The sequence below is a fragment of the Streptomyces sp. NPDC048172 genome, assembly GCF_043202595.1.
Taxonomy (GTDB): domain Bacteria; phylum Actinomycetota; class Actinomycetes; order Streptomycetales; family Streptomycetaceae; genus Streptomyces.
The window spans coordinates 841683-953936 of the sequence record NZ_JBIDAT010000001.1 but is presented as its reverse complement, the minus strand read 5'-3'; the positions used below and the strand labels follow the sequence as shown (position 1 = coordinate 953936).

Below are 112254 nucleotides of genomic sequence, written 5' to 3'. Positions count from 1 at the left end.
TCAGCGAGGTCATCTCCGAGGACACCAAGCTCCCCGCCGAGCAGGCGATGCTCCTCGCGGTGGGCCTGTGCGGCATGGCCCAGATCACCGCGCGTTACTGGCTGGGTGCGGGCCAGAAGATCCCGAGGGACGCGGCGGCCAAGCTGATCGCGTCGCTCTCCTGGCGCGGCATCGCGGGCTTCCCCATGCAGTGACCGGGGCGCGGTCACCGAAGCGGTGATGACCGGGTGCGGGCGCGTACGGCGCGCCCGCGCCCGGTTGTTCGCTCCGGGCGTGGAGCGCGGCCGCCGCCCGGTGTGCGCGCCGGGCTAGTGTTGCTCCCGTACGGCGCGGCTCGCCGCGCACCAGGCCCCAGGCTTCGCCATGGGGAAGTCCTGGGAAACCCGGACCGTCGGAGGGACATAGCCGTGGAGGTCAAGATCGGCGTGCAGCACGCGCCGCGCGAGATCGTCATCGAGAGCAAGCAGGCTCCCGAAGAGGTCGAGAGCGCGGTGTCGGCGGCACTGGGCAGCAGCTCCGGTCTGCTGAGCCTGACGGACGAGCACGGTCGCAAGATCCTCGTTCCGTCGGAGCGCATCGCGTACGTCGAGATCGGCGAGTCGGCCGCCCGGAAGGTCGGCTTCGGCGCGATCTGACGAGTCGGTCCCGGGCGCGCCCGCCGCGTCCGGAACGTTCGAATACCCCACGGCGGCCCCGGGATTGACCCCGGGGCCGCCGTTTCAGTGACGCCCTCGCTGGGGAGTACCGGAACGACCGATTTGCACCGCGGCCGTCCCACCGGCCGACACCCCGAGGAGGCCCTCGTGATCTGGGAGGCACTCGGCTCCGCGGCCATAGGACTCGCACTCGCACATCTCGCGTCGAAGCGCGTCCCCGGGCGGCTTCCGCACCGCCCTCTCGTTCTCACCACCGGCCTGGTGGCCGGTCTGCTGGGCGGGGTCGTGAGCGGCGTCGTCCTCGGCCCCGGCCAGTTCCCCGTCACGCTGCTGTGCGCGGCGGGCGTGGCGGCGGCCATGCTGTCGCTGCTGCTCCGCGTGGACCCCCACGCGGCGGAGTCGCGCCGCCCGAGGCCCGCAGGGGTGGCCCGGGCCGACGCGCGCCAGCGCGAGCGGCGGCGCGCCCCGCGCCAGCGCCCCGCGAGGCCGCCCGGCGCGGCCCGGCCCTCCGGCGCCGCGAGGCCGTAGGGCACCCCCAGGCCGTAGAGCACCGCGAGGCCGTAGAGCACTCCGAAGCCGCAGGGCACCCGAAGTCGTAGCGCGCGAGGTCACAGGGCCTCGCGCGCCTGCCGGTCCCGGCGTCAGGCGGCCAGGCCGAGCGCCGCCATCCGCTTCGTGTGGGCCTCGGTGATCCGGGAGAACATCTTGCCGACCTCGGCCAGGTCGAAGCCGTCGGCGACCCCGCCCACCAGCATCGTCGAGAGCGCGTCGCGGTCCGCGACCACGCGCTGCGCCTGCGAGAGCGCCTCGCCCATCAGGCGCCGCGCCCAGAGCGCGAGCCGTCCGCCCACGCGCGGGTCGGCCTCGATCGCGGCCCGCACCTTCTCGACGGCGAAGCTGGAGTGGCCCGTGTCGTCGAGGACGCTCAGCACCAGGTCACGGGTGTCCGAGTCGAGCCGGGCCGCGACCTCGCGGTAGAAGTCGGAGGCGATGGAGTCCCCGACGTACGCCTTGATCAGGCCCTCCAGCCAGTCGGAGGGAGCGGTCTGGCGGTGGAACTCGTCCAGCGCGGCGGCGAACGGCTCCATGGCCTCCGTGGGCTCCGCGTCGATCGCCGCGAGCCGCTCGCTGAGCTTCTCGAAGTGGTGGAACTCGGCGGAGGCCATCGACGCCAGCTCCGCCTTGTCCGCGAGCGACGGCGCCAGCTTGGCGTCCTCGGCGAGCCGCTCGAAGGCCGCCAGTTCTCCGTAGGCGAGGGCGCCCAGCAGGTCGATCACCGCCGCCCGGTACGTCGGGTCGGCGGATGCCCGCTCCCAGTCCTGGGTGGCGATCCCGGTGCGCTCGGGCTCCGCGGGGGCCTCGGCGCTCTCGGCGGCGTCGGCGGCGGGGGTCTTGTCAGGCGTCTCCATACTCCGCACGATAGCCGTCCCGACCAGGCCCGGAAGCCCCCAGGTGGGGGCGTGAGGGGCCACACAGGGGCCCCGGGAAACTCGTACACAACAATCGCCCCGGTACACATGCGCGTATCCGGGGTACAGTGATATTGGGTCCACTGGAACAGGTGGGCTCGACGCATGCAATGCGGATGCCCGGTCGGTGGCCCGATCGGCTCCGACCAGACAGCCCTCTGCCTGGACCGTGCTCCCCGGCCCGGTCCGCGCTGAGAGGGACCGCTCGCGCGAGAAGGGCGCTTGAGCGAGAGCCAGTGGTCCCGCACCACAGAGCGGACCGACAACGGCCGCTTCGGGTGCGGTACGACCCTCTCCTCGCTCCGCTGGGCCGCCCCTACGCCCAGTGCGCCGCTCAGGCTCGCGCGTCACACAGAAGAGGCAAGCATCCTGTCCACGACGTTTCGAGATCTCGGAATTCTCTCCGAGACGGCCGAGGCCCTTGAGGCCGTCGGCATCACTTCCCCGTTCCCCATCCAGGAAATGACGCTCCCGGTCGCCCTCGCGGGCACCGACGTCATCGGTCAGGCGAAGACCGGCACCGGCAAGACGCTGGGCTTCGGTCTGCCGCTGCTGGAGTCGGTCACCGTCCCCGCCGACGTCGAGCTGGGCCGTGCCAAGCCCGAGGAACTGACCGACGCGCCGCAGGCGCTGGTCGTCGTCCCCACGCGCGAGCTGTGCCAGCAGGTCACGAACGATCTGCTGACAGCGGGCAAGGTCCGCAACGTCCGCGTGCTGTCGATCTACGGCGGCCGGGCCTACGAGCCCCAGGTCGAGGCCCTCAAGAAGGGCGTCGACGTGGTCGTCGGCACCCCCGGGCGGCTGCTCGACCTGGCGGGCCAGAAGAAGCTGCGGCTCTCCTCGGTCAAGGCCCTCGTGCTGGACGAGGCCGACGAGATGCTCGACCTGGGCTTCCTGCCCGACGTCGAGAAGATCATCGAGATGCTCCCGACCCGCCGCCAGACGATGCTGTTCTCGGCGACGATGCCGGGCCAGGTGATCTCGCTCGCCAGGCGTTACATGAGCCAGCCCACCCACATCCGCGCCACCGCGCCGGATGACGAGGGCCAGACGGTGGCGAACACCACACAGCACGTCTTCCGTGCCCACTCGATGGACAAGCCCGAGATGGTCTCGCGCATCCTCCAGGCGGAGGGCCGCGGCCTCGCGATGATCTTCTGCCGGACGAAGCGGACGGCGGCCGACGTCGCCGAGCAGCTCTCGCGGCGCGGCTTCGCGTCCGGCGCGGTCCACGGCGACCTCGGCCAGGGCGCGCGCGAGCAGGCGCTGCGCGCGTTCCGCAACGGCAAGGTGGACGTCCTGGTCTGCACGGACGTGGCGGCGCGCGGCATCGACGTCGACGACGTCACCCACGTGATCAATTACCAGACGCCGGAGGACGAGAAGACCTACCTGCACCGCATCGGCCGCACCGGCCGCGCGGGCAAGTCGGGCATCGCCGTCACCCTGGTCGACTGGGACGACATCCCGCGCTGGCAGCTGATCAACAAGGCGCTGGACCTGGACTTCAACGACCCGCCGGAGACGTACTCCACGTCCCCGCACCTCTACGAGGCGATGGGCATCCCCGAGGGCTGCAAGGGCGTGCTGCCGCGCGCCGAGCGCACCCGCGCGGGGCTGGCCGCCGAGGAGATCGAGGACCTGGGCGAGACCGGCGCGCGTCCGCGCGGCGGCAAGCAGCAGCAGTCCGAGGAGCGCCCCGCGCGCACCCGCGCGCCGCGCCAGCGCCGCCGCACCCGTGGCGGCCTGCGCGACGGTGCCGCGTCCGGATCCGCTCCGGAAGGGGTGGCCGAGGACGCGAAGGCCGACGCGGGCTCCGTCTCCGGCGACGAAGCGCCGGCGCGCAAGCCGCGGCGCCGCCGCCGTACGCGCGCGGGTGGGTCCTCCGCCGAGGGCGCCGCGGCCACCGCGGATGCCGGTGAGGCGAAGGAGGCCAAGGCGGCCAAGGCCCCCAAGGCGTCCGAGGAGAGCGGCGGCGACGCCGCGAAGGCGTCGGACGAGCCGCGCAAGCCGCGGCGCCGCCGCACCCGCTCGGGCAGCAGGCCGGGCGCGGCCAAGGCCCGCGAGGCCGGAGCCACGGAGGCGTCCGGGGACTGATCCCGGCGCCCCGCGCGCGCTCCGGCGCCCGAGCGCGCCTGAGCAGCACGCACTGACGCGGCCCGTCGCCCCTCGGGGGTGGCGGGCCGCGTGCTGTGTGCGGCGGGTAGCGTCCTGGCATGAGCAAGCCCCCCTTCCTCGAACTGCCGCCGGGCGCGCGGGCGTACCGGCTGGAGACCGCGCGCGGCGCGTTCGCCGTGCACGACTGCGGTGCGCCGGAGCGGGGCACCGCGCTGCTGCTGCCCGGGTTCACGGGCAGCAAGGAGGACTTCGTCGGGCTGCTGGAGCCGCTGGCCTCCGCCGGGTTCCGGGTCGTGGCCGCCGACGGGCGGGGGCAGTACGAGACGGGCGGGCCGTCCGACGAGGGCGCGTACGCGCAGGACGAGCTGGCGCGCGACACCCTCGCGCTGGCGGACGCGCTCGGCGCGGAGGGCGAAGGGCCGCTCCCCCATCTGCTGGGGCACTCGCTCGGTGGCCTGGTCGCGCGCGCCGCCGTGCTGCGCGCCCCCGCGCGCTTCGCCTCGCTCACCCTGATGAGCTGCGGCCCCGGCGCCGTCGCCCCGTCGCAGCAGCGCCGCGTGAATCTGCTGCTGGGCGCGCTGCCCGTGCTGGGCATGGAGGAGATCTGGCAGGCGATGCGCGAGCTGGACCAGTCGCTCGGCGAGACCGGGGAGGCGCCCTACTCGGCGGCCGAGGAGGCGGCGACGCCACCGGACGTGGAGGCGTTCCTGCACCGCCGCTGGCTCGCGAACGTACCCGCGCAGATCGCCGTCACCGCGCGGCAGCTCCTGGCCGAGCCGGACAGGACGGAGGAGCTGGCGGCGCTGGAGCTGCCACTGCACCTGGTCTCCGGGAGCGTGGACGACGCCTGGCCGGTGCCGCTGCTGGACGCGATGGCGGAACGGCTGGGCGCACGCCGTACGACGGTCGAGGACACGGGGCACTCCCCCAACGCCGAGCGCCCGGAGGCGACGGCGCGCGCCCTGGCCGGGTTCTGGGGCGCGGTCAGCCCTTCCCCTGGATGAACTGCGTGATGCCGTTGGCGATCTGCTGCACGGCGATGGCCGACAGCAGCATCCCGGAGAGCCGGGTGACGAGGACGACGCCGCCGTCCTTGATGACGCGGATGATCAGCAGCGAATAGCGCATCACCAGCCACAGCACGACGTGCATGGCGACGATCGCCGACCAGACGGAGAGCTGCCCGCCCCAGCCGTCCGCGTGCTGGACGGCGAGGATCACGGAGACGATCGCGCCGGGCCCCGCCAGCAGCGGCATGCCCAGCGGTACGAGCGCGACGTTGACCTCCTTCGTCTGGGTGGGCTCGTCGGTCTTGCCGGTGAGCAGGTCCAGCGCGACGAGCAGCAGGAGCAGCCCGCCCGCGACCATCAGCGCGGGGACGGAGACGTGCAGATAGTCGAGGATCTGCTTGCCGCAGATGCCGAACAGGGTGATCACGCCGAAGGCCACCGTGGACGCCTGGAGCGCCATGCGGCGCTGCACCTTGGCGGGCCGTCCGGAGGTCAGTCCGAGGAAGATGGGCGTGATGCCGGGCGGGTCCATGATCACAAAAAGCGTGACAAAGACGGACCCGAAGAGGGCGAAGTCGAACACAGCGGTGCCTAGGGGTGCGGAGTGAAGGGAGGAGGGTGAAAGGCGGCCCGTGGGCGGGGACGCGGCGGGTCAGTCCGCCGCGGGGCCCGTGACCGGCGCCGCGCCTGAGCCGCGCGCGGCGATCTCGGCGTAGACGTCGGGTGCCGTGGTGAAGGCGCCGAGGGCGATGGCCTTGCGGCTGCCGTGGTAGTCGGAGGAGCCGGTGGCCAGCAGGCCCAGCTCCCGGGCGAGGCCGTGCACTCGCTCGCGGGTGTCCGGGGTGTGGTCGGCGTGATCGGCCTCGACACCGTCGAGCCCGGCCGCCGCGAGATCGGCTATCGCGCTCTCGGGCAGGGTCTGGCCGCGCTTCGCGGCGAGCGGGTGCGCGAAGACGGCGACGCCGCCCGCACCCTTGATCAGCCGCAGCGCGTCGAAGGGGTCCAGCTCGTGCTTGCCGACGTACGCCCGCCCGTCGTTGGCGATCCACTCCTCGGTGAAGGCGTCGGAGACGGTCTCGACGACGCCCGCCTCGACCATGGCGGCGGCGATGTGCGGACGGCCCACGGAGCCGTCGCCCGCGATCCGCGCCACCTGCTCCCAGGTGACGGGGACGCCCATGCCGCGCAGCTTCTCCACGATGGCGCGGGCGCGCGGCACGCGGTCGTCGCGCAGGAGATCGCGCTCGCGGGCCAGCTCGGGCTCCGCCGGGTCGAAGAGGTAGGCCAGCATGTGCAGGCTGATGTCACCCAGGCGGCAGGAGAGCTCGGCCCCGGTGACGAGGGTGAGGCCCGCGGGCAGCGCCCGTACGGCCTCCGCGTGCCCGGCGACCGTGTCGTGATCGGTCAGCGCCACCACGTCCAGGCCCGCCGCCGCGGCGTTCCCGACCAGCTCCGCCGGGGAGTCCGTGCCGTCCGAGGCGGTGGAGTGGGTGTGCAGGTCGATGCGCACGGGAACGGTGCTCTCTCTTCGGACGGTGACGCACGGGCGTTCCCAGGATAGCCGCCGGACGCCGTGCCCCTGTCAGGAGATCAGTCGTGGGGAGAGCGCGCCGCAGGGCAGCAGGTCCACCTCGGCGCCCGCGTCGCGCAGGTCGGTGAGGACCAGCTCGTCGTAGAGCATGAGCCCGGACTGCTCGGGCCAGACGATCGCCCACAGCCACAGGCCGCGCGCCTCCCCCGCGAAGACCGCGCGGTCGTCGGGGGTGCCGCCCACGTGCCAGAGGGGGGTGGGACGTCCGGCGGCGAGGACCTTCACGTGCGGGGGCTTCTCGACCTGGATGCCGGGGCCCGGGTCGGGGCCCTCGATGCCCGCGTACCGCGCGCCGAGGCCCACGCCGAGCTCCTCGGAGATCAGCAGCAGCTCGCCGGGGCCGCCCAGCGGCCCGGGGCCCGAGCAGGCGACGACGGTGGCGCGGCCCCCGCTGCGATCGTCGCCCGCGCTGGCGACGCCGGTGAAGAGCCACCCCACGGGCAGCGGCCAGGGCATCCATACGGGGACCTGGGTGCGGCCGACGACGACGGCGAGCGCCTCCACGCTGGGCGGGATGACCGGCTGGAGCGGGTGCACCGTGCCGTGCACGCCGCACTGCCAGGTGTCGGCGAAGAGACCGGGCGCCCTGACCCGGCTACCGCACTTCGGGCAACTGGGTTCGCCCCTCATGAGCCTTAACGGTCCTACCAGCCTGGCGTCGCGTCAAGGACGATCACCCGGCTGGACGGCCGCGCGGCGTCGCGCACCTCATATAGATGTAGCTTGCATTAGTTAGCCAAGCTAATTTATTGTGTGTATACGTCAACGACTTTCAGGGATCGCATCGAAGGAGCGAGAAGGCATGAGTGGTGATCCGTTCGACGAGGGCGGCGGCAGCATCCTGCGCCAGCCGAAGGCCGTCTGGGCGACGGCCGGCGCGTCCGTCGTCGCGTTCATGGGCATCGGGCTGGTCGACCCGATCCTCCCCTCCATCGCCAAGGGGCTCGACGCGGGCCCGAGCCAGGTCTCGCTCCTGTTCACCTCGTACTTCCTGATCACCGCCGTCGCGATGCTGGTGACCGGGTTCGTCTCCAGCCGGATCGGCGGGAAGAAGACGCTGCTCGCCGGGCTCGCGCTCGTCGTGGTCTTCGCGGCCCTCTCCGGAACCTCGGGCTCCGTCGGCGAGCTGGTCGGCTTCCGCGCGGGCTGGGGCCTGGGCAACGCGCTCTTCGTCTCGACCTCGCTCGCCGTGATCGTCGGCGCGGCGGCCGGCGGCAGCGCGGCGGCGATCCTGCTCTACGAGTCGGCGCTCGGCCTCGGCATGGCGTGCGGCCCGCTCGTGGGCGCCGTGCTCGGCGACGCGAGCTGGCGCTTCCCCTTCTTCGGCACGGCCGTCCTGATGGCCATCGGCTTCCTCGCGATCACGGCGTTCCTCAAGGAGCAGCCCAGGCCCGCGCGGAAGACCTCGCTGCTCGACCCGGTCAAGGCGCTGGGCCACGGCGGGCTGGCCTCCGCCGCCGCCTCGGCCTTCTTCTACAACTACGCCTTCTTCACGGTGCTGGCCTTCACACCGTTCGTGCTGAACATGTCGCCGTACCGCTCGGGTGCCGTCTTCTTCGCCTGGGGCGTGCTGCTCGCCGTCTTCTCCGTACTGGTCGCGCCCCGGCTCCAGGAGCGCTTCGGCTCGCTGAGGGTGCTGGGCGGCTCGCTGATCCTGATGGCCGCCGACCTGCTGATCCTGGGGTACGGCAACCACACCACGGCCGTCGTCGGCACGATCGTCTCCGGCGCCTTCATCGGGCTCAACAACACCGTCTACACGGAGCTCGCGCTCGGCGTCTCCGACGCGCCCCGGCCCGTGGCGAGCGCGGGCTACAACTTCGTACGGTGGTTCGCCGCGGCGGCGGCACCGTTCCTGGCACCGAAGATCGAGGAATGGACCGACATCCACATCCCGTTCGTGGTCGCGGCGGTGGCCGCTGTGATCGGCGCCGCGATCGTGGGCGTACGGCGCGAGGCGCTCACGCTGGAGGCGGAGGAATTGCTGCCGGAGCACGATGCCGAGGCCTCCTCAGAGGTCCAGCCCGCTACGGCCTGAACCCCCGAGGGGCCCGCGCCTGAACAGGGGCTACCCCTGACCGTCTCGGTGCAGACTGCCGGTGAGCTACGGCTGGGCGCGCAGTTCCCCGCGCCCCTTCGGCCGAAGGGGCGCGGGGAACTGCGCGGGCAACCACGACGCGGCCGCGGCCTGCGGCGCACGGGCCGGGGCAGCCCCTGCTCAGCCCCTGAAAGAGGGGGCCTAGTCAGAGAGCGGTACGCCCTCCCGGCCCGGCGACCGCAGGTCCGTGCCGTGGCGGAGCCAGCGCTCCTGGAGGGCCTCGGCACCGTGGACCCGCTTCCAGGCCGCCTCGTTCGGCGTCATGGGCAGCAGGGGGAGGAAGCGGACCGGCTCCTTCGGGGGATCCAGCTCCAGGTCCTCGACCAGTCCGCCCGGCTCGGCGGCCAGCACCGAGGTGAAGGGGGCGCCGGGCCAGAGCGGTTCGCCGACGTCGAGGGAGTTGCCGGGCGCCACGACGACGCCCTCGACCTGCGGCGAGGCGGCGAGGACGGCGAGAGGGCGGAGGACCTGGTCGGTGTCGGCGCCGGCGCCCGCGCGTACGGAGAGCACCAGTTCGGCGCGGGGGCCGCGGTCCGGGTCGGCCAGGGCCGCCGTCGGCTCCGCCATCGGGGCGGCCGACATCCCGAGCGTCGCATACCGCACGATTCCGGACGGGGCGTCAAGGAAGCGGAGAACCTCGATCCGGTCGGTGCCGAGGAAGGTCACCGCGGCCCGCGCGTCGGGTTCGCCCAGCGCAGAGCGCAGCCGGGCCTCGACGAGAGTCAGAACGTCAGCCATCCCGCGAGCATAGATCGCGTAAGAACGCGGCAAAGACGCAGCCGCGTTGGAGGAAAGCGGCGAGTGAACGGTTCTGCGAGTGCTACCGTTGACCGCCGGTCAAGGCATGCAGACGTCGTCCCCCACGGGGGACCGGCCGGAGGAGGTGGGACTGACATGGATCCTAGTCGACCGTGCAGTACCAACCGCTCTTCCGACCAGGCTGCGTCCCCGCTCCCCTGAGGCCCTTCCTCCCCAGTGGCCGCACGGTGAAACCTCCTCAGTGAGCTTTTTCCGTCCGAGGGTTCGCACGACGGAAGGGCGTCCGAGTTCGCTTGATTCCGTCCGACAGCGAATGTCGTCGCCGCGGCCACATCGCGCGTGGTGCCCGCTTTGCGGACCTCCGGCTGGACGCGCCCAGCGCCGGTCGTAGGCCCCCGTTCCGGGCAGCGCTGCGCCCCCGGTCCGGACCGGCGACATGCACGGCACCGCGAAGGAGCCCCACATGTCGATGATCCGAGAACTGCGCGCGGCGGTACGTCCCGCGCTCCGCAAGGACACCCGTTCCCCGTACGCGTCGAGCGGTGTGGGCCACGTGTCCTGCAGCGCCGTGGTGGACTGCGCCGTCTACCGCGAAGGGCGGCGCGTCACCGACCACTTGAGCCCCGCCGACGCGCTGCGCCGGGTGCGTTCCGCCGACGGCCAGGCCCACTCCGACTTCGTCTGGATCGGCCTGCACGAGCCGACGGAGGAGGAGTTCTCCGGAATCGCGCAGGAGTACGGGCTGCACCCGCTCGCCGTCGAGGACGCGGTCCACGCGCACCAGCGGCCGAAGCTGGAGCGCTACGACGAGAGCCTGTTCACCGTCTTCAAGACCATCCACTACGTGGAGCACGCCGAACTCACCGCCAGCAGCGAGGTGGTGGAGACCGGCGAGGTCATGTGCTTCACCGGCAGGGACTACATCATCACCGTCCGGCACGGCGGCCAGGGCTCGCTGCGGGCGCTGCGCCACCGGCTGGAGGACGACCCCGAGCTGCTGGCCAAGGGCCCCTCGGCCGTGCTGCACGCCATCGCCGACCAGACCGTGGACGGGTACCTCGCGGTCGCCGACGCCGTCCAGGACGACATCGACGAGGTCGAGATCGACGTCTTCTCCGAGCGCACGGGCAGCGGCCGCCGGGGCGGGGACGCCGGGCGGATCTACCAGCTCAAGCGCGAGGTGCTGGAGTTCAAGCGCGCCGTCTCGCCGCTGCTGCGGCCGATGCAGATGCTCAGCGAGCGGCCCGTACGGCTGATCGACCCGGACATCCAGAAGTACTTCCGCGACGTCGCCGACCACCTCACGCGCGTCAACGAGCAGGTGCTCTCCTTCGACGACCTGCTCAACTCGATCCTCCAGGCCAACCTCGCGCAGGCGACCGTCGCGCAGAACGAGGACATGCGCAAGATCACCGCATGGGCGGCGATCTTCGCGGTGCCGACGATGATCGCGGGCATCTACGGCATGAACTTCGACTACATGCCCGAGACCGACTGGAAGTACGGCTACCCGACGGTTCTCATGGTCATCGCGGGGATTTGTTATGCGATCCACCGCGGTTTCAAGCGCAACGGCTGGCTGTAGCCTGCCGCCATGACGGAGACGCCGCAGACCCTGCCGCTGGACCGTGCCCTGATCGAGGAGGCCGCCAAGAAGTCGGGCCTCGTCTGGGTGCGCGGCCCTGAGGGACCGGCGCGCGCCCTCTGGCACGTCTGGCACGAGGGCGCGGTCTGCCTCGTCGGCACCGACGGGAGTACGGGCGCCGCCGCGGGCGAGCAGCCGCTCGGCGGCATGGGGCTGACCGACGGCGGCACCGCGACCGTCACCGTGCGCAGCAAGGACAAGGGCGGCCGGCTGGTCGCCTGGCCCGCGCGCGTCGTCGAGCTGACGCCGGGCGGCGAGGCGTGGGAGGCCACCGTGCCCGAGCTGAAGGGCAAGCGGCTGAACGCGCCGGACGCCGACACGATCACCGAGCGCTGGGCCCGCGAGTGCCGGGTGCTGCGCCTGGAGCCGACGGGCGAGCTACGGGAGTCCCCCGGGGCCATGCCGGACGTCTCGCACGCGGCGCCGCCGCTGGAGACGGCGGCCACCACGCGACAGCCCATTCCGGCGGGCCTCCCCCGGCTGCTGTTCCGCCGCAAGAAGCGCCGCTGAGCCCTGTCGGGCACCGGGAACGGGCTGCCCCTGTGTGTGCTTCGCGGACCGCGGGCGCGGGGTGGTCGGGCGCGCAGTTCCTCGCGCCCCTGCGGGGCGCTTCCCCTCAGTGCGCCGAGATGCTCCTGCCGTAGTCCACGACCTGGTCCTTGGACGGGGCCTCCAGGGCGAATTCGCTGTTCCAGCCGCTGAGGCGGACCGTGCCCGCGTCGCCGCCGCGCTGGAGCCTGAGCGGGTACGGGGAGCCCTTGAGGGAGACGTCCATCATGCCGCCGCGGCCCTTGCCCGCCTGCACCCGGACCGTCTTCACGCCCGAGACCGCGCCCCGTTCGCCCGTCGCGCGCTTGCCGTCCATCGCGAGCAGCCCGTCGAGCAGCACCCTCATGTCGGTGAAGCCGCTCAACTGGCGGTAGGCGGGGTCGCCGTGCGGGACCTTGACGTACTTGTCCTCCAGCTTGCCCGCCGCCGCGACGTCGCTCTTCGAGGGCGTGCCGCCGCCCTTCTTCTGCTTGGCCCAGAAGTCGGCGCCCGCCTTGAGGTAGAGGTCCTTGCGGACGCGCAGGAGCTGGAAGGTGGAGCCGCCCTTCGCCGAGACCTCGCCCATGCCGCCGTCCCGCTTGAGCTTCATGCTCAGCCGGTAGGTGTCACCCTTGCTGACCACGTTGCCGGTGACGCGCACCGCCTCGGCGCGCTGCGCCGCCTTGCGGGCCTTCATCTCGATCTTCGCCGGGGACAGCTTGCCCACGCCGTTGGTGCCCTTGTCGGGGTCCTCGCCGCCCCCGCCTCCGCCGCAGGCGGTGAGCACGGTCAGCCCCGCGCAGGCGACCCCGATCAGCGCTGCACTCCGCGGTGCGCGAGCGCGTCCTGTCACGGCGGCATCCTCCTGAGGTCGGCGGCTGGGCCGCACCCTACCCGGGCACCCGCCCGCTGTCGGAAGGCAGCCGTCCGGACCACCTCACGGCGGCCGGGCAGCGCCGGTCACGCTAGCCTGAATCCGGCATACCTCGGAAAAGAGGCAAACAGCCCCGATTCACCGGAACGGGGAACGGGGCACGAGGGACGAGAGACGAGGAGGCGGGCAGCACATGGCCGCAGGCGCTCCCCGGGTCTTCGTCTCGCACCTGTCCGGCGTCGCCGTCTTCGACCCGAACGGCGACCAGGTCGGCCGGGTCCGTGACCTCGTCGCGCTGCTGGGCGTACGGCGGCGGCTGCCCGCCGTCCTGGGGCTCGTCGTCGAGGTCGTCACCAGGCGCCGCGTCTTCCTCCCCATGACCCGGGTGACCGGAGTCGAGTCCGGCCAGGTCATCACGACCGGCGTGGTCAACATGCGGCGCTTCGAGCAGCGCCCCAACGAGCACCTCGTCCTCGGCGAGCTGCTGGACCGCCGGGTGACGCTCGTCGAGACGGACGAACAGGTGACCGTCCTCGACGTCGGCATGCAGCAGCTCCCGGCCCGCCGTGACTGGGAGATCGACCGCCTGTTCGTCCGCAAGGGCTGGGCCAGGGGCGGGGCGCTGCGCCGCCGGGGCGGCGAGACGCTCACCGTCGAGTGGGAGGCGGTCACCGGCTTCGCGCTGGAGGAGCCGCAGCAGGGCGCCGCGAACCTGCTGGCCGCCTTCGAGCAGTCCCGCCCCGCCGACCTCGCCAACGTGCTGCACCACCTCTCGGAGAAGCGCCGCTCCGAGGTCGCCGCCGCGCTGGACGACGACCGGCTCGCGGACGTGCTGGAGGAGCTGCCCGACGACGACCAGGTCGAGATCATCGGCAAGCTCCAGGACGAGCGCGCCGCCGACGTCCTGGAGGCGATGGACCCCGACGACGCCGCCGACCTGCTCTCCGAGCTGCCGGAGGGCGAGAAGGAGCGGCTGCTGGACCTGATGGAGCCCACCGAGGCCGCTCCGGTGCGGCGGCTGCTCTCGTACGAGGAGGGCACGGCGGGCGGCCTGATGACCACCGAGCCGATCGTGCTACGGCCCGACGCGAGCGTGGCCGAGGCGCTGGCCCGGGTCCGCAACGAGGACCTGCCCGCGCCGCTCGCCGCCCAGGTCTACGTCTGCCGCCCGCCCGACGAGACGCCGACCGGCAAGTACCTGGGGCTGATCCACTTCCAGCGGCTGCTGCGCGAGCCGCCCTTCACGCTCGTCAGCTCGATCATCGACACCGATCTGCTGCCGCTGCCGCCCGACACCCCGCTCCGCCCGCTCTCCAGCTACCTGGCGGCCTACAACATCGTCTCGGTGCCCGTCGTCGACGAGGGCGGACATCTGCTCGGCGCGGTCACCGTCGACGACGTCCTCGACCACCTGCTCCCCGACGACTGGCGCGAGGCCCGGAGCGCCGGCCATGGCTGAGCGGGAGAACCATGGCTGAGCGGGAGAAGCGGCACACGAGGCTGGACGTACCGCGCACGCCGCGGCGCAGCCTGCTGCCCGACTACGACCCGGACGCGTTCGGACGGATCTCGGAGCGGATCGCCCGCTTCCTGGGGACGGGGCGGTTCCTCGTCTGGATGACCGTCGTCATCATCGCGTGGATCGCCTGGAACGTGCTGGCCCCGGCCCCGCTGAAGTTCGACCCCTACCCGTTCATCTTCCTCACCCTGGCGCTCTCCCTCCAGGCGTCCTACGCGGCGCCGCTGATCCTCCTCGCGCAGAACCGCCAGGACGACCGGGACCGCGTCAACCTGGAGCAGGACCGTACGCGCAACGAGCGCAGCATCGCGGACACCGAGTTCCTCACCCGGGAGATCGCCTCGCTGCGGATGGGCCTCGGCGAGGTCGCCACCCGGGACTGGATCCGCTCCGAGCTCCAGGAGATGGTGAAGGAGCTGGAGCGGAACGCGGAGCGTGACGTAGACCGCTGACCCCGGCGCTACGGCCCTGCTGGGGGTCGGACTTACCATTCAGTCATGGCTACCGAGACCCACGACCCCACCCCCACCGAAGACGCGGTCCGCGCCGCGCTCGCGACGGTGAACGACCCGGAGATCCACCGGCCGATCACCGACCTGGGGATGGTCAAATCCATCGGCATCGCGCCCGACGGGGCCGTCGACGTCGGGGTCTATCTCACGGTCTCCGGCTGTCCGATGCGCGACACCATCACGTCGAACGTGAGCGAGGCCGTCCAGCGCGTCCCCGGCGTCACGCGCGTCAGCGTCGAGCTGGACGTGATGAGCGACGAGCAGCGCCGCGAGCTGGCGTCCTCGCTCCGCGGCGGCCAGGCCGAGCGCGAGGTCCCCTTCGCCCAGCCCGGCTCGCTGACCCGCGTCTACTGCGTGGCCTCCGGCAAGGGCGGCGTCGGCAAGTCCTCCGTGACCGTGAACCTGGCGGCGGCGCTGGCGGCGGACGGGCTGAAGGTCGGCGTCGTGGACGCGGACATCTACGGCCACTCCGTGCCGCGCATGCTGGGCGCCGAGGGCCGCCCGACGCAGGTCGAGGACATGATCATGCCGCCGTCGGCGTACGGCGTGAAGGTGATCTCGATCGGGATGTTCACGCCCGGCAACGCGCCGGTGGTCTGGCGCGGCCCCATGCTGCACCGCGCCCTCCAGCAGTTCCTGGCGGACGTCTACTGGGGCGACCTCGACGTCCTCCTGCTCGACCTGCCGCCCGGCACCGGCGACATCGCCATCTCGGTCGCCCAGCTCATCCCGAACGCCGAGATCCTCGTCGTCACCACGCCGCAGCAGGCCGCCGCCGAGGTGGCCGAGCGGGCGGGCTCGATCGCCGTGCAGACGCACCAGAAGATCGTCGGTGTCATCGAGAACATGTCCGGGATGCCCTGCCCGCACTGCGACGAGATGATCGACGTCTTCGGCACCGGCGGCGGCAAGAACGTCGCCGAGGGTCTGACCCGGACGACCGGCGCCGAGGTGCCCGTCCTGGGCGGCATCCCGATCGACATCCGGATGCGCGAGGGCGGCGACGAGGGCAAGCCCGTCGTGCTGAGCGACCCCGACTCCCCCGCGGGCTCCGCGCTGCGCACTATCGCGGGCAAGCTGAGCGGCCGCCAGCGCGGCCTGTCGGGCATGTCGCTGGGGCTGACCCCGAGCAACAAGTTCTGACCGTACGCGCGGACCGTACGCATGTGTAAGGGGCGCCCACCCATGGTGAGCGCCCCTTACCGGTACCGGTACCGGTACGTCAGTTGTCGTACTCGGTGATGTCCTTCACGACCGCGAAACCCAGTCCGTACGCGCTCATCCCGCGCCCGTACGCGCCGACGTGCACGCCCTCCTGTGCCGACCCCGCGAGCACCCAGCCGTACTCGGACTCGCGGTAGTGGAAGTCGGTCGGCACGCCGTCGACCGGCAGCGAGAGCGTGTTCCAGCCGGAACCGCCCAGGTCGTCGGCGAGCTCCCAGGCCACGCTCGTCTGCTGGTCCAGCCAGTCCTGGCGCAGGGCCAGCTCCATCTCCAGGGGCCAACTGCACGAGAGCAGCCCCGAACCCGCCAGCCACGCGGCCGTCGAGACCGAGGTCGCCTCCAGCACACCTGTGCCGTCCGCGCTCCGCCGCACCGGGCGGCTGGCCACGGTCACCACGACCGCGAAGCTCTGGCCGTCGGGGCCGGTCTCGCCCCGGAGCGAGGGCTCCACACCGTGACCGGTCGAGCCGTGCTCGACCGTGCCGTCGGCGGCGGTGCCCACCTGCATCAGCCAGCGCGGCCCCGTGAAGGCCGCATCGAGGCCGTACCACGGAAAGGCGGCCATCAGAAAGCCGTCCACCGCCCGCCGCGCGCCGGGTACGCCCGGCGTGGCGGGCCCGGATTCACCGGCTACCCGACTCGTCGTCTCCATCTGTGCGACGCCTCCTCATTGGCCTGTGCCATGGGCTGCCAGTTCCCCGTTCGGATGGCGACCCCGGACACAGGGAGGATAGCCACATGGGTCCGCCGTGTCGGGCATGCCCGGGGGACCGGACGGCGGGACGAGGGGCGAGATGGGCCTCTAAGGACTCAGATGTCCCACTCCTGGGCTCCGCCCGCACGGGTCGGACGGTCCTGTCAGGTGGCGTCGGCGTCGAAGGGCGGCGGGTCGGTCTTGCGCAGCGCGTCGCCGCCGCGCGCGTCGCGCTGGGCGGGGGGCGTGTCGGAGGACGAGGACGCCGACGAGGAGCTGTCGCCGTCCTTGCTGAGGCTCATCCGGCCGCCGTTCGCACTGCCCGCGCTGCCGTTGGCACTCCCGTTGGCGCTGCCATTGGCGCTGCCGTTGGCGCTCTCCTTGCCGTTCACCGAGTCGGTGACCTCGGCGAGATCCTTGCGCAGGTCGAACCCGTTCTGGATCTCCTTGATGCCCAGGTCGTCGTTCTCCATCAGGTGCTTGCGCGCGAAGTTCTTGGGGTTCAGGTCCTCGAACTCGAAGTCCTTGAACTCGGGGCCCAGTTCGGACCGGATGTCTTCCTTCGCGTTGTCCGAGAACTGGCGCACCTTGCGGATGAACGACGTGACGTCCTGGATCACCTTGGGCAGCTTGTCCGGCCCGAAGACGAGCACGGCGAGGACGATGAGCGCCAGCAGTTCCAGGGGTCCTATGTCGAAGAACACCGTGCAGCTCCCTCAGTACGTCCACAGCCGGTACGGCCAGATGTCACGGTACCCGCACTCGCCCCCGGCGCGGGAGCCCGCCCTGCCTCTCTCTCGGTCCCCTCCCGTTCCTCTTCCGGTCCCCTCACTCCCCGCCGCTCCCGGAGCCCAGGGTCACCTTCACCTCGCGCGTGTCGCCGTCGCGCCGCACCGTGAGCGCGAGCTTGTCGCCGGGGCGGTGGCTGCGGATGCGCACGATCAGCTCCTCGCCGCCGTGCACCGCCGTGCCGTCCGCCGCGGTGACGACGTCGCCCTCCTTGAGTCCGGCCTTGTCGGCGGGGCCGTCGGGCGTGACGGCCTTCTCGCCGCTGTCCTGGGCCCCGATGCGGGCGCCGTCGCCCTCGTACTCCATGTCGACCGTGATTCCGATCACGGGGTGGGTCGCCCGCCCGTCGTTGATCAGCTCCTCGGCGACCCGGCGGGCCTGGTTGACCGGGATGGCGAAGCCGAGGCCGATGCTGCCGCCGCTGGTGTTCCCGGGCAGCCGGGAGCCGCCGTCCGCCGGTTTCAGCGCGCTGGTGATCCCGACGACGCGGCCCTTGGTGTCCACGAGCGGGCCGCCGGAGTTGCCCGGGTTGATCGGGGCGTCGGTCTGGAGCGCGTCGACGTAGCTCGTCTCGCTGCCGCTCTCCTCGCCGCCCGCGGTGATGGGGCGGCGGGTGGCGCTGATGATGCCGGTGGTCACGGTGCCGTCCAGGTCGAACGGGGAGCCGATCGCGACCACGGGGTCGCCCACCCGGACGGAGCCCGAGTTGCCCAGCGGGAGCGGCTTGAGGCCGGAGATGCCCGAGACCTTCACGACTGCCAGGTCGTAACCGCTGTCCTTGCCGACGACCTCGCCGCGCGCGGTCTGGCCGCCGTGGAACTTGACCTGGACGGAGTCGCCGGAGCGCGCCGAGCCGACCACGTGTTCGTTCGTGAGGATGTGGCCGCGCCGGTCGAGCACGAAGCCGGTGCCGGTGCCCTGCTCCTGCTCCTGTCCCTGCTCTCCGTCCTGCTTCCCCTGGCCTCCCCCGCGCGCGTGCAGGGTGACCACGCCCGGCAGCGCCTGCCGCGCGATGCCCGCGATGGTGCCGGGCGCGCGGTCGTTCTTGCCGCCCCTGCGCTCCTCGGGGGCCTGCGGCAGCTCGACGTCGCTGACATTGCCGTTCCGCTCGACGTACGCCCCGATCAGGCCGCCCGTGCCGCCCGCGACCAGCGCCAGCGCGAGGGCGCCGACGACGACCCCGCCGCGCCCCCGCCGCCGCCCCGGAGGGACGGGCACGGGCGCGGGGACGGTGGCGGTGACGGGCACGGGGGCAGGCGCGGCGGCGGGCACCGGGGCGGGTACGGGCGCCACGGGGCCCGGCGCCGGGCCGTGCGCGGGGCCCGCCGGGACCGGGGGCGGGCCCGGTTCGGGGTGCGGGGTCTGGCGGGGCACCGTGGGAACCCCGTACGGCGGGGTGGTCGCGGGCGAGTACGCCTGGACGCCGTGCGGCGGCGTCGCCGACGGGAGCTGCACGGGCGGGGCGGGCGCCCAGGGACCGGGTCCCCCGTACGGGGGTGTCGCGTAGGGGTCCTCGCCGTGCAGGGGCTTGGGCGGGCCCGAGGGTACGGTCCCGGGCTCGGGGACCCGTCCCGTCCCCGTACGCCCGGACGCGGGCCCCTGAGCCGTCTCCGGGACCTCGTCCCGCGGTTCGTCCCGCGGCTCCGTGGAGGGCTCCGTCGAGGACTCCGCCGGAGCGGGCGCCGCCTCTGGGGCGGGCCCCCCGCGCGGGCGGCTCCACCACTGCGGCCTGGGCCTGGCGGCCTTCCCCTCGTCCATGCTCTCCCCACTGTTCACCGCGCGACCGGCTTGCCGGTAGGCGATTCAACCAGGTACGGGGAGCCCCGCACAGCGGCGCGAGGCGTCAGCGGCCCGGCGGGGCGGCCGTGACGGCGGGGGCCGCGGGCGCCGTCGCCATCGGGGTGCGGCCCGGGATGGCGCCGAGCGGCACGGCGTCGGCCGTCGTCCCCGACCCGGCGCCGGACGCGCCGGACGCAGTCTCCGGCCTCGGCGCGGGCACGGGGCGCTGCAGCCGGGGCGTCAGGGAGCTGAACGCGGAGTAGGCCGAGAGCGAGGGCGCCGAACTGATCTGCGACGGCCAGCCGCTCGCGCCCGTGGCGGGCGAGGTCGCGCCGGGGCCCGGGGCGCCGGAGCGCAGCAGGGAGCCGGAGGAGCCCGCGAGGGAGAAGAGCGGGGTCTGCGAGGAGGGCGCGGGCGGACCCGCCGCTGTCCTGTCCCCGGCCTTCGAACCGGAGCCGCCGCTCCCGGCCGCGAACGTCGAGGCGGAGAGGGAGGCGGCGGCGCTGGCGCTCAGCACGCCCGCGCGCAGCCGGTGCTCGCCGCCCGCGCGGCGCCTGTTGTCCCTGTTGTCCCGGCTGTCCCTGGCCGTGGCGCCGGAGCCCGAGGACGCCGAGCGCACGGGTCCGGCCGAGGTGCCGGAACCGTCGCCGGAGGCAACCGGCGAGCCTCCGGCGGCACCGGAGGTCAGCGCCCCGCCGATGGCGAGGGCGGCCAGGGAGAACGCCCCCGCGGCGGCGAAGGCGAAGCGCCGCCCGCGCGAGGCGGCGCGCTCGGCACGGTCCACTCGGTGGACCTCGTGTATCCGGAAGCCGCGGTGCGGGGTGAGGGGGCTGCGCGCGCCGGTCCGGCCGACGGGCAGGTGGTCGAACGCCCAGGGCGACCGGCCGCCCGTACGGACCGTCGGCAGCCCCGTTCGTTCATCCGCGTCCGGGCTCACCTCCGCGCCGGGGCCGCGGGGCGCGTCCCGGTCGATGTCGTCGTCATCGGCGAAGGCACCGGGACCGCCGGGGCCCCCTGGGCCGAGGGGTCCGCCGGGTCCCGGGCGCATGGCGTCGCCGCCCGCGGGCAGCCCCTGGAGGCGCGCGAGCAGGCCGTCCGAGGGCGGGGGCGGGGCGGTGTCCGCGAAGACGTTCTTCAGCCGGCGCTGGGCGTCGGCCTCCGCCTTGCAGCTCCAACAGGTCGCCAGGTGCGAGAGCACCCGCTCCCGTGCGTCATGACCCAGCTCTCCGTCCACGAGGGCGGCGAGCCGGTCGCCAAGATGGTGCTCTGCGGGCGTCACTCAACCCCCACCTCCCCGGAACGGGCGGCAGGCACCACCGCGCTCAGCGCGCGCTGCTGCTCGGCCCGCGCCGCGGGGGAACGGTGCTGGAGGGCCTTGCGCAGGTGCGAGCGGCCGCGGTGGATGCGGCTGCGGACGGTGCCGAGCTTGACCCCGAGGGTGGCGGCGATCTCCTCGTACGACAGCCCCTCGATGTCGCAGAGCACGACGGCGGCGCGGAACTCGGGCGCGAGGGTGTCCAGGGCCTGCTGCACGTCGGCGTCGAAATGCGTGTCGTTGAAGTGCTGCTGCGGGGTGGGCTCGCGGCTGGGCAGGCGCTCGGCCGCGTCGTCCGCGAGGGCGTCGAAGCGGATGCGCTGCTTGCGCCGCACCGTGTCCAGGAACAGGTTCGTGGTGATGCGGTGCAGCCAGCCCTCGAAGGTGCCCGGCGTGTACGTCGAGAGGGAGCGGAAGACACGGACGAAGACCTCCTGGGTGAGGTCCTCGGCATCGTGCTGGTTTCCGGTCAGACGGTAAGCGAGGCGGTAGACCCGTGTGCTGTGCGTGCTGACGATCTCCTCCCATGACGGAGGGGTCCACGCCTGCATGTCCGCATCGGTGTCGAAAGTCGCCGTGGTCGCGGAGTCGGCGGTGCGGGACTGGTCAGCATTGTTGGTCACGGATTTCGGCTGGCCCGCCGGCCTGACGAATCGCCTGAGCAATCCCCGGTCACGAGCGGCAGCCGCACCTCCCCTGTCGGCTCTGGTGGTGTCCAGTGGAGCCCCTACCATAGCCACATCTCCCGTTAGCTCCGGATAAGCATTTTTGCCCGCCTTTTGCGAAGGCTGCCGGGCTCTGCTCTGCTTGCCAGCTTCCGTTCTTCTCTGTGCTCCTCAACGTCCGGTCCCATCAGCAGGTTCCCCGACCAACGGATACAGTCACGATTGCGTGGAGGACGGGGACAGGAGAAGGCCATTACCGGCAACCGGCAGACGAGCTGGGCGTTCGCCGACGCGTACGGCGCCGAGCTGGTCGAGACCGCCGAGAGCGAAGCGCTGCGCTGGGCCAGCGAACGGGCCCGGGAGGCAGGGCTCCGTTCGGTGTCCCCGGGCACGGGCGCGGCGCTGCGGATGCTGGCGGCGACGGCGGAGGCCAAGTCCGTCGCGGAGATCGGCACCGGCACCGGGGTCTCCGGCATTCACCTGCTGCACGGCATGCGCGCGGACGGCGTGCTGACGACGGTCGATATCGAGCCGGAACGGCAGCAGTTCGCGCGAGAGGCATTCCGCGCCGCCGGATTCGCGGGAAACAGGGCGAGATTCATCCCCGGTCGCGCACTGGACGTACTTCCCCGTCTCGCCGACGGCGGATACGACCTGGTCTTCTGTGACGGGGATCGCACGGAGTGCCTGGACTATCTCGGCGAATCGTTGCGGCTGTTGCGCCCCGGCGGACTCATCTGCTTCGCGGGGGTGTTCGCGGACGGGCGCACGATCGACTCCGCGGCGCAGCCCGCCGAGGTCCTCCGCCTCCGTGAACTGCTGCGCACGGTGCGTGAGAGCACCGCGCTGGTCCCCTCGCTGCTGCCGGTCGGCGACGGCCTGCTGTGCGCGGTCAAACGCGGAGAGTGAGCCGGGAAAGCGACGGGGAAACCGGTGAATACAGAGCCGCCCCGGAGCGAACGAACGCTCCGGGGCGGATACGAGACGGGCTCAGCCGCAGACCTTCTTCAGCTCTTCGCCGAGAGCCGTCGCCTCGTCCGGGGTCAGCTCGACGACGAGTCGCCCTCCGCCTTCGAGCGGAACGCGCATGACGATGCCCCGCCCCTCTTTGGTCACCTCGAGCGGACCATCGCCCGTCCGCGGCTTCATAGCCGCCATGCTCGTTCCCCTTCCTGGCCGTCCATCCATCCGTCCGTCCGCAACGGTTCCACGCCCGAAAGAGGGCAAGGTGTCACCGGCATCGAACACATTGCTTCCCGGCCATTATCCCGCATGGCACGACCCAATGACCAACATCAGTCCGCATCTCTTCTGCCCTGGCCGCACACAAAACCCCCCAATGTGGCGATGAGACTGCGATACTGCCCCGCTTCACACGCCGTACGGACCGCTCCGGGTTTGACGCAGCTCACACCCGAAGGACCCGCCGGGCGGCCGACGGCCTCTGTCCGGCGCCGGTGATCTACGCCATGCTGGCCCCATGTCCGACACCGTGCTCTACGAAGTGACCGACGGCCTGGCGACGATCACGCTCAACCGGCCCGAGGCGATGAACGCGCTGAACAACGCGACCAAGGACGCGCTCCGCGACACCCTGCGGCAGGCCGCGGACGACGACGGGATCCGCGCCGTGCTGCTCACCGGCAGCGGCCGTGCCTTCTGCGTGGGCCAGGACCTCAAGGAGCACACGGAGTCGCTCCAGAAGCACGGCGGCAGCGCGCTGAACACGGTCGAGGAGCACTACAACCCCATCACCCTCGCCCTCGCCACCATGCCCAAGCCGGTGGTCGCGGCCGTGAACGGGGTCGCGGCGGGCGCGGGCGCCGGGTTCGCCTTCGCCGCCGACCACCGGATCATGGCGGACACCGCGGCGTTCAACACCTCCTTCGCGGGGGTGGCGCTGACCGCCGACTCGGGCGTCTCCTGGACGCTGCCCCGGCTCGTCGGCCCCGGCCGCGCGGCCGACCTGCTCCTCTTCCCGCGCAGCGTGAAGGCGCCGGAGGCGCTGGAGCTGGGCCTCGCCGGCCGCGTCGTCCCGGCGGACGAACTCGCGGAGGCGGCGGCCGAGACGGCCCGCCGCCTCGCGGACGGACCGACCCTCGCCTACGCCGCGCTCAAGGAGTCCCTCGCCTACGGTGCCTCGCACTCGCTCGCGGAGACCCTGGAGAAGGAGTCCGAACTCCAGCTGCGGGCCGGGGCCTCGGAGGACCACAAGGCCGCCGTCGAGGCGTTCGTGAAGAAGGAGCAGCCGCGCTTCACCGGGCGGTGACGGTTTCCCTGGCCCAGCACTCCGCCAAGTGATCGTTGACGAGACCGCACGCCTGCATCAGCGCGTACGCCGTCGTGGGGCCGACGAAGCGGAAGCCGCGCTTCTTCAACTCCTTGGACAGCGCCGTGGATTCCGGGGTGAGGGCCGGGACGTCGCCGAGGGTGCGGGGCGCGGGACGGGCGCTGTGGTCCGGCGCGAACGACCAGATCAGCCGGTCCAGCTCGCCCGGGCTCCACTCGGCGGCCACCCGCGCGTTGGCGAGCGCGGCAGTGATCTTGGCGCGGTTACGGACGATGGCGGGGTCGGCGAGCAGCCGGCGCTCGTCCTCCTCCGTGAAGGTGGCGACCTCGGCGATGCGGAACCCGGCGAAGGCGCTGCGGAAGCCCTCGCGCTTGCGGAGGATCGTCAGCCAGGACAGGCCCGACTGGAACGCCTCCAGGCACAGCCGCTCGTAGAGCGCGTCGTCCCCGTGGACCGGGTGGCCCCACTCGGTGTCGTGATACTCCGCGTAATCCTCCGCCGTGGTGCCCCAGGGGCAGCGCGGGCGCCCGTCGGGGCCCGCCACCGGGCCGCCCTGAGCAGCCTTCTCCGGCTCCTTCTCCGGCTCCGTCCCCGTCACCGTCTCCGTGCTCATCGCTCCGCTCCTCCCTGGCCGGGCGCCTCCGGGCCGTCCAGCGGCCCCGCGGGGCGCCCGGGTGCCTCGGCCGTCCCGGGGACGCTGTCGCGCGGCTCCGTCCCCTCGTCGGGCCCCTCACCACGCCCCATGGCGACGGCCTGCGCCCCCGCGAGGGCGGTCTCCAGCTCGGCGATACGGGCGTCCCGCTCGGCCAGCTCGGCGCCGAGTCTGTCCAGCACGTCGTCCACCTGATCCATCCGGTAACCCCGCGGGGCCACCGGGAGACGGAGCCCCACCACGTCCGCGTGGCCCACGGGGCGGTCGGGCGGCAACGGCTCGTCCAGCAGATCGGGCGGGGCGTCCGCCAGCCCGCCCGCAGCGGCACTGCCCTGTCCGTCACCGCTCCCCACGACGGCGAGCGTGACCGCGGCGACGACCACGACGAGCGTGATCAGCAGGAACCAGTACACCGAGAACTCCCGAAGCGCTTCCGGATGTCAATGAACCCCGATCGTGCCATGCCCCACCGACAGTTATGGTCGGCGGCGGGGACAGAGACCGAGAGGATGGCTGATGCTGCGCCTGGGCACGCGTGAGTTCGGCGACGACGAGCCGGTGATCATGGCGATCGTGAACCGGACGCCCGACTCCTTCTACGACCGCGGCGCCACCTTCCGGGACGAGCCCGCGCTCGACCGGGTGGAGCAGGCCGTGTCGGAGGGCGCCGCGATCATCGACATCGGCGGCGTCAAGGCCGGTCCCGGCGACGAGGTCACCGCCGAGGAGGAGGCCCGCCGCACGGTCGGATTCGTCGCCGAGGTGCGGCAGCGCTGGCCGGACGTCGTGATCAGCGTGGACACCTGGCGGCACGAGGTCGGAGAGGCCGTGTGCGAGGCGGGCGCCGATCTGCTGAACGACGCGTGGGGCGGCGTGGACCCCCGGCTGGCCGAGGTCGCCGCGCGCCATGGCGCCGGGCTCGTGTGCACGCACGCGGGCGGGGCCGAGCCGCGTACGCGCCCGCACCGGGTGGCGTACGAGGACGAGGGCGGGGTCGTCGCCGACATCCTCCGCGTCACCACCGGGCTGGCGGAACGGGCCGCGTCCCTGGGCGTACGCCGCGACGGCATCATGATCGACCCCGGGCACGACTTCGGGAAGTCCACGCGGCACTCCCTGGAGGCCACGCGCGAGCTGGGCCGCATGACGGAGACGGGGTGGCCCGTGCTGGTCTCCCTGTCGAACAAGGACTTCGTCGGCGAGACGCTCGACAAGCCGGTGAAGGAGCGGCTCATCGGCACCCTGGCCACGACGGCGGTCTCGGCCTGGCTCGGCGCCCAGGTCTACCGGGTGCACGAGGTGGCGGAGACCCGTCAGGTGCTGGAGATGGTCTCCTCGATCTCCGGGTACCGCCCTCCCGCTGTTGCCCGGCGTGGGCTGGCCTGATCCTGGTCCGGCGGATTTCCGCTGCCCCCTTCTCGGGGACGGGCAGGGGGTGCCCCTGCCCGTGTCCCCGGTCCGCGGCTGCCGCCGTGGCTCGGCGCGCAGTTCCCCGCGCCCCTGAAGCGGCCCCTTCGGGGCGCTTCAGCCGCTAGACGCCGACTTCCTTCGTCACCAGGTCGATCGCCTCGTCCATGTCGTCCGTGACGTGGAGGAGGTCCATGTCGCGGGGCGACGCCTTGCCCGTGGCGACCACCGAGTCGCGGACCCAGTCGATCAGGCCCTTCCAGTACTCCGTGCCGCACAGCACGATCGGGAAGCGCGTGACCTTCTTCGTCTGGGTGAGGGTCAGGGCCTCGAACAGCTCGTCCAGCGTGCCGAGCCCGCCCGGCAGCACCACGAAGCCGCTGGCGTACTTCACGAACATCGTCTTCCGCACGAAGAAGTAGCGGAAGTTCACGCCGATGTCGACGTACTTGTTCATGCCCTGCTCGAAGGGCAGCTCGATGCCGAGGCCGACCGAGGTGCCGCCCGCCTCCAGCGCGCCCTTGTTCGCCGCCTCCATGGCGCCGGGGCCGCCGCCGGTGATCACCGCGAACCCGGCCTCCGCGAGGGCACGCCCGATGCGGACGCCCTGCTCGTACTCCGGCGCGTCCACGGGCGTACGGGCCGAGCCGAAGACGCTGACCGCCGGGCCGAGCTCGGCGAGGGCGCCGAAGCCCTCCACGAACTCGGACTGGATGCGCATCACGCGCCACGGGTCCTGGTGGATGAAGTCGGAGGGACCCGCGGTGTCGAGCAGCCGCTGGTCGGTGGTGCCGGGCTGGACCTGCGTACGGCGGCGCACCACCGGCCCCAGGCGCTGCTCCTTGGGCCCTCCGGGCTCCTTGTCCGCCCGCTGCTCCCGCCCGTCCGCGTTCTCCTGGTTGCCCGCGCCGTCCGGGCTGTCCGCGCTGGTCATGTAGCGCTCCCTCCGCCTGCGATCTTTCCGCTTCAGGGTACGCAGGCGGAGATGGACTCCGACGAAAAACCGGACAAAGGAGCGGGGTTCTCAGCGGGTCCTCAGGCTGTCAGCCAGGACCTGAGGCGCTCCGCACACGCGGTGATGAGGGGCGTTTCCACCCTTTCATCCCGCTTGTGCGCGAGGTTCGGGTCACCCGGGCCGTAGTTCACGGCGGGCACGCCCAGGGCGCTGAAGCGCGAGACGTCCGTCCATCCGTACTTCGGCCGCGGCTCGCCGCCGACCGCCTCGATGAAGGCGCGCGCCGCCGGGTGCGAGAGCCCCGGGAGCGCGCCCGGCGAGGAGTCGTCCAGGACGAACTCCGCGACGCCGCAGCCCTCGAAGACCTCGCGGACGTGCGCGAGCGCCTCCTCCTCGCTCCGGTCGGGCGCGAAGCGGTGGTTGACCGTGACGGTGCAGACGTCCGGGATGACGTTGCCCGCGACGCCGCCCTCGACACGGACCGCGTTCAGCCCCTCGTGGTACTCCAGCCCGTCGATCACCGGCCTGCGCGGCTCGTACGCGGCCAGCCGGGCCAGGACCGGGCCCGCCGCGTGGATCGCGTTCTCCCCCATCCAGCCGCGCGCCGAGTGCGAGCGGACGCCCTCCGTCCGCAGCAGCACCCGGAGGGTGCCCTGGCAGCCGCCCTCCACCTGCGCGTACGAGGGCTCCAGCAGGACGGCGAAGTCGCCCGCCAGCCAGTCGGGGTGGGCTTCGGCGACATGGCCGAGGCCGTTGAGATGGGCGGCGACCTCCTCGTTGTCGTAGAAGACGAACGTCAGGTCGCGGTTGGGCTCCGGGACCGTGGCGGCGACGTGGAGCTGGAGGGCGACGCCGGACTTCATGTCGCTCGCGCCGCAGCCCCACAGCACGCCCTCGTCGTCGAGGCGGGAGGGCACGTTGTCGGCGATGGGCACGGTGTCGATGTGACCGGCGAGGATCACGCGCTCCGCGCGGCCCAGTTCCGTACGCGCCACGACGTTGTTGCCGTGCCGGTCGACGCGGAGGTGGGGCAGCTCGCGCAGGGCCGCCTCGACGGCGTCCGCGAGTGCCTTCTCGTCGCCGCTCTCGGACGGGAAGTCGATGAGTCGCGCGGTCAGCCGCGCGGGGTCCTGTCGCAGGTCGAGTGCGCTGTGGGGCATGGAGTCACCCTACGGGCAGCCCCCGTGCCCCGGCCCGGCCCCCGGGCCCGGGAAGGGGCACCCCCGCGCAGCGGCTACCTTGGTGCGCGTGCCCCTCTCAGGACCCGTTCGCACACTCCTTCCGACCGGCCGCGACAGGCTGCTCCGCGCCGCCGTGGCCTGCGTCGTGGCGCTCGGGCTCGCGGCCTATCTGGCCGTTTCGGGGATCTTCGGCAACGGGGACGGCGGACGGTGCACCGTGCGCGCCGCCGACGGCGGCGGGAGCTACTCGCTCGCCGCCGAGGCCGCGGCCAACGCCGCGACGATCGCCGCCGTCGCCTCGCGCCGCGGGCTGCCCGAGCGGGCCGTGACGATAGCGCTGGCGACCGCCATGCAGGAGTCCGGGCTGCGCAACATCACCCACGGGGACCGGGATTCGGTCGGCCTCTTCCAGCAGCGGCCCTCGCAGGGCTGGGGCACCGGGCAGCAGATCCAGGACCCGGTCTACTCGGCCGGGAAGTTCTACGACTACCTGGTGAAGGTCCCGGGCTACTCCCGCCTGCCCCTGACCGCCGCCGCGCAGCGCGTCCAGCGCAGCGGCTTCCCGCAGGCCTACGCGAAGCACGAGGCCGACGCCACTCTGCTCACCGCCGCGCTCACCGGACGCAACGCCGCCGCGCTGACGTGCACCACCGGCCGGGGCGACGGCAAGGACGAGCCGGGCGACCCGGAGCGCGTACGGGCGCAGCTCGTACGGGAGTTCGGCAAGGACGTGTTCGCACCGCGCCGGGACGACGAGGAGCTGACGCCGTCCGCACCGACGCCGACGGTGACCCCGGCGGCCGTACCGGCGGACGGGACGGCGGATGAGGCGGACGGCGCGGAGACCCGCGCGGCGGCGCACGGGGGCGCGAGCGCACAGGCCGCGCACCCCTCACTGACCGTTCCGGCGCACGAGCGGCGCCGGGGCTGGGTGCTGGCGCACTGGGCGGTGGCCAACGCCACGGACCTGCGCATCGAACGGGTCACGTTCCAGGGCCGCGTGTGGAGCGCGGACCGCGCGGGCGACGGCTGGCGCGTGACGGGCGGCGCACGGAGCGGGGAGCGGAGCACGGAACGCGACGTGGCGCTGCGGCTCGCCTCCGGCCGGTAGTACCGGGACGTCCCCCGTACGAGGGAGGCGGGACGGCCGCGCGCTGACGCCGTCCCCCGTCGGGCGGACACTCGCACGGGGAACCGAACTGCCCTGGAAGCGTGGCGTTCCCGTGCTCCGAGTTGATCAATGAACCGCACGGAATGCCCAGTTTGCGGCCGTCTCCGCCCGGGGCGCATTACCAATCCTTTACCCGCGCGGACCGCAACCTCAGCCCCGCTCCACGCGATAGGCACAGCGTCCGACCGGGCGACTTCCGGTCCGGCACCTGTGCACCACCTCCGCACCACCGAAGAAGCCGAAGACCTCTCTCCGTCAAAGGAGCACCATGCCTTTCCCCCTCACGCGCAGGATTGCCCAGACCGCGCTGCTGGCTGCCGCCGGTGCCGCGTCCGTGGTCGGCGCCGCCGGCGCGGCGAGCGCCGTCGACCTGCCCGCGGGCCCCACCACCTCGGGCCTGACGAACCTGGACGGCGAGGGTGCCGGCGAGACCGTGGACACCGCCGCGCGCGACACCACGGGGCTCGCGGGCAAGACCGGCGGCGAGACCGTCGAGAAGGCCGTCCCCGCGACGGGCAAGACCGTCGGTCACGCGGGCAAGACCCTCGCCCCGGCGGCCCAGAACCTCGCGGGTGAGGCCGCGGGCGAGGGCGGCGGCCTGGTCGGCCAGGCCACCAAGGACGGCCTGCCCACCGGCGGCCTGGGCCTGCCCGTCAGCAGCTGACCCACGGCGCGAGGCGCACGACACAGCGGTGAGGGGCCCGGATCCACCGGGCCCCTCACCGCTTTCGCACGCTGCAGGCCGCTGTCAGGCCGTTGTCAGACCGCCGTCAGGCGCCGTACCGCCGCCTCGACCCGCTCGTCCGTCGCCGTGAGCGCGACCCGGACGGAGCGGTCGCCCGCCGGGCCGTAGAAGTCGCCCGGCGCGACCAGGATCCCGCGCTTCGCGAGGTCGCCGACGGTGTCCCAGCAGGGCTCGTCGCGCGTCGCCCACAGGTACAGCGACGCCTCGCTGTGCTCGATACGGAAGCCCGCCGCCTCCAGCGCCCCGCGCAGCACCGTGCGCCGTGCCGCGTACCGCGCGCGCTGCTCCTCGACATGCGCGTCGTCGCCGAGCGCGGCCACCGTCGCGGCCTGCACCGGCGCGGGCACCATCATCCCGCCGTGCTTGCGGATCTGGAGCAGCTCGCCCAGGACCGCCGCGTCACCGGCCGCGAACGCGGCGCGGTAGCCCGCCAGGTTGGAGCGCTTGGAGAGCGAGTGGACGGCGACCAGGCCCTCGAACGAGCCGCCGCTCACGTCCGGGTGGAGCACCGAGACGGGCTCGGCCTCCCAGCCCAGTTCGAGGTAGCACTCGTCGCTCAGCACCAGCACGCCGTGCTCGCGCGCCCAGGCCACGATCCGGCGCAGCGTGTCCGCGCCGAGCACCCGGCCGGTCGGGTTCGAGGGCGAGTTGAGCCACAGCACCCTGAGCCCGGCCGGGTCGAGCTCCAGCGGGTCGTCGTACGGGACGGGCTCGGCGCCCGCGAGGCGCGCCCCCACCTCGTACGTCGGGTACGCCAGCCTCGGGAAGGCCACCCGGTCCCCCGGGCCGAGGCCCAGCTGGGTCGGCAGCCAGGCCACCAGCTCCTTGGAGCCGACGACGGGCAGCACGTTGGTGTGCGCGATGCCGCGCGCGCCGAGGCGGCGCTCGCACCAGCCGGTGAGCGCGTCACGCAGCGCGGCGGTGCCCCAGACGGTCGGGTAGCCGGGGCTGTCGCTCGCGTCGGCGAGCGCCCGCCGGATCAGCTCGGGCACCGGGTCGACGGGGGTGCCGACGGAGAGGTCCACGATGCCGTCGGCGTGGGCCGCGGCGGTGGTCTTGTACGGCTCCAGCCTGTCCCAGGGGAAGACGGGCAGCCGGTCGGAGACGGGGGGCACGGGGGCTCACTTTCTGGTGCGGGAAATGCCGCAGTCCCGTACGGCGCGGGCGGCGCCGTACGGGACTGCGGACTCACGCCGACGGAGGCGGAAATGCCTTAGGCGTCAGGACTCACTCGTCGTGCTCCTGCGGCGGCAGCGCGGCGATCACGGGGTGGTCCCGCTCGATCAGGCCGAGCTTGCTCGCGCCGCCGGGCGAGCCCAGCTCGTCGAAGAACTCCACATTCGCCTTGTAGTAGTCCTTCCACTCGTCAGGGGTGTCATCCTCGTAGAAGATGGCCTCGACCGGGCAGACCGGTTCGCAGGCACCGCAGTCGACGCACTCGTCCGGGTGGATGTACAAGGACCGCTGGCCCTCGTAGATGCAGTCGACGGGGCACTCCTCGATGCAGGCCTTGTCCTTCAGGTCGACACAAGGCTCCGCGATGACGTAAGTCACGCTGTCGTTCCTCCTCGATAGGGCTGGCGGGCCGGTGTCCGGCTCCGCCACGGGCGCGCGGGAGCGCTGCTTCGTTCGGACGGCGGCCGATGCCCACACCTAGTATCTCCGTTCCCGGGCACAAGACGAACAGGAGGGGCGGATAGAGCTGTGGAATTCACCACGGGCGGACGCCTTGAGGTCCGCATCACCTCTTCCGACGTGGGCAAACGCGTCTCGGTACGGTCATTGACGAACGCTCGCGAACGGCTCGGACGGTTCACCGACACGGTCGGAGTTCTCACATCGTGGACCGACGGCGTGCTGACCGTCACGCGCAAGGACGGTACGCACGTACGGATCGAGGAGGCGGCGATGGTCGCGGGCAAGGTCGTGCCCCCCACCCCCGCGCGGCGCCGCGGCATACCCGCGGCGAGCGTGCGCGAGCTGGTCACCACGGCGGCCCGCGGCTGGCCCTGCCTGGAGTCGGAGCAGCTCGGCGGCTGGACGCTGCGCGCGTCCGGAGGCTTCACCGCACGCGCGAACTCCGTGCTGCCGCTGGGCGATCCGGGGGTGGAGCTGGACGCGGCGCTGGAGCGCGTGGCGCGCTGGTACGGCGCGCGCGGGCTGGACGCGCGCGTCCAGGTCACGGCGGAGGACGACGCGCCGCTGGCACGGGAGTTGGACGAGCGCGGCTGGACCGCCGAGCGGCACGCGCTGGTGCGGGTGGGCGCCCTCGCGCCGCTCGCCGACCGGGAGCCGGACGCGCGCGTGGAACTGGCCCGCGAGCCCGGCGAAGCCTGGCTGACGCTCTACAACCGCGCGGGCGGCGCGCCCTCGGACACCGCCCGCAAGGTCCTGACCGGCGGCCCGTCCGTCTGGTTCGCGACCGTACCCGGGCAACCGGAGAACACCGGTCCGGCGGCCATCGGGCGCTGCGTGGTGGACGGCCGCTGGGCGGGCTTCGCGGCGGTCGAGGTCGCGCCGGAGCGGCGCCGTGAGGGGCTCGCCGTCGCAGTGATGGCCGAGCTGTCGCGCCGGGCGCTGGACGAGGGCGCCTCGGCGGCGTACCTCCAGGTGGAGACCGGCAACGCGGCGGCACGCGCGCTCTACGACCGGCTGGGCTTCGCCGACCACCACACGTACTTCTACCTCCGCGCCCCGCGGGACTGAGGCATGGACAGCGAGGAGAACAGGCGCCGCTTCACCGAGGCGGCCCGCGAGGAGCGGCCCGACCTGGCGCTGCTGTGCCTGCTGATCGGCGTCGAGGCCGCCGCGCACGCGGCCGTGCCGACCACGGGCGGCGACGGCACCGGCGACGTGCCGGTCGAGGTGCCGGGCGAGATCTCCGGCGAGGCGGGCGCCGACGCGGGCGCCGACGCGGTCGTCGACGCGGCCCAGATCGAACTCGACCGGCTGGCCGGACTGCTGCCGTACGAGCCCTCCCGTACGCCCGCGCAGTGGGCGACCGCGCTGGAGCGGCTGCTCGGCGACGAGCACGGCTTCCGCGGCGCGCCCGGCGACTACCGGCGGCTGGAGTCGTCCCTGCTGCATGCCGTGCTGCGGCGGCGGCGCGGGCTGCCCATCCTGCTGTCGGTGGTGTGGATCGAGGTCGCGCGCCGCGCGGGAGCCCCCGTGTACGGGGTCGCGCTGCCCGGCCACTTCGTCGTCGGCTTCGGCGACCCGGCGGGCGACCACGTCCTCGCCGACCCCTTCGCGGGCGGGCGCGCGCTCGCGCAGGGCGACGTGGACCTGCTGGTGGCGGGCGCGACGGGCGGGCGCGCTCCGCTGTCGGCGGCGATGCTCCAGCCCGCGGGGCCGCGGGAGATCGTGCTGCGGATCCTCAACAACGTCCGCGCGTGGGCGGGGGCCCGCCCCGAACAGTCCACCGTCCAGCTCTGGGCCGTCGAGCTCTCCCTGCTCCTCCCCCACCACCCGGCCCGCCTGCGCTACGAGCGCGCGGAACTCCTGGTGGAACGGGGTGACTTCGTGCGCGGGGCGCGGGAGATGGAGTCGTACGCGGATGTGGTGGCCGCGATGGAGCCCAACGCGGCGGAAAACATGCGCCGCGCGGCCCGCGCCGCGCGGGCCCGCCTGAACTAACCAGCCCAAGACTTCGGGGCTTGCCCGATCAGGGGCGCGGACCTGTGTCCGTCTTCCGGCTCCGCCGCGTGGGGGCTTGCCCCTGTTCCCTAGGGGCGCGGGGAACTGCGCGACAAGCCACGACGCGGCGGCAGCCCGCGAACCACAGCCCGGGGCACCCCGGGCGCGGCTCTTGCACGCGGGGCACCCGGCGTGGGGGGCTGCGCTTGCCAACCCTGCGCCTTGCGCAGACTTCCCAAGCTTCGCGGGAGGGAGAAGCGCAGAACTCCAAAGCACAGTGGGGGGGAAGGGCGGGTCAGAGCCAGCCCTTTTCTCGGGCTATGCGGACCGCCTCGGCGCGGTTGCGGGCGCCCGTCTTCTGGATGGCCGTCGAGAGATAGTTGCGCACGGTGCCGTGCGAGAGGTGCAGGGCAGAGGCGATCTCCGCGTTGCCCGAACCCCCCGCCGCCGCACTCAGCACATCCCGCTCCCGATCGGTGAGCGGACTCGCGCCCTCCGCGAGGGCGGCCGCGGCGAGGGCCGGGTCGATGACCCGTTCGCCGCCCAGCACCCGGCGTACGGCGGCGGCGAGTTCCGCGGCCGGCGCGTCCTTGACCAGGAACGCGTCCGCGCCGGACTCCATCGCCCGGCGCAGATAGCCGGGCCGGCCGAACGTCGTGAGGATGACGACCTTCAGCGCCGGGTGGCTCTCACGGAGCGCGGCGCCGACGTCGAGCCCGGAAGCCCCCGGCATCTCGATGTCGAGGAGCGCCACGTCCGGCGCGTACGCCTCGACGGCCGCCGCGACCTCGTCGCCCCGGCCCACCTGGGCGACGACCTCCAGGTCGGGTTCGAGGCCGAGCAGCGCGGCGAGCGCCTCGCGCACCATGGCCTGGTCCTCGGCCAGCAGCAGTCTGATCACGGGTTCAGGCTACTCAGCGGGCTCGTCGGCCCGTACGGGCACCGTCGCGCGGAGCGTGAAGCCTCCGCGTACGCCGGGGGCGGTCTCCAGCGCGCCGTCGGCGAGCGCGAGGCGCTCCCGGAGCCCCGTCAGCCCGTTGCCCTCCCCGGCGCCGGAGGGACCGGTTCCGTTGTCCGTGACGGTGAGGCAGACCGTGGCGTCGGCCTGGTGGGTCAGGACGACGGCGCAGCGGGACGCGCCGCTGTGCCGTACGACGTTGGTGACCGCCTCGCGCAGCGCCCAGGCGAGGGCGGCCTCCGGCTCGGGGGCGAGGCGCAGGCCCGCGACCGAGTCGTCCTCCTCCGGCTGCGGCACGTCGGCCGCTATCCCGGCCGCCGCGAGCGCCGTACGGGCGCCCGCGAGCTCGGCGGCGAGGGTGGGGCGGCGGTAGCCGCCGACGGCCTCGCGCACGTCCACGAGGGCCTGCCTGCTGACCCGTTCGATGTCGGCGACCTGCGCCGCCGCCTGCTCCGGCTGCCCGGGGAGCATCCGCCCGGCCAGCTCGCTCTTGAGCGTGATGAGGGAGAGCGAGTGGCCGAGGAGGTCGTGCAGGTCGCGGGCGAGCCGCAGCCGTTCCTCGTTCGCCGCGAGCTGGGCGACCGTGGCCCGCGCCGCGCGCAGCTCGCGCATGGCCAGCGCGGTCTTGCGCGCCGACACCATCGCCGCTCCGGCCAGCGCGGCGGGGATGACGAAGGAGACCCAGACGTCGCTCTCCAGGTGCCGCCCGAAGTCGGTGCCGATCACCGCGATGGCCAGCACGAGGACGCCGACGGCCTTCAGCGCGGTCCGCTCGGGCAGCACCGCGCCCGCGGCCACCGTGACGTAGACGAACAGGGCGATCCAGATGTCGCCCATGGTGGCCGACAGCACGCAGGACAGCGCGAACAGCACCGCGACCATGGCGCGCACGGCCCCGGCGGGCAGCGGGACGGTGGTGTGGCGGAAGACCAGCACGATGTACACCGCGCCGAAGAGCGCGAACGCCGTGCCCGCGGCGGCCGTCACCGCGGTGGAGTGCCCGCCGCTCGTCAGGTCCTGCAGGGGTCCACCGAGGAAGACCAGCCACACCGCGATCCACGCCATCTTCCGCGCCCGCTGCCTGCGGGTCGCCGGGAGGACCCCGATCGCGGGCAGGATCCGGGAGTCGGCCGCCCGCTCCGTACGGGCCGCCCGCGCCGTGCGGCCCGCCCTCTCTCCGTTCATCCCCTCATGCCTTCCGGGTGTCCTTCCGGTAGAACCACGCCGCCGCCGAGGCGAAGACCACGAGGTAGGCGGCGAGCAGGGCGGCGTCCCGCAGATGGGGTGCCTCGCCCGCCTCGACGGCCTGGCCGAGCGCCGTGTACGCCGTGGTCGGCAGCCACTCGGCGATGTCCTGCACCCAGCCCGGCAGGCTGGAGGACGGCAGCCACAGGCCGCCGAGGAACGCGAGGCCGAAGTAGACGAACATCGTGATCGGCCGTACGGCGTCGCCCGTCGCAAGGTAACCGATCGCCACGCCGAGCGCCGCGAACACGAAGCTCCCCGCCCAGGAGCAGAACGCGATGGCGGCCCACTGCCACGCGTCGAGCCGTACGCCCTTGACGGCGGCGGCGGTGAGCAGCACGAGCAGGATCGAGGGGAGGCTGACGGTGGCCGCGGCGGCGATCTTCGCGGTGACGTAGCCCCGTCCGGGCAGGGCCGTCAGCCGCAGCTGGCGCACCCAGCCCTGTTCGCGTTCCTTGGCGATGCGCTCGCTGTTGCCCATCAGGACGGCGGTCATGGCGCCGAAGGCGGCCATCGAGACCATGTAGTAGAGCGCCATGTCGATCTTCAGGCCCGGCATGGGGCTGTCGTCGGCGCCGCCCGCGATCAGGAGGTAGAGGACGGGCGGGTAGATCACCGAGAAGAACATGAACTTCCGGTTGCGCAGCGACTTCACTATTTCGAGCTTGACCAGGGTCTTCATGCCGCCGCCTCCCGTGCTTCCTCCCGTGCTTCCCGCGTCTCGGCCTGCTGGGTGAGGGTGAGGAACGCCTGTTCAAGACCGAGCCCCGTGACCTCCAGGCCGTGCGGGTAGAGGCCCAGTCCGTACAGCGCGTGGACGGTCGCGTCGGCGTCGGCCGAGCGCAACCGTACGGTCGTCCCGGACGCCGTCACCTCCGTCACGCCCGGCAGCCCGCGGAGCGCGTCCACGGTCCCGGACGCGAGGTCCACGAGGGAGAAGCTGATCCGGCGTACGCCCGCGCGGGCCTTGATGTCGGCGGCCGAGCCGTCCGCGAGCAGCCGCCCCCGGTGCAGGACGAGCACACGGTCGGCGACCTCGTCGGCCTCCTCCAGGTAGTGGGTGGCGAAGAGCACGGTGCGGCCCCGCGCCGCCTCGGCGCGCATCGAGGCCCAGAACGCCTGCCGCGAGGAGACGTCCATGCCGGTGGTCGGCTCGTCGAGCACGATCAGGTCGTTGGCGCCCGCCGTCGCGAGCGCGAAGCGGACGCGCTGCTCCTGGCCGCCGGAGAGCTTGTCTACCGCGCGGTCGGCGATGTCGGTGATCCCGGCGCCCGCCAGCACGCGGTCCACGTCGTGGGCGCGCGGGTGCAGGTCGCAGGCGAGGGCGACCAGTTCATGGACCTTGACGCCCTCCATCAGCCCGCCGGACTGGAGCATCGCGCCCACGCGCCCGTCGGTGACGGCTTTGCGCGGCGTGGTCCCGAAGAGCCGGACGGAGCCGCCGGGGTCGGGGTTGCGGAGGCCGAGCAGCAGGTCGAGGGTGGTGGACTTGCCCGCGCCGTTGGGACCGAGCAGGGCGACGGTCTCCCCGGGGCTGAGGCTGACGGTGAGTCCGGAGAGGGCCCGGACCTCGCCGTACGTCTTGCTCGCGTCGGTGAACTCGACAGCGGGTGGAGCGGGTGGAGCAGGTGGCACGGATGGATCCGGCGGAGTGGGTGGCGTGGATGTGCGCGTCATGGGAAAAGCTTCGCCGCGCACGGGCACCCGGCGGCAGGGCCGCGCGTCCTGACTCCGGACTGACAGATGTCATGGGTGAGGGGCGCACCGCGCGCGGTACGCCCCTCGTGGCCGTGCGTGCGCCTACTGGCTCTTGGCCCCCGGAACGACCGCCAGCCGCTCGGCGGGCTTCGGCGGGGCCTTCTTCTTCAGCGCCTGGACCATCGCGGAGGCCGCGTGCTGCGGCGTCATCTTGACGTTGCCCGCGCCGCCCTCGATCACGACGTTGTCGAACGCCGTGCCGTAGGTCGCCTTCAGCGCCTTCGGGTCGATGACGGGCTGCAGCTTGTCGCCGCCCGCGCGCATGGTCAGGAACTTGCCCATGGTCTTCTCGCTGAACGGGACCTTCACGTCGCCCGCCTTCAGCCAGACCCAGCCGGACATGGCGGTCTTGCCGAAGCCGTTGACCGCCTCGTTCAGCTCCTGCTCGCCTATCTTCGGCTGCTGCATGCTGACCGGCAGCTTCACGGGGCTGTTCTTGCCGGAGGCGGCCCGCTCGCGGTACGCCTGCTCCAGCGCCTCGGAGGACTTCTCGGTGTCGATGCCCTTGTGCGGCTTGCCCTTGACCGCGACGGGCTTGCCGCCCACGAACTTGACCATGCCGTCCGTGGCGCCGCCGCCCGAACCGCCGCCGGTCGTCATCACGACGCGGCCGAGGGCGGACTCCATCTTCTCGTCGTCCACCTTGATCGCCGGGTCGGCCTCGCGCTCGCCTCCGAAGAGGGAGCCGATGACGGAGACGGGGTTGTAGTCCCGGCCCGCGGCGTCGCGGACCGTGACCTCGGTGTCGAGGGTCAGCCCGGCCACGCTCGGCTTGAGCGAGGTCTCCTGGCCGCCCGCGACGACCTTCATCGCCGCGTTCGTCCGGCCGCCGACCGCCTCGTCCAGCTTGTTGACGGCCTCGTGCTTGGACATGCCGCCGATGTCGACGCCGAGGACGGTGGTGCCCTTGGGCACGTCCCCGTGGTCGAGCATCAGCCCCGCGCCGTACGCGACGCCGATCACGCCGACGACCGCGACACCCGCGAGCACCAGCTTGTTACGGCCGCCGCCCTTGCCCTTCTTCGCGGCGGGCGGGGGCGGCGGTGCCGCGGCGGGACCGGGCGCGGGCGCGGTCTGCACGGGCCCGGGCGGCGGCGGAACGGCGGGACCACCGGGGCCGCCAGGACCACCGGGTCCGACTGGGCCGCCGGGAGGACCGAGCGGGGGTGCGAGGGGGTTGGCGCCCGCGGGAGCGCCGGGAGCGCCGGGGCCGCCGGGACCGCCTGGGCCCCCGGGAACGGGACCACCAGGTCCGGTCGGGCCGTTCTGCGGCATGCCGCTGACCACGGGGTCACCCGCGAGGTGCGGGTCGTCGCCGCTCACGTCCCCGTAGAGCGCGGTGCCCGCGCCGTCGGGCGCGAAGGGCGCGGGGCCCGTGCCGAGCCCGAGCGTGGAACCCGCGGGCGGCTCGCCGGGAGCGCCGGAACCGGGCGGAGTGCCGGGCGGAGTGCCGGGCACGGGCGGCGTGGCACCGGGGGCGCCGGGGATGCCGGGCACCGGCATCTCGCCCGTGGCGGGCCCGGTCGTCGGTCCGTTCGGGCCGCCGGGGGGCGCGCCCGCGCCCCCGCGTCCCAGCGAGGGGTCGAGCAGCGGCAGGCCCTCGGCCGGGGTCTCCGGGTGGCCCTCCGGGCCGGGAAAGGCCGGGGTGGAGCCGGTGGTTGATCCCGGTTCGGGCGTTCCGCCCGATGCCTCCGGCTGGTCCGCGTCGCCCGGCTCGTCCGCTTCGGGGCGCGGACGTGTGTCCGTGAAGTACGGCAGGTCCGGGCGCCCGTCGCCGCCCCCCGCGGGCGGGGAGGGCGGAGTGGGCGGGGAGGAGGGAGGCGGTGAAGAAGCGTTGCTCTTCGGCATCTTGCGCGGCGCGAACCAGTCGCTGGTCTGCTGTGTGAACTCCCCGTCCGACTCGGACGACGACCCACCGCTCCCCTCGCCCTGGTCCCCGCCGGAAGCGGAGGCCGAGGCGGACGCGGGAGCCGCGTCCGCGGGTGCGGCCGCCGACGCGCCGCGCACGGCAGCGCCCACGGGCGCGCCGCTGCTCACACCGCCCGGCACCGCGTCCGGGGGTGCGGGCACGGAGTCCGCCTCGCCGGAAGCGGAACCAGAACCGGAACCGGGTCCCGATCCGGCCCCTTCGGCCTGGCCCTTCTCGGTGTCCTCGCTCACGGGCGTCCGCATCACCACGGGCGGGATCGGCCGGGACCCGGGGATGTTGATCCGGATACGGGTGGTGAGCGTCGTCTCGGTCTTCGGCTCGCCTGCCTTCGCGCCCTCGCCGGGCTCGCCGGTCTCGGTCCCCGACGGGTACGACGAACCGCCGCGCCCCTTGGGGCCGGAGGACGGACTGTCAGTTTCACGACTCAAAACAGGTACTCCCGGATGGATTCGCCGTCTTCATGATTGCCCGAAGGCGGCTCGCCGGCGCGCACCACAATACTTGGGGCGCACGATACGGGCCCCGGGACCACTGAAACGGCCCGGCAACAGCCCTCTCAGCGGTATTTGTTCGCTGGCACGGGCGGCGCGGGGAGCGCGATCGTGGTACACATCACAGCCGCGAGGATCCCGCCGAACAGATAGACATAGGACCCGATCCCGGCGGCGAACAGGAAGTCGCCCTCCGGGCGCGAGGCGGTCATCAGCAGCACGGTGACGGCCCAGCCGCCGCCGGGGGCCGCGGCCCCGACCTTCGTACGGCACAGCTTCGCGCCGCCCCAGAAGAGCCCGACCGCGCCCGCGAGCGCGAGCAGCAGCCCCGCCGGGGACCAGGCCGACTGGACGAGCGTGCCCGCGGCCCCGGTCAGCACGCCGAGCACCGCCAGCGCGACGTAGACGAGCACGCGCGGCCCGAGCGCCACGGGCCAGGCACCCCAGCCCTCGTCCCGAGCGGCGGCCGGGGCGCTCGTACCCGCGCCGCCGGTCGTGGCCGTGTCCTTCGCCACGTTCTCCCCCGCGCCGCGCGGCGCGGGCCCCCGCCGGGGGCCACCCGAAGCACCCTTGCCGCTCTTGCCGCCCGAGCGAGATGCCTTCTTTCCGGTCTGCCCGGTCTGTCCCGCCTGTTCGCTCACCGCGCCCATCCTCACTCCTCCAGGCCCGCGAAGAGGTCGCCGCCCTTCACCGGGCCCCGGCCGTCGTGCCGCTCCGCGAGCTGGAAGTACTCCGTCCCGAGCAGGGGCTGCCCGAGTCCGTTCGACAGGGCGAAGAAGTCGCCCCGCGCGGTGGAGCGTACAGAGACCTGCGTCTCGTGCGCCGCCATGGCCGACGCCTTGGCCTTCGCGTAGGCGCTCGCGTCGACCGTGACGTCGACGGCCGTCATGTCCGGGACGAGCCCCGGTACGTCCTCCGGACGCGCGATGCCCGTTTCACCCGGGAAGCCCGGAAAGGGGAAGACCTCCCCGCTCTCGGCGGCGGAACGCAGCCGGGAGAAGCCCTCCTCGACGACCGGCCGGGGCGCGCGGTTCCAGTAGACGCGGGCCACCTGGTGGCGGTCGGCGGCGATCTCCACGGCGCGGGTGGCGACGCGGTGGGCCTGGATGTGGTCGGGATGGCCGTAGCCCCCGTTGGGGTCGTAGGTCACCACGACCTGGGGGCGCACCTCGGCGATCACCTCGGCGAGGTGCCCCGCGGCCTCGTCCAGGGGCGCCTGCCAGAAGCAGCCGGGGCGCTCGTTCTGCGGGGCGCCCCACATGCCGGAGTCGCGGTAGCGGCCCTGGCCGCCGAGGAAGCGGTGGTCGGTGACGCCCAGCTCGCGCATGGCGGCGGCCAGTTCGTCCGCACGGTACGGCCCGAGCGTGTCGTCCCTGTCGGGCGCGAGGTGCGCGAGGCGGGCCGGGATCACCTCACCCTCCTCACCGAGGGTGCAGGTGACGAGGGTGACGTGGGCGCCCTCGGCCGCGTACCTGGCCATGGTGGCGCCGGTGGTGATCGACTCGTCGTCCGGGTGCGCGTGCACCAGCAGCAGGCGGCGCGCACGCGAAAGGCGCTCAGGGGCGGACGCGGAACTCATGCCCCTGAGCCTACGACGAGGGTGCTCAGAACTTGATGTCGCCGATCATGCCCGCGACGTTGGTCGTCAGCTCATTGATCGTCGGCGCGATGGACGAGCTCGCCAGGTAGAACCCCAACAGGATGCAGACCACCGCGTGTCCGCCCTTCAGCCCGGATTTCTTCACGAGCAGGAAGACGATGACAGCCAGCAGCACCACCGCCGAAATCGAGAGTGCCACGGCGGTTCACCTCCAAGTACGCGCGGTCGGTACGGGATCGATTCGGTCTAGCGGACAGCGGGCAGCTCCACATCCGACATGGAGGAGCCACCGGCTTCATACCCAGCACCCACCATGCGCAACGGATCATAATTATCCGCGCGACCGCACGGGTCGGTGCACTGGTGCAGACGAGGGGCGCATATTCAGTTCCAGCCAGCCGCGCACGCGGGGCGGAGGGCGCCCTGGCCCTCCAGGAGCGTGCCACAGGTCGGCTCGGGCACAGTACGGTCTGCCGCATGGCTACGACTTTCCCGCGCCAGCACGCGCGTACCCACCGGTTCACACTTGGGGCCCCGCGCGCTTTCACAGTCGCCCCGGACGGCTCGCGAGTCGTCTTCCTTCGCTCCCGCCACGGCACTGACCTGGCAAATCTCCTCTGGGTCCACGAGGTGGCGACCGGCCGGGAGTACGAGGCGGCCGACCCCGCGGTGCTGCTCGGAGGTGCTCCGGAGGAGCTCTCGCCGGAGGAGCGGGCGCGCCGGGAGCGCAGCCGGGAGGGCACGGCGGGCGTCGTCGGATATGCCACGGACAGTTCCGTGGAATTGGCCGCTTTCGCTCTGTCGGGCCGGCTCTACGCCGCTGAGCTGCGGGCGGGCACCGCACGCGAACTCCCCACGCCCACCCCGGTCGTGGACCCCCGCCCGTCCCCGGACGGCCGCCTCGTGGCGTACGTCAGCGGGGGCGCCCTGCGGGTGATCGCGAGCGACGACGACGGGGGCGGACAGCGCGGCGGCACGGACCGGGCGCTGGCCGAACCCGAGTCGGAGACGGTCGCCTACGGATTGGCTGAATTTATCGCCGCCGAAGAGATGTCGCGGAGCCGTGGCTACTGGTGGTCGCCCGACAGCGACCGTCTTCTGGTGGCCCGCGCGGACGACTCCCCGGTGGACCGCTGGTGGATCGCGGACCCCGCGCGCCCCGAGGCCGATCCCACCCGGGTGGCCTATCCCGCGGCGGGCACCGCGAACGCCGAGGTGACCCTCCACCTGATCGACGTGACGGGCGGCGGACGTACCGAGGTCGTCTGGGACCGGGAGCGATACCCGTATCTCGCACGCGTCCACTGGTCGGACGGCGGGGCTCCGCTTCTCCTGGTGCAGAGCCGCGACCAGCGCGAGGCGCTCTGCCTGACCGTGGACGAGGAGACCGGCCGTACGTCCGTCGCGCGGCGGCTGGAGGACCCGGTCTGGATCGAACTGTTCGGCGGCGTGCCCGCGTGGGCGCCGAACGGTGAGCTGATCACCATCGAGGACCGCCAGGGCGCACGGGTGCTCATGGCGGGCGCACAGGCGCTCACCTCTGCACGACTGCACGTACGGGCCGTGCTCGACATCGGCGAGGACGACATCCTCTTCTCCGCGTCCGAGGGCGGCGACACCGGCCGGAGCGCGCCGGGCGAGGCGCGGGTCTACCGGGTGCCGCTCGACGGCGGCGCCGAGCCCTCCCCCGTGGCCCCCGACGCGGCGGGCGGCGCCCCGCACTTCGCGTCGGCCGTACGGGGCGGGGACACGCTCGTGCACGTCGTCGCGGCGCTCGACGCGCCGGGGTCCACGGCCACGGTCCGCACCGCCTCCGGCGCCGGGGTCGTCCCCTCGTACGCCGAGACGCCCGTGCTGGCCACCGCGCCCCGGCTCGTCCACACGGGCAAGCGCGAGATCCCCGCGGCCGTCGTCCTGCCCACGGGCTACCAGGAGAGCGACGGGCCGCTGCCCGTCCTCATGGACCCCTACGGCGGGCCGCACGGGCAGCGGGTGGTCGCCGCGCACAACGCGCATCTGACCGCGCAGTGGTTCGCCGACCAGGGCTTCGCCGTGGTCGCCGCCGACGGGCGCGGCACGCCCGGCTACTCGCCCGGCTGGGAGAAGGCCGTCTCACGCGAGCTGGCGGCCGTGACGCTGGACGACCAGGCCGAGGCGCTCGCCTCGCTCGCGGAGACGTTCCCGCTCGACCTGACGCGGGTCGGCATCCGCGGCTGGTCGTACGGCGGTTACCTCGCGGCGCTGGCGGTGCTGCGGCGGCCCGACGTCTTCCACGCGGCGGTCGCCGGGGCGCCCCCCACGGACTGGCGGCTGTACGACACGCACTACACGGAGCGGTATTGCGGTACGCCTGAAGCCGATGCCGAGGTGTACGCCGCGAACTCGCTGATCACCGACGAGGGGCTGTCGGGCGCCGTCTCTCCGGTGCGGCCCCTGCTGCTGATCCACGGTCTGGCGGACGACAATGTGGTCGTCGCCCATTCGCTGCGGCTCTCCTCGGCGCTGCTCGCTGCTGGGCGTGAGCATGAGGTGCTGCCTCTGAGCGGGGTCACGCACATGGCCTCTGACGAGACCGTTGCCGAGAATCTGCTGCTGGCTCAGGTGGCCTTCCTCAAGCGTGCCCTCGGCGTCCAGTGAGCTTGGAGGGGGCTGCCTCCGGGTTGCCCCCTCCGGTGCGTTGCAGACTGCGGGAGCGTGCTGGCTGGGCGCGCAGTTCCCCGCGCCCCTTCGGGGCGCGCCCCGAAGCAGGCCCCGGAGGGGCCGCTTCAGGGGCGCGGGGAACTGCGCGACCGGCCGAGGCACTCCCGCAGACCGCGGAGCACGGTCAGGGGCAGCCCCTCATCGGCTCCTCGACAGAGAGGTCAGGCTTCCTCTAGGGCCTTGAGGGCCTTGTCGAGGACGACGTCCTCCTCGCGGGCCGCCGCGGAGGTCGTGCCCTCTTCCGGGAAGTGGCAGGCGGTGAGGTGGCCCGCGGTGTTGCCGGGGATCTGGACCAGCGGCGGTTCCTCGCTGGCGCACTTGTCCTGGGCCTTCCAGCAGCGGGTGCGGAAGCGGCAGCCGGACGGCGGGTTGATCGGGGACGGCACATCGCCCGCGAGGCGGATCCGCTCGCGGTCGGCCTCGCCCTCCGCGTCCTCGCCCTCGTCATCGATCAGCACCGCCTCGGGAACGGCGGAGAGCAGCGCGTGGGTGTACGGGTGGCGTGGGCGGTTGTAGATCGCCTCGCGCTCGCCCACCTCGACGATCTTGCCGAGGTACATGACCGCGACCCGCTCCGAGAAGTGCCGCACGATCGCGAGGTCGTGGGCGATGAAGACGAACGCGATGCCCAGCTCGCGCTGCACCTTCTGGAGCAGGTTGACGACCTGGGCCTGGATGGAGACGTCGAGCGCGGAGACCGGCTCGTCCGCCACGATCAGCTTGGGCTCCAGGGCCAGGGCGCGGGCGACGCCGATGCGCTGGCGCTGGCCGCCGGAGAACTCGTGCGGGAACCGGTTGTAGTGCTCGGGGTTGAGGCCGACGGTCTCCAGCAGCTCACGGATCCGGTTCTCGCGCCCGCCGGGCGGGTTGATCCCGTTGACCTCCATGGGGCCGCCGATGATGCTGCCCACGGTCATCCGGGGGTTCAGCGAGGAGTACGGGTCCTGGAAGATCATCTGGATCTCGGAACGCACGGGCGCGAGCTGCTTGCGCGAGGAGTGCGTGATGTCCTTGCCCGCGTACTCGATCTTCCCGCCCGTGGGCTCCAGCAGCCGGGTCAGCAGCCGTCCCGTGGTCGACTTGCCGCAGCCGGACTCGCCGACCAGGCCGAAGCTCTCCCCGGGGTAGACCTCCAGGTCGATGCCGGAGACGGCCTGGACCTCGCCGACCTTCCGCTTGAAGGGGAAGCCCCCCATGATCGGGAAGTGCTTGGCGAGGTTCTCGGCCTTGAGCAGGGGCTCGCCCGTGCGCCCGCCGCCCGAAGTCCCGCCGTCCGGTTTGGCGTCCTCGGGCTCTGGCTTGGTCAGGGTGACGTCGTCGGTCATCGCTTCACTATCTCCCTGTTCCTAACCCAGCCTGGGCTTGATCTGCTCGATGAACAACGTGTGCTTCTGCTCCTGCGTGAGGTGGCAGGCGGCGCCGCGGCCCGGGGGCAGCGGCGGCCGGTCGGCGGAGCAGGACTTGCCCCCCGCGACCTCGTCCACGAAGGAGCAGCGCGGGTGGAACGGGCAGCCGGACGGCGGCGCGAGCAGGCTCGGCGGGGTGCCCTTGATGGGGGTCAGTTCCTCGTTCACGTCGCCGCTGAGGCGCGGCATGGAGCTGAGCAGGCCCCAGGTGTACGGGTGCTGGGGCGCGCGCAGCACCTCGCCCACGGTGCCGCGCTCGACCGCGCGCCCGCCGTACATCACGAGGATGTCGTCGGCGACGTTCGCGATCACGCCGAGGTCGTGGGTGATGAAGATGATCGCGGAACCGAACTCCTGCTGGAGGTCCTTGAGCAGGTCGAGGATCTGCGCCTGGACGGTCACGTCCAGCGCGGTCGTCGGCTCGTCCGCGATCAGCAGGTCGGGGTTGCAGACCAGCGCCATGGCGATCATGGCGCGCTGCCGCATGCCACCGCTGAACTGGTGCGGATAGTCGTCGACCCGCTGCTTGGGGTTGGGGATGCCGACCTTGTCGAGCATCTCGATCGCCCGCAGCCGCGCCTCGCTCTTGGACGCGCCCATGTGCTTGCGGTACGGCTCGCCGATCTGACGGCCGACCGTGTAGTACGGCGAGAGCGCGGTCAGCGGATCCTGGAAGATCATCGCCATCTTGTTGCCGCGCAGCGTCTCCAGGGTCTTCTCCCGGGCGCCGGTCAGCTCCTGGCCGTCGAGCAGGATCTCGCCGGAGACCTCGGTCGTCCTGGGGTTGTGCAGCCCCAGGATCGACAGGTTGGTCACCGACTTGCCGGAGCCGGACTCGCCGACGATGCCCAGCGTCTGACCGCGTTCGAGGTCGAAGGAGAGCCCGTCGACGGCCTTGACGGTGCCGTCCTCGGTGTCGAAGTGGACGAACAGGTCACGCACCGAGAGAAAGGCGCCCGCTTCACCCTCGCCGCGTGGGGCGGGGACGTCCGCTTCTTTGGTCAGGGTGGTCATGGTGCGGGTTCTCCTAGGACAGACGCACGCGCGGGTCGATGAACGCGTAGGCGGCGTCCACGATGATGTTGAACAGGATGATGAAGGTCGCGGCGAACAGCATCACGCCCATCACCATGGGCAGGTCGGTGTTCTGCACGGAGTTCACTGCGAGTGTGCCCAGTCCTGGCAGTGAGAACGTCCATTCGGTGATCATCGCGCCGCCGAACAACGATCCCAGGTCGACGCCGAAGATGGTGACGATCGGGATCAGCGAGCCGCGCCAGGCGTAGCGGAAGAAGACGAACTTCCCCGACATGCCCTTGGCCCGCGCCGTCCGTACGTGGTCCTCCTGCAATTGCTCGATCATGGAGGATCTCGACAGACGGGTGTAGTTGGCCGTGAAGATGATCTGGACGACCATCCAGGGGATCAGCAGTCCCATGAACCAGCCGACGGGATCCTCGGTGAGGGGCACGTACTTGGGCTGGTCCAGCCACTCCAGGTTGTAGACGACCAACGCCAAGATGAGCGGACCGATGAAGTAGATCTGCATCGAGCTCAACACCAATGAGAAGGAGCTGAACGCCTTGTCGATCAGCGTTCCCTTCTTCCATGCGGCGATCATGCCCGCGCCGAGTCCGATCGTCAGGAAGACGACGGCGCCGCCGGCCGTGAGCGAGACCGTGGTCGGGAAGCGGTCCAGGATGGTCTCCCAGACCGGGTCCTGGTTCGCGAAGGAGTAGCCGAAACACGGTGCGGGGCAGTTCCCGACGGCGAAGTCCCGCCCGGCGAAGATGCCGACCATGAAGTGCCAGTACTGCATCGGGACCGGCTCATCCAGGCCCATGTTCTTACGGATGATGGCCAGCGCGTCCGGCGTGCAGTCCTTGCCGCACGCCTGCATCGCCGGGTCCCGGGGGACGGCGTAGAAGAGGAAGAAGGTGACGGCGCTGATGATCAGCAGGATCACCACGGCGCCGAGTGTCCGGCGGAAGAGAAATCGCAGCATGACGGGAACGCAGCTCTCGTGCGAAGCGGGTTGCAGTCGGATACGGCAGGGGCCGGGGGCCAGGCGAGCCGCCGGGGTACGGCGGGCTCACCTGGCCCTGGCACGGGCGTGCGTTACTTCTTGACGTACAGCGAGTTCGGCGAGATGTCGTGCAGGGTCTCGTCGAAGTACGCCCCGCCGATGTTCGATCCGAAGAGCTGGATCGTCTTGTAGTAGTGCATCGGAACGGAGGGCGTGTCCTCCTTGAGGATCTTGTCGGCGAGCTTCTGCCACTCACCGGCCGCCTCGTTCGGGTTGGTGATGGCCCGGATGCGGTCCATCTCCTTGTCCCACTTCGGGTTCTTCAGGTGGGAGTAGTTCGCCGCACCGTCCTGGACCTGACGGCCCTCGAACAGGTTCGGGATCACGGTCGACGCGCTCGGCCAGTCGGCACCCCACGAGTTGTGGTAGATGTCGTACTTGTTGTCCTTGACCTTGCCGATCTGGTCGTAATAGGTGTCGGCGATGACGTCCTTGCGCTGGACGTTGAAGCCGGCCTTCTTCAGGTTGTCCGCCGCCGCGACCGAGAAGTTCTGCCACTCGGGAGCGTTCTGGTAGGCGAAGGTCAGCTTCATGCCGTCCTTGCCGGACTCCTTGAGGAGCTTCTTCGCCTTCTCGACGTCGCCCTGCGGCTTCTTGAGCTTGCCGAAGGGGTCGGTCGGCTTCTGGCCCACCAGCGTCGGGCTGATGTAGTTGCCCGCGAGCTCACCGCCACCGCCGCCGCCGAAGGCGGAGACGATCGACTGCGAGGGGATCGCGTAGGCGATGGCCTGACGGACCTTCTTGTTCTTGATCCGGTCCGTGTTGATGTTCAGGTAGCTGACGTACGACTGGAAGCCGGAGACCGAGCGCTTCTTGACTTCCTTGTCGGTCCGGACCTTCTGCATGCTGGACGCGTCGACGCTGTTGGTGAGGCTCGTCGCCGTCTTGTTCTCACCCGCGTCGGACATCAGGCGCTTCGTCGAGTCCTCGAAGGACACGCCGAACTGGATGTCGAAGGCCTCCGGGTACTGGTTGCGCATCGGGTCCGTCTTCGGGTCCCACTCCTTGTTCCGGACGAGCTTCATGCTCTTGCCGGACTTGAAGGACTCGATCTTGTACGGGCCGGTGACCAGCGGCTTCTTGTCGTACTTCTGCTTGGTGTCCTTCTTCTCGGACACCACCGCGTAGCCCGCCATCGCCAGCGCGTACGGAAGCTCACCCTGCGGCTTCTTGAAGTGGAAGACGATGGTCTTGTCGTCCGGCGTCTCCAGCATGCTCTTGGGCAGGTGCTTGCCCTTGTACGGGCCGTCCGGCAGCTCCTTGCGGGACTCGACGCTGCCCTTGCCCGTCATCCAGGACTCGATGAAGGTCGGGCCCTCGGTCATGAAGGAGGCGAACTTGCGCTCGATGGTGTGGCGCATGTCCTTCGAGGTGATCGGCGAACCGTCCTCGAACTTGATGCCGTCCTTGAGCTTGTACGTCCAGGTCTTGCCGCCGTCCGACTTCTGGCCGCTGTCGGTGGCGAGGTCGCCGACAACCTCGTACTTGTTGTCGCTGGTCTTCTTGTACGTGGTGAGACCGCGGTGGATCAGCTTGGCGAGGGCGCCCTCGTCGCTGACGTAGATCTGGCCGGGGTCGAGGTGCGCGAAGCTGTCGCGCTGGAGCAGCTTGATCGTGCCGCCCTCCTTGGCCCCCTTGACCTCTGCGGCCGGGCCGGCAGACGCCTTCTCGTCCGCGAAGGTGTAGGCGACGTCCTCGCCCTGCTTCTTGGCCTTGGTGTCGCTGCCCTCGTCGCTGCCCCCGCCGCCGCTGCTGCAGCCGGTGAGGAACAGCGCCCCTGCGGCAAGCGCCGCGAAGGCAGCGCGGGCTGGTTTGATGCTCGCTCTGCTCATGGTGATCTCTGCACCTGCCTGTCGATAGTCCGTCGCTGCCTGACTGATGCCGTCCGGGGTGGCAGCACCCCCCGCTCCCTCGGCGACAAGGCCGTCCCGCGCGGCCGTCATCGGCCCGCCTTGGGGTCGAACGCGTCCCTGACCGAGTCTCCGAGCAGGTTGAAGGCGAGGATGAAGATCACCATCGCGCCGCCCGGGAAGAACATGTAGGTGAGGTCGCTCTGATAGACCTCGGCGCCGGTCGCGAACATCCGCCCCCAGTCGGGGGTGGGTTCGAGCATGCCGACTCCCAGGAAGGAGAGGCCCGCGATGGCCGTCACATTGTTCGGCAGCATGTAGGTGGCCTGCACCAGGATCGGTGTGACCAGGTTGGGCAGCAGCTCCTTGCGGACGATACGGGCCGGAGGAGTGCCCGCCACCTTCGCGGCCTCGACGAACTCGCGTTCGCGCAGCGAGAGCGTCTGGCCGCGCAGCAGGCGGGCCAGCGTCATCCAGCCCAGCAGCCACATCACGTAGATGAGCACGCAGGCGCGCATCCAGGTGGGCATCTCGTCCGACTGGTCCACGAACACGGCCGTGACGACCGGTGTGAACGCCACGAAGAAGAGCTGGTTGGGGAAGGACATCATCAGGTCGGTCAACCGGCCGAGGAAGTAGTCGGCCCGTCCGCCGAGGTATCCGCCCGCGACCCCGATCACGATGGCCGTCACCACCGAGAGCAGGGTGATCGCGATCGCCAGCGAGAGCGAGGTCCGGATTCCGTAGATGAGCTGCGTGAACACGTCGCGGCCCAGGTCGGGCTCAAGGCCGAACCAGAAATCGCTGCTGATCCCGCCGTTGGGCTTCACCGGATAACCGTTGTCGTTCAGCAGCTCCCCGATGGGAGCCTGCTGTCCGTACCTCGTGTACGGATCCTTGCCGTACAGCTTCGAGATCAGCGGAGCCAGCGCCGCGATGGCGAAGAACGCCAGCACGATGCAGGCCGAGATGACCCCCGTGCGGTCGCGCTTGAAGCGCATCCACATCAGCTGGCCGGGGGATCGGCCCACAAGGTCGTTCGACGTCTTAGCCACTCGCGTAGAACTCAGGCCGCCGTCTTCGGGACCAGGGGTGTCGGCCCCGGCTGTCGCAGCAGCCTGGGAAGGACTCGTCATCGCGTATGTGCTCCCGCGCTCAATTCTCGCCGGAACCCGAATCGTTGGCCTGGATGCGGGCTGGGTTGAGCGGACTTTCGCAAGCCAATTAAGGCGGAGTCAAGGGGTGTTGTGCCCACCGCACGCCCGTCCGGGTTTTCTTGAGCGAACATTGTGCAGATCGAGGTCAGTACGTGCTTGACACCCTCGGCACCGAGGGGACATAGCGCCATAAGTATGCCTCAAGCGCCTTAACAGGCTCGCAACTTGGCCGTCGTCTGACCGATATCCGGCGCATCCACCCTGAAGTGCGTACGTCCTGGGGGCGATCCTGCTCGGTCGCATGTTCGTAACTCCCGCCCGAGAACGCTTGTTGCCCGTGTCCTGCCGCGGGTAGATCTGGGTGACCGCGACCACACACCACGGGGGGCCAGAGGTCCATGGGCCAGGACAGAACACTCGCGCGGGGCGCGCGGATCTTCGGGGCGCTGCTCCTGGCCGCCCTCGCGCTCCTCAGCCTCGGCTGGATCATCCGTGACTTCACGAAGGCCAGTGAGGTCACGGACGTCTGGTGGAACTGGTCCGGCGCTCCTTCGCGCGCGGAGAACGGCGAGATGTGGACGACGTCGTTCGCCGAGCCGACGCTGCTGCTGATGTACGCGGTCGCCGCGGTGACCGCCGCGCGCTCGTCCTCCGCCGCCGGAATACTCGCCTCCGCGGGCACGCTCACCGTGGTCCTGCGCGTCCCCGGGCTGTGGAACCTCAACGCGGACTGGCTCCAGGGGATATCCGACGGTCTGAAGAGCAAGGTGCTTTTCAGCACGATCGCGATGGTCGTCATCGGCGTGATCCTGGTGATCACCGCGATAGCCGGACGCCGCCATTCCGAACCGGCGGGCGGCTACGGATACGGCTTCCCCCCGGCGTACGACCCGGCGGAGGAACCCCCGGCGGGCCCCACCCGGGGCGGCGCCGTGACGGCCTTCCTGCTCCTGACCGCCTCCGCCGTGGCGATCGGCGGCTGGGAGATCTACTGGTGGCAGGACCGCGGCTGGGACTTCTACGAGCGCACGCTCACCGGCGAGCGCAGCATCGTGGCGCTGCTCGCCGTGCCCGGCGGCTGGTACGCCTGGGCGGTGGTCCTCTTCGCGCTCGTCGCGGGAGTCGCGGCCCTCGCCGGGATCCCCTTCTCCCGTCCGCTGGGCCTGCTGGTGAGCGCCCCGCTGGCGGGTGCCGGACTCTTCGCGACCTCGTTCGCCGTGAAGATGAAGCTGATCGAGAACTTCGGGGACCTCAGCACCCGCGAGCAGCTCAACATCGCCACGGGCGTCTTCGAGATCGTCGCCGGGCTCGCCGTCCTCCTCGCCCTCTCCCCCAGGGGCGACCTCGACGCACACCTCGTCCCCGGCTTCCAGGACCGCTCCCCCGGCCCGTACGGGCCGCCCGTCAACCCTCCCGGGGGCCAGGGGAACTGGTGACCGGGGCCGGGGGCGGGGCCGTGTAGAGGGATTCGATGCGGTCGGCGTAGCGCTCGGTGACGCGGGTGCGGCGGACCTTCAGGGTGGGGGTGAGCGTGCCCCGTTCGACGGAGAAGTCCTCGTCCAGGACCGCGAAGGCGCGGATGCGGGCCGGGCGGGCGACGCGGGCGTTGGCCGCCGCGACGGCCTCTCCCACGCGGGCATGGATTCCGGCCATGTCCAGACCTTCCGTAGCGGCCGGATCCACGGTGACGAGGGCGACCGGATACGGGCGACGGTCGCCGACCATCACCGCGTGCGAGACGCACTCGGCCTCCTCGATCAGCCCCTCGACCTCGGCGGGGCTGAGGTTCTTGCCGCCCGAGGTGATCACGAGGTCCTTCTTGCGGCCGGTCAGGACCAGGTAGCCGTCCTCGTCCAGGCGGCCCAGGTCGCCGGTGTGCAGCCAGCCGTCCTCGTCGAGGGCCTCGCGGGTGGCCGCCTCGTTGCCGTGGTAGCCGGGGAAGACGCCCGCGCTGCGCGCCAGGATCTCGCCGTCCTCCGCGATCCTGACCTCGCAGCCGGGGATGGGCCTGCCGACCGTGCCGGACCGGTGGGCGCCCGGGTGGTTGAGGGAGATGACGCCGCCGGACTCGGTCATTCCGTACCCCTCGTAGACGGTCACGCCGCAGGCGCGCAGGAAGCGCCGGGTGCCGTCGGAGAGAGGGGCCGCGCCGGAGACGGCCCAGGAGAGGCGGCCGCCGAAGATGCCGCGTACCGGCTCGTACAGCCGGGCGTCGGCCGCCTCGTACCGCTCGCGCAGCGCGCCCTCGGGTTCCTGGCCGCTCTCGCGCAGCTCGGCGACCTCGTTGCCGAGGCGTATCGCCTCCTCGAAGCGCGCGCGGCCGTCCGGAGCGCTGGACTCCGCCGCGCGCCGCACCGTGGCGTACACCTTCTCGAACAGCCTGGGTACCGAGGGGAGATGCGTGGGCTGCGCCTCGGCCAGCTCGGACACGATGTTCTCGATCCGGCCGCCGAAGAACCAGAGTTCACCGCCCTGCACCACCGAGCGGAACTCCACGAGCTGGGCGAGGAGATGGGCCAGCGGGAGATAGAGGTACGTCCGCGCGCCCCTCTCCCCGCTGCCGACCAGCCGTCCTGTCGAGTCGTGCAGGTAGGAGAGGTTGCCGTGGGTCAGCAGGCAGCCCTTGGGCGGGCCGGTCGTGCCGGAGGTGTACACGATCGTGCACAGGTCCTCTGCCGTGACGGAGGCGGCGCGCTCCAGCAGTTCGTCCTCGGTGCAGGAGCGGTCCGGGACGCGCATTCCGGCCATGAGCAGCACATGCCGCAGCGCGGGCAGCCGTCCCGCCTCGCGCAGCGCGCCCACGCGCGCGGCCTGCGCCTCGTTCTCGCAGATCACGACCGAGGTACCGGAGTCGGAGAGCACCCACGCCGTCTCGTCCTCGCCCGCCGTCGGATAGACGGGCACGACCACGGCGCCCGCCTCGAACGCGGCCAGTTGCGCGACGGTCCACTCCGGCCGCGTCTCGGAGAGAAGAGCGACGCGGTCGCCCTTCGCCACGCCGAGGGCGCCGATGAGGCCCCGCGCCACCGTCCGTACGTCCTCGCGGAGCGCCTCGTACGTCGTCACCCCGCCCGCGCCGCTCAGCGCGGGTTCCGGGCCGTGGCGGTCGGCCGCCCATTCGGCGAGGAGGGCGAGGGTCGCGGGCCGGTCACGGTCGGACATGCGGGGCCTCCCGGGTGCGTTCGCGCCGTCGGAACGGGCGTCTTGCTTACCGGACACTGGCCTGGCGCACGGTAGCGAGCGGCACGCGAGGGGGGAATGCCCCGTGCGGCGTCTCCTAGTTCTACGGGCTGCTCTCCGTGGAGGGCAGCACCTCCTCCTTCTCCGCCGCGAAGTGGCAGGCGGAGGGGTGGTGCGCGGGGTCGTCGGGGGCGGTCTTCGCGAGCGGTTCCGGCACGGCGAGCAGCGGCTCCTCCACCGCGCACCGCTCCTGCGCCTTCCAGCACCGGGTCCGGAAGTGGCACCCCGAGGGCGGATTCGCGGGCGAGGGCACGTCCCCTTCGAGGACGATCCGCTCCCGCCCCTCCCGCGCCTCGGGATCCGGCACGGGCACGGCAGAAAGAAGCGCCTGGGTGTAGGGGTGCGTGGGGTGCTCGTAGATCTGTTCGTCCGTGCCCAGCTCCACCATCTTCCCCAGGTACATCACGCCGACCCGGTCGGAGATGTGCCGGACCACGGAGAGGTCGTGGGCGATGAAGACGTACGAGAGCTCGAACTCGTCCTGGAGCTTGGCCATCAGGTTGACGACCTGGGCCTGCACGGAGACGTCCAGCGCCGAGACCGGCTCGTCCGCGACGATGATCTCGGGACGCAGAGCCAGGCCCCGCGCGATGCCGATGCGCTGCCGCTGACCGCCACTGAACTGGTGCGGATACCGGTTGATGTACTCCGGGTTGAGCCCGACCACGTCCAACAGCTCGCGGACCTTCGCCCGCCTGTCCCCCTTCGGCGCCACCTCCGGGTGGATGTCGAAGGGCTCACCGATGATGTCCCCGACCGTCATACGGGGGTTCAACGACGTATACGGGTCCTGGAAGACCATCTGGATGTTCCGCCGCACCGCCTTCAGCGCCCGCCCCGAGAGGTGGGTGATGTCCTCGCCCTTGTAGCGGATCGTTCCGGCCGTCGGGCGTTCCAGGTGCGTGATCATCTTGGCGACGGTGGACTTGCCGCAGCCCGACTCCCCCACGATGCCCAGGGTCTCGCCCCGGTGCAGGTCGAAGTCGACGCCGTCGACGGCCTTGACCGCGCCGACCTGACGGCGCAGCACGACACCCTGGTGCAACGGGAAGTGCTTGGCCAGGTCCCGTACTTCGAGGATCGGCTCCCCCGCCGCGTACGCGGTCTCCGCGCGGGACTTGGCGAGCAGCTTGCGCGCGGTCCAGCCCTCCTCGCGCGCCTCCTTCCGCCCCGAGTGGTCAGCGTGCATCGGCATCGAGCATCTCCTCCCAGAAGTGGCACGCGCTGGCGCGGTGCTCACCGGCCTCGTAGAGCGGGGGCTCGTCCGCACGGCAGACGTCCCGGGCCATCGGGCAGCGGGGGTTGAAGGCGCAGCCCGGCGGGATGGCGAGCAGGCTGGGCGGGAGGCCCTTGATGGCGTTGAGCTCGTGCCCCTTCTGGTCGAGGCGCGGGATCGAGTCGAGCAGTCCCCTGGTGTACGGGTGGGCGGGGGCGCGGTAGAGGTCGTGGACCGGCGCGGTCTCGACGATGCGGCCCGCGTACATCACCGCGATCTTGTCGGCGACGTCCGCGACGACGCCCAGGTCGTGGGTGATGAGGATGAGCCCCATGTTGAACTCGTCCTGCAGTTCGGCCAGCAGCTCCATGACCTGCGCCTGCACCGTCACGTCCAGCGCCGTCGTCGGCTCGTCCGCGATGATCAGCTCGGGGCCGAGCGCGAGGGCCATCGCGATCATGATGCGCTGCCGCATGCCGCCACTGAACTGGTGCGGATAGTCGTTGACCCGCTCCTTGGCCGCCGGGATGCGGACCCGCTCCATCAGCTCGACGGCCTTGGCCCTGGCGTCCTTGCGGGACATGCCCTCGTGGACGCGGAACATCTCGCCGAGCTGATAGCCCACGCTCAGCACGGGGTTCAGCGAGGAGAGCGCGTCCTGGAAGATCATGGCCATCTTGCGGCCCCGGATCTTCCGCCGCTCCTCGAAGGGGAGCTTCAGCAGGTCCTGGCCCTGGAAAAGGACCTCGCCGCCGGTGATCCTGCCGGGCGGCATGTCGAGGATGCCCATGATCGCCTGCGCGGTGACGGACTTGCCGGAACCGGACTCGCCGAGCACGGCCAGGGTCTCGCCCGCGTCGACGGTGTAGCTGACGCCGTTGACGGCCTTGGCGACGCCGTCCCGGGTGTGGAACTCCACGTGCAGGTCGTTGACTTCGAGCAGGGACATGGCGCCCTCACCTCAGCTTCGGGTCGAGGGCGTCGCGCACCGCGTCGCCGAGCATGATGAACGCGAGCACGGTGAGGCTCAGCGCGGCGGCCGGATAGAGCAGGATGTGCGGCGCGTTGCGGAACTGCATGCCTTCGGAGGCCGCCGAGATGTCGGCGCCCCAGGAGACGGTGGGCGGCTGGAGCCCGACGCCGAGGTAGCTGAGCGTCGCCTCCAGCGCGATGTACGTGCCGAGCGCGATGGTCGCGGTGACGATCACCGGCGCGACGGCGTTCGGCAGGATGTGCCGCACCATCATCCGGGTGTTGCTCGCGCCGAGGGCCCGCGCGGCCTGCACGTAGTCGTTCTGCTTGGCGGTGATCACCGAGCCGCGCGCGATACGGGCGACCTGCGGCCAGCCCAGCAGCACGATGAAGGAGACCACCGTCCACACCGAGCGGCTGCCCGTCATCGAGAGGAAGACCAGGCCGCCCAGGACGATGGGGATGCCGAAGAAGATGTCGGTGACGCGGGAGAGGATCGCGTCCCAGACGCCGCCGAAGAACCCGGCGAGCCCGCCGAGCAGGCTGCCCAGCAGCGCGACGCCGAGCGTGGAGCAGACGCCCACGGTCACGGACGTACGGGCGCCGTAGACGACCCGCGTGTACACGTCGCAGCCCTGGGTGTCGTAGCCGAACCAGTGGCCGTCGGTCGAGGGGTCCAGGGACTTGCCGAGGCGGCAGGAGAGGGGGTCGCGGGAGGCGATCAGGCTCGGCCAGAGCGAGATGAGCACGAGGAAGAGGATGAGCAGCCCCGCGATGATGAAGACGGGGTTGCGGCTCAGGTCGTGCCAGGCGTCGGACCAGAGGCTGCGGGACCGTTCGGCGGGCCCCTTGCCGGGCGGGCGCTCGCCGGGGCCCTCCAGCGTGCCGGCCTCGGTAGCGGCCAGCTCCATGGCGCCGCCGGGGCCTCCGATGGCGGGGCCCGACATGCCGGGTGGCTCAGTCATAGCGGATCCTCGGGTCGAGCACGGCGTACAGGAGATCGACGAGCAGGTTCGCGAGCAGGAAGACGATCACGAGGATCGTCACGAAGCCGACGACGGTCGGGGAGTTCTGCCGCACGATGCCCTGCCAGAGCTGGAAGCCGACTCCCTGGATGTTGAAGATCCGCTCGGTCACCAGCGCCCCCGCCATGAGGTTGCCGACGTCGGTGCCGAGGAAGGTGACCACCGGGATCAGCGAGTTGCGCAGCAGGTGCCGTACGGTCACCCGGCGCCTCGGGAGGCCCTTGGCGACGGCCGTACGGACGTAGTCGGCGCGGGCGTTCTCCGCGATGGACGTCCTGGTGAGCCGGGTGACGTACGCGAGGGAGACCAGCGCCAGCACCAGGCCGGGGAAGATCAGCTCACTGATGGGGGCCTCCGGGGAGACCGCCGGGCGGATCCATCCCCACTTCACCCCGAACAGGTACTGGCCGACGGTGCCCGTCACGAAGGTGGGGATGGAGATCACGACGAGCGAGAGCATCAGCACGCCGGTGTCGATGGGCTTGCCGCGGCGCAGCCCCGTGATCACGCCCAGCGTGAGGCCGATGACGACCTCGAAGACGATCGCGACGATCGCCAGCCGGACGGTGATGGGGAAGGCGTTGCCGATCAGCTCCGTCACCGGCTGGCCGTTGAACGCGTTGCCGAAGTCGCCGGTGAAGATCTTGCCCATGTAGAGCAGGTACTGCTGCCACACCGGCTTGTCGAGATTGAACTCCTCGCGCAGCTGGGCCGCCGTGGCGGGGTCGGGGGCCCGGTCGCCGAACATCGCGTTGACCGGGTCCCCGACGGCGTACACCATCACGAAGATGAGAAAGGTGGTCCCGATGAAGACCGGGATCATCTGGAGCAGTCGTCTGATGACGTAGCGCCCCACCGCAGGTCACTTGACCTTGATGTCGGTGAAGACCGGGACCGAGAAGGGATTGAGCTTCACACCGCTGACGCGGTCGGAGTAGCCCGCGTTCCCGTTCTGGTACCAGAGGGGAATGGCGGGCATCTCGTCGAGGACGATTTTCTCCGCCTGCTGGAACTTCGCGATGGCGGCGCCCTCCTCCGACTCGTTCGCCTGGTCCATGAGCTCGTCGACCCGCTTGTTGGAGTAGTGCGAGTCGTTGGAGGAGGCGTCCGTGTAGTACAGCGGCTGGAGGAAGTTCTGGATGAGCGGGTAGTCCATCTGCCAGCCGGTGCGGAAGAGCCCCTTCATCTTCTTGCCGGTGACGTCGCTGCGGAACTCACCGAAGGTGGGGACGGGGTTGACGCTGCACGCGCTGTTCTTGCCGAGCGTGTCGTTGATGCTGTTGCAGACGGCTTCCATCCACTGCCGGTGCGAGCCGGTGTCCACGTTCGAGGTGATGGTGATCTTGCCGCCGGGCAGGCCCCCCGCGGCTGCGATCATCTTCTTGGCCCGCTTCGGGTCGTACTCGCACGCCTCGCCGCACAGCCCCTCCTTGAAGCCGCCGGCCTCCTTCAGGACGGGCGAGGTGAGGTCGGTCGCGGGCTCGCGGGTGCCGTGGTAGATCTTCTCGGTGACCTTCTCGCGGTCGATCGCCATCGAGAGGCCGCGCTTGACCATCTCCGCCTTCTTGCCCTTCCAGTTCTTGTCGTAGAGCGGGAAGGAGACGGTCTGCAGGATTCCGGCGGGCTGGTTGATGTACCGGCCGTCGAGGTCCTTCTTCGCGTTCTTGAGCTGCCCGGCGGGGAGTTCGTCGACGACATCGAGGTTCCCGGCCTGCAGGTCCGTGTAGCCGGTGTTCTGGTCGGTGTAGACCCGGAGCTCGACGCCCTTGTTCTTCGGCTTGTCGGGGCCCGCGTAGTGCTTGTTCTTCGACAGCTTCATGGACTGGCCCTTGATGTACGAATCCACCTTGTACGGGCCGTTTCCGATGGGCTTCTTCAGCCAGCCGTCGTGGTCCTTGAAGAACGCCTTCGGGAGCGGCGCGTAGGCGCTGTAGCCGAGAGTCTCGGGCCAGAGGGAGAACTTCTGGTTGAGCTTCACGGTGAAGGTGTTCTTGTCCTTCACCTTCAGCCCGGAGAGCTTCTTCGCCTTCGGCTTGCCCTTCTCGGGGTGGACCTTGTCGTAGCCGTCGATGTACTCGAAGAAGTACGAGTTGATCTGCTTGTTCGTGACCAGCGCGCCGTAATTCCAGGCGTCCACGAAGGAGTTGGCGGTGACGGGCGTGCCGTCGGAGAACTTCCAGCCCGGCTTGAGCTTCACGGTGAAGTTCTGCTGGTCGGTCGTGTCGATCGACTGGGCCACCGCGTTCTCGGCCTTGGCGGTCTCCGGGTTGTAGCGCTTGAGGCCGCGGAAGGTCATGTCGAGGACCTTGCCGCCCTGCACCTCGTTGGTGTTCGCGGGCTCGACCGGGTTCTGCGGGTCGGTCCAGAAGGCACGGACGACGCCCTTCTTCGTGCCCCCTCCCCCGCCTCCGCCGTCGTCGCCCCCGCCGCAGCCGGTGGCCGTCAGTGCGACCGCCACGGCACTGGCGACGGCCCATGTGAGGCGCGTGGCTCCGCGCATGAGGTGCCTCCCTGGTCCCGAGATTGTGACTCGGAACCAGATAACACCCTTTTGCCCCTATATGCCCGGTTCACCGGGCCACCGCTCCTCCCAATGGGGGGCCATGGGCGGTCCCGGCCGCCGGTGGCGCCGGTGACGCCGGTCTACGGGCCCGGGCGCGTCCCCCGCGCGAGGGCCGCCGCCTCCCCGCGCGAGGAAACGCCCAGCTTGCTCAGGATGTTGGTGACGTGGAACTTCACCGTCGACTCGCTGATGTGCAGCGCCGCCGCGATCTCCCGGTTGCGGCGGCCGAGCGCGAGCTGCTCCAGGACCTCCAGCTCCCGGGGATGCAGCCCGGCCAGGGGCTGTTCGGACGCCGACGCCGTCAGGGCCAGCGGCAGCGTGACCCGCACCGTCGTCCCCCAGTCCGGGACCGCGTCCACCGCCACCCCGCCGCCCAGCGCCGCGACCCGCTCCCCGTGGTGGCGGCTCAGCAGCGCGCCGCGGTCGAGCCGTCCAGGACCGTCGTCCCGCACCGCGGCGCACAGCACGTCCCCCTCGCCCTCCACCCACCAGCCGACATGCATCCGGGCGAGCCCCTCCTGCTCCCGCATCGCCAGCACCGCTGCCCGTACCGCGGCGCGCGCGGTGTGCGCCACGTCGGACGGCAGCGGGCGCGCGGTGCCGGGCGCGCGCAGGGAGAGCCGCACCGCGCCGTGCCGGAAGAGGGGACGCAGCTCGCGCACGAGCCGCTGGAACGCGTCGTCCGCGCTCTCCTCGCTCCACACGCCGTCCCAGTACGGCCGCTCACGGAGCCGGACCAGCGCGTCCACGGCCCGCTCTACGGCCACGCGGCGCGCCGTCGCGTCGTCCAGCGAGGAGGAGCGCAGCGCCGTGAGGACCCCGCCGAGCGCCGCGGCGTGCACGTCCGTCAGCTCCGCGACGAGCTGCGCCCGCGCCGCCGCGGCGGCCCCGGAGAGCGCGGTGCGCTCCGGGTACCCCTCGGCGGACAGCCGGTACGCGTACACGGTCGCCAGGTCCCACACCCGCTGCACGGCCGCCAGGACCGGGCCCGTCAGCGGGGCTGCGCCCACGTCGGCCAGCACCAGCAAGGCACTGCCGGTCCCCCGCGAGGTGGAGCCCACGGCGAGCACCTGCCTGCGCTCCCCGCCGAGCACCCCCTCGCCCTGCCACGGCTCGCCCGCCCGTACGTGCACGCTCAGCTCGCCCAGCTCGCGGCCGGTGATCCGGGCCGCCAGCGCGCCGTCGGTGCCGGTCGTCTGCTGCGGCGCGTAGGCGCTCACCTCGCTGAGCTGCGCGGCCACGGAGTGCGGCACCAGGCCGCCGAGCAGCTGCGAGGTCCGCTCCAGCAGGCCCTGCGGCGGCGTGTCCACCAGCTCGACGGCGCGGGCCAGCGCCTCCTCGGGGCTCGTCCAGGCTCGGTCCACCCCGCCACCGTACGGCCGTACGGGCGGCGGCGGACTCGACCTACGGGCAGGTGGAACCGGCCGTACGGCGGGGCGGGCCGCCCGTACGGCGGGGAGAGGGTGAAGGGGTCAGCAGCGACGGTACGACCGCCGGTACGACCGCCCGACCCATCGCGTCCGGAGGACACTCCCCGCCATGCCGAGCACCACAGACACCACGGCCCCCGTCTCCGTGAAGGCCATCGCCTTCGACCGCTACGGCGGCCCCGACGTCCTCGCCCCGGCCACCGTCGAAGTCCCCGGGCCCGGCCCGGGACAGATCCGGATCGCCGTCCGTACGGCCGGGGTCAACCCGCTCGACCACAAGATCCGCCGCGACACGGTACGGGAGCACTTCGTGGTGACGCTCCCCCATGTGCCCGGCATCGAGGCCGCCGGGGTCGTGACGGCCACCGGGCCCGGGGTGACGGACCTGTCCGTCGGGGACGAGGTCTTCGGCCGTACCGTCACCGGCTCCTACGCCGGGCAGGCGCTGGCCGAGGCCCGCCATGTGGCCCGGCGCCCGGCCACCCTCGGCTGGGCGGAGGCCGCCGCCGTCCCCACGGCCGCCGAGACCGCCCACCGCTGCCTCCATGAGCTGGAGGTGCGGAAGGGCGAGACCCTGCTGCTGCACGCCGCCGCGGGCGGGGTGGGCATCCTGGCCACCCAGTTCGCGGTGGCGCGCGGCATCCGCGTGATCGGCACGGCGAGCGAGGCCAACCACGGGCTGCTGCGCGAGCTGGGGGCCGAGCCCGTGGCCTACGGGGAGGGGCTGGGCGCGCGCGTACGCGCCCTCGCCCCCGACGGTGTGCACGCCGCACTCGACGGGGCGCAGCGTGGGGGCTCGCTCGCCCTCTCCGTCGAGCTGGCCGGTGGCACCGGGCGGGTCGTCGCCATCGCCGAGTACGGGGAAGCGGCCCGGCACGGCGTCCACTTCTCCGGCGGCAGCGACCTGGACCTGATGGGCCCCGCACTTGAGGAGGCCCTCACCCTCCACCGGACGGGCACCCTACGACTGCCGGTCCACGGCCTCTACGCCCTGGCGGACGCGGGCCTCGCTCATGAGGAGAGCGAGCGGGGGCATGTGCGGGGCAAGCTGGTGCTGGTAGTGACCTAACGAGAGTGCCCGACCCCAAACGCAAGAGGGTGCCCCCTCAGGGGCACGGACCTGTCTTCGTTTCGCGGCTCCGCCGCGTGGGCGCGACCGGTTCAAAACTTCGGGGCTTGCCCCTTCTCCCTCAGGGGCACGGGGCTGTGTCTGACTTGCGGCTCCGCCGCGTGGGCGCGACGGGTCCAAGACTTCGGGGCTTGCCCGATTAGGGGCGCGGGGAACTGCGCGACAAGCCCCCACGCGGGCGCGGCCCGCGAAGCACAGCCCGGGGCACCCCGAACCCGGCCCAGTTGCGCGGGGCACCCGGCGCAGGGGGCTGCGCTTGCCAACCCTGCGCCTTGCGCAGACTTCCCAAGCACAGCGGAGGGAGAAGCACAGGCTTCCCAAGCTTCGCAGGGCGGAGGGAGCAGACTTCCCAAGCACAGTGGGGCGGAGGGAGAAGCGCAGGCCTGCCAAGCACAGCGGGTGGAGGGCGGAGCAAGGGTGCGCCCCTGAAGCGGGGGCCGGAGGGGTGGCTTCAGGGGCGCGGGGGACTGTGCGGGCAAGCCCTAATCGGCGGTCGAGGTCACCACCGCGCGCTCTTCCGCGAAGTGGCAGGCCGACTCGTGGGCCGCGCCGCCCGTCGCGCTGGACGGAACGGCCAGCAACGGGACCTCGGTCGCGCACCGTGCCTCCGCCTTCCAGCACCGCGTGCGGAACCGGCACCCCGAGGGCGGATTCGCGGGCGAGGGCACGTCCCCTTCGAGGACGATCCGCTCCCGCCCCTCCCGCGCCTCGGGGTCCGGCACGGGCACGGCGGAGAGGAGCGCCTGGGTGTAGGGGTGCGTGGGGTGCTCGTAGATCTGTTCGTCCGTGCCGATCTCGGCCATCTTGCCGAGGTACATGACACCGACCCGGTCCGAGATGTGCCGGACGATCGACAGGTCGTGCGCGATGAACATGTACGACAGGCCGAACTCGTCCTGCAGCTTCTCCATCAGGTTGACGACCTGGGCCTGGACGGAGACGTCCAGCGCCGAGACCGGCTCGTCCGCGACGATGATCTCCGGGCGGAGCGCCAGGCCCCGCGCTATTCCGATGCGCTGCCGCTGACCACCGCTGAACTGGTGCGGATACCGGTTGATGTACTCCGGGTTGAGCCCCACCACGTCCAGCAGCTCACGCACCCGCCCCCGGCGGTCACCCTTCGGCGCCACCTCCGGGTGGATGTCGAAGGGCTCGCCGATGATGTCCCCGACCGTCATACGGGGGTTCAAGGACGTGTAGGGGTCCTGGAAGACCATCTGGATGTTCCGGCGGACAGCCTTCAGCGCGCGGCCCGACAGCCGCGAGATGTCCTCGCCCTTGTAGCGGATCGTCCCCGACGTCGGCCGTTCCAGATTCATCAGCAGCTTGGCGACCGTGGACTTGCCGCAGCCGGACTCGCCGACGATGCCCAGGGTCTCGCCCGGGTAGAGGTCGAAGGAGATGCCGTCGACGGCCTTCACGGCGCCGACCTGCCGCTTGACCACGACGCCGCTCGTCAGCGGGAAGTGTTTGACCAGGTCCCGGACTTCCAGGATGGGCTCGGGGCGCTCAGCCATGGAGGGTCTCCTTCCAGAAGTGGCACGCGCTGCCGCGCCCCTCGCCGGCCTCGGCGAGCACGGGCAGGTCCGTGGTGCAGATGTCCTTCGCGACCGGGCAGCGCGGGTGGAAGGCGCAGCCGGTGGGCACGTGCGCCATGTTCGGCGGCAGGCCCTGGATCGCGTAGAGCTCCTTGCCCTTCTGGTCGAGCCTCGGGATCGAGTCGAGCAGTCCCCGGGTGTACGGGTGGGCCGGGGCGCGGTACAGCTCCTTGACGGGCGCGGTCTCGACGATGCGGCCCGCGTACATCACCGCGATCTTGTCGGCGACGTCCGCGACGACGCCCAGGTCGTGGGTGATGAGGATGAGCCCCATGTTGAACTCGCGCTGCAGTTCGGCCAGCAGCTCCATGACCTGCGCCTGCACCGTCACGTCCAGCGCCGTCGTCGGCTCGTCCGCGATGATCAGCTCGGGCTCCAGGGCGAGCGCCATCGCGATCATGATGCGCTGGCGCATGCCGCCGCTGAACTGGTGCGGGTAGTCGTTCACCCGCTCCTTGGCGGCCGGGATCTTCACCCGGTCCATCAGCTCGATCGCCTTGGCCTTGGCCTGCTTGCGGCCCATGCCCTGGTGGACGCGGAACATCTCGCCGAGCTGATAGCCCACGCTGAGCACGGGGTTCAGCGAGGAGAGCGCGTCCTGGAAGATCATGGCGATCTTGGCGCCGCGCAGCTTGCGCCGCTCCTCCCGGGACATCGTGAGCATGTCCCGGCCCTGGAAGAGGATCTCGCCCTTCGGGATGCGCCCGGGCGGCATGTCGAGGATGCCCATGATCGCCTGCGCGGTGACGGACTTGCCGGAACCGGACTCGCCGAGCACGGCCAGGGTCTCGCCCGCGCGGACGTCGTAGTTGACGCCGTTGACGGCGTGCACAACGCCGTCCCGAGTGTGGAAGTCGACGTGCAGGTCACGCACGTCGAGCAGCGGCTGGTTGTCCTGGTTGTCACTCATGGTGTCGCGCCTCCCTCAACGGCTCTTGGGATCGAGGGCGTTGCGCACCGCATCGCCGAGCATGATGAACGCCAGGACGGTGATCGACACCATGATGGCGGGGGAAATCAGGATGTGCGGGGCCGTGCGCAGGGCGTCCTTGCCCGCCGCGACGTCGATGCCCCAGGAGATCGCGGGCTCCGAGAGGCCGATGCCGAGGTACGACAGGGTGGCCTCGGCGCCGATGTAGCCGCCGAGCGCGGTGGTGGCGACGACGATGACGGGGGCCAGCGCGTTGGGCACGATGTGCCGGAACAGGATCCGGCTCGTACTCGCGCCGAGCGACCGCGCCGCCTGCACGTAGTCCTGCTGCTTGACGGTGATCACGGCGCCGCGCGCGATACGGGCCACCTGCGTCCAGCCAAGGAAGAGCAGCGCCGCGATGACGACGTAGACCTTCCGCTCGGCGAAGGTGGTCAGCACGACCATGGCGCCGAGCATGAAGGGGATGCCCTGGAAGATGTCGGTGATCCGGGACAGGAGGCTGTCGAGCCAGCCGCCGAAGTATCCGGCGAGCATGCCGATCGTGCCGCCGACGATCGTGACGAGCACGGTCACGGAGATCCCGACGATCACCGAGGCGCGCGCGCCGTGGACCATGCGGGCCCACACGGAGCGGCCCTGGCCGTCGTAGCCGAACCAGTCGGCGGCGAAGAAGTGGCCGTAGTTCGGGTCGCCCTGGAAGTGCTTGGTCAGGTCGCCGTCGCGGGGCGAGGCGGAGGTGAAGAGGCCGGGGAAGGCCACCATCACCAGCAGCACGACGATGAGCACCGCCGAGATCAGGAAGAGCGGGTTGCGCCGCAGGTCGCGCCAGGCGTCGGACCAGAGGCTGCGGCCCTTGACCGGAGCGTTCTTCTGGGGTGCCGGGGTCGCGGAGGCCGTGGCCTCGGGAAGCGTTGCGGTCTCAGGCATAACGGATCCTCGGGTCCAGGACCGCGTAAAGCAGGTCGACGATCAGGCTGGCGACGAGGTAGACGATGACGATCAGCGTGACGATGCCGACGACCGTCGAGCCCTCGCGGCGGTTGAGGGCCTCGAAGACCGCGTTGCCGATGCCGTGGACGTTGAAGATGCCCTCGGTGACGACCGCGCCCGCCATCAGCGAGCCGACGTCGGTGCCGAGGAAGGTGACCACGGGGATCAGCGAGTTGCGCATCAGGTGGACGCCCACGACGCGGCGGCGCGGCAGCCCCTTGGCGATCGCGGTGCGGATGTAGTCCGCGCGCATGTTCTCGGCGACGGACGTACGGGTCAGCCGGGTGACGTACGCCAGGGAGAGCGCGGCGAGCACGATCGCGGGGAGGAAGAGCTGACCCCAGGCCTCCGAGTCCTGCACGGTCGGGGTGACCCAGCCGAGCTGGAAGGCGAAGACGTACTGGAAGAGGAAGCCGAGCACGAAGCTGGGGACCGAGATCAGCAGCAGGGTGAGGAAGAGGACGGCCCGGTCGAGGGCCTTCTCCGCGCGGAGCCCGGCGACCAGGCCGAGCAGGATGCCCGCGACGACGGTGAAGACGAAGGCGAACAGCGTCAGCCGTACGGTCACGGGGAACGCCTGGGCGATGACGTCGGCGACCGGCCGCTGGCTGGCGATCTGGGTGCCGAAGTCGCCCTGGAAGAGCCCGCTGAGGTAGTTCCAGTACTGCTGCCACAGCGGAAGGTCGAGGCCGAGCTGGTGCTTGAGGGCCGCCATCTGCGCCGGGTCGGCCGACTGCTCGCCCCACAGGGCCTTCACCGGGTCGCCGGGCAGCGCGTACATCATGCAGAAGATCAGCAGGGTTGACCCGATGAAGACCGGGATCATCTGGAGCAGTCGCCGCGCGACATAGCGCCCCATGGTGCCTCCGTAGGGGGGTTAAGGCGTGCGCCCCGTGGCCGCGCGCGGTGCGGCGCGGCCACGGGACGTACGGGTGCGCGCGGGAGCTACTTGACAGTGACGTCCGTCATGACGACGTCGCCGCGGTAGTTGACCTTGACGTTGTCGACGCCGTCGGTGTGGACGACGTTGGCGGCGTAGTCCCAGAGCGGGATCGCGGGCATCTTCTCCACGATCCGGCGCTCGGCGGCCTGGTAGTCCTTGACCGTGTCCTTGAGGCTGCCGGCGTTGTCGCCCTTCTCGAACATGCCGTCGATCTCCTTGTCGGAGAACTTGCCGTAGTTCGTCTGGGCCTTCGTGCCGTACAGCTCCTTGAGGAAGTTGACGTTCAGCGGGTAGTCGGCCACCCAGCCACCGCGGTAGAAGGACTTGACCTTGTCCGCGTCACGGTCGTCCAGGTCGGTCTGGAAGTCCGGCTTGGAGTCGCCGACGCACTCGATGCCGGTGGCCTTGCGGATGGACTCGCAGACCGCGGTCACCCACTCCTTGTGGCCGCCGTCGGCGTTGAACTGGATCCAGAGCTTGTTGCCCGGGACGCCGCCGCCGTCCTTGATGAGCTTCTTCGCCTTCTTGGGGTTGTAGGTGAAGATGTCGGTGTCCAGCTTCTGGTAGCCCTGGACCAGGTCGGGCATGAAGCCGGTCGCCGGGACGCGGGTGCCCTGGAGGACCGTCTTGGTGATCGTCTTGCGGTCGATCGCCATGGAGAGACCCTGCAGCACCTTCGGGTCCACGTCCTTGAAGGACTTGGAGTAGAAAGCCGGCGTGATGCTCTGGGTCGCCGCGTAGGGCTTGTCGATGGCCCGGTTGCCGAAGTCGGCCTTGCGCTTGGGCAGGTCCTTGGGCGCGACCTGGGGGCTCATGTCCAGGTTGCCGGAGAGCACGTCCTGGTAGGACGCCTCGTAGCCGGAGTACGCCTTGAACTGGATGCCCTTGTTCTTGGCCTTGTTGTCGCCCTTGTAGCCCTTCCAGGCCTTGACCTGGATGAGCTTCTTGTGGGTCCACTTCTGGAAGGTGTACGGGCCGTTGCCGACGGGGCTCTGGCCGAAGCGCTTCGGGTCCTTGAAGAAGGCCTTGGGCAGCGGGGCCCAGGTGTAGTAGCCGAGCTTCTGCTTGAAGTACGACACCGGGTGGGTCAGCTCGACGGTGAAGGTGTGGTCGTCGACGACCTTCAGGCCGGACATCTTGTCCGTCTTGGCCTTGCCCTTCTCCGGGTGGACGTCGTCGTAGCCCTTGATGTCCTCGAACCAGAAGCTGTTCTGCTGGTTGTTGGCGATGTTGGCGTTCCAGTTCCAGGCGTTGACGTAGGAGTCGGCCGTGACCTCCTCGCCGTTGTGGAACTTCCAGCCCTTCTTGAGCTTGATCGTCCAGGTCTTGGAGTCCTTGGTGGTGACGGACTCCGCGTTGGCGTTCTTGAGCTTGCCCGACGGGTCGTACTTCACCGGGCCGGTGAAGAGCGACTCGATGGCGTAGGCGCCCTGGCTCTCGTTGGTGCTGGCCGGGACGAGCGGCTTCTGCGGCTCGTTGACGTTGATCGAGACATAGCCCTCGGGCTTGCCCGAGGCGGAGGACCCGCCGCTGCCGGACCCGCCGCCGCACGCCGTGGCGGCCACGGCCACCGCTGCCGCCAGCGCCGACCACTTCATCGTCTTCGCACCACGCATGGAGCCTCCTCCTCAGGAGTCGTTCACCAAGGGAGAGGGGGCGGTGCGACAGGACCGACGACTCCGTCGGCCTCGCAACTCGCCCCCATGCTCGCGGAGTCGGCGCCGTCTACGGTGCGTGACCCATTAACCCGAGCTTTATGCGCCCACTATTGGCCAATACAGCCAGGTTGAACCAGAGATTCCGGATCACGTTTTGGTGAAGCGTCCGATAAACGGTGAACAAACTACCGCTAACCCGGACATTAAGCGGACATAAATTTCGCAGCTGTCCGGTATACGGACGCCCGGGCACGCAACAGGGGCCGCACCCGGAATGGGTACGGCCCCTGTACGGCCCCTGTGCGGAACGTCGTGCTAGCGGAGCGTCACCGCTTGGCGCGCGCGGCGGCGCGGGCACGCTCCTTCATGTCGAGGTTCACCTTGCGGATACGGATCGTCTCCGGCGTGACCTCGATGCACTCGTCCTCGCGGCAGAACTCCAGCGACTGCTCCAGCGAGAGCTTGCGCGGCGGCACCAGGTTCTCCGTCGTGTCGGCGGAGGCCGCGCGCATGTTGGTCATCTTCTTTTCCTTGGTGATGTTGACATCCATGTCGTCGGAACGGGAGTTCTCGCCGACCAGCATGCCCTCGTACACCTCGGTGCCCGGCTCGATGAAGATCGTGCCGCGCTCCTGGAGATTCATCATCGCGAACGGCGTCGCCTTGCCCGCGCGGTCCGCGACCAGCGAGCCGCTGTGGCGCGTGCGCAGGTCGCCGAACCACGGCTCGTGGCCCTCGAAGAGCGAGTGCGCGATGCCGGTGCCGCGGGTCTCCGTCAGGAACTCCGTACGGAAACCGATCAGGCCGCGGGACGGCACGATCCACTCCATGCGCACCCAGCCGGAGCCGTGGTTCGTCATGGTCTCCATACGGCCCTTACGGGTCGCCATGAGCTGCGTGATCGCGCCCAGGTGCTCCTCGGGCGCGTCGATCGTCATCCGCTCGATCGGCTCGTGCAGCTTGCCGTCGATCTCCCGCGTGACGACCTCCGGCTTGCCGACGGTCAGCTCGAAGCCCTCGCGGCGCATCGTCTCGACCAGGATCGCGAGGGCCAGCTCGCCGCGGCCCTGCACCTCCCAGGTGTCGGGGCGCTCGGTGGGCAGCACACGGAGGGACACATTGCCGATCAGCTCACGGTCGAGCCGGTCCTTGACCAGCCGCGCGGTGACCTTGTGGCCCTTGCCGCCCTTGCCGACCAGCGGCGAGTTGTTCGTACCGATCGTCATCGAGATCGCGGGCTCGTCCACGGTGATCAGCGGCAGCGCGACCGGGTTCTCCGGGTCGGCCAGCGTCTCGCCGATCATGATGTCCGGGATGCCGGCCACCGCGCAGATGTCCCCGGGCCCGGCCTTCTCGGCGGGCTTGCGGGTCAGCGCCTCGGTCATCATCAGCTCGGTGATGCGCACGTTCTGCACCGAGCCGTCGCGCTTCATCCAGGCCACGGTCTGGCCCTTCTTCAGCTCCCCCGCCTCCACGCGCAGCAGCGCGATACGACCGAGGAAGTTGTCCGCGTCGAGGTTCGTGACGTGCGCCTGGAGCGGCGCGTCCTCCTCGTACACCGGCGCCGGGACCGTCTCCAGCAGCGTCGTGAAGAACGGCTCCACGCTGTCGCTGTCCGAGGGCACCTCGCCGTCGGCGGGCTGGGTCAGCGAGGCGATGCCGTCCCGCGCGCAGGCGTAGACGATCGGGAACTCGATCTGGTCCTCGTCCGCGTCCAGGTCCAGGAACAGGTCGTACGTCTCGTCCACGACCTCCGAGATACGGGCGTCGGGGCGGTCCGTCTTGTTGATGCACAGGATGACCGGGAGCCGTGCGTCCAGCGCCTTGCGCAGCACGAAGCGGGTCTGCGGCAGCGGGCCCTCGGACGCGTCGACCAGCAGCACGACCGCGTCGACCATCGACAGGCCGCGCTCGACCTCACCGCCGAAGTCGGCGTGGCCGGGGGTGTCGATGATGTTGATGGTGACGGGGGTCCCGCCGTCCTTGGGGTGGTACTTGACCGCGGTGTTCTTCGCGAGAATGGTGATCCCCTTCTCGCGCTCCAGGTCGTTGGAGTCCATCACCCGGTCGTCCACCGACTCCAGCTGGTGGGCTGCGAAGGCTCCCGCCTGCTTGAGCATGGCGTCGACCAGAGTCGTCTTGCCGTGGTCGACGTGGGCGACGATGGCGACGTTACGGATGTCGTTGCGCGTGGGCACTGCGGCGCTTCTCCCGGGTTGATGGGGGTGGGGGTGCGTCCCCTCGCCGGGCTGATCTTCGCCGCGGCCTCGTCAACCATGGTACGGGCCCGCTCGAGACAGAGCCTCCGCGGGCATTTCCGGCCCCTCCTGGTACCCCCTCCCCGGGGGCCACCCCACACGGGGGCACGCCCCACCTCTCCCTCCGCGAAGCTTGGGAAGTCTGCTCCCTTCCCCCTGCTGAGCTTGGGAAGTCTGCGCAAGGCGCAGGGTTGGCAAGCGCAGCCCCCCACGCCGGGTGCACCGGCGAAAGAGCCGGGTTCGGGGTGCCCCGGGCCGTGCTTCGCGGACTGCAGCCGCGTCGTGGCTTGTCGCGCAGTTCCCCGCGCCCCTTAGGGAACAGGGGCAAGCCCTGACGCGCGGCGGAGCCGCAAAACAAGCACAGCCCCGCGCCCCTGGAGGGAACAGGGGCAAGCCCCGACGTCATGGCGGGGCACACAGCCCTGCACCCCTGGGGGTGCTCTCTAGCTGGGGTGCAGTCTTGTGAAGGCTTCTTGCAGGAGTGCTGAGCGGGACTTCTTCCCGTCGCTGCGGAGCCATTCCCTCGTCGACGACTCCAGCGCCGCCGCCGCGGCGGAGGTGAGCAGGTCGGCGGTGAAGGCGTCCAGACCAGGCCCGGCGCCGGACCGCCCGCGGAGGGCCGCCGCGATCTCACGGCGAGCCGACTCACGCCGCTGGGTCCAGCGGGCGTGCAGCGCGGGCGTCTCCTCGACCAGACGGAGCCGCGCGAGCCGCTCGGCGGAGGAGGAGATCCGCTCCTCCCAGGCGCACAGCACCACGCGCAGGCTCTCCCACGGCTCCTCCCCCTCGGGGCGGGCCCGCAGCTCGGCCGCGACCGCCTCGCCCATGGCCTCGGCGGAGCCCAGAACCATGTCCTCCTTCGTCGGGAAGTAGCGGAAGAGGCTCCGCTTGGACATCCCCGCCGCGCGGGCCACCTCGTCGACGGTCGTCTCCTCGAAGCCGCGCTCGGCGAAGAGCTCCAGCGCGAGCGCGGCCAGTTCGGCCCGGACGGCGGCACGGGTGCGCTCACGGAGACTCATGCCGCACAGTCTACTTTCGGTCTCCCATTGTCTAACCTGTCACCTGGTGACATATTCAGAGCGCTGATAACAAGAACGGAGGGCAGCCATGGACGGCAGGACAGTCCTGGTCACTGGTAGCACCGGAGGGATCGGCAAGGAGACGGCGAGGGCACTGGCGGCGCGCGGGGCGCGCGTCGTGCTCACCGGGCGCGACCCCGCGCGGGCGGCCGCGGCCGCAGCCGAGCTGCGGGAGGGCACGGGGAACGCCGCCGTGGAGGCGTTCACCGCCGACGTGACCAGCCAGCGGGAGGTACGCGCCCTGGCCGCCGCCGTGACCGATCGGCACGGCGCGCTGCACTGCCTGGTGAACAACGCGGGCGTCAACCCGCCGGGCCGCCTGCTGACCGAGGACGGGATCGAATCGGCGTTCGCCGGGAACGTACTGGCGCCGTACCTGCTCACCCGGCTGCTGCTCGCCCCGCTGCGGCGGGGCGCGGAGGAGAGCGGTGAGCCCTCGCGGGTGGTCAATGTCACCGGGGGAATCCCCCGGGGCACGCTCGACCCCGGCAATCTCCAGGCCGAGAAGCGCTTCTCCGGCTGGCTGACCGACACCCAGTACAACCGCTCGAAGCTCGCCCTGACGGCGATGAGCCGTACGCTCGCCGGGCACTGCGCGGAACGGGGCGTGGCGGTCACCGTCGTCTACCCGGGCCACGCCGACACCCCGATGAACCGCGCGCTGCCGACCCGGACCTACCCCCGGCTCGTACGCCCGTTCGTGCCGCTGGTGCGCGCGCTGATGCCGGTGCTGTGGGGCGACACGGCCGCGCCCGCGCGGAACGTGGTGCGCGCGGTCACCGGCCCCGCCGCCCCGGGCGGCGGCTACCTCGACATGAAGGGCCGCCGGTCCCGCTGGCCCGCGGGCACCGGCGACCCTGTCGTCCGTGCGGCGATATGGGAGATGTGCGAGCGGCTGGCGCCGCTCAGCGGCGGAAGCCGATGTCCTGGTAGCGGGGGGTCTGGAAGCCGAAGGCCCCGGCGTTGACGACGCGGTCCTTGGCCGCGACGAGCTGGGGCCGCTGGTAGAGCGGCAGCGAGCCCGCGGCGGCCCAGATACGGGCGTCCGCCTTCTTCATCAGGTCCCTGCGCCGCCCGTCGTCGAGCTCGCCCGCCGCCTGCTCGAAGAGCTGGTCGATCTGGTCGGTGCCGACGCGGGAGTAGTTCTGCTCGACGAGCAGCGAGCCGTCGGCAGCGGGCTGCGGCTTGGCGAAGATCGGCCGGGCGTCCGTGGCCGGGTAGGCCGTGGCGGGCCAGGAGTACAGCGCGAGGTCGTACTCGCCCGCGGCGATGTGGTCCTTGAAGTAGCTCGCGTCGGACACCTCCTTGATCTGGGTGCGGATCCCGACCCCGTTGAGCATGTCGGCGATCCGCTCCCCCGTCGCCCGGATCTGCTCCGAGCCGGGCCCGGCCGGGAGGACGAAGCGGAGCGCGAGGGGCTTGCCGTCCTTGGTGCGTACGGCCGTGGCCGTACCGCGCGAGAGCATGGTCAGCTCGTGGGCCCTGGCGCCGACGGCCTGGGCGCGGGCGAGCGCCGCGCGGGCGCGCCGCATGCCGCCGCGCGAGTCCGCCTTGCGTGCCCGTGCCATGTCGGCGCGGGCGGCCTGCTCCAGGACCGCGGCGCGCTGCGCCGTGGTGGAGGGGACGAGGCTGAGGGGCCTGCCGGTCACCTGGCGGGCGACCTCCGCGCTGATCGGCACGGTGGCCGCCTCGGCCTCCAGCCGGTGCGGCACGGGCGCGGCGGCATCGGGCGCCGGGGCCTCGGCGGGCGGCTCGGCCGGTCCACCGGGCGCCATGCGCGCGGGCTTCTCGCCGTCCTTCCCGTCCTTGCCGCCCTTCTTGTCCTCCCCCTGCTTGCCGTCCCGCTCGTCCGCCTTGTCGGCACCGGCGGCGGCCGGCTTGTCGTGGCCGCCGCGGGAGAGAGGGCCGCCGCCCTTCCAGCCCGCGTCGGCGAGCAGCGACTGCGCGGACTCCAGGTCCCGGCCGCCGACGGCCTCGCTGTTGTCCTCGTAACCGTCCTGGCTCGTCATCCGCAGATGGCTGCCGAGCGGGTCCGAGGGGAGCCCGGACCCGCTGAGCGCCTGCTTCGCCAGCTCGTCGCGGTCCAGGGCGCGAGCGACCGCGCGGCGGACGCGCTCGTCGGCGAGGGGGCCGTTCGCGCCGTTCAGGGAGAGCTGGGTGTAGGCCGGGTCGAGGGCCTTGCGCAGGGCGTACGTACGCAGCGCGCGGTCGTCCCGCTGCTGGGCCGCGGTGCGCTGCTGCCGGGCCCGCCCCTTGCCCTTCCCCTTCTCCTGGCCCTTGCCGCTGGTGTCCCCGGCGTGGTCGCCGAGGTCCGACTTGTTGGCCTCGGCGACGCGCCGTGCGGCCTTGGTGTCGACGTCCGCGAGGTCGACGTCGCCCGCCCGCAGCGCGGCTCCGCGCTTCGCGCGCGGCACGGCCTTCAGCTCGATCCGCGACAGCTTGGCGCGCTCGCCCCACCAGCGCGGGTTCCGCTCCAGGACCGCCGGGCGCGAGCCCTTGCCCGCCTTCGCGGGGCGGAAGGGGCCCGCCGACGCGGGCAGCGACGTACGGGCGCCGTCGTTGAACTTCTCCGGGTCGGCCATCACGTCGCGCGGGTAGAGCGGCGTGAACAGCGACTTCCAGTCGGCGTACGGGCGGGCGAAGACGACCTTCACCTCGTGCGCCCCCTCGCCCCTGGTGACCTTGCCGATGCGGTCGTACCCGGCGTTGCGCGCCGTCCAGTACGCGCTGTTCTTGCCGCGCAGGGCCCGCCACTGGGCCTTGAAGTCCGCCACGCCGAGGGCGCGGCCGTCGCTCCAGCGGGCCTTGGGGTTCAGCTTGTAGACCACTGTCTGGCGGGGCTCGGTCTCCGTGACCTCGGCCTCGCTCAGATAGTCGGGGTTCGGCTCCGGCTTCGCCTTCTCATCCAGCGAGAAGAGCGCGGGCAGGGTGGCGCCCGCGACGCGGTCGGTGGCCTCGTCGGCGTCGGGCTGGAAGGCGTTCAGCGTCGCGGGCAGCTTGTCGACGGCCCAGCGCAGCGTGCCGCCGGACGCCACCTCGCCGCGCGCCGCCGACGGCACGTCCCGTACGGCCTCGCCGCTCGCCCCGCTCCCCCCGCCGCCCGTGTCGCCCTCGGCCGAGCTGCATCCGGCGAGGGGCAGCGGCAGCAGGACGCCCGCCGTGAGCAGGGCGACGGTACGGCGCCGGAGCGCGGCGGAACCGGCGAACGGACCGGTGGCGTCGGGGGCTGGTCTTTCGGGGACGGTTCGCATGGCTGAAACCTCCGGAGCTGGCCGCTCCCCGCTCACGTCCACGATCGGCGGCTTTGGCGGCTCATCACATCTTTCGCCCCACTGAAGGCGAGCCCGCCCCGCGCGTCGCGCAGACACGGCGCGCACCCCACCCCTTGCCACCCGTGCGGAGCACGCCGCGGGGCCCGAACGGCCCGATGGGACGCGCCGGGACTCGTTGGCTTCCCTCGGGGCGCCGGTTTTCGGCCGTTCCGGCAGCGGACGCCGTATTCAAGGTGACCGAAGGCCAATTGGCGCTGTGGGGCGGCGTGTTGTCGCTAGAGTGCCGTCGTCGAACCGCATCAGGGCTGGAAAGAGGAGATGACGGGGAGCGATACGCGGCTGCCGCACCTCAGAGTGGTCTCGCCGACAGGGCAGGTCCACCGCCTGACCCTGGACGGCACCCGCCGCACCGTGGGCAGGAACGCGCCGCACCACGAACCGGACCTCGCGCTGGAGCCGGACCCGCAGGGCCTGGTCAGCCGTCTGCATCTCGTCCTCGACCGCGACGAGGACGGCCAGTGGTGGGCCACCTGCCACGGCAGGAACGGCACACGGCTCCGGCCCGACACCCATTACGGCCACGACCCGGGTCACGGCCATGGCCCGGGTCACGCCCATGGCCCGGGTCACGGCCCGGGCTCCCCTGACGGGGAACAGCTGGTCGGCCGGACGCTGCTGCGGCACGGCGACACCCTGCTGGTCCTCGCCGACGTCTCGGCGCGCGGGGAGCAGCGCCACTGGCAGCTGACCTACATCGCCGAGCACGGCACCGTCCCCGCCCCCGCTCCGGTGGCGCCCCCCTTCCGGCCCGGCCTCCACTACGACTGGGTCACGAGCCGCGTCTACCGCGTCGACGCCGACCGGTACACCCCCGTCGAGGGGCTGCGGCCCATGTGCCACCACCTGCTGCGCCACATGGCCTCACGCGGCGAGCGGCTGGCCCCCGGCGAGATCACCTTCGGCTACGCCGAACTGATCGCCGCCGTGTGGGACGACCCCGTGGACATGCGGGAAGCGCGGCGGACGGACCTGGCGCATCTGGTGTACGAGGTGCGCCAGTGCGTCGAGGACGACCCCGCGAAGCCCCGGATCCTGGAGACGGTGCGCGGGGTCGGGTACCGCCTGCACTTCTCCTCGATCGGCGCGAACTGAAAGTGCCGCCCCCGCGCGGCATTCCGAGCACTCTCCGGGAGGACACGGCGTGCAGCCGCAGGAAATCCTCGACGGGCGGTACCGCCTGCTGAAGGAGCTGGGCCAGGGCGGATTCGGAACCGTATGGCGTGCGTTCGACACCCGGATGCGGCGCCATGTCGCCATCAAGGTCGCCAACTCCGCCTCGGGCGCGGCCGACGCCGAGCGCTTCCTCCACGAGGCCCTGCTCGCCGGAAGCCTCAACCATCCGCACATAGTGACGGTCCACGAGTACGGCACAGTGACCGTGGCCCCCGCCGCGAAGCCGCAGATCTACGTGGTGATGGAGCTGGTCGACGGCACGTCCCTGGACGAGTCGCTCGCGGGCGGCACTCCCTCGCTGAACCAGGCGCTCACCTGGGCCTCCGAGGTGAGCGACGCCCTGGACGCCGTCCACCGGCAGCACATCGTGCACCGCGACATCAAGCCGGGGAACGTGCTGATCGGGCCCGACGGCCGCGCCAAGGTCGTCGACTTCGGCATCGCCAAGAACCTGGCCGCGCACTGGAAGCTGACGCCGACCGGGGCCGTGATGGGCACCCTGCCCTATCTCGCTCCGGAGCTGTTCAAGGGAGAGGCCGCCGAACCGGGCTGCGACCTGTACGCCCTCGGCTGCATGCTGACAGAACTGTGCACGGGCCTGCCCCCGTTCGAGAGCGTCACCCCGCACAGCCTGATGCGGCAGCACACGACGGAGGCCCCGCCGTCGCTCACAGACCGCCGTCCGGAGATCCCCGCCGCCGTGGACGAGCTGGCGCAGCGGCTGCTGGCCAAGGAGCCGGGGGAGCGCCCCCGCGACGCGGCCGAGGTCCGCGACACCCTGCGCCGTCTGGCGCTGAGCGCCGACCGCGCGGGGGAGGACGCCGCGTCCCCTCCCCCTCCCTCGCCCCCGCCCGTTGCCCCGGGCCCGGGCCCGGCCGGATACGAGACGAACGCCGCTCCCGTTCCGGCGTCCGTTCCGATGTCCGTTCCGGCGTCCGGGGACGGCGAGCGACGCCGTTGCCGGGCCGCCGTGGTCGGCGTGGTGTCCGTCTCGTTCGTCGTGGCGCTGGCCCTCTGCGGCTGGCTGTTCGTCCCGGGACCGTGGGCCCGGGACGGCGGCGGGGAGGGGGACCGCGCGGACGACGCCGTCTCCCCAGCACCGAGCGCGTCCCGGCCGGGCCGGACCCCGGAGCCGTCCGCCGGCGGACCGGCCCGTACGCGGAAGCCCTCGGACTCCGGCGAGGCCCCGTCCTCCCCCGCACAGGCCGGGGCGGGAAAGCCGGACAGGTCCTCGCCCCGGCAGACGGAGAAGGGGGAGGACGGGCCCGACGGCGGGGGCGGGGGCGGGGAGAAGGGGAAGCCCTCCGACGGCCCCGGGGAACCCTCCGGGGAAAAGGCCACGCCCAAGATCACCGAGGTCGGCAAGGTGGACGGCTACGGGGCCTGCGACTACGGCCGCGCCTGTGTCTTCGAGGGCTACGACGGCACCGGCCAGATGGCGTACGCCAAGGACTGCGGCAGGTACGACCTCGCAGGGCTGCGCGTCACGGTCAGCTCCCTGCGCAGCCACGGGAACCCCATCACGCTCTACAGCGCGGACCACCGCGAGGTCGGCCACATCGACAGCTGGACCCGGAGCAACCTCTCCCCCGAGGAGAACGACCGGGCGGTCACGGCCTTCATCCACTGCTGACCTCTCCCCTCTCCGGGGCGCTACAGCACCTCCGTGTACGGCTGGCGCCAGGCGGGCGGCTGCTCGCCGCCGACATCCGTCCAGTACTCCCGCGCGGCGGTCACGCGGCCGTCGCGGACCGTCCAGAAGGAAGCGGCGCGGAAGACGCCCAGCTCGGCATGCGGAACCTCGACCTCCGAGACGACCTGGTCGCTGCCCGCCGCGCCGACCACCCGCAGCACCCGTATCGACCAGCCCTCGGGATACTCGCTGTTCACCGCGACATAGTTCGCCCGGCCGACGATCCGCTCGCCCGTGACCGGCCACTCCACGACCGCGTCCTCGGTCAGCAGCTCGCCCACACCCGCCCAGTCGCGGGCCTCCATGCGCTTCCACAACTCATCGATCACGCCTGTCGGTTCCATGCCCGTAGTCTTCCAGCGGGCACTGACAACGACCGGCGAGGAGACGTACGTGAACCGGGACGGGGACGGGGACGTGGACGGGGACGGGGATTGGGAGCGGCGCTCCGCGGCGGCGTGGGAGTCGATCGACGCCCACGGCGAGGAGGAGTTCCGGGCGCTGATCGACGGGCTGGCGGACGAACTGCCGCCGGGCAGCCCGGTCGCGGCCTTCGAGCGGGCCTGCGCCTTCGACTCGACCGGCCACCCGGACCGCGCGGTTCCGCTCTACCGGGAGGCGCTGAAGGGCACCCTGCCGGGCGAGCGCCGTCGCCGCGCGGTCATCCAACTGGCCAGTTCACTCAGGAACCTCGGCCAACAGGACGAGAGCATCGCTCTGCTGACCGCCGAGCTGGACGCGGGCTCCGACCACCTGGACGATGCCGTACGGGCGACGCTCGCGCTGGCCCTCACCGACGTGGGCCGGGAGCGCGAGGCCGTCTCCCTCGCGGTCGGCGCCCTGGCCCGGCATCTCCCCCGCTATCAGCGCTCGATGGCGAACTACGCGCGCCTCCTTGTGGAGCCCGGCCCCGCGGAGCCCGGCTCTTCCCATTCCCCGAAACAGGTTTAGCCGTAATTGGGAAGCGGCCGATCCGGTGAAGTCGGCGTGTCCGGCGCTTATTTCACTCCTTCGAGCCTGAACGGGGAAATCCGTGGACTCTGGGCAGCCTTCTCGTAGATGCTCGCAACAGGTCGCTTTCAGGGCCTGTCGGGGGTCAAAGGAGGGGCATGATGACACTCGTCCTCGTATTCTCGCAAGCCATAGAGGCGCCCGGATTCCCCACTCGTTCCCGCACGCACGGTAATTCGCGCCGCGCGTCATGAAACAGACGCCTCGTGAGCGCGGCATGATCGCGCTGATGACGGCCGCCGTGCTCGGATACGTGCTGCTGGTCTCGGCCGTGACGCCCGCGGATCCGCATGCGCTGCCGCCCCTGAAGGTCGGCATTCTCTATTCCCACACCGGCCGGCTCGCCGACTCGGAGAAGCCGCTGAACGACGCGACGGTGATGGCCGTCGAGGAGATCAACGCGCGCGGCGGGCTGCTGGGCAGGGAGGTCGTGCCCGTGCTGGCCGACGGGCAGTCGGAGGGACGGCGGTTCGCGCGGGCCGCCGACAGGCTGCTGACCAGGGAGGGAGTCCGCACGGTCTTCGGGGGGTACGCCTCGGCGGCGCGCCGCAGCATGATCCCCGTCGTCGAGCGCCACGGCGGCCTGCTCTTCTACCCCGCGGTCTACGAGGGCGGCGAGACCTCGCGCCGTGTCGTCTACACGGGCGCGACCCCGAACCAGTACATCACCCCGGCCGTGCAGTGGTTCCTGGACAACGGGGCGCGCCGCTTCTTTCTCGTCGGCTCCGATTACATCTATCCCCGGGTCTCCCTGGCTCTCGTGCATTCCCAACTCGCCGCGGCGGGCGGCAAGGTGGTCGGCGAGGACTATCTCCCGCCGGACTCAAAGAAGGTGTCGGGCACCATCCGGAGAATCCGTGAACTTAAGCCCGATCTCATCGTCTCAGCACTCGCTGGAGACACAAACGCACCGTTTTTCACACGCCTTCGGAAGAAGGGCGCCGACGGCGGTTCCGTGCGTATTCCCACGCTGAATCTCGTGGCCGACGAATGGGAGCTGCGTTCCCAGGACACCCGCAGCAAGGCGGGGGCCTACGTCGCGGGCGACTATGTCGCGGCGAACTATTTCGAGGAGCTGTCCGACGCGGCCAACGCCCGCTTCGTCGCGAAGTTCAAGAAGCGCTACGGCGCCGCGCACGTCTCCGACACCGTCGCCGCCGCCTACGCACAGGTCCATCTGTGGGCGCGCGCCGTCAGGGCGGCCGGGAGCGTCGAGCCGCAGGACGTGCTGCGCTCGGTGCGCGGCGCCTCGTTCCGCGCGCCGGGCGGCACCGTCTACGCCGACCGGGAGAACCGCCATCTGTGGAAGCGGGCCCGCCTCGGCCGGATCCGGCTCGACGGGCGGATCGAGCAGGTCTGGTCCTCGGAGGCCGTGATCCGCCCCGCGCCCTACAGCCCGTACCGCAGCAGACAGGACTGGGACCGTCTCGTCAGCCACCTCTACCACGGCTGGGGCCGGCGCTGGGAGCGCCCGCCCGGCGGCCCCGAACTCTCCCAGGAATCCCGGCCCGGATCACCGTGAAACACCACCGTCTGTGGATCCACTGGATCCTCTTCCTCGGCTCGGGCGCGGCGCTGGTCGTCATCCGGACCGCGGAACTCCCCGCCGTGGTGGCCGGCCTGCTGCTGGTCGCCGCGGCGATCGTGCTGGTCAACGCGGGGCTGCCGCTGGCCAGACACGGCGTGCGACACGTGGTCGCCGAGCAGAACAGCGCCGTGCAGGCCGCGGTCTTCGCGATCATCGGCTCCCTCTACGCCACGCTCGTGCACTTCTCCGTGGTGGTCGTCTACGACGGCTACACCCGGGCCGACGCGACCGCCTCTCAAGAGGCCAACGCGCTCGCCGACCTGGAGCGCATGTCCAAGGGCTTCTCCGGACCCGTGCACCGGCAGGTGCAGGAAGCTTCCCTCACCTACGCGAGCATCGTCGTCAACGACGAGTGGCACACCATGACCCGGCGCGGCTCCGACCCGCAGGCGCAGGCCGCGCTCGCCGAACTGTGGACCATCTACACGAGCATGGGCCCCAAGGACCGCGAGAACGCGCTGTACGCGCCGTCCATCGAGCGGCTCAACCAGCTCGACGACAGCCGCCGCCTGCGGCTGCGCGCGAGCGTGCGCGACGTGCCGTCGGTCGTGTGGATGATGTTCTACTGCGGCGGCGTGCTGGCTGTCGTGATGGTCTTCTTCTTCGGCGTGCGGCGGGACTGGGTGCAGCGCGTCATCGTCTCCGTACTGGCCGCCGTCGTGGCGCTCTCCGTCTTCCTCGTCACCTCCTTCGAGCAGCCGTTCAGCGGCAACTCCGCGATCACTCCCGACGCCTTCGAGACCGTCCTGATCCATCTGCGATCACGCGAAAGGTGAGCCGCCCGTGTCTCCGCCGCCGTCCGTCTGGCCCTTCGGCCGCCGCCACCCCCCGCCGCACGCCGGGGTCGGCCTCCCTCCGGCGCGGGTGGACGCGCTGCTGCGGTGGAAGATGAACCGCTGGTTCGACTGCCTGGACGCGGACGGGGACGGGCGGATCACGTTCCACGACTACGAGCTGGCGGCGCTGCGCGCGGCACGCGCCTTCAGCCACCGCCCCGGGAGCCGCGAGCAGCGGCGGCTGCACGCCTGCTTCCGCAAGCTGTGGCGGCGCCACGAGCACGAGGCGCGCCGCGCGGGCACGGCCGATGGCACCCCGCTGACCAGGGACGTCTTCGTCACGCACATGGCGAACGCCCTCGTGGAGGAGCGCCGTTCGCTGCTGGCGGCCGTGAACTCGCTGTGCTGCGCGATGATCGACGTCGCCGACGAGGACGGCGACAACCAGGTCTCCGAGCGCGAGTACCGGGTGCTGCTCGCCGCCGCCTTCCGCCTCGTCTCGGAGCGCGACCTGCGTACGGCGTACCGCACGCTGGACCGTGACGCGAGCGGGACCCTGGAGCACAACGAGATCCACGAGGCGTTCGTCGAGTTCTTCAGCAGCACCGACCCGGCAGCCCAGGGCAACTGGCTCCTCGGCGCACCCCCACCGACCCCCCGTCAACAGCGCGGCCGGTACTAGGGGCTAGGGCCCCGCCTATCCTTGTGGCATGACGTCCCAGCCTCCGGAGCCCACTCCGTCCGCGGTCCCCCCGGGGGAGCTGCGCGCCTCCCACGCCGACCGGGACGAAGTGGTGGAGCGCCTGCGCGACGCGGCGGCCGAGGGGCGTCTCGACCTCGACGAGCTGGATGAGCGCCTGGAGCGGGCGCTGAAGGCCAAGACCCACGCCGAACTGGCCGTCCTCACCGCCGACCTGCCCGGCTCGCCTCCCGCCGAGAGCCTGCCGCCGCTGGTGCTCAAGGGCGGCATGCACGGCGCCTCCCGGGGCCCCGGGCGCTGGGAGGTCCCCGCGCACATCGTCGCGCGCGGCGGCATGGGCGGCGTGAAAGTCGACTTCACCCGGGTCGAGTGCCGCCTCGCCGAGATCGCCGTGGAGGCGTACGGGGAGATGGCCGGGGTCACGCTCGTCCTCCCCGACTCCTGGGCCGTGAACACCGACGGCATGGACCCCGGCATCGGCGGCCTGGCGGACAAGACCACCCCCGACCGCCTGCCGGGCACCCCGCTGGTACGCCTCACCGGGTCCGGCGGCATGGCGGGCGTGGTCGTCCGCCACCCGAACCGCTGGGAGCGGCGCAAGCTGCGCAACAATCCGGCCGTCGAGTAGGCCGTGGCCACTGGGCAGGGGCTGCCCCGCCCTGTCCGTCGCAGACCGCGGGTTGTGGGTGGTTGCGCGCGCAGTTCCCCGCGCCCCTGAGGCCTCAGGGGCGCGGGGAACTGCGCGACAAGCCACGACGACGGCCGCGGCCTGCAACCCACGGCACGGGGCACCCCCTGCCCAGCCCCGAGGCGAGGGCAACCAGGGTCACGCCGGGCCCGCGAGGTCCACGAGGCGGCGGATCAGGTCGGCGTACGTCCAACCCGCGCCGTCCGCCGCGCGCGGCAGCAGGCTTCCCGCGGTCAGTCCCGGGAGCGCGTTGACCTCCAGGCACATCGGCTCGCCCGCCGCGTCGCAGCGGAAGTCGGTGCGCGAGTACGTACCGGGGCCGAACCCCAGCGCGCGATGGGCGCGCGACGCGAGCCCCCGCAGGCGGTCCGCGAAGTCGTCGGGGACGTGCGCGGGGCACACCTCGTTCACCGCGCCGGGCTGGTACTTGGCCGCGTAGTCGAACAGCGGCGTCGTCAGCTCGATCTCGACGACCGGCAGCGTCTCGCCGCCCAGCACGGCCACCGTGAACTCCCGGCCCGGCAGGAAGGGTTCGACCATAAGTTCCACCCCGGAACCGGCGGCCGCCGCCTCGGCCGCCGCCCGCTCCAGCTCCGGCGGCGACGCGGCCCGGTGGACCGAGACGCTCGACCCCTCGGCGACGGGCTTGGCCACCACGGGCCCCGCCGTCACCAGCCGCCGCACGGCGGACGGCATCTCCTCGGCGCCCGGCCGCCACAGCACCCGCTCCGGTACCGGCAGTCCGGCGGCGCCGAGGACCGCCTGCGCGCGGCCCTTGTGCCAGGCGGCCGCGCAGGCGGCGCTGTCCGCGCCGGTGAACCGCACACCGGCCGTCTCCAGCAGCGCCTGCACATGGCCGTCCTCGCCCCAGCCCCCGTGCAGCGCCAGGAAGACCAGGTCGGCGCCGCGCAGCAGCTCCAGGACCGGGCCCCCGGTCAGCGCGGCGTGCACGCGTTCGCGCGCCCGCGCCTGGCCCGCGAGCGACGGCGGTTCCTTGCCGACCGCGACGCCGTCGGCCCCGTCCACCGCCTCGCCGGGCCGCAGCGGCCCGGCCAGGACCGGCTCCCCCGCGGCCGGATCGACCAGCACCACCTCGTGCCCGAGCTCCAGCAGGGCAGCGGCGACCGACCGGCCGGAGGCCAGCGAGACCTCGCGTTCCGCGCTCTCGCCGCCGCACACGACCACCACACGCATTCCGTTCATGCGGAAGCAGCGTAGTGAGCATGCTTGGCTTTTCCAAGCACCGACTTGGGAAAGCCAAGCATCATCCGTCCGCTAGCGCCGCTAGCACTGCTAGCGCCATCAGCGCTTGACGCCGACCCCGCCGTACCCCACGTACTGCGCCAGCTCCAGACCCTCCGGCGGCGCCTCGTCCGGACGCCACAGCGGCATCTGGACCAGGCCGGGCTCCAGGAGCTCGAAGCCGTCGAAGAACGGCATGATCGCGTCGTACGGGCGGAGCACGAGCTTGGCCGTGGCGTTGTCGTACACCTTCATCGACTTGCCGAGCTCGCCCTGCGAGCGGAAGTCGGCGGTGATGTGGGTGAGCGCGAGGTAGCTCCCCTCGGGCAGCGCGTCCGTGAGCGTGGAGACGATACGGCCCGGGTCCTCGCCGTCCTCGACGAAGTGCATGACGGCCATCAGCATCAGTGCGACCGGCTCGTCGAAGTCGATGACCTCGCGCAGCGCGGGGTGGTCGAGGATGCCCTCGGGGTCGCGCAGGTCGGCCAGGACGAAGCCCGCGTTCCCGGTGTTGGTCAGCTTGGCGTCCGCGTAGCGCGCGACGATCGGGTCGTTGTCGACGTACGCGACGCGGACGTCCGGGTTGATCTCGCGGGCGACCTCGTGGGTGTTCGGCGAGGTCGGGATGCCGGTGCCGATGTCGATGATCTGCCGGATGCCCGCGCGGACGACGGCCCGCGTCGCGCGGTGCAGCAGGGCGCGGTTGCCGCGCGCGCTCACGCCGACCTCGGGCGCGAGGTCGAGGACCTGCTGGGCCGCCGCCCTGTCGACCTCGTAGTTGTCCTTGCCGCCGAGGTAGTAGTCGTACATCCGGGCGGGGTGCGGGGTGGTCGTGTCGATCTGCTCGACCGCGAAGCCCGTCTCCTTGATCCCCCGTCGACTCTCCACGGCATCCTCCGCCTCACGCTTCACGGCATTCACTCGCTTCCCAACTTGGGCTCGGTCACCGCAGTTTGACATGTCATACGAGACGATCACCCGTCACCCCACGGCAACAGGGCGCCGCCCGGCAGCCCGTACGAGCGGAAAGGCGTGCGGGGCTCTTCACAAGTGGGAGTGTGACGCGTAACACTCGCCACGCGCATGGACCTAGCCAGCCGCCACCACCCATGGAGGTGGGCACGTCGTGTCTCAAGTTACGTCTCTGCACGAGGAACTGACGGCCGCTCAGCGCTGCCTGGACGATCTCGCGCGCAGCGTGAGCAGACTGGAGGAGCGCGTCGGCAGCGGGCTGGAGATCCGCCGGGTGCGCAGCGACACCGAGCACCTGCGCGAGTCGCTCTCCCTCCTCAGGGACGCCACCCCGAAGGCCGTGCCCGAGCAGCACCCGGAGATGGTGACGATCCCGGACCAGCCGTACGACAGCGGGCTGTGGACCGATGTCGACGACGAGGGGCTGGGGGCACAGGACCGGCATGCGCCGTAGCGGCGAGGGGGCCCCGTCCACGGGGGCCTGACCCCTCGACCGAAGTCGCCTTCTCCGGAGAAACCGTTGGCCACTGGCACCGAACCACAACCCAAGCTGAGGGACGAAGCCCGCGGCGGTGTGCGCGAGGGGACGCGCGCCGCCATCGCGGAACCGCATCTGCGCAAGGACCGCTGGTGGCTGGCGCCCGCCGCCACCGCGTTCGGGCTTCTCGCCTTCGTCGTCTACTCGACCTGGCGCGCGTTCGCGAACGCGGACTACTACGACGCGCCCTACGTCTCACCGTTCTACTCGCCCTGCCTCGCGGACAACTGCGAGACGATGAAGGGCGGCCCCAACTGGGGTCTCCTGGGCGACTGGTGGGGCCTGTCGCCTGCGCTGATCATCCTGATCTTCCCGCTGGGCTTCCGCCTCACCTGCTACTACTACCGCAAGGCGTACTACCGCGGATTCTGGGCCTCGCCGCCCGCCTGCGCCGTCGCCGAGCCGCACAAGAAGTACTCGGGCGAGACCCGCTTCCCGCTCATCCTGCAGAACATCCACCGGTACTTCTTCTACGCGGCGCTGCTCGTCGCGGGCATCCTGACGTTCGACACCGTGCTCGCCTTCCGCGACGAGCACTACGAGTGGGGCCACATGGGCCTGGGCACGCTCGTCTTCCTGGTCAACATCGTCCTGATCTGGGCGTACACCCTCTCCTGCCACTCCTGCCGGCACATCGTCGGCGGCCGGCTGAAGCACTTCTCCAAGCACCCCGTGCGCTACCGCATGTGGGGCTGGGTCGGGAAGCTCAACGAGCGGCACATGCTGCTCGCCTGGGCCTCGTTGATCAGCGTGGCGCTCGCGGACTTCTACGTGTACCTGCTGGCGTCCGGCGTCTTCGACGATCCGCGGTTCTTCTGAGAGGGATGCAAGCGACATGACGCAAGTCGAACGCCAGCAGTGGGACGTCGTCATCATCGGCGCGGGCGGCGCCGGACTGCGCGCCGCGATCGAGGCCCGCGAGCAGGGCCTCCGTACGGCCGTGATCTGCAAGTCCCTCTTCGGCAAGGCCCATACGGTGATGGCCGAGGGCGGCATCGCCGCCAGCATGGGCAACGTCAACGAGGGCGACAACTGGCAGGTCCACTTCCGCGACACCATGCGCGGCGGCAAGTTCCTCAACCAGTGGCGGATGGCCGAGCTGCACGCCCGCGAGGCCCCGGACCGGGTGTGGGAGCTGGAGACGTGGGGCGCGCTCTTCGACCGCACGAAGGACGGCCGGATCTCGCAGCGCAACTTCGGCGGTCACGAATACCCCCGCCTCGCGCACGTGGGCGACAGGACCGGTCTTGAACTGATCAGGACCCTGCAGCAGAAGGTCGTCGCCCTCCAGCAGGAGGACTTCAAGGAGCACGGCGACTACGAGGCCCGGATCAAGGTCTTCCAGGAGTGCACGGTCACCCGGATCTTGAAGGACACGAGCGCGAAGGAGGGCGACCGGGTCTCCGGCGCCTTCTGCTACGAGCGCGAGTCGGGCCGCTTCTTCGTGATGGAGGCGCCGTCCGTGGTCCTCGCGACCGGCGGCATCGGCAAGTCCTTCAAGGTCACGTCGAACTCGTGGGAGTACACCGGCGACGGGCACGCGCTGGCGCTGCTCGCCGGGGCCTCGCTGATCAACATGGAGTTCGTGCAGTTCCACCCGACCGGCATGGTCTGGCCGCCGTCGGTCAAGGGCATCCTCGTCACCGAGTCGGTCCGCGGCGACGGCGGGGTGCTGCGCAACTCCGAGGGCAAGCGCTTCATGTTCGACTACGTCCCGGACGTCTTCAAGGAGAAGTACGCCGAGTCCGAGCAGGAGGCCGACGGCTGGTACGACGACCCGGACAACAATCGCCGCCCGCCCGAGCTGCTCCCCCGCGACGAGGTCGCGCGCGCCATCAACTCCGAGGTCAAGGCCGGACGCGGCACCCCGCACGGCGGCGTCTACCTCGACGTCTCCACCCGGATGCCCGCCGAGGTGATCAAGCGGCGGCTGCCCTCCATGCACCACCAGTTCCGCGAGCTGGCCGACGTGGACATCACGGCCGAGCCCATGGAGGTCGGGCCCACCTGTCACTACGTGATGGGCGGCGTGGACGTCGAATCGGACACTGCCGCGGCCGTCGGCGTCCCCGGGCTCTTCGCCGCGGGCGAGGTCGCGGGCGGCATGCACGGCTCCAACCGGCTCGGCGGCAACTCGCTCTCCGACCTGCTGGTCTTCGGCCGCCGCGCCGGGCTCCACGCCGCGGAACACGCGAAGGAGCACGCGGACGCACGTCCCGCCGTGAGCGACGAGCAGATCGAGGCGGCGGCGGCCGAGGCGCTGCGCCCGTTCAGCGCCGAGGAGGAAGCGGCCGAGGCGGAGCCGGTGGAGAACCCGTACACCCTCCACCAGCAGCTCCAGCAGTCCATGAACGACCTCGTGGGGATCATCCGGCGCGAGGAGGAGATGGCACGCGCCCTGGAGAAGCTGGCCGAGCTGCGCGAGCGCGCGCGGCGGGCCGGGGTCGAGGGGCACCGCCAGTTCAACCCGGGCTGGCACCTCGCGCTCGACCTGCGCAACATGCTGCTGGTCAGCGAGTGCGTGGCGCGGGCCGCGCTGAACCGTACGGAGTCGCGCGGCGGCCACACCCGCGACGACTACCCGGTGATGGACCGCGAGTGGCGCCGGGCGAACCTCGTCTGCACCCTCGCGGACGGCGAGGCCGAGGGCGGCGGGCGGATCAGCCTGCGCCGCCGTGAGATGCCCGCCATCCGTACGGACCTGCTCGAACTCTTCGAGAAAGAGGAGTTGATCAAGTACCTGACCGACGAGGAGCTGACGGCAGAGTGACTACGGCTGAGGACACGAGCACTCCGGGAGCCACGAGCTACGACGCGCACTTCCGCGTCTGGCGCGGCGACCAGGAGGGCGGCGGCCTGGAGGACTTCACGGTCGAGGTGAACGAGGGCGAGGTCGTCCTCGACATCATCCACCGCCTCCAGGCGACCCAGGCCCCCGATCTGGCGGTGCGCTGGAACTGCAAGGCGGGCAAGTGCGGCTCGTGCAGCGCCGAGATCAACGGACGGCCCAGGCTGCTCTGCATGACGCGGATGTCGGTCTTCGAACGTACGGACGTCATCACGGTCACCCCGCTGCGGGCCTTCCCCGTGGTCCGCGACCTGGTCACGGACGTGGGCTTCAACTACCAGAAGGCACGCGAGGTTCCCGCCTTCGTACCGCCGCAGGACCTCGGGCCCGGTGAGTACCGGATGCAGCAGGAGGACGTGGGGCGGTCGCAGGAGTTCCGCAAGTGCATCGAGTGCTTCCTGTGCCAGGACACCTGCCATGTGGTGCGGGACCACGAGGAGAACAAGACCGCGTTCGCGGGCCCGCGCTTCCTGATGCGCGTCGCCGAGCTGGACATGCACCCGCTCGACGGCGCCGCGGAGGACGGTCTCGACCGCAAGACCACGGCGCAGGACGAGCACGGGCTCGGCTACTGCAACATCACCAAGTGCTGCACCGAGGTCTGCCCCGAGGGCATCAAGATCACGGACAACGCCCTGATCCCGCTCAAGGAGCGCGCGGCCGACCGCAAGTACGACCCGCTGGTGTGGCTGGGGAACAAGATCCGCCGCAGGTCGTAGCGCACCTCCGCACGGGGCCGGAACCTTCACGGGCCCCCGTCCGTCATATGCCTGGCACCCGGAGAGGAACCCCTCGGGACCCCCTTCCGGGTGCCGGGCGTGCCGTGGATCACTTTGCCTGGGAACGTTCCCACCCGTAAGGTGAATGCGCTTACATTCGACGGCGAGGGACGTAGAGGGACGAGGCGAGCGGAAACAGGATGGGCACACCCAGCACTCCGACGGTCTACGACGTCGCCGAACGGGCGGGGGTCTCCATCGCCACCGTCTCCCGTGTCTACCGCAACCCCGACTCGGTGCGCGCCACCACCCGCGACAAGGTGCTGGAGGCCGCCCGCGCCCTCGGATACGTGCCGAGCGGCAGCGCGCGCGGGCTCGCCAGCCGGGCCACCGGCGTCCTGGGCCTCTGCTTCCCCGACTACTCCGACCCGGACGCGGAGACCGAGGCACTCGCGGCCGACGCCGACGACGACCACGCGTTCATGCTCTACTCCGACCAGATCATCCGCGGCATGGAGCGGGCCTCCCGCCGCCACGGGTACGCGCTGCTGATCGCCGCCTCCCTCAAGGGCGGCCCGGAGAGCCTGGTCGCGAAGGTCGCGGGCCGGGTCGACGGCTTCGCCGTCATGGCGGGGACCGTGCCGACCGAGGACCTGGAGGTCATATCGCGACGGCTGCCCGTCGTGATGCTCGCCGGACCGCGCGGGATCGACCACCTCGATCACGTCGAGGTCGCCAACGCGGACGGGCAGCGCGAGCTGACCCGCCACCTCGTCGAGGACCACGGCCTGCGCCGCCTGGCGTTCGTCGGCGGCCCCCCGGACTCCCCCGACGCCGAGGCCCGCTTCCACGGCTACGCCGAGGCGTGCCGCGCCGCCGGACTGCCGGTCCCCGCGGAGCCGGACGTGCGTACGGTGATGATGACCCAGGCCGAGGGCGCGCACGCCGCGGAGGAACTGCTGGCGCGGACGGGGTCCGGGGCTGGTGCCGGGGCTGGTGCCGGGGCCGGGGCCGGGGCTGGTGCCGGTGAGTGGCCCGAGGCCATGGTGTTCGCGAACGACCAGATGGCGGTGGGCGCGCTGCACACCCTGGAACGGCGCGGGGTGCGGGTCCCGCAGGACATCGCCGTGACCGGCTTCGACGGCATCCCGCTCAGCCGCCTCGTCCGCCCCACTCTCACCACGGTCCGCCAGCCGATGCGGGACATGGGCGAGCGCGCGGCCGAGCTGCTGCTCCGGCGCATCGACGCGGCGGAGCCGGGCCACGAGGAGCCGCAGTCGGTCGTCCTCCCGGTGACGCTGGCCTACCGGCAGAGCTGCGGCTGCGCCTGAGGCTGCGGCACTTCCCTGATCCCCCTTCGGCGGATTAGGGGCGTCTCCTTCTCAGGTCTGGCCGGGTGGCCGGGGGAATTGGACTTTCGGCAGTGTCGGCTGGCCGGTCGGCGTCCGTAGCGTTGCTCGGGTGAACGGCACTGTGATCGGTGGATACGGGCTCCCGGTGGGAGTGGTGGCGGCGTCGCTGCTCGCCGGGGTCGCCGGGCCCAGGTGGGCCTTGCTGACGGCGTGTCTGACGGCGGTCTGCGCCTTCCTGGCGGGGCGACGGCCCACGGAGGGGCGGGGTGGCCGGGGCGCGGCGCGCGCTGCGGCGCTCGTCCTGGTGGGCGCGTTGGCGCTGGACATGGCGGCGGTCGCCCTGGTGCCCGGCTGGCTGGTGCCGGGGACGAGATTCGTCGCGGTCCTCGTCGCGGCGGGGGTGCTGCCGTGGTTCGCCGGGCGGGTCTGGCAGCTCTATCGCGAGCTGACGCGGGCGGGCTGGGAGCGCGCCGAACAGCTGGAGCGGGAGCGCCGGTTGGTCGCCGAGCAGGCCCGGCTGCGCGAGCGCTCGCGCATAGCGCAGGACATGCACGACGTGCTGGGGCACGAGCTGAGCCTGATAGCCCTCTCCGCCGGCGCGCTCAAGCTCGCCCCGGGCCTCGACGAGGGCCAGCGCGGGGCGGCCGATGACATACGGACCCGCGCGGGCACGGCCGTGGAGCGCCTCGGCGAGGTGATCGGGGTGCTGCGGGAGGAGGCCGACGCGCCGCCGACCGGGCCGACCGAGCCGTCCGGGACCGGCGTCACGCGGCTCGTCTCCGAGGCGTCGGCCTCGGGGCTCGACGTGGAGGCGCGGATCGAGGGCGAGCGGGAGGAGATACCGGAGGCCGTCCTGCGCGCGGTGCACCGGGTCGTGCAGGAGGGCCTGACCAACGTCGCCAAGCACGCGCCCGGCACCCGGGCGACGGTCCGGGTCACCCATGCGGAGGCGGAGACGACGGTGGAGGTGGAGAACGGGCCGGGGCGGAGGCCGGGGCCGAGGCTGGGACCGGGAACTGGCGGCCAGGGAATCGGAGGCCAAGGGATCGGAGGGCACGGGCTGGTCGGGCTGGACGAGCGCGTGCGGCTGGCGGGCGGCACCTTCGACGGTGGGCCGAGTGAGGACGGAGGGTTCGCGGTACGGGCACGGCTGCCCCACGCTCCCCCTGCCGCCCAGGGGACGCGGGCCAGCGGGGTGGAGGAGTCCACCGGGGAAGAGGAGTCCACCGGCGTGGAGCCGCCCGCCGCCGGGGAGACGCGGAGCGAACACTCGTACGCGCGGCGGCGGTTGCGGCGCACGCTGCTCGCCTCGCTGACGGTGCCGCTGGCGGCGACGGCCCTCGCGGGCGGCGGGCTCACGCTGTGGGACATGGTGCTGGCCGAGCGCTCGGTGCTGGATCCGGCGGACTTCGCCCGGCTGCGGGCCGGGCAGGACAGGTCGGAGGTCGCGCCGTACCTGCCCGACAGACAGACTTCCCAGCGCCCGGCGGAGACCCCGTCGGCGGGACACGGAACGAGGTGCGAGTTCTACGCGATGACGGCCGACCGGTTCGACGACCGCTCCGGCGATGTCTACCGCCTGTGCTTCCGGGGGGACACCCTGGTCTCCGCGCGGGCGCTGGTGGGGAGATGAGCGGAGCGAACGGGAGGGATGAGATGGCGGAGGAGCGGCGGGTCAGGGTGCTGATAGCCGACGACGAGCCGATGGTCCGCGCGGGCGTGCGCGCGATCCTCGCCACCGCCGCCGATCTGGAGATCGTCGCGGAGGCCGGGGACGGGCGGGAGGCCGTCGAGCTGGTGCGGCGCCACCGCCCCGATGTGGCCGTGCTCGACATCCGTATGCCGGAGGTCAACGGGATCGAGGCGGCGGCGCTGATACGGGACGCGGCGCCGGGGACGAGGGCGGTGATGCTCACGACGTTCGGGGAGGACGACTACATTCTCCAGGCGCTCGGCGGCGGCGCCTCGGGCTTCCTGATCAAGTCGGGAGAGCCCGAGGAGCTGGTGGCGGGGGTACGCGCCGTGGCCGACGGCGCCGCGTATCTCTCACCGAAGGTGGCCGCCCGGGTCGTGGCCCATCTCGCCGCCTCCGGAGCCGGGACGGTGGCCGGTCGCCGTACCTCGGCGCGCGAGCGGGTCGAGGCGCTCACCGTCCGGGAGAGGGAGGTGCTGTCCTACCTGGGAGCCGGGTTCTCCAACGGGCAGATCGCCCGGCGGCTGCGGGTGGTGGAGGGGACCGTGAAGGCCCATGTCAGTTCGGTCCTGGCGCGGTTGGGGGTGGACAACCGGGCGGCCGCGGCCGTCGTGGCGCACGAGGCGGGCGTCGTGCCGCCGGGGCCCGCCGCTCCCCGGCAGTAGCGGCAGCAGCCGCGCCACCCCGTGGGCGGCGAGGGCCGTGCCCGCGAGGACCGTGACGGCGGCGAGGGCGGCGCCCAGGAGGGCACCGGCGAGGACGTCGTGCGGGTAGTGCACGCCGACCAGGACCCGTAGCAGCGCGGCCGCACCGGCGAGCGGCAGCGTGACGGCGGCGAGGCGCGGGCGCAGGACGGCGAGGCCGACGGCCAGTCCGGCGGCGAGGGTGGCGTGGTTGCTGGGGAAGGACCAGTCGCCGGGTTCGGGGCACTCGGCGACGGGGTCGGCGCCGCGCAGCGCGCGGCAGGGGCGCTCCTCGTCGACGACGAGCTTCAGCGCCTCGCTGAGGGCGTAGGCGGCGACGGTGCCGACGCCGGTGAGGACGGTCGCGGCGACGCGGTGCGCGTCGCCCGCACGGAAGGAGGTCCACCAGGTCCACAGGAGGAGCGCGCCGAGGGCCACCAGGGTGCCTTCGGTGGCGAGTTCGAGGAGGGTGCCCAGCCAGGAGGGGCCGTCCGCCACGGCTTCGGTGAGCGAGCGGTAGAGGGAGACGGAGGTGCCGTCCGTGACCCGCGCGGGGCCCGGGTCGCCGGGGCCGCCGGGCGCCAGCAGCCAGAGGGCCAGGGCCGCGAGGGCCACGAGGCCGGTGGCGAGCGCCGCCGCGGCCGGGGTTGCCAGTCGTGTTTCTCGTCGCATGGCGGGAACGTAGATCCGCGCGCGGCGGGATCCCCGTCCCGAAGGTCGGAGTGCGGCTATGACGAAGGTCAGGCTTGACGGCCACCGCGCCCGCCACCGCACCCGTCCCGGAAACGGCAACGATGATTGCCGTAACTGGATGGCGGGGCACAGAGTGCGGGCATGAACGGCACAGCGAGCAGTACAGCGGGCGGCACAGTGAACAGGGCTTTGGGCGACGGGGGTTACGACGTCGTGGTGATCGGGGCGGGTGCGGGCGGGCTGAACGCCGCGCTGGTGCTCGCGCGGGCCCGTCGCCGGGTGGCGGTCGTGGACGCCGGGGAGCCGCGCAACGCGCCCTCGGCGCACATGCGGGGCTTCCTCTCCCGGGACGGCATGCCGCCGGCGGCGCTGCTGGAGGTCGGGCGCCGCGAGGTCGCCGGGTACGGGGTGGACCTGATCGACGGCTCCGTGGACACCGTCCTCCCGGCCCCGGGCCCGACACCGGCACCTGCCCGGTTCTCCGTGCGACTGGCGGGCGGGGCCGTGGTGCGGGCCCGGCATGTCGTGCTGGCCACCGGGCTGCGGGACGAGTTGCCGGAGCTGCCCGGGGTGCGTGAGCGGTGGGGGAAGGACGTGCTGTTCTGCCCGTACTGCCACGGGTACGAGTTCCGGGACCGGGCGATCGGGGTGCTCGGGACGCATCCGGGCGCCGTGGGGCACGCGTTGCTGCTGCGTCAGTGGTCGGCGGACGTCGTTCTCTTCTCGCACACCCTGGAGCCGTCCGGGGACGAGCGGGCCCGACTCGCGGCGCGCGGGGTGCGGGTCGAGGAGGGCGAGGTCAAACGGCTGGCCGTGGAGGACGGCACGCTGCGCGGGGTGGAGCTGGCCGAGGGGCGGGCGGTGCCGTGCGAGGCGGCGTTCCTCGTGCCGGGCATGGTGCCGCGCGACGGGATGCTGGCGGATCTCGGCTGCGCGCGGGACGGGAACGGCTGGCTGGTCACCGACCGCGCGGGGCGTACGAGCGTGCCCGGCGTGTGGGCGGTGGGCAATGTCGCCGACCCCCGCGCACAGGTCGTCACCGCGGCGGGCACGGGAGCGGCGGCGGCCTTCGCGCTCAACCTGGAGCTGGTGGAGGAGGACGTGGAGCGTTCGCTGCCCGTGCCTGTGGGACAGGGCTAGACCCTTCCGCGGGAACCCGTACACGGCGGGCGGGAAGTGGAGCAGGCGTTCGCTGCTGCGCCGGACCAGCGGCTGTTCCCGTGTTCCCGTTCCTCGACCGGTTCGGAGGGGGTCGGCCGTGTGTCCTGGACGAGGTCGCGGTCGGCAGGGCCGTCGAGTGAACGGTGACTCGCGGCGGCCGCGTTCGGGGGGGGGTGGTCAGGAGAAGACCGTGTCGAAGCGGGCGGCTATGCGGGAGGCGAGGCGTTCTCTGAGGGTGGTCAGCCGTTCGATGCGGGCGTCGAGTTCGGCGAGGCGGCGCAGGCTGACCTGGCCGACGGCGCAGCACTCCGTCTCCCGTACGGACTCCCCGTCCAGGACGTCGGCGAAGGAGCGGACGTCGGCGACGGTCAGGCCCGCGTCGAGGAGTTCGCGGATGACGCGGAGGCGGCGGAGGTCCGCCGCCCCGTACTCCCGGTGGCCGGAGGGGGCACGCCCGGGCCGGAGCAGGCCCTCTTCCTCGTAGTACCGCAGCGCCCGCGGGGTGAGTCCCGCGGACGCCGCCGCGTCTCCGATGCGCATGCGTGCCCCTCCCGAAGATCGGCGACCGTCGTCACAGCTCCACGAGCACCGCACCTATGTGCCGCCCCGCGAGCAACTCGCACAGCGCTCGCGGGGCCTCGGCGATTCCCTTGAGGAGCGTGTGCGGCACGGTGAGCTTCCCCTCGCGCAGGCCGCGGGCGAACTCCTCGTGCCAGCGCGGCAGTTCGTCCAGGTAGTGAACGCCCGCGAGGCCACGCAGCGTGACGCTCCGCGCGACCAGCCCCAGCGTGTCGATCTCCGTGGGCGATCCGGCGCCGCCGCCGATCTGGCCGGACAGGCCGCCGACCAGGGCGATACGGGCGCCGGGGCGGGCGAGGGCGAGGGAGGCGCGGAGCTGTTCGCCGCCGACGTTGTCGAAGACGGCGTCGAGGCCGTCGGGGGCCGCCTCGCGGAGCTGGCCCTCCAGGTCGTCCTCGGTGCGCAGGACGACGGCGTCGTAGCCGAGTTCCCCGGTCAGGTACGCGGCCTTGCGGCGGCTGCTCGTACTGCCGATGACCCGGGCCGCGCCGCGCAGCCGGGCGAACTGCCCCGCCAGCGAGCCGACCCCGCCTGCGGCGCCGGAGACGAAGACCGTGTCGCCCTCGCGCACCTCGGCGCCGCGTACGACGCCGAGCCACGCGGTGAACCCCTGGGAGAGGTGGGCCGCGGGGTCGGGCAGGGCGTCGAGGTCGGCGCGCTCCAGGCCGTCGGCGTCGACGGCCGCGTACTCGCGCCAGCCCGCGCGGTACGACAGCACCGTCGCGCCCGGCTCCAGTCCGCTGCCCTCGGGCGCCGTCACGACCTCGCCGAGCGCGGGGCCCCACAGGGGCTCGCCCACGGCGTACGGCGGCATGGGCAGGTCGGCGTCGTCGCGCATGAGGGTGCGCATCACGGCGGTCACGCTCATCACCCGGGTCCGTACGAGCGCCTGCCCGGGGCCGGGCAGAGGGACGGGCGCCTCGACCACCTTCAGGTGCTCCTCCCTCAACTCCCCCTCGGGGCGGGCGACGAGGCGTATTTCGCGGTGGGTGGCGGGTACGTGGTGCGTCATGGGCGGGCTCCTCCACTGAGCTCGGAACCGGAACGCGGAACGCGGACCGGCGGCGGCTTCCGCCCGACGGTAAAACCTTCCGTGAACGTCAAGTTCAAGTCCGCCGGGGCGTTCGCCGGACGCTCACTCCGGGAGGGTGAAGCCCTCCGGCGGGGCGCCCTCCACGAAGAGGAGGCTGACGCGGACCTTGCCCTCCCGGATCTCGCGTGCGCGCCGGTACTCGGGCGAGTCGTACCACTCCCGGACGCGGGCCATGTCGGGGAACTCGATGACCACGACCCGGGAGGCGTCCCAGGTGCCCTCGACGGGCCGGGGCGTGGGGCTCGCGACCAGATAGCGGCCGTCGTGGTCGATGATCGACTTCTGGGCCACGGACGCGTAGGCCAGGCCAGCTTCCTCGTCGAGGACGTCGACATTGACGATGGCGTAAGCGGGCACGGGGTTCCCTTCCTGGGACAGGGGATATGGGACGGGGGGGCAGGGGACATGGGGCACGGGACACGGGACACGGGACACGGGACACGGACAACCCCGTCGGGGAGATGGTCATTCCCGTGGTGCAGAGTGGGCGTATGTCCACGTACGAGACGATGCCGTTCCAGCTGGAGACCGAGCGGCTGATCCTGCGGCCATGGGACGAGGGGGACGCCGCGGAGTTCAGCGACCTCCTCGCCGAGCGCGGCGACGGCAAGCCGCCGGTCGAGCGCATCCGGACGTCCATCGGGGAGCTGCTCGCCGCGACGGAGACGACGGGGATCGCCCTGCTGCCCATCGAGCGCCGGGACGAGGGCGACTTCATCGGCTACTGCGGGCTGATCATCGGGCGTACCACCCTGGAGGAGCCCGAGATCGCGTACGAGCTGTTCCAGCACGCGCACGGGCGTGGCTACGCCACGGAGGCGGCGCGCGCGGTGCTCGGCGCGGCGGCCGCCACCGGGCGCAAACGCCTCTGGTCGACCACCCGCACCTGGAACACGGCGTCGCTCCGCGTCCTGGAGAAGCTCGGCTTCGAGCGGGACCGCGTCTCCACGGACGAGAAGGGCGAAATCGTCTGGCTCACGCGCGCGTTGCCGTGAGCCGCCGTACGCGCTAGTCGCGCCCGCCGCGCCCGCGTCCGCGTCCGCGCCCCCACCGGCCCGGGTGGCCGGGCGCGAGGGCGACGTCGTGGCGGGCCGCCGTGTAGTACCGCTCGCGCGCCGCGCGCTGCTCCGCGAGCAGGGCCGTCCACGCGGCGGGGTCGCGCGTCCCGTCCCGTACGAAGCGTTCCATCCCGGCGACGGTCCCGGCCCATCCCCGGGCCGTCTCCACCACCTCCGGGGCGCCCAGCAGGAGCAGCGCCTCCCAGGCCAGGTCGCGGGACTCGGCGGCGTCGCTCAGCCGTGGAGCCGCCTCGTCCGGTGGGAGGGGGTGCGGGTTCGCGTCGTTGCCGAGGTGGGCCGCGGCCCGGAACATCACACTGACGGACACCTTCAGCGACCGCGCGAAATCCGAGTAGGCCGTCAGCCGCCGCTCCTCCCACCGCGCCGCCTGCTCGCGGCGGAACCGCGCCCGGTCGCCGCGCATCACCGCCAGATACGAGCCGAGGGCACCGATGACCACGCCCGTCAGCGCCGGAAGCTGCTCCACGAACGCGCCGCCCATCGTGCCGCCGCCCCTAGGATCCCTGGTCCGTCGTCCCGCGCAGCTTCGCCGTGATCAGGCGCATGGCGTCCAGGGCAGGCAGATGTGTCAGGCCCTCCGTGAGAGGCAGATGCGTGGGGCAGAACCACTCGGCGTTCTCCGGATGGCCGGCCCAGTCGTCCGGATACGTCACCGTGGACCGGAAGTACACGAGGGTGAAGTCCTTGGACTCGAACTCGGAAAGCTGGGGCGGAACACGGCACAGGGCGCAGTTCGGCGGCATCATCGGGCTTCTCATCCTCTGACGGGTCGACACCTGATCGCCGCTCACAGTAACCGCCCGCGCCTACGAGCCTACGAGCTCTCCTGCGCCTGCTCCGGCTCCGGCTCCGGCTCCGGCTCGTCCCCACCGACAGGGCGTGTCAGGCGGGGCCGCACCACCCGCAGCCACAGTGCCAGCAGCAGCCCCGCCGCAGCGGCGAACGGCAGCAGCGCGCCGAGTGCCATCGCCACCCAGCGGAGCATCGTCACGAAGGCGTCCCAGCCGCCCGCGAGCGCGTCCGCGAACCCCGGACCGTCGTCGCCGTCCCCGCCCGCCGCGGAGCTCCCGGACAGGGAGAGGGTGATCGTGGCGAAGTCCGTACGGTCCTTCAGGGCGTCCCGGCGCGCGAGCAGGGACTCCAAGTCGGCCTGCCGGGAGCTGAGTTCGCCCTCCAGTTTGACCACGTCACCGAGCTTCGTGGCGTCGTCCATCAGCGCCCGGACACGGGCCACGCTCGCCCGCTGCGACTTGACGCGGCTCTCGGCATCGACGACCTGTTCGGTGACGTCCCGCGCCTGCGCGTGGCGGTCCAGCAGCCGGCCGGTGCCCTCCAGTCCGTCGAGGACCTTGCCGTACTTCGCGACGGGGACGCGCAGCACGACGCGCGTACGCTCGCGGCCCTCCTTGTCGCGGGTGGTGCTCTCCTTGCCGATGTAGCCACCGGCGGCCTCGGTGGTGCGCCTGGCCCGGTCCAGCGCCTTCGGAACGTCCGTGACCCGTACGGTCAGTGAGGCGGTACGGATGACGTGGTTCGCGGCGGCCCGCGCCGGGGCGGTCTTTCCTCCGGGGGCGCCGTCCCTCGTCTTGGCCTTGGTCCTCGCCTCGGCCGCCCTGGATCCGCCGTCCCCCGAACCGTCCCCGCCCGTACAGCCGGTGAGCAGGAGAGCCGGTACGAGCAGCACGCAGGCCACGGCGTGGACGCGTAAGACACGTGAGATACGTGAGACACGTGATGCAGAACGGTGTGCGCGCATAGGAGTCCGCCCCTCTGGAGTCGTCCGGGTGACACCGGTTGGACGGCCGGGAGGCGGCGTACGACGGCACGGAACGGTCCCGAACGGATCACGGTCGGACGTCGCCCGCTCTCAGGGCCGCCTCACATGTACGCCCCGGCGAACTCCGTCAGCGCCGCCGCCAGTTGCGCCCGCTCCCGCTCCTCCCCCGCGTACTCCATGTGCCCCGCGCTGAGCGGATGCAGGGTGCGCAGGTCCTCGCGCAGGCCGTTGTGCACGGCGTACTGGCCGGGCGGCGGTACGGACGGGTCGGCGTCGGCCGCGGCGACCAGGACCGGGACGCGGATCCGCGTGGCCGCGGCCGCCGCGTCGAAGTACGGCAGCACCTCGGTGACCTCGGGATGCGTGGCGTGGTACGCGCGTACGGACTCGCCGCTGCCGACGCAGGGCAGGGTCAGCCGCAGCGGATGGTTGCCGAACGTCGGCACCGTCAGCGCCGCGCACACGAACCGGTCGTCCCACGGCAGCGCGAGTGCGCCCAGGCCGCCGCCGAGGCTCTCGCCGAGATACGCGAGGGGCGCCGCCGGACTCTCGGGGAGCAGCTCCCGCAGCGCGCTCGCCGCGCACCACAGGTCGGCGACGCAGTCGCCCAGGACGTACGTCTCGCGGGAGCGGATGCCGTGCAGCACGTGGGAGGGCGCGTCCGCGGGGATGCCGGTGCCGGTGCCGGTGCCGGTGCCGGGGGCCCTGCCCCTGGTCTCCATGCCCCGCACGCAGGGGAGGATCGCCGCCGAGCCCGGCAGCGGGAGGGGCACGGCGGGGCCGGGTGCGTCCCGGCCGCCGTAGCCGTGCCCGATCACGAATCCGCGCCGTACCGGGCCCTCGGCGGGCCGCACCAGCCAGCCGCCCAGCCGTACGCCGCCGACCGAGGTGAACGTCACCTCGTGGATACGTACGCCGTCCCGTACCTCTTCCAGGGCGCCGACCTCGGGGCGGGTCTCGACGCGTCGGGCGTCCTCGTACCGCCCCCGCCAGAATTCTCCGAACCCGTCCGGCTCGTCCGGCACGCCCACGCGGAGCAGTGCCTCACGGCTGTAGCCGTACGTAGGGTCAAAGGGAAAGCCAGACACGCCCGGCACCCTACGCAAGGGGGCCGGCCCTTGCCCCTCCAGGGGCGCGAGGAACTGCGCGAGCGACCACGCACGGTCCGCACCCGCGTACGGCGCCGCCGGGCCGAGCTGGGCGGCGCCCCTGAGCTCGGGCCCACCCGCCGTCGCGCGGCCGCGCCACCGTGGCGGGCTGAGCGCGCAGTTCCCCGCGCCCCCGAGCGGCGAAGCACTCCACCCCGAGCCGGGCTGCGCCCACCAGCCCGGGACCCACGGCCATCGCGCGGCCGCGCCACCGTGGCGGGCTGAGCGCGCAGTTCCCCGCGCCCCTGAGCGGCATCGGCGGAGCCGGAGCAGGCGGCGCAGCCCACAGAGCGTGGAATCGGCCACAAAGGGTTTCCTGGCGTGAATAGTTCGCCATAGCTTCTGACGAAACCGGACAAGCACGCACAAGGTCCTGTGACCTAAGTCTCCTTGCGGATTCCTCCGCGCCTGTGCAGAGTTCTGTATGCGCTTACAGACAGCGCATACATCAGGAAGCTCAAGGAGGAGCCGCCCATGCGTCGCGCCGCCAGAACCACGTCGGTCGCCATCGCGCTCGCAACCGCATTCGGGATCACCGCGTGCGGCAGCTCGGGCGGTGCGGGAGTCGCCGCCGACGAGAAGCAGACGCTCACCGTCTGGGCCATGGGGACCGAGGGCGAGAAGCTCGGTGACGTGGCCGAGGAGTACGAGAAGGCCCACAAGAACATCACCGTCAAGGTGACCCCGATCGGCTGGGACGTGGCTCACCAGAAGCTCGTCTCCGCGGCGGCGGCCAACAAGCTGCCGGACGTGATGCAGATCGGCACGGGCTACATGGGCGAGTTCTCGGCGCTCGGCGCGCTGGAGCCGGTCGACACCGAGACCTTCGACAAGAAGGACTTCTTCCCGGCCTCCTGGAGCGAGTACGACGGCGAGACGTACGGCGTGCCGTGGTACGTCGAGACCCGCGCCCTCTTCTACCGGACCGACCTCGCGAAGAAGGCGGGGATCGAGAAGGCGCCCGGCACATGGAAGGAGCTGCGCGCGGCGGCGAAGGCGTACCAGGACAAGGCCGGCACCCGCTGGGGCATCTACAACCAGCCGGGCGGCCTGGACACCGTGCAGACCTGGTGGCCGTACTTCTACTCGGCGGGCGGCAGCGTCGTGAAGGACGGCAAGACGGCGCTCGACAGCCCCGCCGCCGTCAAGGCCCTCGACATGTACGGCTCGTTCGTCAAGGACGGCCTCTCCCGCAAGGCGAGCCCGCCCGGGTACGACGTCGTGAAGGACTTCGGCAACGGCAAGGTGCCGATGTTCCTGGGCGGCCCCTGGCAGACCAACCTGATCTCCGAGGACCAGCCGGACCTCGACGGCAAGTGGGCCGTGGCGCCCGTGCCCGCGGAGAAGTCGTCCAAGGCCCAGATCGGCGGCTCCTCGCTCGCGATCTCCAAGGAGAGCGACCACAAGGCGGCGGCGAAGAAGCTCATCAAGTACCTGACGGACGCCAAGGGCCAGGCCGACTGGTTCAAGCGGACCAAGGACCTGCCCGCCAACACCGCCGCGTGGGAGTCGGGCCCGCTGTCCACCGAGGAGAACTGGAAGGTCTTCCGCAAGCAGCTGGAGACCGCCAAGCAGGACCCGGTGCAGCCCAAGTGGACCGAGATCACCTCGAAGGTCGACGCCGCGATCGAGTCGGTCAACCAGGGGAAGGCGTCCCCGAAGGACGCGGCCAAGAAGATGCAGGGCCAGGCGTCCGGGCTCGTGGAGTAGGCGGAGCCACCAGATGACCACCCCCGCCCCCACCCTCGACCCGGTGGCGAAGAACCCGCCGCCCGGCGAGCAGCCGAAGGCGAAGAAGCCGCGGCGCTCGATGTCCACCCAGCACCTCGCGGGCTGGCTGTTCTCGACCCCGTTCCTGGTGCTGTTCGCCGTCTTCATGGCGTTCCCGATCCTCGCCACGCTCGTGATGAGCTTCACGGACTTCGGGCTGCGGAACGTCACGGACCCGCTGTCCACGGAGTTCATCGGCTTCGAGAACTACACGAAGCTCTTCGGCGACGAGAAGTTCCTCAAGGCGCTGACGAACACCGCCGTCTTCGTCGTCATCGGCGTCCCGCTGACGATCGGCGCGGGCCTGGCCGTCGCGGTGCTGCTCAACTCGGGCATCGACCGCGCCCGTACGTTCTTCCGCGTCGGCTTCTACGCGCCCGTCGTCACCAGCATCGTGGCGGTCGCGGTCGTATGGCGGTTCGTGCTCGACCCGGAGGACGGGCTGATCTCGGGGCTCGCGGCCGAGGTCGGGCTCACCGGGCCCGACTTCCTCGGCAACGAGAAGCTGGCCCTCCCCTCGATCATCGTGATGGCCGCCTGGCGGAACCTCGGCACCGTGATGGTGCTGTTCATCGCCGGGCTCCAGGCCATCCCGACGGAGGTGCGGGAGGCGGCGCGGCTGGACGGGGCCGGGGTGTTCCAGGAGTTCCGGCTCGTCACGGTGCCGCTGCTGCGGCCGACGATGCTCTACGCCACGGTGATCACCACCATCGGCTACCTCAACGTCTTCGAGGAGCCGTTCGTGATGACGCAGGGCGGCCCTTCGGACAGCACGCTGACGGTCTCCCTGGACATGTACAAGGAAGGCTTCAGCTTCTTCCACATGGGCTACGCCAGCGCCATGGCCTACGTCCTCTTCGTGATCATCATGGCCATCACGGTGCTGCAGCTGCGCTTGCTGAAGGACAACACCAAATGAGCCGCCTCATGTTTCCGGTGCGCTCCGTCCGCGACGGGCACGCGTCTGCCGTCTTCCGATCCCTGCCGACCGCGCGCGTGTCGTGGCCGGTCGCGCAGTTCCCCGCGCCCCTGAAGGGAGCTGCTCGATGACTGCCTCCGCCCCCGCCCGCCCCCGGCGGAAGTTCAGCAAGCCTCTGACCTACGTCGCGCTCTCCGTCGGGCTGCTCGTCATGGCCGCGCCGTTCCTGTGGATGGCCCTGTCGGCGTTCAAGACGAAGAGCGAGCTGATGGCCAGCCCGCCGGTCTGGATCCCGACCGAGTGGACGCTGGAGAGCTTCGACAAGCTCCTCAAGGAGCTGGACCTCCCGCTCTACTTCCTCAACTCGGCCGTCGTCGCCGTGCTGGTGACCGTCAGCAACCTGCTGTTCTGCTCGATGCTCGGCTACGCGCTGGCCAAGCTGAACTTCGCGGGGCGCGGCAAGGTCTTCGCCGTCGTGCTCGGCGCGCTGATGGTGCCCGGCAACCTGATGCTGCTGCCGCTGTTCGTGCTGATGAGCAAGCTGGAGCTGCTCGACTCGTACGCGGCGCTCGTCCTGCCGTTCGCGGCGCAGGCCATCGGGGTCTTCCTGATGCGGCAGTTCACCCAGTCCATCCCGGACGAGCTGCTGGAGGCGGCCAGGATGGACGGCGCCAGCGAGTGGTACATCTACTGGCGCATCGTGCTGCCGCTGGTCAAGCCGGGTCTGGCGACGCTGACGATCCTCACGTTCCTCGGCTCGTGGAACAACTTCGTCTGGCCGCTGATCGCCACCAACGACCCCGGCAAGTACACCCTCCCGGTCGCGCTGGCCACCTTCGCCACGGACCCGAACCGCGCGGGCGGCTCCAACGGCGTGCTGATGGCGGGCTCGTTCCTCGTCGTCCTGCCCGTCCTGGTCGTCTTCGCCCTCCTCCAGCGCCACTTCACGCAGGGCATCGCCACCGCGGGCATGAAGTAGCCGTTCCCGGACGGCCGTCCCACAAGAGCATCAGAAAGGCATCACCACCCCCATGAGCACCGCACCGGCCCCGTTCCCCTTCCCCGAAGGCTTTCTGTGGGGCGCCTCCACCGCCGCCCACCAGATCGAGGGAAACAACGTCAACAGCGACTGGTGGCGCAAGGAGCACGACGGCACGGGCCGGATAGCGGAGCCCAGCCTCGACGCCGCCGACAGCTACCACCGCTGGCGCGAGGACATGGACCTGCTCGCCGGGCTCGGCTTCACCGACTACCGCTTCAGCGTCGAGTGGGCCCGCATCGAGCCCGTCGAGGGCACGTTCTCGCGGGCCGAGATCGCGCACTACCGGCGGATGGTCGAGGGCGCCGTCGAGCGCGGGCTGCGCCCGATCGTCACGCTGCACCACTTCACCGTGCCGCAGTGGTTCGAGGACCTCGGCGGCTGGACGCACGAGCGCGCCCCCGAGCTGTTCGCGCGGTACGTGGAGGCGTGCGCGCCCGTCATCGCCGACAGCGTGCCGTACGTCTGCACGATCAACGAGCCCAACATGATCGCCGTCATGGCGGGCCAGGCGAAGCGCGGCGACACCAGCTTCCCGCCCGCCGGGCTGCCGACGCCCGACGACGAGACGACCGACGCCGTCATCACCTGCCACCACCGGGCCACGGCCGTCGTGCGCGCCATCAACCCGGAGATCAACGTCGGCTGGACCGTCGCCAACCAGGTCTACCAGGCCCTCCCCGGCGCCGAGGACGTCACGGCCGCCTACCGCTGGCCGCGCGAGGACGTCTTCCTGGAGGCCGCGAAGGGCGACGACTGGGTCGGCGTCCAGTCCTACACCCGTACGAAGATCGGCGCCGACGGGCCCGTCCCGGCGCCCGCCGAGGCCGAGCGGACGCTGACGGAGTGGGAGTACTACCCCCGCGCCGTCGGCCACGCGATCCGGCACACCGCCGCCGTCGTGGGCGACGTGCCGATCGTCGTGACGGAGAACGGTGTCGCCACCGGCGACGACGAGCGGCGCTCCACGTACCTCGCGGGCGCCGTCGACGAGCTGGCCGCCTGCCTGGAAGAGGGCATCGACCTGCGCGGCTACCTCTACTGGAGCGCGCTCGACAACTACGAGTGGGGCTCCTTCCGCCCCACGTTCGGGCTGATCGGCATCGACTGGGAGACGTTCGAGCGCACGGTCCGGCCCTCCGCCGAGTGGCTCGGCGGCCTGGGCCGCACCCGCGAACTGCCGCGCTCCGCGCAGTAGTCCGCGGACCTCACAGCCAGGGGGCCGACCGGTCCATACCCCGCCCAGGTCGGCCCCCTTCCCCTATCCGCAGAGGAGAACGCACGTATGAGACGCCGTACCTTCCTCACCGCCACCGCGGGCGCCGCCGCGCTCACCACGGGAGTGGGGGCCGCTCCTGCCGGGGCCGTCACCGCCCGCGACCCCCGGCATTCCCGGCTGCTGACCTGGTTCCGGGACACCCACCGCTCCATCGAGACGATGACCACCCGCTTCGGGCTCACCGCCGACAACCTCGACCTGAGCGGCCCCGCGCCCGTCCTCTCCAAGGTCACCTCCCCCACCAACATCGGCTGCGGGCTGTGGACGACGGTCGCCGCGGCGGGGCTCGGCATCCTCGGCGACGAGGAAGCGACGGCCCGCCTGGAGCGCACCGTCGCCGCCGTCGAGAAGCTGGAGCGGCACCACGGCTTCTGGCTCAACTGGTACGACCCCGAGGACGGCTCCACCGTCACCGTCTGGCCCGCGACCGGCGAGAAGGTCCGCCCGTTCCTCTCCTCCGTCGACAACGCCTGGCTCGTCACCGGCCTGCGCATCGCCGCCGACGCCGCGCCCTCGCTGCGCGCCCGGATCGGGGCGCTGCTCGACGGCGCCGACTGGTCGTTCTTCTACACGCCCTACGACGCGGAGGACCCGGTCAAGGGCCCGGGCCAGCTTCGTGGCGGCTTCTGGACCGACAAGGACGAGTGGACCAGCCACCACTACGGCGCGCTCAACACCGAGCCCCGTATGGCCAGTTACCTCGGCATCGCGGACGGCTCGCTGCCCACCGACCACTACTGGCACGTCTCGCGCACGCTGCTGCCCGGCGCCGAGCAGTCGCAGAAACCCGGCGGCCACCATGTCACCGTCGACGGCGTGAAGGTCTGGCAGGGCCACTACACCTACCGGGGCCGCAAGCTCGTCCCGACGTGGGGCGGCTCGATGTTCGAGGCGCTGATGGTCCCGCTCTTCGTGCCGGAGGCCGAGTGGTCCCCGCGCTCCTGGGGCCGCACCCACGCCCGTTACGTCCGCAGCCAGATCGCGCACGGCATGGACGAGGCCGGGTACGGCTACTGGGGCTTCTCCCCCGCCAACATCCCCGAGGGCGGGTACAGCGAGTACGGCGTCGACCCCATCGGCATGCTCAAGGACGGCTACACCTCCAAGGGCGTCGTCACCCCGCACGCCTCCTTCCTCGCCCTGCCGTTCGCCGAGCGGGAGGCGCTCGCGAACCTCCGCGCGCTGGAGGAGGACTTCGGCGCGTACGACCCGGGGTACGGCTTCCGCGACTCGGTGAACGTCCGCACGGGCCGCGTCAGCGACTTCGTCCTCGCGCTCGACCAGGGCATGATCGCCGCGGCCCTCGCCCAGCGGCTGAGCCCGGGGCTGCTGCGGCGCCCGTTCCGCCGGGACGGCTTCGCGGCGCGCGTGAAGCCGCTGCTGCGCAAGGAGGCGTTCAGCATCTGACGGACGGGACGGGCACGCCCGTCACCGCCTCGCGGGCGGCGGCCGCCAGCGCGCGCCGGTCGCCGCCGCCCGTCAGCGGGGGATGCGCCCGTACCCGCGCCGTCAGCTCCCCCGCCTCCGCGACGCGCCGCAGCGAGGCCGCGAACGCCTCGTCGCCGAAGAAGCCGGGCGCCGTGCTCGTACGGCCGCGCTGCGCGTACTCCACGGTGACGGGCCGCACCGGCGCCCCCGCGTCGACGGCGGCCTGGAAGGTGGCCCGCGCGAACCGCCCGCCGTCCGCGCCGCACCACGTGGTGGCCTGCGGGAAGACGAGCACGGACCGCCCCGCGCGCAGCCCGCCGGACAGCTCCGCGACGGCGCCCGGCAGCGCGCGCAGGCCCTCACGGTCGAGGAAGCGGGTGCCCGCGCGGCGGACGAGCGTACCGATCACGGGCCAGGCGCCGACCTCGCGCTTGGCGACGAACGGCACCGGCTCGACGGCGAGCAGCGCGATCACGTCCAGCCACGAGACGTGGTTGGCGACGACCAGGGTCCCGGTGCCCACGCCGGGCACGGTGAGCGGTCCGGGGACCGCGCTCAGCCGTACGCCGAGGGCGGCGAGCACCCGGCGGGCCTCCGCGCGCAGCGTCTCCGGCTCCGCGAGGCGCTCGCCCCGCGCGAAGGCGCGGGCGAGGACGCGCGCGAGCCCGGCGCAGCGGCGGACCGCCGCGCCCCTCGGCACGCGGGGCGCGGCGTGCGCGGCGCAGCCGGGCGTGCAGAGCGGCTGAACACCCCAGGGGCTCACCGGTCCTCCCCCTGTTCCTCCCCCAGGAAGTAGCGGCGGTAGCGGTCGTTCATCCGCTCCGTGTCGAGCAGCACGAAGAAGTCCGCGACGTCGAACGCGGGGTCGTGCGCGGGCGCCCCGCACATCCACGCGCCGAGCCGCAGATAGCCGCGCAGCAGTGGCGGCAGTCCGGCGTACGAGGCACGCTCGGGCGCGGGGCCCGGCGGGGTCCACGGCGTACGGGGATGGACGCGCAGCGCGGGCGGCGCCGCGTGCCGGGCCGTCCCCAGCAGCCAGGCACCGGCCGCCGCCGCGCCCCCGTCGGCGAGCGGCACGGAGGCGCAGCCCGCGAGATAGCGGTGCCCGGAGAGCAGCACGTAGCGGGCGAGCGCCGTCCACATGAGGTGGATGACGGCGCCGGAGCGGTGGTCCGGGTGCACGCAGGAGCGCCCGGCCTCCACCAGCGAGCCCCGGATCCCGCCGAGCGCGCGCAGATCGAACTCGCCGTCCGAGTACGAGCGCTCCGCGCGCCCCGGCGGCAGCAGCCGGTAGGTGCCCACGACGTCGCCGGTCGCGGTGTCGGTGACGACGAGGTGGTCGGCGATCTCGTCGTACGGGTCGATGTCGTACCCGGGGACGGGCGTGCTCAGCGCGGCGCCCATCTCCTCGCCGAACACGAGATGCCGCAGCCGCTGGGCGGCCCGCACCTGTGCGGGGGTGTGCGCGATCGAGGTCACGTAGGAGGAACGGGTGGTGGTGTCTGTACCGGTCGAGGTCGTGGTCGTGGTCGTGGTCGGCATGTTCCGGACGCTACGGAGCGCGACGGCGCCGGACAGGAGCCCTTCGGCAAAGCTTGGACTGCACTTTCGTGCCGGTCATTGGGCCGGAGGTAGCGTGCACGTCATGATCCGAGTGCTGCTGGCCGACGACGAGGCGATGATCCGGGCCGGGGTGCGGGCGATCCTCGGCACGGCCGAGGACGTGGAGGTGGTCGCGGAGGCGGGCGACGGGCACGAGGCCGTGGAGCTGACGCGCCTGCACCGCCCCGACGTCTGCCTGCTCGACATCCGCATGCCCCGGCTGGACGGCCTGGAGGCCGCGGCCGAGCTGGCGCGGACGGCGCCGGAGACGTCCGTCGTGATGCTCACGACGTTCTCCGAGGACGAGTACATCGCGGGCGCCTTCGGCTCCGGGGCCGCCGGGTTCCTGCTGAAGGCGGGCGACCCGCGCGAGCTGATCGCGGGCGTACGGGCGGTCGCGGAGGGCGGCGCGTACCTCTCCCCCGCGATCGCGCGCCGCGTGATCACGCACCTGGACCCGGGCACGCTCGGCAAGCGCGCCACGGCCCGCGCCCGTACCGACGAGCTGACGTCCCGCGAGCGCGAGGTCCTCGCGCTGGTCGGCGCGGGCCTCCCGAACGCGGAGATCGCCGCCCGCCTCCATGTGGTCGAGGGCACGGTCAAGACGTACGTCAGCCAGATCCTCGCGCGACTGGGCCTCAAGAACCGGGTGCAGGCCGCGATCCTGGCGTACGAGGCGGGGCTGGTGCCCGACGGGGAGTGAATCCCCGGCAATCCCTGACTTTCGTCGGGTTCGTCACCGTGTCCCGGTGGGCGATGCTGGAGCCCATGCGCAACGTCCACACCGGGCTCGCCCGGCTCCGTGACCGGGTACGGGAGCGGCTCCGGCTCTACGACGGCGGGCCGTGGCCCGTTCTCGCCCTGGCCGTGACGGTCGCGCTGGGGCTGGTCCAGAGCGTCGAGCTGCTCGCGCCGCTGTGCTGGCCCGCGCTGGTGCTGCTGGCGTACGCGGCCGGGCGGCGGATGCGGAGCCCGCTGCCCATGGTGTGGTTCTTCGCCGCCCTCGCCGTCGCCGGACTGCCGCTGTGCGCGGTGGTCGGGCGGGAGCTGTGGGCCTGGCCCACCCTGCTGCTGACCGCGCTGCTGGCCATGGGGCTGCCGTGGCTCGTGGGGCGTTACCTCCGCCAGCGCGCCGAGCTGGCCGCCGCGGGCTGGCGCATCGCGGACCGGCTGGAGCGCGAGCAGCGGGCCGTCGCGGACCGCGCCCGTATCCGCGAGCGCGCCCGTATCGCGGGCGACATGCACGACTCTCTCGGCCACGAGCTGGCGCTGCTGGCCGTACGGGCCGGGGCGCTGGAGCTCGACCCCGCGCTCGACACGCGGCAGCGGACGGCCGCGGGTGAGCTCCGGGAGAGCGCCGCCACGGCCACGGAGCGGCTGCGGGAGATCATCGGCGTGCTCCGCACCGACGACGAACCGCCGCCGGTCGCTCCCGCGGAGGAGACCGTCGAGGAACTGGTCGAGCGGGCCGTGGCGTCGGGGGTCGCGGTCGTCCTGGAGCGTGAGGGCGAGGCGGGCCGGCTGCCGCCGATGGTCGGGCACGCCGTGCACCGCGTGGTGCAGGAGGGCGTGACGAACGCCGCGAAGCACGCGCCCGGCGCCGAGGTCCACGTCCGGCTCGCGCGCGAGGACGGCACGGTCGAGGTCACGGTCCGCAACGGGCCCGTCCCGCACGGGGCCCGGCCGCCGGGCCTCGCCTCGGGCGGCACGGGACTCGTGGGCCTGGACGAACGCGTCCGGCTCACCGGCGGAACGCTGCGCACCGGCGCGACGCCCGACGGCGGCTTCGAACTCGCCGCCCGGCTCCCCGCGCACGGCGCGGTGCCGCGTGCGGCGGGTACGGAGCGGGACACGGCCTCGGCCCGCGAACTCGCGCACGCTCGGCGCCAGGTGCGGCGCCGGCTCCGCCAGACCGTGCTGGTCCCGTTGGCGGCGCTCGCCGCGATCCTGGTGCTGATGCTGCCGGTCAGCCTGGTGAGTTCGGCACTGTCCGTGCTGGACCGTGCGGACTACGACCGCCTGAAGCCCGGCATGTCCCGGGCCGAGGTCGAGAAGCTGCTGCCCCCCTTCACCCGCGACGGACCCCCCGACGGCGCCCCCCGGCCCCCTCGCGGCCAGTCCTGCGCGTACTACAGCCCCTCCTTCAACTCCTCCTCCGCGTACCGCCTCTGCTTCGCAGCTGACCGTCTCATCTCCAAGGCCCGCTACGACTGACGGCCCCCTCACTTCTCCCTCCGCCCCTGCTGAGCTTGGGAGCTCTGCGCTTCTCCCTCCGCTGTGCTTGGGAAGTCTGCGCTGGGGGTCCCCCCTGCTCGAAGAGCTTGGGGGAGCAGGGTTGGCAAGCGCAGCCCCCCACGCCGGGTGCCCCCCGTACAAGAGCCGCGCCCGGGGAGCCCCGGGCTGTGCTTCGCGGGGCGCGCCCGCGTCGTGGCTGGGCGCGCAGTTCCCCGCGCCCCTAGTTGTCGACCCCCGTCGCAGGGGGTGCCCCCTGCATCTGAGGGGGTCTTGTCAGGGGCATGGTGGGGGCATAGCTTCGCGCTGACGCCGTCGCGACGCGTATCCGTGCCGTCGCCCCCACCGGCCGGAGTCGCCCATGACCGTCTCCCTCCCGCGAACGCGTACGCGTACGTCGGAAGCGCCCGTTCTGGTCGGCCGGGCGGAGGAGTTGCGTGTGCTGGTGGGGGCGATGGCGGGGCCGCCGTCCGTCGCGCTGGTGGAGGGGGAGCCCGGGATCGGGAAGACGCGGCTGATCCGGGAGGCGGTGCGGGATCCCTCCGTACGGGGGCGGCGGGTGCTGCCGGGCAGTTGCCGCCCGTTGCGCGAACCCTTTCCGTACGGCCCCGTGCTCGACCTGCTGCGGTACTCGGCCGGCGGGCTGCCCGCCGCGCTCAGTCCGGTGTGCGGGGCGCTGCGCCCGTACCTGCCGGAGATCGCCGACCGGCTGCCGCCCGCGCCGGAGCCGCTGCCGGATCCACGCGCGGCGCGGCACCGGCTGTTCCGTGCCGTACGGGCGGTGCTCGACGCGCTGGGCGGCGCCGTGATGGTGGTGGAGGACCTGCACTGGGTGGACGACGGCACGCGGGACCTGCTGCGGTTCCTGGTGGACGATCCGCCGGACGGGCTGTCGGTGGTGCTCAGTTACCGCCGCGAGGAGCTGCCGGGGCCGGGCCCGGGGCTGCCGTTCGGGCGCGCGTACCGCCGTCCGCCCGGGACGGCGGCCGTCACGCTGCCGCTGCGGGCCCTGGACGCCGAGGGCGTACGGGAGTTGTTCGGGGCCCTCACCGACGCCCCCGCCGTACCCGCCGGATTCGCGGAGGAGCTGCACCGGCGGACGGCGGGGATCCCGTTCGTCGTCGAGGAGGTCGTCCGCGCGCTGCCCCGTGACGTACGGCTCGATGACGTACGGCTCGGGCGGGAGGCGCTGGAGACGATGGCGGTGCCCGCACCGCTGTGCGAGGCGATCGCCGACCGGATGAGGGCGCTCTCGCCCCCGGCCGTCGCCACCGTGCACGCCGCGAGCGTGCTCGGTGTCCCCGCGGGCGAGGCGCTCCTCGCCGCCGTCGCAAGCGCGGGGAACCCGGAGTCCCCCGTACGGGAGGCGCTGCTCGCGGGGGTGCTGCACGAGTGGGGCGACGACCGCTACGGCTTCCGGCACGTCCTCGCGCAGCAGGCCGTGTACGCCGCGCTGCCAGGACCCGACCGGCACCGGCTGCACCGCGCGGCGATGCGCGCCCTGGCGGAGCAGCACCCGCAGCCGCTGGTGCAGCTCGCGTACCACGCGCGCCGCGCGGGCGAGTTCGCACGCTGGCGGGCGTACGGGGAGGCGGCGGCGTCCTCCGCACGCGAGATGTGCGACCTCGCGAACGCCGTCGGCATGCTGGAGGAGCTGCTGTCCGACGGCCGTCTCGGCCCCCAGGAGTGCGCCCGTATCGCGGTCGAGCTGAGCCGGGACGCGGTCGTCGGGCTCACCCACCGCCGGGCGACGGGGCTGCTGCGCGGCATCGTGCGCGACAGCCGCCTGCCCCGGGGCGTACGCGGCGAGATCCGCCTCAACCTGGGCCTGCTGCTCTACAACCAGGCCGGGCGGTACGAGGAGGGCCGCGCCGCCACCGAACGCGCCGTCGGAGAGCTGGGCGACCGTCCGGCCCTCGCCGCGCGCGGCATGGCCGCGCTGGCCATGC

The 112254-nt window shown here is 72.0% G+C and carries 104 protein-coding genes and 1 pseudogene (2 of these 105 running past the window's edge); 46 read left to right on the top strand and 59 right to left on the bottom strand.

Annotation, left to right across the window (positions count from 1 at the left end):
- The 3 genes from ACGF3A_RS04350 to ACGF3A_RS04340 form a co-directional block, all read left to right on the top strand.
- Positions 1–194: the final stretch of a TetR/AcrR family transcriptional regulator gene (locus ACGF3A_RS04350; protein ID WP_393725625.1), read on the top strand. 433 nt of this gene lie to the left of the window's left edge; the window shows 194 of its 627 coding nt (coding positions 434–627); the start codon falls outside the window, past its left edge; its stop codon occupies positions 192–194.
- A 213-nt stretch (positions 195–407) separates the two neighbouring features.
- Complete coding sequence (locus ACGF3A_RS04345; RefSeq protein ID WP_393725623.1) at positions 408–635, top strand: DUF3107 domain-containing protein; 228 nt, start codon at positions 408–410, stop codon at positions 633–635.
- Positions 636–803: 168 nt separating this feature from the next.
- Entirely contained in the window at positions 804–1184 is a 381-nt protein-coding gene (locus tag ACGF3A_RS04340; RefSeq protein ID WP_393725621.1) for a hypothetical protein, read from the top strand.
- Positions 1185–1297: 113 nt separating this feature from the next.
- Here the strand turns inward: ACGF3A_RS04340 and ACGF3A_RS04335 are convergent, their stop codons facing one another.
- Positions 1298–2065 (bottom strand): ferritin-like fold-containing protein, encoded by a 768-nt coding sequence (locus tag ACGF3A_RS04335; RefSeq protein WP_393725619.1) that lies wholly within the window; start codon positions 2063–2065, stop codon positions 1298–1300.
- Positions 2066–2347: 282 nt separating this feature from the next.
- Between ACGF3A_RS04335 and ACGF3A_RS04330 the strand changes: the two genes are divergently transcribed.
- Both ACGF3A_RS04330 and ACGF3A_RS04325 read left to right on the top strand, forming a co-directional pair.
- Complete coding sequence (locus tag ACGF3A_RS04330) at positions 2348–4222, top strand: DEAD/DEAH box helicase (protein WP_393725617.1); 1875 nt, start codon at positions 2348–2350, stop codon at positions 4220–4222.
- 119 nt (positions 4223–4341) lie between these two features.
- Complete coding sequence (locus tag ACGF3A_RS04325; RefSeq protein ID WP_393725615.1) at positions 4342–5247, top strand: alpha/beta fold hydrolase; 906 nt, start codon at positions 4342–4344, stop codon at positions 5245–5247.
- Here the strand turns inward: ACGF3A_RS04325 and ACGF3A_RS04320 are convergent.
- The 3 genes from ACGF3A_RS04320 to ACGF3A_RS04310 form a co-directional block, all read right to left on the bottom strand.
- On the bottom strand, positions 5228–5836 hold the full coding sequence (locus ACGF3A_RS04320) for a MarC family protein (protein ID WP_393725613.1): 609 nt from the start codon (positions 5834–5836) through the stop codon (positions 5228–5230). The genes ACGF3A_RS04325 and ACGF3A_RS04320 overlap by 20 nt on opposite strands.
- A 69-nt stretch (positions 5837–5905) precedes the next feature.
- Positions 5906–6763 (bottom strand): PHP domain-containing protein, encoded by an 858-nt coding sequence (locus ACGF3A_RS04315; RefSeq protein WP_393725611.1) that lies wholly within the window; start codon positions 6761–6763, stop codon positions 5906–5908.
- A gap of 72 nt (positions 6764–6835) precedes the next feature.
- Positions 6836–7474 (bottom strand): DUF6758 family protein, encoded by a 639-nt coding sequence (locus ACGF3A_RS04310; protein ID WP_393725609.1) that lies wholly within the window; start codon positions 7472–7474, stop codon positions 6836–6838.
- A gap of 172 nt (positions 7475–7646) precedes the next feature.
- Here ACGF3A_RS04310 and ACGF3A_RS04305 point away from each other — a divergent pair, with 172 nt between their 5' ends.
- Positions 7647–8882, top strand: a complete 1236-nt coding sequence (locus tag ACGF3A_RS04305; RefSeq protein ID WP_393725607.1) for an MFS transporter — start codon at positions 7647–7649, stop codon at positions 8880–8882.
- Between the two features lie 201 nt (positions 8883–9083).
- On the opposite strand, the gene ACGF3A_RS04300 is transcribed toward ACGF3A_RS04305, so the two are convergent.
- Entirely contained in the window at positions 9084–9680 is a 597-nt protein-coding gene (locus ACGF3A_RS04300; protein WP_393725605.1) for a suppressor of fused domain protein, read from the bottom strand.
- A 484-nt stretch (positions 9681–10164) separates the two neighbouring features.
- Here ACGF3A_RS04300 and ACGF3A_RS04295 point away from each other — a divergent pair, with 484 nt between their 5' ends.
- Both ACGF3A_RS04295 and ACGF3A_RS04290 read left to right on the top strand, forming a co-directional pair.
- Positions 10165–11286: a magnesium and cobalt transport protein CorA gene (locus ACGF3A_RS04295; protein ID WP_393725604.1), complete on the top strand. Its 1122-nt coding sequence runs from the start codon at positions 10165–10167 to the stop codon at positions 11284–11286.
- A 9-nt stretch (positions 11287–11295) separates the two neighbouring features.
- Entirely contained in the window at positions 11296–11856 is a 561-nt protein-coding gene (locus tag ACGF3A_RS04290) for a hypothetical protein (protein ID WP_393725602.1), read from the top strand.
- Between the two features lie 106 nt (positions 11857–11962).
- Here ACGF3A_RS04290 and ACGF3A_RS04285 read toward each other — a convergent pair whose 3' ends face one another.
- The gene (locus tag ACGF3A_RS04285; protein WP_393725600.1) at positions 11963–12727 is read right to left on the bottom strand and encodes a hypothetical protein; all 765 of its coding nucleotides are present in this window, start codon (positions 12725–12727) and stop codon (positions 11963–11965) included.
- A 214-nt stretch (positions 12728–12941) separates the two neighbouring features.
- Between ACGF3A_RS04285 and ACGF3A_RS04280 the strand changes: the two genes are divergently transcribed.
- Genes ACGF3A_RS04280 through ACGF3A_RS04270 form a run of 3 tightly spaced genes read left to right on the top strand, consistent with a single transcriptional unit; the run spans position 12942 to position 15922 of the window.
- Positions 12942–14207 carry a magnesium transporter MgtE N-terminal domain-containing protein gene (locus tag ACGF3A_RS04280; RefSeq protein WP_393725599.1) on the top strand — a complete coding sequence of 422 codons (1266 nt, stop codon included), beginning with the start codon at positions 12942–12944 and terminating at the stop codon, positions 14205–14207.
- Positions 14208–14218: 11 nt separating this feature from the next.
- Positions 14219–14719 (top strand): DUF1003 domain-containing protein, encoded by a 501-nt coding sequence (locus tag ACGF3A_RS04275; protein ID WP_393725597.1) that lies wholly within the window; start codon positions 14219–14221, stop codon positions 14717–14719.
- Positions 14720–14764: 45 nt separating this feature from the next.
- Positions 14765–15922 carry an Mrp/NBP35 family ATP-binding protein gene (locus tag ACGF3A_RS04270; RefSeq protein ID WP_393725595.1) on the top strand — a complete coding sequence of 386 codons (1158 nt, stop codon included), beginning with the start codon at positions 14765–14767 and terminating at the stop codon, positions 15920–15922.
- A 79-nt stretch (positions 15923–16001) separates the two neighbouring features.
- Here the strand turns inward: ACGF3A_RS04270 and ACGF3A_RS04265 are convergent, their stop codons facing one another.
- The 5 genes from ACGF3A_RS04265 to sigE all read right to left on the bottom strand — a co-directional run bounded on the left by ACGF3A_RS04265 (position 16002) and on the right by sigE (position 21314).
- Positions 16002–16655 (bottom strand): hypothetical protein, encoded by a 654-nt coding sequence (locus tag ACGF3A_RS04265; protein WP_393725593.1) that lies wholly within the window; start codon positions 16653–16655, stop codon positions 16002–16004.
- A gap of 206 nt (positions 16656–16861) precedes the next feature.
- Entirely contained in the window at positions 16862–17401 is a 540-nt protein-coding gene (locus ACGF3A_RS04260; protein ID WP_393725591.1) for a sec-independent translocase, read from the bottom strand.
- Positions 17402–17525: 124 nt separating this feature from the next.
- Positions 17526–19244 (bottom strand): S1C family serine protease, encoded by a 1719-nt coding sequence (locus tag ACGF3A_RS04255; protein WP_393725589.1) that lies wholly within the window; start codon positions 19242–19244, stop codon positions 17526–17528.
- 85 nt (positions 19245–19329) lie between these two features.
- Complete coding sequence (locus ACGF3A_RS04250) at positions 19330–20544, bottom strand: anti-sigma factor family protein (protein WP_393725587.1); 1215 nt, start codon at positions 20542–20544, stop codon at positions 19330–19332.
- Positions 20541–21314 carry an RNA polymerase sigma factor SigE gene (sigE, locus tag ACGF3A_RS04245; RefSeq protein WP_393725585.1) on the bottom strand — a complete coding sequence of 258 codons (774 nt, stop codon included), beginning with the start codon at positions 21312–21314 and terminating at the stop codon, positions 20541–20543. Before sigE ends, ACGF3A_RS04250 begins: the two co-directional genes overlap by 4 nt.
- A gap of 153 nt (positions 21315–21467) precedes the next feature.
- On the opposite strand from sigE, the gene ACGF3A_RS04240 reads away from it, so the two are divergent.
- Positions 21468–22154 carry an O-methyltransferase gene (locus ACGF3A_RS04240; RefSeq protein WP_393725583.1) on the top strand — a complete coding sequence of 229 codons (687 nt, stop codon included), beginning with the start codon at positions 21468–21470 and terminating at the stop codon, positions 22152–22154.
- Positions 22155–22235: 81 nt separating this feature from the next.
- Here the strand turns inward: ACGF3A_RS04240 and ACGF3A_RS04235 are convergent, their stop codons facing one another.
- Positions 22236–22403 (bottom strand): DUF3117 domain-containing protein, encoded by a 168-nt coding sequence (locus tag ACGF3A_RS04235; protein WP_016469583.1) that lies wholly within the window; start codon positions 22401–22403, stop codon positions 22236–22238.
- 322 nt (positions 22404–22725) lie between these two features.
- Here ACGF3A_RS04235 and ACGF3A_RS04230 point away from each other — a divergent pair, with 322 nt between their 5' ends.
- On the top strand, positions 22726–23514 hold the full coding sequence (locus ACGF3A_RS04230; RefSeq protein WP_393725580.1) for an enoyl-CoA hydratase/isomerase family protein: 789 nt from the start codon (positions 22726–22728) through the stop codon (positions 23512–23514).
- On the opposite strand, the gene ACGF3A_RS04225 is transcribed toward ACGF3A_RS04230, so the two are convergent.
- Positions 23501–24148 carry a DNA-3-methyladenine glycosylase I gene (locus tag ACGF3A_RS04225; protein ID WP_393725578.1) on the bottom strand — a complete coding sequence of 216 codons (648 nt, stop codon included), beginning with the start codon at positions 24146–24148 and terminating at the stop codon, positions 23501–23503. The genes ACGF3A_RS04230 and ACGF3A_RS04225 overlap by 14 nt on opposite strands.
- Complete coding sequence (locus ACGF3A_RS04220; protein WP_393725576.1) at positions 24145–24600, bottom strand: DivIVA domain-containing protein; 456 nt, start codon at positions 24598–24600, stop codon at positions 24145–24147. The genes ACGF3A_RS04225 and ACGF3A_RS04220 overlap by 4 nt, the downstream gene beginning before the upstream one ends.
- Before the next feature lie 103 nt (positions 24601–24703).
- On the opposite strand from ACGF3A_RS04220, the gene folP reads away from it, so the two are divergent.
- Positions 24704–25573, top strand: a complete 870-nt coding sequence (folP, locus tag ACGF3A_RS04215) for a dihydropteroate synthase (RefSeq protein ID WP_393725574.1) — start codon at positions 24704–24706, stop codon at positions 25571–25573.
- A gap of 145 nt (positions 25574–25718) precedes the next feature.
- On the opposite strand, the gene ACGF3A_RS04210 is transcribed toward folP, so the two are convergent.
- Complete coding sequence (locus ACGF3A_RS04210) at positions 25719–26528, bottom strand: TIGR00730 family Rossman fold protein (RefSeq protein WP_393725572.1); 810 nt, start codon at positions 26526–26528, stop codon at positions 25719–25721.
- A gap of 101 nt (positions 26529–26629) precedes the next feature.
- Positions 26630–27709 (bottom strand): succinyl-diaminopimelate desuccinylase, encoded by a 1080-nt coding sequence (dapE, locus tag ACGF3A_RS04205; RefSeq protein ID WP_393725570.1) that lies wholly within the window; start codon positions 27707–27709, stop codon positions 26630–26632.
- Between the two features lie 79 nt (positions 27710–27788).
- Between dapE and ACGF3A_RS04200 the strand changes: the two genes are divergently transcribed.
- Complete coding sequence (locus ACGF3A_RS04200; protein ID WP_393725568.1) at positions 27789–28841, top strand: heavy metal transporter; 1053 nt, start codon at positions 27789–27791, stop codon at positions 28839–28841.
- A 328-nt stretch (positions 28842–29169) separates the two neighbouring features.
- A complete protein-coding gene (locus ACGF3A_RS04195; RefSeq protein ID WP_393725566.1) occupies positions 29170–29565 on the top strand; it encodes an ATP-binding protein in 396 nt (131 codons plus the stop codon).
- Positions 29566–29660: 95 nt separating this feature from the next.
- Here ACGF3A_RS04195 and dapC read toward each other — a convergent pair whose 3' ends face one another.
- The gene (dapC, locus tag ACGF3A_RS04190) at positions 29661–30761 is read right to left on the bottom strand and encodes a succinyldiaminopimelate transaminase (protein WP_393725564.1); all 1101 of its coding nucleotides are present in this window, start codon (positions 30759–30761) and stop codon (positions 29661–29663) included.
- 112 nt (positions 30762–30873) lie between these two features.
- Positions 30874–31200, bottom strand: coding sequence for a ferredoxin (fdxA, locus tag ACGF3A_RS04185; protein WP_393725562.1), 327 nt, complete (start codon positions 31198–31200; stop codon positions 30874–30876).
- Between the two features lie 150 nt (positions 31201–31350).
- Here fdxA and ACGF3A_RS04180 point away from each other — a divergent pair, with 150 nt between their 5' ends.
- Positions 31351–32352: a GNAT family N-acetyltransferase gene (locus tag ACGF3A_RS04180; protein ID WP_393725560.1), complete on the top strand. Its 1002-nt coding sequence runs from the start codon at positions 31351–31353 to the stop codon at positions 32350–32352.
- Between the two features lie 3 nt (positions 32353–32355).
- A complete protein-coding gene (locus tag ACGF3A_RS04175) occupies positions 32356–33282 on the top strand; it encodes a transglutaminase-like domain-containing protein (RefSeq protein WP_393725559.1) in 927 nt (308 codons plus the stop codon).
- Positions 33283–33577: 295 nt separating this feature from the next.
- Here the strand turns inward: ACGF3A_RS04175 and ACGF3A_RS04170 are convergent, their stop codons facing one another.
- The 8 genes from ACGF3A_RS04170 to ACGF3A_RS04135 all read right to left on the bottom strand — a co-directional run bounded on the left by ACGF3A_RS04170 (position 33578) and on the right by ACGF3A_RS04135 (position 41463).
- Complete coding sequence (locus ACGF3A_RS04170; RefSeq protein ID WP_393725557.1) at positions 33578–34183, bottom strand: DNA-binding response regulator; 606 nt, start codon at positions 34181–34183, stop codon at positions 33578–33580.
- 9 nt (positions 34184–34192) lie between these two features.
- Positions 34193–35425 (bottom strand): sensor histidine kinase, encoded by a 1233-nt coding sequence (locus ACGF3A_RS04165; protein WP_393725555.1) that lies wholly within the window; start codon positions 35423–35425, stop codon positions 34193–34195.
- A gap of 4 nt (positions 35426–35429) precedes the next feature.
- The gene (locus ACGF3A_RS04160; protein ID WP_393725553.1) at positions 35430–36167 is read right to left on the bottom strand and encodes an ABC transporter permease; all 738 of its coding nucleotides are present in this window, start codon (positions 36165–36167) and stop codon (positions 35430–35432) included.
- Positions 36164–37162: an ABC transporter ATP-binding protein gene (locus ACGF3A_RS04155; RefSeq protein ID WP_393725551.1), complete on the bottom strand. Its 999-nt coding sequence runs from the start codon at positions 37160–37162 to the stop codon at positions 36164–36166. Before ACGF3A_RS04155 ends, ACGF3A_RS04160 begins: the two co-directional genes overlap by 4 nt.
- Before the next feature lie 123 nt (positions 37163–37285).
- A complete protein-coding gene (locus ACGF3A_RS04150) occupies positions 37286–39601 on the bottom strand; it encodes a hypothetical protein (protein ID WP_393725549.1) in 2316 nt (771 codons plus the stop codon).
- A 128-nt stretch (positions 39602–39729) separates the two neighbouring features.
- The gene (locus tag ACGF3A_RS04145) at positions 39730–40314 is read right to left on the bottom strand and encodes a DUF6113 family protein (protein ID WP_393725547.1); all 585 of its coding nucleotides are present in this window, start codon (positions 40312–40314) and stop codon (positions 39730–39732) included.
- A 2-nt stretch (positions 40315–40316) separates the two neighbouring features.
- On the bottom strand, positions 40317–41243 hold the full coding sequence (gene mshB / locus ACGF3A_RS04140; RefSeq protein ID WP_393725545.1) for an N-acetyl-1-D-myo-inositol-2-amino-2-deoxy-alpha-D-glucopyranoside deacetylase: 927 nt from the start codon (positions 41241–41243) through the stop codon (positions 40317–40319).
- A gap of 25 nt (positions 41244–41268) precedes the next feature.
- The gene (locus ACGF3A_RS04135; protein ID WP_344527241.1) at positions 41269–41463 is read right to left on the bottom strand and encodes a hypothetical protein; all 195 of its coding nucleotides are present in this window, start codon (positions 41461–41463) and stop codon (positions 41269–41271) included.
- Between the two features lie 278 nt (positions 41464–41741).
- On the opposite strand from ACGF3A_RS04135, the gene ACGF3A_RS04130 reads away from it, so the two are divergent.
- The gene (locus ACGF3A_RS04130; protein ID WP_393725543.1) at positions 41742–43901 is read left to right on the top strand and encodes a prolyl oligopeptidase family serine peptidase; all 2160 of its coding nucleotides are present in this window, start codon (positions 41742–41744) and stop codon (positions 43899–43901) included.
- Between the two features lie 224 nt (positions 43902–44125).
- On the opposite strand, the gene ACGF3A_RS04125 is transcribed toward ACGF3A_RS04130, so the two are convergent.
- The 5 genes from ACGF3A_RS04125 to ACGF3A_RS04105 form a co-directional block, all read right to left on the bottom strand.
- The gene (locus ACGF3A_RS04125) at positions 44126–45289 is read right to left on the bottom strand and encodes an ABC transporter ATP-binding protein (protein ID WP_393725541.1); all 1164 of its coding nucleotides are present in this window, start codon (positions 45287–45289) and stop codon (positions 44126–44128) included.
- A 21-nt stretch (positions 45290–45310) separates the two neighbouring features.
- Positions 45311–46384 (bottom strand): ABC transporter ATP-binding protein, encoded by a 1074-nt coding sequence (locus ACGF3A_RS04120; RefSeq protein WP_393725540.1) that lies wholly within the window; start codon positions 46382–46384, stop codon positions 45311–45313.
- A gap of 13 nt (positions 46385–46397) precedes the next feature.
- Positions 46398–47375, bottom strand: a complete 978-nt coding sequence (locus tag ACGF3A_RS04115; RefSeq protein WP_393725538.1) for an ABC transporter permease — start codon at positions 47373–47375, stop codon at positions 46398–46400.
- A 113-nt stretch (positions 47376–47488) separates the two neighbouring features.
- Complete coding sequence (locus ACGF3A_RS04110) at positions 47489–48985, bottom strand: ABC transporter substrate-binding protein (RefSeq protein ID WP_393727131.1); 1497 nt, start codon at positions 48983–48985, stop codon at positions 47489–47491.
- Between the two features lie 410 nt (positions 48986–49395).
- On the bottom strand, positions 49396–50442 hold the full coding sequence (locus ACGF3A_RS04105) for an ABC transporter permease (RefSeq protein WP_393725536.1): 1047 nt from the start codon (positions 50440–50442) through the stop codon (positions 49396–49398).
- Between the two features lie 419 nt (positions 50443–50861).
- Between ACGF3A_RS04105 and ACGF3A_RS04100 the strand changes: the two genes are divergently transcribed.
- Positions 50862–51899 (top strand): hypothetical protein, encoded by a 1038-nt coding sequence (locus ACGF3A_RS04100; RefSeq protein WP_393725535.1) that lies wholly within the window; start codon positions 50862–50864, stop codon positions 51897–51899.
- Here ACGF3A_RS04100 and ACGF3A_RS04095 read toward each other — a convergent pair.
- The 7 genes from ACGF3A_RS04095 to ACGF3A_RS04065 form a co-directional block, all read right to left on the bottom strand.
- Positions 51868–53625: an AMP-dependent synthetase/ligase gene (locus ACGF3A_RS04095; protein ID WP_393725533.1), complete on the bottom strand. Its 1758-nt coding sequence runs from the start codon at positions 53623–53625 to the stop codon at positions 51868–51870. The genes ACGF3A_RS04100 and ACGF3A_RS04095 overlap by 32 nt on opposite strands.
- Positions 53626–53746: 121 nt before the next feature.
- On the bottom strand, positions 53747–54892 hold the full coding sequence (locus tag ACGF3A_RS04090) for an ABC transporter ATP-binding protein (protein WP_393727129.1): 1146 nt from the start codon (positions 54890–54892) through the stop codon (positions 53747–53749).
- Positions 54882–55868 (bottom strand): ABC transporter ATP-binding protein, encoded by a 987-nt coding sequence (locus ACGF3A_RS04085; protein ID WP_393725531.1) that lies wholly within the window; start codon positions 55866–55868, stop codon positions 54882–54884. Before ACGF3A_RS04085 ends, ACGF3A_RS04090 begins: the two co-directional genes overlap by 11 nt.
- 7 nt (positions 55869–55875) lie before the next feature.
- Positions 55876–56856, bottom strand: coding sequence for an ABC transporter permease (locus ACGF3A_RS04080; RefSeq protein WP_393725529.1), 981 nt, complete (start codon positions 56854–56856; stop codon positions 55876–55878).
- Complete coding sequence (locus tag ACGF3A_RS04075; RefSeq protein ID WP_393725527.1) at positions 56849–57772, bottom strand: ABC transporter permease; 924 nt, start codon at positions 57770–57772, stop codon at positions 56849–56851. Before ACGF3A_RS04075 ends, ACGF3A_RS04080 begins: the two co-directional genes overlap by 8 nt.
- 6 nt (positions 57773–57778) lie before the next feature.
- Positions 57779–59416 carry an ABC transporter substrate-binding protein gene (locus ACGF3A_RS04070; protein WP_393725525.1) on the bottom strand — a complete coding sequence of 546 codons (1638 nt, stop codon included), beginning with the start codon at positions 59414–59416 and terminating at the stop codon, positions 57779–57781.
- Positions 59417–59559: 143 nt separating this feature from the next.
- Positions 59560–60843, bottom strand: coding sequence for a LuxR C-terminal-related transcriptional regulator (locus ACGF3A_RS04065; protein WP_393725523.1), 1284 nt, complete (start codon positions 60841–60843; stop codon positions 59560–59562).
- A gap of 211 nt (positions 60844–61054) precedes the next feature.
- Here ACGF3A_RS04065 and ACGF3A_RS04060 point away from each other — a divergent pair, with 211 nt between their 5' ends.
- Positions 61055–61978, top strand: coding sequence for an NADP-dependent oxidoreductase (locus ACGF3A_RS04060; protein ID WP_393727127.1), 924 nt, complete (start codon positions 61055–61057; stop codon positions 61976–61978).
- 542 nt (positions 61979–62520) lie between these two features.
- Here ACGF3A_RS04060 and ACGF3A_RS04055 read toward each other — a convergent pair.
- The 7 genes from ACGF3A_RS04055 to ACGF3A_RS04025 all read right to left on the bottom strand — a co-directional run bounded on the left by ACGF3A_RS04055 (position 62521) and on the right by ACGF3A_RS04025 (position 71438).
- Positions 62521–63555, bottom strand: coding sequence for an ABC transporter ATP-binding protein (locus tag ACGF3A_RS04055; protein ID WP_393725521.1), 1035 nt, complete (start codon positions 63553–63555; stop codon positions 62521–62523).
- On the bottom strand, positions 63548–64546 hold the full coding sequence (locus tag ACGF3A_RS04050) for an ABC transporter ATP-binding protein (protein ID WP_393725519.1): 999 nt from the start codon (positions 64544–64546) through the stop codon (positions 63548–63550). The genes ACGF3A_RS04055 and ACGF3A_RS04050 overlap by 8 nt, the downstream gene beginning before the upstream one ends.
- Positions 64547–64561: 15 nt before the next feature.
- On the bottom strand, positions 64562–65497 hold the full coding sequence (locus ACGF3A_RS04045) for an ABC transporter permease (protein ID WP_393725517.1): 936 nt from the start codon (positions 65495–65497) through the stop codon (positions 64562–64564).
- Positions 65490–66419 (bottom strand): ABC transporter permease, encoded by a 930-nt coding sequence (locus ACGF3A_RS04040; protein ID WP_393725515.1) that lies wholly within the window; start codon positions 66417–66419, stop codon positions 65490–65492. Before ACGF3A_RS04040 ends, ACGF3A_RS04045 begins: the two co-directional genes overlap by 8 nt.
- A gap of 86 nt (positions 66420–66505) precedes the next feature.
- Positions 66506–68119 (bottom strand): ABC transporter substrate-binding protein, encoded by a 1614-nt coding sequence (locus tag ACGF3A_RS04035; protein ID WP_393725513.1) that lies wholly within the window; start codon positions 68117–68119, stop codon positions 66506–66508.
- Between the two features lie 368 nt (positions 68120–68487).
- Positions 68488–70359 (bottom strand): translational GTPase TypA, encoded by a 1872-nt coding sequence (gene typA / locus ACGF3A_RS04030; protein ID WP_393725511.1) that lies wholly within the window; start codon positions 70357–70359, stop codon positions 68488–68490.
- Between the two features lie 503 nt (positions 70360–70862).
- Positions 70863–71438: a TetR family transcriptional regulator gene (locus ACGF3A_RS04025; RefSeq protein WP_393725509.1), complete on the bottom strand. Its 576-nt coding sequence runs from the start codon at positions 71436–71438 to the stop codon at positions 70863–70865.
- 88 nt (positions 71439–71526) lie between these two features.
- Between ACGF3A_RS04025 and ACGF3A_RS04020 the strand changes: the two genes are divergently transcribed.
- Positions 71527–72465 carry an SDR family NAD(P)-dependent oxidoreductase gene (locus tag ACGF3A_RS04020; protein ID WP_393725507.1) on the top strand — a complete coding sequence of 313 codons (939 nt, stop codon included), beginning with the start codon at positions 71527–71529 and terminating at the stop codon, positions 72463–72465.
- On the opposite strand, the gene ACGF3A_RS04015 is transcribed toward ACGF3A_RS04020, so the two are convergent.
- On the bottom strand, positions 72404–74749 hold the full coding sequence (locus ACGF3A_RS04015) for an ABC transporter family substrate-binding protein (RefSeq protein ID WP_393725505.1): 2346 nt from the start codon (positions 74747–74749) through the stop codon (positions 72404–72406). The genes ACGF3A_RS04020 and ACGF3A_RS04015 overlap by 62 nt on opposite strands.
- Before the next feature lie 339 nt (positions 74750–75088).
- On the opposite strand from ACGF3A_RS04015, the gene ACGF3A_RS04010 reads away from it, so the two are divergent.
- Both ACGF3A_RS04010 and ACGF3A_RS04005 read left to right on the top strand, forming a co-directional pair.
- Positions 75089–75922 (top strand): winged helix-turn-helix domain-containing protein, encoded by an 834-nt coding sequence (locus ACGF3A_RS04010; RefSeq protein ID WP_393725503.1) that lies wholly within the window; start codon positions 75089–75091, stop codon positions 75920–75922.
- A 49-nt stretch (positions 75923–75971) separates the two neighbouring features.
- The gene (locus ACGF3A_RS04005) at positions 75972–77636 is read left to right on the top strand and encodes a protein kinase (protein WP_393725501.1); all 1665 of its coding nucleotides are present in this window, start codon (positions 75972–75974) and stop codon (positions 77634–77636) included.
- A gap of 20 nt (positions 77637–77656) precedes the next feature.
- On the opposite strand, the gene ACGF3A_RS04000 is transcribed toward ACGF3A_RS04005, so the two are convergent.
- Positions 77657–78040: a nuclear transport factor 2 family protein gene (locus ACGF3A_RS04000; protein ID WP_393725499.1), complete on the bottom strand. Its 384-nt coding sequence runs from the start codon at positions 78038–78040 to the stop codon at positions 77657–77659.
- Here ACGF3A_RS04000 and ACGF3A_RS03995 point away from each other — a divergent pair.
- The 5 genes from ACGF3A_RS03995 to ACGF3A_RS03975 all read left to right on the top strand — a co-directional run bounded on the left by ACGF3A_RS03995 (position 78039) and on the right by ACGF3A_RS03975 (position 82399).
- A complete protein-coding gene (locus ACGF3A_RS03995; RefSeq protein WP_393725497.1) occupies positions 78039–78647 on the top strand; it encodes a tetratricopeptide repeat protein in 609 nt (202 codons plus the stop codon). The two genes, ACGF3A_RS04000 and ACGF3A_RS03995, sit on opposite strands and share 2 nt — an antisense overlap.
- Positions 78648–78897: 250 nt before the next feature.
- Complete coding sequence (locus tag ACGF3A_RS03990) at positions 78898–80229, top strand: urea ABC transporter substrate-binding protein (protein ID WP_393725495.1); 1332 nt, start codon at positions 78898–78900, stop codon at positions 80227–80229.
- A complete protein-coding gene (locus ACGF3A_RS03985) occupies positions 80226–81071 on the top strand; it encodes a DUF4239 domain-containing protein (RefSeq protein ID WP_393725493.1) in 846 nt (281 codons plus the stop codon). The genes ACGF3A_RS03990 and ACGF3A_RS03985 overlap by 4 nt, the downstream gene beginning before the upstream one ends.
- Before the next feature lie 7 nt (positions 81072–81078).
- Positions 81079–81753, top strand: coding sequence for an EF-hand domain-containing protein (locus tag ACGF3A_RS03980; RefSeq protein WP_393725491.1), 675 nt, complete (start codon positions 81079–81081; stop codon positions 81751–81753).
- A 28-nt stretch (positions 81754–81781) separates the two neighbouring features.
- Complete coding sequence (locus tag ACGF3A_RS03975; RefSeq protein ID WP_393725490.1) at positions 81782–82399, top strand: DUF1707 domain-containing protein; 618 nt, start codon at positions 81782–81784, stop codon at positions 82397–82399.
- Between the two features lie 198 nt (positions 82400–82597).
- Here ACGF3A_RS03975 and ACGF3A_RS03970 read toward each other — a convergent pair whose 3' ends face one another.
- Together ACGF3A_RS03970 and ACGF3A_RS03965 are read right to left on the bottom strand one after the other, a co-directional pair.
- Positions 82598–83662, bottom strand: coding sequence for a D-alanine--D-alanine ligase (locus ACGF3A_RS03970; RefSeq protein WP_393725488.1), 1065 nt, complete (start codon positions 83660–83662; stop codon positions 82598–82600).
- Between the two features lie 99 nt (positions 83663–83761).
- The gene (locus ACGF3A_RS03965; protein ID WP_393725486.1) at positions 83762–84589 is read right to left on the bottom strand and encodes an SAM-dependent methyltransferase; all 828 of its coding nucleotides are present in this window, start codon (positions 84587–84589) and stop codon (positions 83762–83764) included.
- Positions 84590–84827: 238 nt separating this feature from the next.
- On the opposite strand from ACGF3A_RS03965, the gene ACGF3A_RS03960 reads away from it, so the two are divergent.
- From ACGF3A_RS03960 to ACGF3A_RS03930, 7 genes are all read left to right on the top strand, one after another.
- Entirely contained in the window at positions 84828–85127 is a 300-nt protein-coding gene (locus tag ACGF3A_RS03960) for a hypothetical protein (RefSeq protein ID WP_393725484.1), read from the top strand.
- A gap of 66 nt (positions 85128–85193) precedes the next feature.
- Positions 85194–86030: a hypothetical protein gene (locus tag ACGF3A_RS03955; protein WP_393725482.1), complete on the top strand. Its 837-nt coding sequence runs from the start codon at positions 85194–85196 to the stop codon at positions 86028–86030.
- Between the two features lie 16 nt (positions 86031–86046).
- Complete coding sequence (locus ACGF3A_RS03950; RefSeq protein WP_393725480.1) at positions 86047–87981, top strand: fumarate reductase/succinate dehydrogenase flavoprotein subunit; 1935 nt, start codon at positions 86047–86049, stop codon at positions 87979–87981.
- Complete coding sequence (locus ACGF3A_RS03945) at positions 87978–88778, top strand: succinate dehydrogenase/fumarate reductase iron-sulfur subunit (RefSeq protein ID WP_393725478.1); 801 nt, start codon at positions 87978–87980, stop codon at positions 88776–88778. Before ACGF3A_RS03950 ends, ACGF3A_RS03945 begins: the two co-directional genes overlap by 4 nt.
- A gap of 200 nt (positions 88779–88978) precedes the next feature.
- Positions 88979–90109, top strand: a complete 1131-nt coding sequence (locus tag ACGF3A_RS03940) for a LacI family DNA-binding transcriptional regulator (protein ID WP_393725476.1) — start codon at positions 88979–88981, stop codon at positions 90107–90109.
- Positions 90110–90239: 130 nt separating this feature from the next.
- Positions 90240–91763 (top strand): sensor histidine kinase, encoded by a 1524-nt coding sequence (locus ACGF3A_RS03935; RefSeq protein WP_393725475.1) that lies wholly within the window; start codon positions 90240–90242, stop codon positions 91761–91763.
- Positions 91764–91786: 23 nt separating this feature from the next.
- Positions 91787–92488, top strand: coding sequence for a response regulator (locus ACGF3A_RS03930; RefSeq protein WP_393727125.1), 702 nt, complete (start codon positions 91787–91789; stop codon positions 92486–92488).
- Between the two features lie 57 nt (positions 92489–92545).
- Here the strand turns inward: ACGF3A_RS03930 and ACGF3A_RS03925 are convergent.
- Positions 92546–93178: pseudogene (locus ACGF3A_RS03925) on the bottom strand (phosphatase PAP2 family protein); the annotation flags it as partial.
- 162 nt (positions 93179–93340) lie between these two features.
- On the opposite strand from ACGF3A_RS03925, the gene ACGF3A_RS03920 reads away from it, so the two are divergent.
- Positions 93341–94339, top strand: coding sequence for an NAD(P)/FAD-dependent oxidoreductase (locus tag ACGF3A_RS03920; protein ID WP_393725473.1), 999 nt, complete (start codon positions 93341–93343; stop codon positions 94337–94339).
- Between the two features lie 198 nt (positions 94340–94537).
- On the opposite strand, the gene ACGF3A_RS03915 is transcribed toward ACGF3A_RS03920, so the two are convergent.
- From ACGF3A_RS03915 to ACGF3A_RS03905, 3 genes are all read right to left on the bottom strand, one after another.
- Entirely contained in the window at positions 94538–94900 is a 363-nt protein-coding gene (locus ACGF3A_RS03915) for a MerR family transcriptional regulator (RefSeq protein WP_393725471.1), read from the bottom strand.
- A gap of 31 nt (positions 94901–94931) precedes the next feature.
- Positions 94932–95951 carry an MDR family NADP-dependent oxidoreductase gene (locus ACGF3A_RS03910; RefSeq protein WP_393725469.1) on the bottom strand — a complete coding sequence of 340 codons (1020 nt, stop codon included), beginning with the start codon at positions 95949–95951 and terminating at the stop codon, positions 94932–94934.
- Positions 95952–96074: 123 nt separating this feature from the next.
- Positions 96075–96389, bottom strand: a complete 315-nt coding sequence (locus ACGF3A_RS03905) for a DUF1330 domain-containing protein (RefSeq protein WP_393725468.1) — start codon at positions 96387–96389, stop codon at positions 96075–96077.
- A gap of 134 nt (positions 96390–96523) precedes the next feature.
- On the opposite strand from ACGF3A_RS03905, the gene ACGF3A_RS03900 reads away from it, so the two are divergent.
- The gene (locus tag ACGF3A_RS03900; protein WP_393725467.1) at positions 96524–97027 is read left to right on the top strand and encodes a GNAT family N-acetyltransferase; all 504 of its coding nucleotides are present in this window, start codon (positions 96524–96526) and stop codon (positions 97025–97027) included.
- A 13-nt stretch (positions 97028–97040) separates the two neighbouring features.
- Here the strand turns inward: ACGF3A_RS03900 and ACGF3A_RS03895 are convergent, their stop codons facing one another.
- From ACGF3A_RS03895 to ACGF3A_RS03880, 4 genes are all read right to left on the bottom strand, one after another.
- Positions 97041–97592 carry a hypothetical protein gene (locus ACGF3A_RS03895; RefSeq protein ID WP_393725465.1) on the bottom strand — a complete coding sequence of 184 codons (552 nt, stop codon included), beginning with the start codon at positions 97590–97592 and terminating at the stop codon, positions 97041–97043.
- Between the two features lie 13 nt (positions 97593–97605).
- Complete coding sequence (locus ACGF3A_RS03890; protein WP_393725463.1) at positions 97606–97857, bottom strand: hypothetical protein; 252 nt, start codon at positions 97855–97857, stop codon at positions 97606–97608.
- Positions 97858–97925: 68 nt separating this feature from the next.
- On the bottom strand, positions 97926–98867 hold the full coding sequence (locus tag ACGF3A_RS03885) for a DUF4349 domain-containing protein (RefSeq protein WP_393725461.1): 942 nt from the start codon (positions 98865–98867) through the stop codon (positions 97926–97928).
- Positions 98868–98989: 122 nt separating this feature from the next.
- The gene (locus ACGF3A_RS03880) at positions 98990–99976 is read right to left on the bottom strand and encodes an acetylxylan esterase (protein WP_393725459.1); all 987 of its coding nucleotides are present in this window, start codon (positions 99974–99976) and stop codon (positions 98990–98992) included.
- A 534-nt stretch (positions 99977–100510) separates the two neighbouring features.
- On the opposite strand from ACGF3A_RS03880, the gene ACGF3A_RS03875 reads away from it, so the two are divergent.
- The 5 genes from ACGF3A_RS03875 (at position 100511) to ACGF3A_RS03855 (ending at position 106450) form a co-directional block, all read left to right on the top strand.
- On the top strand, positions 100511–101746 hold the full coding sequence (locus ACGF3A_RS03875) for a sugar ABC transporter substrate-binding protein (protein WP_393725457.1): 1236 nt from the start codon (positions 100511–100513) through the stop codon (positions 101744–101746).
- A gap of 13 nt (positions 101747–101759) precedes the next feature.
- Complete coding sequence (locus ACGF3A_RS03870; RefSeq protein ID WP_393725455.1) at positions 101760–102725, top strand: carbohydrate ABC transporter permease; 966 nt, start codon at positions 101760–101762, stop codon at positions 102723–102725.
- Between the two features lie 127 nt (positions 102726–102852).
- Positions 102853–103704, top strand: coding sequence for a carbohydrate ABC transporter permease (locus tag ACGF3A_RS03865; RefSeq protein WP_393725453.1), 852 nt, complete (start codon positions 102853–102855; stop codon positions 103702–103704).
- Positions 103705–103756: 52 nt separating this feature from the next.
- A complete protein-coding gene (locus ACGF3A_RS03860) occupies positions 103757–104962 on the top strand; it encodes a glycoside hydrolase family 1 protein (protein ID WP_393725451.1) in 1206 nt (401 codons plus the stop codon).
- 87 nt (positions 104963–105049) lie between these two features.
- Positions 105050–106450, top strand: a complete 1401-nt coding sequence (locus tag ACGF3A_RS03855) for a glucoamylase family protein (protein ID WP_393725449.1) — start codon at positions 105050–105052, stop codon at positions 106448–106450.
- Here ACGF3A_RS03855 and ACGF3A_RS03850 read toward each other — a convergent pair.
- Both ACGF3A_RS03850 and ACGF3A_RS03845 read right to left on the bottom strand, forming a co-directional pair.
- The gene (locus ACGF3A_RS03850) at positions 106440–107234 is read right to left on the bottom strand and encodes a lysophospholipid acyltransferase family protein (protein WP_393725447.1); all 795 of its coding nucleotides are present in this window, start codon (positions 107232–107234) and stop codon (positions 106440–106442) included. The two genes, ACGF3A_RS03855 and ACGF3A_RS03850, sit on opposite strands and share 11 nt — an antisense overlap.
- On the bottom strand, positions 107231–108013 hold the full coding sequence (locus ACGF3A_RS03845; RefSeq protein ID WP_393725446.1) for a GNAT family N-acetyltransferase: 783 nt from the start codon (positions 108011–108013) through the stop codon (positions 107231–107233). Before ACGF3A_RS03845 ends, ACGF3A_RS03850 begins: the two co-directional genes overlap by 4 nt.
- Positions 108014–108116: 103 nt before the next feature.
- On the opposite strand from ACGF3A_RS03845, the gene ACGF3A_RS03840 reads away from it, so the two are divergent.
- The 3 genes from ACGF3A_RS03840 to ACGF3A_RS03830 all read left to right on the top strand — a co-directional run.
- The gene (locus ACGF3A_RS03840; protein ID WP_393725444.1) at positions 108117–108776 is read left to right on the top strand and encodes a response regulator; all 660 of its coding nucleotides are present in this window, start codon (positions 108117–108119) and stop codon (positions 108774–108776) included.
- Positions 108777–108841: 65 nt separating this feature from the next.
- Entirely contained in the window at positions 108842–110287 is a 1446-nt protein-coding gene (locus ACGF3A_RS03835) for a histidine kinase (protein ID WP_393725442.1), read from the top strand.
- Positions 110288–110666: 379 nt separating this feature from the next.
- Positions 110667–112254, top strand: the 5' portion of a protein-coding gene (locus tag ACGF3A_RS03830) for an ATP-binding protein (protein ID WP_393725440.1). It continues 1286 nt past the right edge of the window; 1588 of the gene's 2874 nt are visible here — the first part of the coding sequence; the start codon lies at positions 110667–110669; its stop codon lies off the right edge, out of view.

Excerpts from the sequence above, each read along its gene's own strand:
- ACGF3A_RS04335 (WP_393725619.1), bottom strand. The coding sequence starts at position 2,065 with ATGGAGACGCCTGACAAGACCCCCGCCGCCGACGCCGCCGAGAGCGCC.
- ACGF3A_RS04325 (WP_393725615.1), top strand. The coding sequence starts at position 4,342 with ATGAGCAAGCCCCCCTTCCTCGAACTGCCGCCGGGCGCGCGGGCGTAC.
- ACGF3A_RS04310 (WP_393725609.1), bottom strand. The coding sequence starts at position 7,474 with ATGAGGGGCGAACCCAGTTGCCCGAAGTGCGGTAGCCGGGTCAGGGCG.
- ACGF3A_RS04305 (WP_393725607.1), top strand. The coding sequence starts at position 7,647 with ATGAGTGGTGATCCGTTCGACGAGGGCGGCGGCAGCATCCTGCGCCAG.
- ACGF3A_RS04300 (WP_393725605.1), bottom strand. The coding sequence starts at position 9,680 with ATGGCTGACGTTCTGACTCTCGTCGAGGCCCGGCTGCGCTCTGCGCTG.
- ACGF3A_RS04295 (WP_393725604.1), top strand. The coding sequence starts at position 10,165 with ATGTCGATGATCCGAGAACTGCGCGCGGCGGTACGTCCCGCGCTCCGC.
- ACGF3A_RS04290 (WP_393725602.1), top strand. The coding sequence starts at position 11,296 with ATGACGGAGACGCCGCAGACCCTGCCGCTGGACCGTGCCCTGATCGAG.
- ACGF3A_RS04280 (WP_393725599.1), top strand. The coding sequence starts at position 12,942 with ATGGCCGCAGGCGCTCCCCGGGTCTTCGTCTCGCACCTGTCCGGCGTC.
- ACGF3A_RS04275 (WP_393725597.1), top strand. The coding sequence starts at position 14,219 with ATGGCTGAGCGGGAGAAGCGGCACACGAGGCTGGACGTACCGCGCACG.
- ACGF3A_RS04270 (WP_393725595.1), top strand. The coding sequence starts at position 14,765 with ATGGCTACCGAGACCCACGACCCCACCCCCACCGAAGACGCGGTCCGC.
- ACGF3A_RS04265 (WP_393725593.1), bottom strand. The coding sequence starts at position 16,655 with ATGGAGACGACGAGTCGGGTAGCCGGTGAATCCGGGCCCGCCACGCCG.
- ACGF3A_RS04255 (WP_393725589.1), bottom strand. The coding sequence starts at position 19,244 with ATGGACGAGGGGAAGGCCGCCAGGCCCAGGCCGCAGTGGTGGAGCCGC.
- sigE (WP_393725585.1), bottom strand. The coding sequence starts at position 21,314 with ATGGTAGGGGCTCCACTGGACACCACCAGAGCCGACAGGGGAGGTGCG.
- ACGF3A_RS04235 (WP_016469583.1), bottom strand. The coding sequence starts at position 22,403 with ATGGCGGCTATGAAGCCGCGGACGGGCGATGGTCCGCTCGAGGTGACC.
- ACGF3A_RS04230 (WP_393725580.1), top strand. The coding sequence starts at position 22,726 with ATGTCCGACACCGTGCTCTACGAAGTGACCGACGGCCTGGCGACGATC.
- ACGF3A_RS04225 (WP_393725578.1), bottom strand. The coding sequence starts at position 24,148 with ATGAGCACGGAGACGGTGACGGGGACGGAGCCGGAGAAGGAGCCGGAG.
- folP (WP_393725574.1), top strand. The coding sequence starts at position 24,704 with ATGCTGCGCCTGGGCACGCGTGAGTTCGGCGACGACGAGCCGGTGATC.
- ACGF3A_RS04210 (WP_393725572.1), bottom strand. The coding sequence starts at position 26,528 with ATGACCAGCGCGGACAGCCCGGACGGCGCGGGCAACCAGGAGAACGCG.
- dapE (WP_393725570.1), bottom strand. The coding sequence starts at position 27,709 with ATGCCCCACAGCGCACTCGACCTGCGACAGGACCCCGCGCGGCTGACC.
- ACGF3A_RS04195 (WP_393725566.1), top strand. The coding sequence starts at position 29,170 with ATGCCTTTCCCCCTCACGCGCAGGATTGCCCAGACCGCGCTGCTGGCT.
- ACGF3A_RS04175 (WP_393725559.1), top strand. The coding sequence starts at position 32,356 with ATGGACAGCGAGGAGAACAGGCGCCGCTTCACCGAGGCGGCCCGCGAG.
- ACGF3A_RS04165 (WP_393725555.1), bottom strand. The coding sequence starts at position 35,425 with ATGAACGGAGAGAGGGCGGGCCGCACGGCGCGGGCGGCCCGTACGGAG.
- ACGF3A_RS04160 (WP_393725553.1), bottom strand. The coding sequence starts at position 36,167 with ATGAAGACCCTGGTCAAGCTCGAAATAGTGAAGTCGCTGCGCAACCGG.
- ACGF3A_RS04155 (WP_393725551.1), bottom strand. The coding sequence starts at position 37,162 with ATGACGCGCACATCCACGCCACCCACTCCGCCGGATCCATCCGTGCCA.
- ACGF3A_RS04145 (WP_393725547.1), bottom strand. The coding sequence starts at position 40,314 with ATGGGCGCGGTGAGCGAACAGGCGGGACAGACCGGGCAGACCGGAAAG.
- mshB (WP_393725545.1), bottom strand. The coding sequence starts at position 41,243 with ATGAGTTCCGCGTCCGCCCCTGAGCGCCTTTCGCGTGCGCGCCGCCTG.
- ACGF3A_RS04130 (WP_393725543.1), top strand. The coding sequence starts at position 41,742 with ATGGCTACGACTTTCCCGCGCCAGCACGCGCGTACCCACCGGTTCACA.
- ACGF3A_RS04125 (WP_393725541.1), bottom strand. The coding sequence starts at position 45,289 with ATGACCGACGACGTCACCCTGACCAAGCCAGAGCCCGAGGACGCCAAA.
- ACGF3A_RS04120 (WP_393725540.1), bottom strand. The coding sequence starts at position 46,384 with ATGACCACCCTGACCAAAGAAGCGGACGTCCCCGCCCCACGCGGCGAG.
- ACGF3A_RS04115 (WP_393725538.1), bottom strand. The coding sequence starts at position 47,375 with ATGCTGCGATTTCTCTTCCGCCGGACACTCGGCGCCGTGGTGATCCTG.
- ACGF3A_RS04105 (WP_393725536.1), bottom strand. The coding sequence starts at position 50,442 with ATGACGAGTCCTTCCCAGGCTGCTGCGACAGCCGGGGCCGACACCCCT.
- ACGF3A_RS04100 (WP_393725535.1), top strand. The coding sequence starts at position 50,862 with ATGGGCCAGGACAGAACACTCGCGCGGGGCGCGCGGATCTTCGGGGCG.
- ACGF3A_RS04095 (WP_393725533.1), bottom strand. The coding sequence starts at position 53,625 with ATGTCCGACCGTGACCGGCCCGCGACCCTCGCCCTCCTCGCCGAATGG.
- ACGF3A_RS04090 (WP_393727129.1), bottom strand. The coding sequence starts at position 54,892 with ATGCACGCTGACCACTCGGGGCGGAAGGAGGCGCGCGAGGAGGGCTGG.
- ACGF3A_RS04085 (WP_393725531.1), bottom strand. The coding sequence starts at position 55,868 with ATGTCCCTGCTCGAAGTCAACGACCTGCACGTGGAGTTCCACACCCGG.
- ACGF3A_RS04080 (WP_393725529.1), bottom strand. The coding sequence starts at position 56,856 with ATGACTGAGCCACCCGGCATGTCGGGCCCCGCCATCGGAGGCCCCGGC.
- ACGF3A_RS04070 (WP_393725525.1), bottom strand. The coding sequence starts at position 59,416 with ATGCGCGGAGCCACGCGCCTCACATGGGCCGTCGCCAGTGCCGTGGCG.
- ACGF3A_RS04055 (WP_393725521.1), bottom strand. The coding sequence starts at position 63,555 with ATGGCTGAGCGCCCCGAGCCCATCCTGGAAGTCCGGGACCTGGTCAAA.
- ACGF3A_RS04050 (WP_393725519.1), bottom strand. The coding sequence starts at position 64,546 with ATGAGTGACAACCAGGACAACCAGCCGCTGCTCGACGTGCGTGACCTG.
- ACGF3A_RS04045 (WP_393725517.1), bottom strand. The coding sequence starts at position 65,497 with ATGCCTGAGACCGCAACGCTTCCCGAGGCCACGGCCTCCGCGACCCCG.
- ACGF3A_RS04040 (WP_393725515.1), bottom strand. The coding sequence starts at position 66,419 with ATGGGGCGCTATGTCGCGCGGCGACTGCTCCAGATGATCCCGGTCTTC.
- ACGF3A_RS04035 (WP_393725513.1), bottom strand. The coding sequence starts at position 68,119 with ATGCGTGGTGCGAAGACGATGAAGTGGTCGGCGCTGGCGGCAGCGGTG.
- ACGF3A_RS04025 (WP_393725509.1), bottom strand. The coding sequence starts at position 71,438 with ATGAGTCTCCGTGAGCGCACCCGTGCCGCCGTCCGGGCCGAACTGGCC.
- ACGF3A_RS04020 (WP_393725507.1), top strand. The coding sequence starts at position 71,527 with ATGGACGGCAGGACAGTCCTGGTCACTGGTAGCACCGGAGGGATCGGC.
- ACGF3A_RS04015 (WP_393725505.1), bottom strand. The coding sequence starts at position 74,749 with ATGCGAACCGTCCCCGAAAGACCAGCCCCCGACGCCACCGGTCCGTTC.
- ACGF3A_RS04010 (WP_393725503.1), top strand. The coding sequence starts at position 75,089 with ATGACGGGGAGCGATACGCGGCTGCCGCACCTCAGAGTGGTCTCGCCG.
- ACGF3A_RS03995 (WP_393725497.1), top strand. The coding sequence starts at position 78,039 with ATGCCCGTAGTCTTCCAGCGGGCACTGACAACGACCGGCGAGGAGACG.
- ACGF3A_RS04000 (WP_393725499.1), bottom strand. The coding sequence starts at position 78,040 with ATGGAACCGACAGGCGTGATCGATGAGTTGTGGAAGCGCATGGAGGCC.
- ACGF3A_RS03990 (WP_393725495.1), top strand. The coding sequence starts at position 78,898 with ATGAAACAGACGCCTCGTGAGCGCGGCATGATCGCGCTGATGACGGCC.
- ACGF3A_RS03975 (WP_393725490.1), top strand. The coding sequence starts at position 81,782 with ATGACGTCCCAGCCTCCGGAGCCCACTCCGTCCGCGGTCCCCCCGGGG.
- ACGF3A_RS03970 (WP_393725488.1), bottom strand. The coding sequence starts at position 83,662 with ATGAACGGAATGCGTGTGGTGGTCGTGTGCGGCGGCGAGAGCGCGGAA.
- ACGF3A_RS03950 (WP_393725480.1), top strand. The coding sequence starts at position 86,047 with ATGACGCAAGTCGAACGCCAGCAGTGGGACGTCGTCATCATCGGCGCG.
- ACGF3A_RS03940 (WP_393725476.1), top strand. The coding sequence starts at position 88,979 with ATGGGCACACCCAGCACTCCGACGGTCTACGACGTCGCCGAACGGGCG.
- ACGF3A_RS03930 (WP_393727125.1), top strand. The coding sequence starts at position 91,787 with ATGGCGGAGGAGCGGCGGGTCAGGGTGCTGATAGCCGACGACGAGCCG.
- ACGF3A_RS03920 (WP_393725473.1), top strand. The coding sequence starts at position 93,341 with ATGAACGGCACAGCGAGCAGTACAGCGGGCGGCACAGTGAACAGGGCT.
- ACGF3A_RS03915 (WP_393725471.1), bottom strand. The coding sequence starts at position 94,900 with ATGCGCATCGGAGACGCGGCGGCGTCCGCGGGACTCACCCCGCGGGCG.
- ACGF3A_RS03910 (WP_393725469.1), bottom strand. The coding sequence starts at position 95,951 with ATGACGCACCACGTACCCGCCACCCACCGCGAAATACGCCTCGTCGCC.
- ACGF3A_RS03900 (WP_393725467.1), top strand. The coding sequence starts at position 96,524 with ATGTCCACGTACGAGACGATGCCGTTCCAGCTGGAGACCGAGCGGCTG.
- ACGF3A_RS03895 (WP_393725465.1), bottom strand. The coding sequence starts at position 97,592 with ATGGGCGGCGCGTTCGTGGAGCAGCTTCCGGCGCTGACGGGCGTGGTC.
- ACGF3A_RS03890 (WP_393725463.1), bottom strand. The coding sequence starts at position 97,857 with ATGATGCCGCCGAACTGCGCCCTGTGCCGTGTTCCGCCCCAGCTTTCC.
- ACGF3A_RS03885 (WP_393725461.1), bottom strand. The coding sequence starts at position 98,867 with ATGCGCGCACACCGTTCTGCATCACGTGTCTCACGTATCTCACGTGTC.
- ACGF3A_RS03875 (WP_393725457.1), top strand. The coding sequence starts at position 100,511 with ATGCGTCGCGCCGCCAGAACCACGTCGGTCGCCATCGCGCTCGCAACC.
- ACGF3A_RS03870 (WP_393725455.1), top strand. The coding sequence starts at position 101,760 with ATGACCACCCCCGCCCCCACCCTCGACCCGGTGGCGAAGAACCCGCCG.
- ACGF3A_RS03865 (WP_393725453.1), top strand. The coding sequence starts at position 102,853 with ATGACTGCCTCCGCCCCCGCCCGCCCCCGGCGGAAGTTCAGCAAGCCT.
- ACGF3A_RS03860 (WP_393725451.1), top strand. The coding sequence starts at position 103,757 with ATGAGCACCGCACCGGCCCCGTTCCCCTTCCCCGAAGGCTTTCTGTGG.
- ACGF3A_RS03855 (WP_393725449.1), top strand. The coding sequence starts at position 105,050 with ATGAGACGCCGTACCTTCCTCACCGCCACCGCGGGCGCCGCCGCGCTC.
- ACGF3A_RS03845 (WP_393725446.1), bottom strand. The coding sequence starts at position 108,013 with ATGCCGACCACGACCACGACCACGACCTCGACCGGTACAGACACCACC.
- ACGF3A_RS03840 (WP_393725444.1), top strand. The coding sequence starts at position 108,117 with ATGATCCGAGTGCTGCTGGCCGACGACGAGGCGATGATCCGGGCCGGG.
- ACGF3A_RS03835 (WP_393725442.1), top strand. The coding sequence starts at position 108,842 with ATGCGCAACGTCCACACCGGGCTCGCCCGGCTCCGTGACCGGGTACGG.